99 protein-coding genes (1 of these 99 only partly in view) are annotated in these 113,349 nt (G+C 69.2%); 50 read left to right on the top strand and 49 right to left on the bottom strand.

From position 1 onward, the window contains the following. The 4 genes from ACLJK8_RS05980 to speB form a co-directional block, all read left to right on the top strand. A protein-coding gene (locus tag ACLJK8_RS05980; protein WP_413149207.1) for an ABC transporter permease crosses the window boundary here: on the top strand, positions 1–150 show its final stretch. 786 nt of this gene lie to the left of the window's left edge; 150 of the gene's 936 nt are visible here — the last part of the coding sequence; its start codon lies beyond the left edge, outside the window; the stop codon is at positions 148–150. Next, positions 147–986, top strand: coding sequence for an ABC transporter permease (locus ACLJK8_RS05975; protein WP_413149190.1), 840 nt, complete (start codon positions 147–149; stop codon positions 984–986). The genes ACLJK8_RS05980 and ACLJK8_RS05975 overlap by 4 nt, the downstream gene beginning before the upstream one ends. 151 nt (positions 987–1,137) lie before the next feature. Beyond that, a complete protein-coding gene (locus ACLJK8_RS05970) occupies positions 1,138–2,184 on the top strand; it encodes an ABC transporter substrate-binding protein (RefSeq protein WP_413149189.1) in 1,047 nt (348 codons plus the stop codon). A 153-nt stretch (positions 2,185–2,337) separates the two neighbouring features. After that, entirely contained in the window at positions 2,338–3,393 is a 1,056-nt protein-coding gene (gene speB, locus ACLJK8_RS05965; RefSeq protein WP_413149188.1) for an agmatinase, read from the top strand. 11 nt (positions 3,394–3,404) lie between these two features. Here the strand turns inward: speB and ACLJK8_RS05960 are convergent, their stop codons facing one another. The 7 genes from ACLJK8_RS05960 to ACLJK8_RS05930 all read right to left on the bottom strand — a co-directional run bounded on the left by ACLJK8_RS05960 (position 3,405) and on the right by ACLJK8_RS05930 (position 12,016). Continuing rightward, positions 3,405–5,717 carry a mechanosensitive ion channel domain-containing protein gene (locus ACLJK8_RS05960; RefSeq protein ID WP_413149187.1) on the bottom strand — a complete coding sequence of 771 codons (2,313 nt, stop codon included), beginning with the start codon at positions 5,715–5,717 and terminating at the stop codon, positions 3,405–3,407. A gap of 110 nt (positions 5,718–5,827) precedes the next feature. After that, positions 5,828–6,373, bottom strand: a complete 546-nt coding sequence (locus tag ACLJK8_RS05955; RefSeq protein ID WP_413149186.1) for a DinB family protein — start codon at positions 6,371–6,373, stop codon at positions 5,828–5,830. A gap of 112 nt (positions 6,374–6,485) precedes the next feature. After that, positions 6,486–7,349 carry a hypothetical protein gene (locus tag ACLJK8_RS05950; RefSeq protein WP_413149185.1) on the bottom strand — a complete coding sequence of 288 codons (864 nt, stop codon included), beginning with the start codon at positions 7,347–7,349 and terminating at the stop codon, positions 6,486–6,488. Between the two features lie 383 nt (positions 7,350–7,732). Beyond that, entirely contained in the window at positions 7,733–9,658 is a 1,926-nt protein-coding gene (gene dxs, locus ACLJK8_RS05945) for a 1-deoxy-D-xylulose-5-phosphate synthase (protein ID WP_413149206.1), read from the bottom strand. Positions 9,659–9,742: 84 nt separating this feature from the next. Next, the gene (locus ACLJK8_RS05940) at positions 9,743–10,696 is read right to left on the bottom strand and encodes a polyprenyl synthetase family protein (RefSeq protein ID WP_413149184.1); all 954 of its coding nucleotides are present in this window, start codon (positions 10,694–10,696) and stop codon (positions 9,743–9,745) included. Positions 10,697–10,824: 128 nt separating this feature from the next. Beyond that, on the bottom strand, positions 10,825–11,085 hold the full coding sequence (locus ACLJK8_RS05935; RefSeq protein WP_413149183.1) for an exodeoxyribonuclease VII small subunit: 261 nt from the start codon (positions 11,083–11,085) through the stop codon (positions 10,825–10,827). Further along, positions 11,078–12,016: a histone deacetylase family protein gene (locus ACLJK8_RS05930; protein ID WP_413149182.1), complete on the bottom strand. Its 939-nt coding sequence runs from the start codon at positions 12,014–12,016 to the stop codon at positions 11,078–11,080. Before ACLJK8_RS05930 ends, ACLJK8_RS05935 begins: the two co-directional genes overlap by 8 nt. A gap of 201 nt (positions 12,017–12,217) precedes the next feature. Here ACLJK8_RS05930 and ACLJK8_RS05925 point away from each other — a divergent pair, with 201 nt between their 5' ends. From ACLJK8_RS05925 to urtE, 6 genes are all read left to right on the top strand, one after another. Beyond that, positions 12,218–12,991 carry a DUF1194 domain-containing protein gene (locus ACLJK8_RS05925; protein WP_413149181.1) on the top strand — a complete coding sequence of 258 codons (774 nt, stop codon included), beginning with the start codon at positions 12,218–12,220 and terminating at the stop codon, positions 12,989–12,991. Positions 12,992–13,273: 282 nt separating this feature from the next. Next, a complete protein-coding gene (gene urtA, locus ACLJK8_RS05920; RefSeq protein ID WP_413149180.1) occupies positions 13,274–14,569 on the top strand; it encodes an urea ABC transporter substrate-binding protein in 1,296 nt (431 codons plus the stop codon). 86 nt (positions 14,570–14,655) lie between these two features. After that, on the top strand, positions 14,656–16,257 hold the full coding sequence (gene urtB / locus ACLJK8_RS05915; protein ID WP_413149179.1) for an urea ABC transporter permease subunit UrtB: 1,602 nt from the start codon (positions 14,656–14,658) through the stop codon (positions 16,255–16,257). 4 nt (positions 16,258–16,261) lie between these two features. Continuing rightward, positions 16,262–17,380 carry an urea ABC transporter permease subunit UrtC gene (gene urtC, locus ACLJK8_RS05910; RefSeq protein WP_413149178.1) on the top strand — a complete coding sequence of 373 codons (1,119 nt, stop codon included), beginning with the start codon at positions 16,262–16,264 and terminating at the stop codon, positions 17,378–17,380. Next, on the top strand, positions 17,377–18,138 hold the full coding sequence (gene urtD / locus ACLJK8_RS05905; protein WP_413149177.1) for an urea ABC transporter ATP-binding protein UrtD: 762 nt from the start codon (positions 17,377–17,379) through the stop codon (positions 18,136–18,138). The genes urtC and urtD overlap by 4 nt, the downstream gene beginning before the upstream one ends. Continuing rightward, the gene (urtE, locus tag ACLJK8_RS05900) at positions 18,128–18,835 is read left to right on the top strand and encodes an urea ABC transporter ATP-binding subunit UrtE (protein ID WP_413149176.1); all 708 of its coding nucleotides are present in this window, start codon (positions 18,128–18,130) and stop codon (positions 18,833–18,835) included. The genes urtD and urtE overlap by 11 nt, the downstream gene beginning before the upstream one ends. 28 nt (positions 18,836–18,863) lie before the next feature. Here the strand turns inward: urtE and ACLJK8_RS05895 are convergent, their stop codons facing one another. Genes ACLJK8_RS05895 through ACLJK8_RS05885 form a run of 3 tightly spaced genes read right to left on the bottom strand, consistent with a single transcriptional unit; the run spans position 18,864 to position 25,486 of the window. Further along, complete coding sequence (locus tag ACLJK8_RS05895) at positions 18,864–19,748, bottom strand: transglutaminase family protein (RefSeq protein ID WP_413149175.1); 885 nt, start codon at positions 19,746–19,748, stop codon at positions 18,864–18,866. 4 nt (positions 19,749–19,752) lie between these two features. Further along, on the bottom strand, positions 19,753–22,155 hold the full coding sequence (locus ACLJK8_RS05890; protein WP_413149174.1) for a circularly permuted type 2 ATP-grasp protein: 2,403 nt from the start codon (positions 22,153–22,155) through the stop codon (positions 19,753–19,755). 4 nt (positions 22,156–22,159) lie between these two features. Then, on the bottom strand, positions 22,160–25,486 hold the full coding sequence (locus tag ACLJK8_RS05885) for a DUF2126 domain-containing protein (protein WP_413149173.1): 3,327 nt from the start codon (positions 25,484–25,486) through the stop codon (positions 22,160–22,162). 483 nt (positions 25,487–25,969) lie between these two features. On the opposite strand from ACLJK8_RS05885, the gene ACLJK8_RS05880 reads away from it, so the two are divergent. Further along, on the top strand, positions 25,970–26,920 hold the full coding sequence (locus ACLJK8_RS05880; protein WP_413149172.1) for an AEC family transporter: 951 nt from the start codon (positions 25,970–25,972) through the stop codon (positions 26,918–26,920). Positions 26,921–26,934: 14 nt separating this feature from the next. On the opposite strand, the gene ACLJK8_RS05875 is transcribed toward ACLJK8_RS05880, so the two are convergent. The 6 genes from ACLJK8_RS05875 to ACLJK8_RS05850 all read right to left on the bottom strand — a co-directional run bounded on the left by ACLJK8_RS05875 (position 26,935) and on the right by ACLJK8_RS05850 (position 32,294). Then, positions 26,935–27,570: a GIY-YIG nuclease family protein gene (locus ACLJK8_RS05875; protein WP_413149171.1), complete on the bottom strand. Its 636-nt coding sequence runs from the start codon at positions 27,568–27,570 to the stop codon at positions 26,935–26,937. A 214-nt stretch (positions 27,571–27,784) separates the two neighbouring features. Next, on the bottom strand, positions 27,785–28,480 hold the full coding sequence (locus tag ACLJK8_RS05870) for an ABC transporter ATP-binding protein (protein WP_413149170.1): 696 nt from the start codon (positions 28,478–28,480) through the stop codon (positions 27,785–27,787). After that, the gene (locus tag ACLJK8_RS05865) at positions 28,480–29,187 is read right to left on the bottom strand and encodes an ABC transporter ATP-binding protein (RefSeq protein ID WP_413149169.1); all 708 of its coding nucleotides are present in this window, start codon (positions 29,185–29,187) and stop codon (positions 28,480–28,482) included. The genes ACLJK8_RS05870 and ACLJK8_RS05865 overlap by 1 nt, the downstream gene beginning before the upstream one ends. After that, positions 29,175–30,116, bottom strand: coding sequence for a branched-chain amino acid ABC transporter permease (locus tag ACLJK8_RS05860; protein WP_413149168.1), 942 nt, complete (start codon positions 30,114–30,116; stop codon positions 29,175–29,177). Before ACLJK8_RS05860 ends, ACLJK8_RS05865 begins: the two co-directional genes overlap by 13 nt. Continuing rightward, the gene (locus tag ACLJK8_RS05855; RefSeq protein WP_413149167.1) at positions 30,113–30,994 is read right to left on the bottom strand and encodes a branched-chain amino acid ABC transporter permease; all 882 of its coding nucleotides are present in this window, start codon (positions 30,992–30,994) and stop codon (positions 30,113–30,115) included. Before ACLJK8_RS05855 ends, ACLJK8_RS05860 begins: the two co-directional genes overlap by 4 nt. A gap of 4 nt (positions 30,995–30,998) precedes the next feature. After that, positions 30,999–32,294, bottom strand: coding sequence for an ABC transporter substrate-binding protein (locus ACLJK8_RS05850; RefSeq protein ID WP_413149166.1), 1,296 nt, complete (start codon positions 32,292–32,294; stop codon positions 30,999–31,001). A gap of 211 nt (positions 32,295–32,505) precedes the next feature. On the opposite strand from ACLJK8_RS05850, the gene ampH reads away from it, so the two are divergent. The 5 genes from ampH (at position 32,506) to ACLJK8_RS05825 (ending at position 37,295) form a co-directional block, all read left to right on the top strand. Further along, positions 32,506–33,636 carry a D-alanyl-D-alanine-carboxypeptidase/endopeptidase AmpH gene (ampH, locus tag ACLJK8_RS05845; RefSeq protein WP_413149165.1) on the top strand — a complete coding sequence of 377 codons (1,131 nt, stop codon included), beginning with the start codon at positions 32,506–32,508 and terminating at the stop codon, positions 33,634–33,636. A gap of 114 nt (positions 33,637–33,750) precedes the next feature. Next, on the top strand, positions 33,751–34,404 hold the full coding sequence (locus tag ACLJK8_RS05840; RefSeq protein ID WP_413149164.1) for a protein-L-isoaspartate O-methyltransferase family protein: 654 nt from the start codon (positions 33,751–33,753) through the stop codon (positions 34,402–34,404). A gap of 69 nt (positions 34,405–34,473) precedes the next feature. Beyond that, complete coding sequence (locus ACLJK8_RS05835; protein WP_413149163.1) at positions 34,474–35,871, top strand: TolC family outer membrane protein; 1,398 nt, start codon at positions 34,474–34,476, stop codon at positions 35,869–35,871. Positions 35,872–35,876: 5 nt separating this feature from the next. Next, positions 35,877–36,329 (top strand): hypothetical protein, encoded by a 453-nt coding sequence (locus ACLJK8_RS05830; protein ID WP_413149162.1) that lies wholly within the window; start codon positions 35,877–35,879, stop codon positions 36,327–36,329. Between the two features lie 96 nt (positions 36,330–36,425). Next, complete coding sequence (locus tag ACLJK8_RS05825; protein ID WP_413149161.1) at positions 36,426–37,295, top strand: M10 family metallopeptidase C-terminal domain-containing protein; 870 nt, start codon at positions 36,426–36,428, stop codon at positions 37,293–37,295. 49 nt (positions 37,296–37,344) lie between these two features. Here ACLJK8_RS05825 and hpt read toward each other — a convergent pair whose 3' ends face one another. Then, the gene (gene hpt, locus ACLJK8_RS05820) at positions 37,345–37,890 is read right to left on the bottom strand and encodes a hypoxanthine phosphoribosyltransferase (protein WP_413149160.1); all 546 of its coding nucleotides are present in this window, start codon (positions 37,888–37,890) and stop codon (positions 37,345–37,347) included. 196 nt (positions 37,891–38,086) lie between these two features. On the opposite strand from hpt, the gene ACLJK8_RS05815 reads away from it, so the two are divergent. Continuing rightward, complete coding sequence (locus ACLJK8_RS05815) at positions 38,087–38,554, top strand: type II toxin-antitoxin system RatA family toxin (protein WP_413149159.1); 468 nt, start codon at positions 38,087–38,089, stop codon at positions 38,552–38,554. On the opposite strand, the gene ACLJK8_RS05810 is transcribed toward ACLJK8_RS05815, so the two are convergent. The 3 genes from ACLJK8_RS05810 to ispF are packed head-to-tail and all read right to left on the bottom strand — an operon-like array spanning position 38,530 to position 40,749. Beyond that, entirely contained in the window at positions 38,530–39,030 is a 501-nt protein-coding gene (locus ACLJK8_RS05810; protein WP_413149158.1) for a CinA family protein, read from the bottom strand. The genes ACLJK8_RS05815 and ACLJK8_RS05810 overlap by 25 nt on opposite strands. A gap of 11 nt (positions 39,031–39,041) precedes the next feature. Further along, positions 39,042–39,542, bottom strand: a complete 501-nt coding sequence (locus ACLJK8_RS05805; RefSeq protein WP_413149205.1) for a phosphatidylglycerophosphatase A — start codon at positions 39,540–39,542, stop codon at positions 39,042–39,044. Positions 39,543–39,561: 19 nt separating this feature from the next. Next, a complete protein-coding gene (gene ispF / locus ACLJK8_RS05800; protein ID WP_413149157.1) occupies positions 39,562–40,749 on the bottom strand; it encodes a 2-C-methyl-D-erythritol 2,4-cyclodiphosphate synthase in 1,188 nt (395 codons plus the stop codon). A gap of 206 nt (positions 40,750–40,955) precedes the next feature. On the opposite strand from ispF, the gene dusB reads away from it, so the two are divergent. From dusB to hflX, 9 genes are all read left to right on the top strand, one after another. Continuing rightward, positions 40,956–41,969 carry a tRNA dihydrouridine synthase DusB gene (gene dusB, locus ACLJK8_RS05795; protein WP_413149156.1) on the top strand — a complete coding sequence of 338 codons (1,014 nt, stop codon included), beginning with the start codon at positions 40,956–40,958 and terminating at the stop codon, positions 41,967–41,969. Then, entirely contained in the window at positions 41,966–43,042 is a 1,077-nt protein-coding gene (locus ACLJK8_RS05790; RefSeq protein WP_413149155.1) for a two-component system sensor histidine kinase NtrB, read from the top strand. The genes dusB and ACLJK8_RS05790 overlap by 4 nt, the downstream gene beginning before the upstream one ends. A 4-nt stretch (positions 43,043–43,046) precedes the next feature. Continuing rightward, on the top strand, positions 43,047–44,501 hold the full coding sequence (gene ntrC / locus ACLJK8_RS05785; protein ID WP_413149154.1) for a nitrogen regulation protein NR(I): 1,455 nt from the start codon (positions 43,047–43,049) through the stop codon (positions 44,499–44,501). 57 nt (positions 44,502–44,558) lie between these two features. Continuing rightward, entirely contained in the window at positions 44,559–46,847 is a 2,289-nt protein-coding gene (locus tag ACLJK8_RS05780) for an ATP-binding protein (protein ID WP_413149153.1), read from the top strand. Next, on the top strand, positions 46,844–48,241 hold the full coding sequence (locus ACLJK8_RS05775) for a sigma-54-dependent transcriptional regulator (protein ID WP_413149152.1): 1,398 nt from the start codon (positions 46,844–46,846) through the stop codon (positions 48,239–48,241). The genes ACLJK8_RS05780 and ACLJK8_RS05775 overlap by 4 nt, the downstream gene beginning before the upstream one ends. Positions 48,242–48,283: 42 nt before the next feature. Next, positions 48,284–49,669, top strand: coding sequence for a Trk system potassium transporter TrkA (gene trkA / locus ACLJK8_RS05770; protein ID WP_413149151.1), 1,386 nt, complete (start codon positions 48,284–48,286; stop codon positions 49,667–49,669). 28 nt (positions 49,670–49,697) lie between these two features. After that, positions 49,698–51,218: a potassium transporter TrkG gene (locus ACLJK8_RS05765; protein WP_413149150.1), complete on the top strand. Its 1,521-nt coding sequence runs from the start codon at positions 49,698–49,700 to the stop codon at positions 51,216–51,218. A 143-nt stretch (positions 51,219–51,361) separates the two neighbouring features. Further along, the gene (hfq, locus tag ACLJK8_RS05760) at positions 51,362–51,598 is read left to right on the top strand and encodes an RNA chaperone Hfq (protein WP_140452770.1); all 237 of its coding nucleotides are present in this window, start codon (positions 51,362–51,364) and stop codon (positions 51,596–51,598) included. 25 nt (positions 51,599–51,623) lie between these two features. After that, on the top strand, positions 51,624–52,883 hold the full coding sequence (hflX, locus tag ACLJK8_RS05755; RefSeq protein WP_413149149.1) for a GTPase HflX: 1,260 nt from the start codon (positions 51,624–51,626) through the stop codon (positions 52,881–52,883). A 1-nt stretch (position 52,884) separates the two neighbouring features. On the opposite strand, the gene miaA is transcribed toward hflX, so the two are convergent. Beyond that, entirely contained in the window at positions 52,885–53,796 is a 912-nt protein-coding gene (miaA, locus tag ACLJK8_RS05750; protein ID WP_413149148.1) for a tRNA (adenosine(37)-N6)-dimethylallyltransferase MiaA, read from the bottom strand. Positions 53,797–53,897: 101 nt separating this feature from the next. Next, positions 53,898–55,832, bottom strand: a complete 1,935-nt coding sequence (locus ACLJK8_RS05745) for a sialate O-acetylesterase (RefSeq protein WP_413149147.1) — start codon at positions 55,830–55,832, stop codon at positions 53,898–53,900. 415 nt (positions 55,833–56,247) lie between these two features. On the opposite strand from ACLJK8_RS05745, the gene ACLJK8_RS05740 reads away from it, so the two are divergent. The 3 genes from ACLJK8_RS05740 (at position 56,248) to ACLJK8_RS05730 (ending at position 61,296) form a co-directional block, all read left to right on the top strand. After that, positions 56,248–57,987, top strand: a complete 1,740-nt coding sequence (locus tag ACLJK8_RS05740) for an ABC transporter substrate-binding protein (protein ID WP_413149146.1) — start codon at positions 56,248–56,250, stop codon at positions 57,985–57,987. A 325-nt stretch (positions 57,988–58,312) separates the two neighbouring features. After that, positions 58,313–59,995 carry a type I secretion system permease/ATPase gene (locus tag ACLJK8_RS05735; protein WP_413149145.1) on the top strand — a complete coding sequence of 561 codons (1,683 nt, stop codon included), beginning with the start codon at positions 58,313–58,315 and terminating at the stop codon, positions 59,993–59,995. Further along, complete coding sequence (locus tag ACLJK8_RS05730; protein WP_413149144.1) at positions 59,992–61,296, top strand: HlyD family type I secretion periplasmic adaptor subunit; 1,305 nt, start codon at positions 59,992–59,994, stop codon at positions 61,294–61,296. The genes ACLJK8_RS05735 and ACLJK8_RS05730 overlap by 4 nt, the downstream gene beginning before the upstream one ends. 99 nt (positions 61,297–61,395) lie before the next feature. Here the strand turns inward: ACLJK8_RS05730 and ACLJK8_RS05725 are convergent, their stop codons facing one another. The 3 genes from ACLJK8_RS05725 to ACLJK8_RS05715 form a co-directional block, all read right to left on the bottom strand. Continuing rightward, the gene (locus ACLJK8_RS05725; RefSeq protein ID WP_413149143.1) at positions 61,396–62,502 is read right to left on the bottom strand and encodes a pyridoxal phosphate-dependent aminotransferase; all 1,107 of its coding nucleotides are present in this window, start codon (positions 62,500–62,502) and stop codon (positions 61,396–61,398) included. Between the two features lie 4 nt (positions 62,503–62,506). Next, complete coding sequence (locus ACLJK8_RS05720) at positions 62,507–65,410, bottom strand: valine--tRNA ligase (RefSeq protein WP_413149142.1); 2,904 nt, start codon at positions 65,408–65,410, stop codon at positions 62,507–62,509. A gap of 82 nt (positions 65,411–65,492) precedes the next feature. Continuing rightward, complete coding sequence (locus tag ACLJK8_RS05715) at positions 65,493–68,357, bottom strand: adenosylcobalamin-dependent ribonucleoside-diphosphate reductase (RefSeq protein ID WP_413149141.1); 2,865 nt, start codon at positions 68,355–68,357, stop codon at positions 65,493–65,495. A 261-nt stretch (positions 68,358–68,618) separates the two neighbouring features. Between ACLJK8_RS05715 and hisS the strand changes: the two genes are divergently transcribed. Genes hisS through clcA form a run of 4 tightly spaced genes read left to right on the top strand, consistent with a single transcriptional unit; the run spans position 68,619 to position 73,322 of the window. Next, positions 68,619–70,112: a histidine--tRNA ligase gene (gene hisS, locus ACLJK8_RS05710; protein ID WP_413149140.1), complete on the top strand. Its 1,494-nt coding sequence runs from the start codon at positions 68,619–68,621 to the stop codon at positions 70,110–70,112. Further along, positions 70,112–71,257 carry an ATP phosphoribosyltransferase regulatory subunit gene (locus ACLJK8_RS05705; protein WP_413149139.1) on the top strand — a complete coding sequence of 382 codons (1,146 nt, stop codon included), beginning with the start codon at positions 70,112–70,114 and terminating at the stop codon, positions 71,255–71,257. The genes hisS and ACLJK8_RS05705 overlap by 1 nt, the downstream gene beginning before the upstream one ends. Further along, positions 71,254–71,979 carry an ATP phosphoribosyltransferase gene (gene hisG, locus ACLJK8_RS05700; protein WP_413149138.1) on the top strand — a complete coding sequence of 242 codons (726 nt, stop codon included), beginning with the start codon at positions 71,254–71,256 and terminating at the stop codon, positions 71,977–71,979. Before ACLJK8_RS05705 ends, hisG begins: the two co-directional genes overlap by 4 nt. 2 nt (positions 71,980–71,981) lie before the next feature. Beyond that, positions 71,982–73,322, top strand: coding sequence for a H(+)/Cl(-) exchange transporter ClcA (gene clcA / locus ACLJK8_RS05695; protein ID WP_413149137.1), 1,341 nt, complete (start codon positions 71,982–71,984; stop codon positions 73,320–73,322). Between the two features lie 6 nt (positions 73,323–73,328). Here clcA and ACLJK8_RS05690 read toward each other — a convergent pair whose 3' ends face one another. From ACLJK8_RS05690 to ACLJK8_RS05675, 4 genes are all read right to left on the bottom strand, one after another. After that, positions 73,329–73,784 (bottom strand): hypothetical protein, encoded by a 456-nt coding sequence (locus ACLJK8_RS05690; protein ID WP_413149136.1) that lies wholly within the window; start codon positions 73,782–73,784, stop codon positions 73,329–73,331. A gap of 4 nt (positions 73,785–73,788) precedes the next feature. After that, positions 73,789–74,226 carry a DUF1489 family protein gene (locus tag ACLJK8_RS05685; RefSeq protein WP_413149135.1) on the bottom strand — a complete coding sequence of 146 codons (438 nt, stop codon included), beginning with the start codon at positions 74,224–74,226 and terminating at the stop codon, positions 73,789–73,791. A 109-nt stretch (positions 74,227–74,335) separates the two neighbouring features. Continuing rightward, on the bottom strand, positions 74,336–75,634 hold the full coding sequence (locus tag ACLJK8_RS05680) for a PQQ-dependent sugar dehydrogenase (protein ID WP_413149134.1): 1,299 nt from the start codon (positions 75,632–75,634) through the stop codon (positions 74,336–74,338). A 72-nt stretch (positions 75,635–75,706) separates the two neighbouring features. Further along, complete coding sequence (locus ACLJK8_RS05675; RefSeq protein ID WP_413149133.1) at positions 75,707–76,174, bottom strand: flavin reductase family protein; 468 nt, start codon at positions 76,172–76,174, stop codon at positions 75,707–75,709. Positions 76,175–76,340: 166 nt separating this feature from the next. Between ACLJK8_RS05675 and ACLJK8_RS05670 the strand changes: the two genes are divergently transcribed. Beyond that, positions 76,341–77,648 carry a hemolysin family protein gene (locus ACLJK8_RS05670; protein ID WP_413149132.1) on the top strand — a complete coding sequence of 436 codons (1,308 nt, stop codon included), beginning with the start codon at positions 76,341–76,343 and terminating at the stop codon, positions 77,646–77,648. Positions 77,649–77,744: 96 nt separating this feature from the next. After that, positions 77,745–77,957 carry a SlyX family protein gene (locus ACLJK8_RS05665; protein WP_413149131.1) on the top strand — a complete coding sequence of 71 codons (213 nt, stop codon included), beginning with the start codon at positions 77,745–77,747 and terminating at the stop codon, positions 77,955–77,957. 75 nt (positions 77,958–78,032) lie between these two features. Here the strand turns inward: ACLJK8_RS05665 and ACLJK8_RS05660 are convergent, their stop codons facing one another. Then, positions 78,033–78,353 carry a hypothetical protein gene (locus ACLJK8_RS05660; protein ID WP_413149130.1) on the bottom strand — a complete coding sequence of 107 codons (321 nt, stop codon included), beginning with the start codon at positions 78,351–78,353 and terminating at the stop codon, positions 78,033–78,035. A gap of 219 nt (positions 78,354–78,572) precedes the next feature. Between ACLJK8_RS05660 and ACLJK8_RS05655 the strand changes: the two genes are divergently transcribed. Next, complete coding sequence (locus ACLJK8_RS05655) at positions 78,573–78,752, top strand: hypothetical protein (RefSeq protein WP_413149129.1); 180 nt, start codon at positions 78,573–78,575, stop codon at positions 78,750–78,752. A 98-nt stretch (positions 78,753–78,850) separates the two neighbouring features. On the opposite strand, the gene ACLJK8_RS05650 is transcribed toward ACLJK8_RS05655, so the two are convergent. The 5 genes from ACLJK8_RS05650 to ACLJK8_RS05630 form a co-directional block, all read right to left on the bottom strand. Continuing rightward, on the bottom strand, positions 78,851–79,816 hold the full coding sequence (locus ACLJK8_RS05650; RefSeq protein WP_413149128.1) for a magnesium transporter CorA family protein: 966 nt from the start codon (positions 79,814–79,816) through the stop codon (positions 78,851–78,853). A 117-nt stretch (positions 79,817–79,933) separates the two neighbouring features. Next, positions 79,934–81,841, bottom strand: coding sequence for an acyl-CoA synthetase (locus ACLJK8_RS05645; protein ID WP_413149127.1), 1,908 nt, complete (start codon positions 81,839–81,841; stop codon positions 79,934–79,936). A 285-nt stretch (positions 81,842–82,126) separates the two neighbouring features. After that, positions 82,127–82,582: a peptidoglycan-binding protein LysM gene (gene lysM / locus ACLJK8_RS05640; RefSeq protein WP_413149204.1), complete on the bottom strand. Its 456-nt coding sequence runs from the start codon at positions 82,580–82,582 to the stop codon at positions 82,127–82,129. Positions 82,583–82,737: 155 nt separating this feature from the next. Continuing rightward, the gene (locus ACLJK8_RS05635; RefSeq protein WP_413149126.1) at positions 82,738–84,531 is read right to left on the bottom strand and encodes an ABC transporter transmembrane domain-containing protein; all 1,794 of its coding nucleotides are present in this window, start codon (positions 84,529–84,531) and stop codon (positions 82,738–82,740) included. 135 nt (positions 84,532–84,666) lie between these two features. Beyond that, positions 84,667–85,893: an FAD-dependent monooxygenase gene (locus ACLJK8_RS05630; protein ID WP_413149125.1), complete on the bottom strand. Its 1,227-nt coding sequence runs from the start codon at positions 85,891–85,893 to the stop codon at positions 84,667–84,669. An 88-nt stretch (positions 85,894–85,981) separates the two neighbouring features. Here ACLJK8_RS05630 and ACLJK8_RS05625 point away from each other — a divergent pair, with 88 nt between their 5' ends. The 3 genes from ACLJK8_RS05625 to ACLJK8_RS05615 all read left to right on the top strand — a co-directional run bounded on the left by ACLJK8_RS05625 (position 85,982) and on the right by ACLJK8_RS05615 (position 91,325). Continuing rightward, positions 85,982–87,310, top strand: coding sequence for an amidase (locus tag ACLJK8_RS05625; protein WP_413149124.1), 1,329 nt, complete (start codon positions 85,982–85,984; stop codon positions 87,308–87,310). A gap of 91 nt (positions 87,311–87,401) precedes the next feature. Continuing rightward, entirely contained in the window at positions 87,402–88,610 is a 1,209-nt protein-coding gene (locus ACLJK8_RS05620; RefSeq protein WP_413149123.1) for an aminotransferase class I/II-fold pyridoxal phosphate-dependent enzyme, read from the top strand. Positions 88,611–88,613: 3 nt separating this feature from the next. Next, entirely contained in the window at positions 88,614–91,325 is a 2,712-nt protein-coding gene (locus tag ACLJK8_RS05615; protein ID WP_413149122.1) for a DNA translocase FtsK 4TM domain-containing protein, read from the top strand. A 62-nt stretch (positions 91,326–91,387) separates the two neighbouring features. Here the strand turns inward: ACLJK8_RS05615 and preA are convergent, their stop codons facing one another. From preA to ACLJK8_RS05600, 3 genes are all read right to left on the bottom strand, one after another. Further along, positions 91,388–92,692, bottom strand: a complete 1,305-nt coding sequence (gene preA, locus ACLJK8_RS05610; protein ID WP_413149121.1) for an NAD-dependent dihydropyrimidine dehydrogenase subunit PreA — start codon at positions 92,690–92,692, stop codon at positions 91,388–91,390. Positions 92,693–92,759: 67 nt separating this feature from the next. Continuing rightward, on the bottom strand, positions 92,760–93,572 hold the full coding sequence (locus ACLJK8_RS05605) for a class I SAM-dependent methyltransferase (protein ID WP_413149120.1): 813 nt from the start codon (positions 93,570–93,572) through the stop codon (positions 92,760–92,762). Between the two features lie 91 nt (positions 93,573–93,663). Continuing rightward, positions 93,664–95,001 carry an NAD(P)-dependent oxidoreductase gene (locus tag ACLJK8_RS05600; protein WP_413149119.1) on the bottom strand — a complete coding sequence of 446 codons (1,338 nt, stop codon included), beginning with the start codon at positions 94,999–95,001 and terminating at the stop codon, positions 93,664–93,666. Between the two features lie 279 nt (positions 95,002–95,280). Between ACLJK8_RS05600 and ACLJK8_RS05595 the strand changes: the two genes are divergently transcribed. The 10 genes from ACLJK8_RS05595 (at position 95,281) to ureG (ending at position 101,810) form a co-directional block, all read left to right on the top strand. Next, positions 95,281–96,105, top strand: a complete 825-nt coding sequence (locus ACLJK8_RS05595; protein ID WP_413149118.1) for an urease accessory protein UreD — start codon at positions 95,281–95,283, stop codon at positions 96,103–96,105. Between the two features lie 27 nt (positions 96,106–96,132). After that, positions 96,133–96,435 carry an urease subunit gamma gene (locus ACLJK8_RS05590; RefSeq protein WP_413149117.1) on the top strand — a complete coding sequence of 101 codons (303 nt, stop codon included), beginning with the start codon at positions 96,133–96,135 and terminating at the stop codon, positions 96,433–96,435. 21 nt (positions 96,436–96,456) lie between these two features. Then, on the top strand, positions 96,457–97,083 hold the full coding sequence (locus ACLJK8_RS05585) for a HupE/UreJ family protein (RefSeq protein ID WP_413149116.1): 627 nt from the start codon (positions 96,457–96,459) through the stop codon (positions 97,081–97,083). A gap of 8 nt (positions 97,084–97,091) precedes the next feature. Then, positions 97,092–97,397, top strand: a complete 306-nt coding sequence (locus tag ACLJK8_RS05580) for an urease subunit beta (RefSeq protein ID WP_413149115.1) — start codon at positions 97,092–97,094, stop codon at positions 97,395–97,397. A gap of 79 nt (positions 97,398–97,476) precedes the next feature. Further along, positions 97,477–99,189, top strand: coding sequence for an urease subunit alpha (gene ureC / locus ACLJK8_RS05575; protein WP_413149114.1), 1,713 nt, complete (start codon positions 97,477–97,479; stop codon positions 99,187–99,189). A 155-nt stretch (positions 99,190–99,344) separates the two neighbouring features. Then, positions 99,345–99,572 (top strand): hypothetical protein, encoded by a 228-nt coding sequence (locus ACLJK8_RS05570; RefSeq protein WP_413149113.1) that lies wholly within the window; start codon positions 99,345–99,347, stop codon positions 99,570–99,572. Between the two features lie 84 nt (positions 99,573–99,656). Continuing rightward, positions 99,657–99,866: a hypothetical protein gene (locus ACLJK8_RS05565; RefSeq protein WP_413149112.1), complete on the top strand. Its 210-nt coding sequence runs from the start codon at positions 99,657–99,659 to the stop codon at positions 99,864–99,866. Between the two features lie 110 nt (positions 99,867–99,976). After that, a complete protein-coding gene (locus ACLJK8_RS05560; RefSeq protein WP_413149111.1) occupies positions 99,977–100,501 on the top strand; it encodes an urease accessory protein UreE in 525 nt (174 codons plus the stop codon). An 8-nt stretch (positions 100,502–100,509) separates the two neighbouring features. Then, the gene (locus ACLJK8_RS05555) at positions 100,510–101,175 is read left to right on the top strand and encodes an urease accessory protein UreF (RefSeq protein WP_413149110.1); all 666 of its coding nucleotides are present in this window, start codon (positions 100,510–100,512) and stop codon (positions 101,173–101,175) included. Then, positions 101,172–101,810 (top strand): urease accessory protein UreG, encoded by a 639-nt coding sequence (gene ureG / locus ACLJK8_RS05550; RefSeq protein WP_413149109.1) that lies wholly within the window; start codon positions 101,172–101,174, stop codon positions 101,808–101,810. Before ACLJK8_RS05555 ends, ureG begins: the two co-directional genes overlap by 4 nt. A 22-nt stretch (positions 101,811–101,832) precedes the next feature. On the opposite strand, the gene ACLJK8_RS05545 is transcribed toward ureG, so the two are convergent. The 11 genes from ACLJK8_RS05545 to ACLJK8_RS05495 all read right to left on the bottom strand — a co-directional run bounded on the left by ACLJK8_RS05545 (position 101,833) and on the right by ACLJK8_RS05495 (position 112,837). Then, a complete protein-coding gene (locus ACLJK8_RS05545; protein WP_413149108.1) occupies positions 101,833–102,615 on the bottom strand; it encodes a VOC family protein in 783 nt (260 codons plus the stop codon). Positions 102,616–102,674: 59 nt separating this feature from the next. Next, the gene (locus ACLJK8_RS05540; protein ID WP_413149107.1) at positions 102,675–102,911 is read right to left on the bottom strand and encodes an Lrp/AsnC family transcriptional regulator; all 237 of its coding nucleotides are present in this window, start codon (positions 102,909–102,911) and stop codon (positions 102,675–102,677) included. A gap of 73 nt (positions 102,912–102,984) precedes the next feature. Continuing rightward, positions 102,985–104,301 carry a type III PLP-dependent enzyme gene (locus tag ACLJK8_RS05535; RefSeq protein ID WP_413149106.1) on the bottom strand — a complete coding sequence of 439 codons (1,317 nt, stop codon included), beginning with the start codon at positions 104,299–104,301 and terminating at the stop codon, positions 102,985–102,987. Next, the gene (locus ACLJK8_RS05530) at positions 104,301–104,537 is read right to left on the bottom strand and encodes an acyl carrier protein (protein WP_413149105.1); all 237 of its coding nucleotides are present in this window, start codon (positions 104,535–104,537) and stop codon (positions 104,301–104,303) included. The genes ACLJK8_RS05535 and ACLJK8_RS05530 overlap by 1 nt, the downstream gene beginning before the upstream one ends. 51 nt (positions 104,538–104,588) lie before the next feature. Further along, on the bottom strand, positions 104,589–106,169 hold the full coding sequence (locus ACLJK8_RS05525; protein ID WP_413149104.1) for an AMP-binding protein: 1,581 nt from the start codon (positions 106,167–106,169) through the stop codon (positions 104,589–104,591). Further along, on the bottom strand, positions 106,166–106,681 hold the full coding sequence (locus ACLJK8_RS05520) for a serine acetyltransferase (protein ID WP_413149103.1): 516 nt from the start codon (positions 106,679–106,681) through the stop codon (positions 106,166–106,168). Before ACLJK8_RS05520 ends, ACLJK8_RS05525 begins: the two co-directional genes overlap by 4 nt. Positions 106,682–106,974: 293 nt before the next feature. Then, the gene (locus ACLJK8_RS05515; protein ID WP_413149102.1) at positions 106,975–107,997 is read right to left on the bottom strand and encodes an ABC transporter ATP-binding protein; all 1,023 of its coding nucleotides are present in this window, start codon (positions 107,995–107,997) and stop codon (positions 106,975–106,977) included. Further along, positions 107,994–109,964 carry a dipeptide/oligopeptide/nickel ABC transporter permease/ATP-binding protein gene (locus ACLJK8_RS05510; protein WP_413149101.1) on the bottom strand — a complete coding sequence of 657 codons (1,971 nt, stop codon included), beginning with the start codon at positions 109,962–109,964 and terminating at the stop codon, positions 107,994–107,996. Before ACLJK8_RS05510 ends, ACLJK8_RS05515 begins: the two co-directional genes overlap by 4 nt. Continuing rightward, on the bottom strand, positions 109,964–110,908 hold the full coding sequence (locus ACLJK8_RS05505) for an ABC transporter permease (protein WP_413149100.1): 945 nt from the start codon (positions 110,906–110,908) through the stop codon (positions 109,964–109,966). The genes ACLJK8_RS05510 and ACLJK8_RS05505 overlap by 1 nt, the downstream gene beginning before the upstream one ends. Before the next feature lie 4 nt (positions 110,909–110,912). After that, the gene (locus tag ACLJK8_RS05500) at positions 110,913–111,233 is read right to left on the bottom strand and encodes an MmcQ/YjbR family DNA-binding protein (protein WP_413149203.1); all 321 of its coding nucleotides are present in this window, start codon (positions 111,231–111,233) and stop codon (positions 110,913–110,915) included. A 47-nt stretch (positions 111,234–111,280) separates the two neighbouring features. Further along, positions 111,281–112,837 (bottom strand): ABC transporter substrate-binding protein, encoded by a 1,557-nt coding sequence (locus tag ACLJK8_RS05495; RefSeq protein ID WP_413149099.1) that lies wholly within the window; start codon positions 112,835–112,837, stop codon positions 111,281–111,283. 379 nt (positions 112,838–113,216) lie between these two features. Between ACLJK8_RS05495 and ACLJK8_RS05490 the strand changes: the two genes are divergently transcribed. Beyond that, on the top strand, positions 113,217–113,349 hold a 133-nt coding region (locus tag ACLJK8_RS05490), incomplete at its 3' end, for a transposase (RefSeq protein ID WP_413149202.1).

Genomic DNA, 113,349 nt, shown 5'->3' with positions numbered 1-113,349 from the left:
CTCTCGGGCAGCTACTACGGCCAGACCGTGCAGATCTGGTCGGCGCTCTTCATGGCGGCGCTGCTCGCCTCGCTCCTGATCGCGGCCATCGGCCTTGTCGAGCGCCTCGTCGCCCGCGCGATGGGGGCGAGGCCGGAGGGGGCGCGATGAACCCGTGGGTCATCGCCGCCTTCGCCGTCTGGCTCGGCGGCTGGGCGCTCAACACGCGGCTCGCGCGCGGGGTGGGGCGGGTCGGGCGGGTAGGGCCGCCGATCGTCTTCGGGGTCTCGCTGCTGCTCTTCTGGGAGTTCATCGTGCGCGGCCTCGCGATCTCGCCGGTGCTGCTGCCGGCGCCGAGCGCGATCCTCGCGCGGATGGTGTCGAGCGGGCCCATCCTGCGCGAGGATGTGATCCAGACCTTCTTCAAGGGCGCGCTCAGCGGTTATGCCATCGGCTGCGGCGCGGCTTTCCTGACCGGGCTCGTGGTTGATCGCTACGACTTCCTGCGCCGGGGCCTGCTTCCCATCGGCAATTTCGCCTCGGCGCTGCCGATCGTCGGCATGGCGCCGATCATGGTGATGTGGTTCGGCTTCGACTGGCAGTCGAAGGCGGCGGTGGTCGTGCTGATGGTCTTCTTCCCGATGCTCGTGAACACGGTCCAGGGCCTCCAGGCGTCGGGGCCGATGGAGCGCGACCTGATGCGGACCTACGCGGCGAGCCACGCCGAGGTGCTCTGGAACCTGCGCCTGCCGGCGGCGGCGCCGTTCATCTTCAACGGGCTGAAGATCTGCGCCACGCTCGCGCTGATCGGCGCCATCGTCGCGGAGTTTTTCGGCTCGCCCACACGCGGCATGGGGTTCCGCATCTCGGCGGAGGTCGGGCGGCTGGCGCTCGACATGGTCTGGGCCGAGATCGCGGTCGCGGCGATCGTCGGTTCGGTCTTCTACGGGCTGATCGCGTTCCTCGAACGCTGGTCAACCTTCTGGCATCCGTCGCAGCGGCGGTGAATGCGGCAGAATGGCCTGATGGAAACGTTTATGTGGCTTGAAAAACCGCGCGGGCACCGGTTTGATCCTCCGTGAGCCCGCTCTCAGGGCCGGCGCCTCCGGGGCCGCCATTCCCGCGGCCCCGTGGCCCAACCAAGGAGTTAAAGCCAAGATGATGACACGGATCGCCGCCTTCGCCGGAGCCTCGACAGCCACTTTGCTCGCCTCCGCCTCGACCGCCACTTTGCTCGCCTCCGCCTCGGCCGCCGTTCTGCTCGCCGCCGCCGCGCAGGCGCAGGAGGTGACGCTGCAGCTCAAATGGGTCACGCAGGCGCAGTTCGCGGGCTACTACGTCGCGCTCGACAAGGGGTTCTACGAGGAAGAGGGGCTCGACGTGACGGTGAACCCGGGCGGCCCCGACATCGCGCCCGCGCAGGTGCTGGCGGGCGGCGGCGCGGATGTGATCGTCGACTGGATGCCCTCGGCGCTCGCCGCGCGCGAGAAGGGTCTGGCGCTGGTCAATATCGCGCAGCCGTTCAAGCGGTCGGGGATGATGCTGACCTGCCGGAACGATTCCGGCGTCACTTCGACCGGGAACTTCCCCGGCCAGACCCTCGGCGTCTGGTTCGGCGGCAACGAATATCCGTTCCTGAGCTGGATGTCGAAGCTCGGCTATTCGACGGACGGGGGCGCCGAGGGCGTGACGGTGCTGAAGCAAGGCTTCAACGTCGATCCGCTGCTGCAGAAACAGGCGGCCTGCATCTCGACGATGACCTATAACGAGTACTGGCAGGTCATCGACGGCGGGCTGACCCCGGAGGAACTCACCGTTTTCAACTACAACGATGAGGGTGTCGCGACGCTGGAGGACGGACTCTATGTCCTGGAGGAGAACCTGAAGGACCCGGCCTTCGTCGAGACCATGGCCAAGTTCGTGCGCGCGAGCATGAAGGGCTGGAAATACGCCGAGGAGAACCAGCAGGAGGCGGCGGAGATCGTTCTCGACAATGATGCGACCGGCGCGCAGACCGAGACGCATCAGGTCCGCATGATGGGCGAGGTCGCGAAGCTGACCGCCGAATCCGATGGCACGCTCGACCCGGCGGATTACGAGCGCACGGTCGAGACGCTTCTGACGGCCGGCTCCGATCCCGTCATCACCAAGGCGCCGGAAGGGGCCTGGACCCACGCGGTGACCGACAAGGCGCTGGCCAGGTAGCACAGGCCGGCCCCGCGACGGGTCGCCGGGACGANGTCATCACCAAGGCGCCGGAAGGGGCCTGGACCCACGCGGTGACCGACAAGGCGCTGGCCAGGTAGCACAGGCCGGCCCCGCGACGGGTCGCCGGGACGAGGGACGGGGAGGGAGGCGATGGCCTTTACCGAGGAGAAGCTCGCGCGGCTCCGCGCGCGCTACGCAGATGATCCGGGCGGGCGGATGTACGATCCGGTCTATGCGAAGGTCGCGGCGAAGGTCTTCAGCCGCGGCGCGCGCCCGGCGCCCTTCGTGGGCGTGCCGACCTTTCTCACCGCCCCGTTCAGGCAGGTCGATCCGACGGCCCCGGATTTCTCCGGCCTCGACGTCGCGATCACCGGCGTTCCGATGGATCTCGGCGTCGGCAACCGGTCGGGCGCCCGGTTTGGCCCCCGCGCGATCCGGACGATCGAGCGGGTCGGTCCCTACAACCACGTGCTCAAATGCGCGCCGATCTACGATCTGGCGGTCGCCGACGTGGGCGACGTGCCCTTCTCCGGCCGCTACGGCCTCCACCAGAGCCACGCGGAGATCGAGGCCTGGATCTCCGCGATGGTCGCGCAGGGCGTGATCCCGCTCTCCGTCGGCGGGGATCATTCGATGACCCATCCGATCCTGAAGGCGGTGGGGCGCGCGCGGCCGGTCGGCCTCGTCCATATCGACGCCCATTCCGACACCGGCGGGCCTTTCGACGGCGAGCGTTTCAACCACGGCGCGCCCTTCCGCAACGCCGTGCTCGACGGTGTGCTCGACCCCGAGCGCGTGATCCAGATCGGCCTGCGCGGAGCCTCCGGCTATCTCTACGAATTCGCCGAGGAAAGCGGGATGACCATGCTGAACGCCGAGGAGGTGGCCGAGATCGGCCCCCGCGCGGTGGTCGAACGCGCCCGCGACGTGATCGGCGACGGGCCGACCTATGTTTCCTTCGACATCGACAGCCTCGATCCGGCCTTCGCGCCCGGCACCGGCACGCCCGAGATCGGCGGGCTGACCACGCGCGAGGTTCAGGCGATCCTGCGCGGGCTGAACGGGATCAACATCGTCGGCGGCGACGTGGTCGAGGTCGCGCCGCAATACGATGCGACGACGAATACCGCCCATGCCGGGGCGCAGATGCTGTTCGAGATCCTGAGCCTCGTCGTGGCGAGCCCCGCGGTACGGAAGGCGCGGTAAACCGCCGCGTCTCAGGCCGGAACAGGCGCCGGGGCGGCGGGCTCGGCATAGATGCGCGCCGCGTCGAGCTTGCGCGTCAGGAACTCGTTATAGGCGCGTCCGACCGCCCATTGGCGGCCGGCCCGGGTCATGATCCGCGCCTGGACCGTGGCGGTCGCGTCGGTGAAGCTCGCGACGCCCTGCATGTCGAACGGACCGGCGAGCGGCGCGCCGGCGGGCGATGCGCGCAATTCGTCGAAGGCCTGGTGCATGATCTCCTTCACCCGCTCCACATCCGTGCCGCGGCCGATCACCACCTCGGCGACGTAATAGGCGAAGTCCTTGCTGAAATTCGCGATCGCGGTGACCGAGCTGAACGGGATCAGGTGATAGGTCCCCGAGGCATCGCGCAGCGAAACCGAGCGGATCGTAAGCCTCTCGACCGTGCCGGTGACGCCGCCGACCGTCACCGTGTCGCCCGTGTTCATCGCATTCTCGAGCTGGATGAAGGCCCCGGTGATGATGTCCTTCACCAGCGTCTGCGCGCCGAAGCCGACGGCGAGGCCGAAGACACCGGCACCGGCGAGGAGCGGCGCGATATTGACCCCGATCGCCGAGAGCACGAGCATGAGCGTCACCACCGCGACCGCGACCGCGATGCCGTTTCGCAGCAGCGCGAGCAGCGTCTGCTCGCGGGCGGTCGGGACCCGGTTGCCGCTCGGCATCATGTGGAATTCGATCCAGGACGAGGAGACGACCCAGAAGACCGCGCCCGCGAGCAGGATCACGCCCGCGGAGACCAAGGCCTCGGTCACATGCCGGCCCATCTCGGTCTCGGTAAGCCAGGCGGCGAGGTCGAATATGTCCCAGGCGCGCAGGATCGCGCCGATGACCGCGACGAGGATCAGGAGCCGGCCGGCGGCGAGGAAGGCCGGCACATAGGTGTTGAGTCGCCCGCCCAGCGCCGGCATCGCGCGGTCGAGCCGCTCGGGCAGCCTGATGCCCCCGGTGATCACGCGGGTCAGGACCAGCATGAGCACCGTGCCGACCAGGATCGCGATCCCCGAATGCAGCGTCGCCTTGACGACGAATCCGAGGGAGTCGAAGGGTTGCGATGACCAGACCAGCAGCACGGCCAGCACATAGGCGATCGCCAGAACGTGCCAGACACGGGCGAGGAGCGCGAGCCCCATGCCGAGCAGCCCGTCCGGATAGCGCGCCGCCTTCGCCATCAGCGTGGACGCCGCCGAGGTCCGGTTGCGCAGGATGATCGCGATCGCGACGCAACCGGCGATCAGGAGCGCGGTTCGCTCGACGGTCTCGCCGAAGTTCCAGGAGACCGCCCTGCGCGCCACCGGCGCGGCGAGCAGCATGCCGTAGCCGAGCACCTCGGTGATCCGGGCGGAGCCGCGGTAGAGGCGGCGGGCGCGGTCGTCGCCCATCGCCCAGAACCGGAGCGTCGGCAGTTTCGGCGCCAGAACCAGCCGCATCGCGGCCTTCACGAGTTCGACGGCGAGGAAGGCGTTGAGAAACAGGCTTTGCCGCAGATCCATCCGTCCGGCGTCCCCGACGGCGATGGCGACGGCGTAGCCGGCGGTCCAGGCGAGCAGCAGGATCGCGATGTCGATCACCAGGGCGATCGTCACCGCGATCAGCCGCCGCACCCAGTTCCGTTCCGCCGCCCGGCGGGCGACGGCGGCGCCGAAACGCCCGCGCGGGCGCCGGGCGGCGACGCGCAGGACGGCGAAGATGCCGAGCGTCACCACGACGACGATTCCGACCGCCTCGACCGCGTCCTGAACGCTCGGCCAGTTCACCGCGGCGAGCCGGGCGCGCATGCCCTCGAAATCGGTGACCTCGGCCCAGAAGGTCCGCGCCCCCACGGCCACGGCCTCGGCGAAGCCGAGCGTATGCGTCGCGACGGCGGCGGTGATCGATTGCTCCACGCTCGGCGTCTCGGCTGCGGGGACTTCGCCTTCCCCGGGCGCGGGCGCGGCGGGTGTCGCGGTGTCGCCGGGGGCCGGCGCGGCGGTGGTCTCCGCCGGCGCCGGAGCAGACTCCGAGGCGGCGCCGGGTTCGGCCGGGGCCTGGGCGGCCGGCTCATCGGTGGGCGCCGGCTCGGGGGTCCGCAATTCCTCGACCAGCGCCGCGCGCGCCTCGGGGTCCGAGATCACATCGGCCAGCAGCCGCGCGGCGTCGGACGGCGACAGGGCTTCCGGGGGTGCTTCGGTGGTCTCCGCCTGACCCGCCCCGTTCTGGACGGGCGCCGGGCCTTGCTGGGCCAGCGCCGCGGGCGGGGAAAGCAGGCAGAACAGGGCAAGCAGAAGGGCGGCGAGCGGGTGCATCGGGGTATTCGGGCTCCGGGTGGGCGTTCTGGACGCGTCTGGAATCGGTGCCGAGACTAGTACACGGCACCGCGCTGCCAGGAGACCCCCGGTTGCGTGAACGGCGGGTTTCAGCCCGCGCGTGCCCGCTCCGCCGCCGGATCGCGGTCATAGTCGAGGAAGAACTCGTCGAGTTGCGGCGGATGCACGCGCGTGGAAGCCAGCATCGCATGCGCCTGACCGCGGTGATGGATCTGATGCTGGAAGAGATGTGCCAGCAGGGCGGTGACCCGCTCGGGGATCATGCCCTGGGCGCCCCGGTCGGTCAGCACGCTCCAGTCGAGGTCGGCGGGCGAAAGCTCGTCGCAGAAGGCGATCAGCTTGCGGTCGGAAACGGCCTGCGCGATCCGCAGATCCTCCGGCCCTTCGAAGACCGGCGGCCGGCGGAAGATCGCAAGGCCAACCCCGCCTTCCTCAAGCGCGTCGCGATAGTACTGGTCGATCAGATAGACATGCGTCAGCGTCTCGCGCAGGGACGGAAAGAAGCCGACCCTGGGCGCGTCGAACCCGGCGCGGCCGAGCTTCACGCAGGCGTCGAGAAGCCGCTGGTTCGCCCAGTGATTGTTGCGCGCCATCAGCCTGAAATGATCAATCAACCGGTCGCCGCTCGGCTCCATCGCCCGACCCCATCCTTCGCCGTGATCCTGTCGATGCGGCAGGTCCTGAAAAAGCGCGTGCCCCGAAAACCGGGGCACGTCGTCGTCATGATGCTCGCGGAAATGCGAAGACTCAATAGGGCGCCCACATCATCTGCGCCGCCATGCCGATCCCCATGCCAGCGCCCGCCATGGCCGGCCTCGGCAGCGCGCCGCCGATCTCCTGTTCGATCGCGCCGAAGATCGAGCGGCCGCCCGGCTCGCGCGCCTCAAGGCGGATCTGGTCGCCCGCCTCGACCGGGCGGCGGATCAGCGTCGGGCCGGCGATGAGGCTGCCCGCCTCGACGGCGCCCGCCTCGGCCGCCCGCGCGATCAGCGCCGCGAACCCGTCCCGCCGGATCGGCTGCACGGGACCGAAGGCCTGGCCATTGATCGTGAGACGCGGCGCCACCGCCCATTCGCCCTCATGGTCGAGAGCGTCGGGCGTCACGGCCGCGGGCGCGAAGCAGATCGGCTCCATGCCCTCCTCGGTATCCGGGCCGATCAGCGTCAGCATCAGGAGCGCGAGCCGGATGGTCTCGCCGGCCTCCGCCTGGTTCACGCCCGCCGGAACCGGACCGGCGGCGACCGCGAGGGAGACCGCGACCTCGCAGGCTTCGGGCAGCGGACCGCGCGGGTCGAGGAAACCGTCCGCCGTGATCGGCCTGAGCATCGGCGTCGCATCCTCCGGACCGGCCGGGTCGCGTGCGACCAATAGCCGCGGCCCGTGCGGCAGCGGCGATTGCGCCCCGCGCTCGTGGAACCGCTCCATCGGCTGCCCGCCGCCGTCGAGACCACGCGCGACGCGATCCAGTTCCGGGGCAACCCGGTCCCAGTCCTCGAGCGCGCGCAGCAGGCTCGGCGCGACATGGCCCACATCGGTCGCGTGGATCACATCGGTGTCGATCACGACGAGCCGGCCGTCGCAGGTACCGTCACGCAGCGTGCCTAGCTTCATCCTCATGCCCCCCGGTCAAGCATGGCGGGGGGAGCGGAGGTGCCGCGTTCGAAATCACGAAGCATGGGCGCCGCGGCGCGGTCTGGACGGATATGCATGATACTTCCTCCCTGCGACCCGCCGGCCCGTTGACCGGGATCCGTTCACGAGGCGTTGCAGAATGTTTCCCGCGCCTCGCGCACAAGTCAAGTGAGCAAGCGCCTCACCATCGGGCGATCGCCCAGCGAGCGAGCCGGGCCGGCGGAGTACCGCGCAAAAACAGGCTCGGACGCGTCCCGCGGCGGTCGATGACAATCGTGGGAAGAGTGGGGGCCAGCCTCACGGGAATGCCGCGCCGCGCCCCAGGCCCGACACCGATCCCGATCCTGGCCGCGACCCCGGCCTCAGGCGCGGACGGCGCCGAGCCGGGCGACCCCCATGACCTCGAGCACCTTCGCCTCGATATGCTCGGCGTTCATCCCCGCGGAGGCATACATCTTCGCCGGGCTGTCCTGGTCGATGAAGGTGTCGGGGAAGACCATCGAGCGGAAGCGGAGTCCGCCGTCGAAGACGCCTTCCTCGGCGAGAAGCTGGGCCACATGGCTGCCGAAGCCGCCGACCGCGCCTTCCTCGACCGTGATGAGCGCGTCGTGGCGCGCGGCGAGCGAGAGCACGAGGTCGCGGTCGAGCGGCTTGGCGAAACGGGCGTCGGCCACGGTCGGCCTGATCCCGCGCGAGGCGAGCGCCTCGGCCGCGCGCAGCGCCTCGTGCAGCCGCGCGCCGAAGCTCAGGATCGCGACGCCGGAGCCTTCGCGCATCACCCGGCCCTTGCCGATGGGCAGGATTTCGCCGCGCTCCGGCATGTCGACGCCGGCGCCTTCGCCACGCGGGAAGCGGAACGCGGAGGGGCGGTCGTCGATCGCCGCGGCGGTCGCGACCATATGGACGAGCTCCGCCTCGTCCGCCGCCGCCATGACGACGAAATCCGGCAGATTGGCGAGGAAGGCGATGTCGAAGGAACCCGCGTGCGTCGGCCCGTCCGCGCCGACGAGCCCCGCGCGGTCGATGGCGAAGCGCACCGGCAGCCGCTGGATCGCGACGTCGTGGACGACCTGATCGTAGCCGCGCTGCAGGAAGGTCGAATAGATCGCGCAGAAGGGCTTCATCCCGCCGGCGGCGAGCCCGGCGCAGAAGGTGACGCCATGCTGCTCGGCGATCCCGACATCGAAGCAGCGGTTCGGAAAGCGTTCGGCGAAGAGGTTGAGCCCGGTGCCATCGGGCATGGCGGCGGTCACCGCGACGATCTTCTCGTCCGACTGCGCCTCGCGGACGAGGCTCTCGGCGAAGACCCGGGTATAGCTCGGGGCGTTCGAGGGCGCCTTGGCCTGGGCGCCGGTCACCACGTCGAATTTCGAGACGCCGTGATACTTGTCGCGCGATTGCTCGGCGGGCGCGTAGCCCTTGCCCTTGCGGGTCAGCGCGTGGATCAGCACCGGACCATGCGCGCGCGCCTTGGCGACGCGGAGGATCGACACGAGCTGGTCCATGTCATGCCCGTCGATCGGCCCGACATAGGAGAAGCCGAGGTCCTCGAAGAGCCGGCCGCCGACCGCCGCCGACTTGACCAGATCGCGCGCGCGCTTCGCGCCTTCGCGGAGCGGCCCGGGCAGCAGGTTCACCGCGCCCTTGGCGGCGGCGTAGAGATCCTGGAACGGCTCGCCCGCGTAGAGCCGCGAGAGATAGGAGGACATCGCGCCGACCGGCGGGGCGATCGACATCTCGTTGTCGTTGAGGATGACGAAGAGCCGCTTTCGCAGGTGGCCGGCGTTGTTCATCGCCTCATAGGCCATCCCAGCCGACATCGCGCCGTCGCCGATCACGCAGATCACGTCGCCCACGTCGCGGGCACCGAGATCGCGCGCGGCGGCGAAGCCGAGGCCGGCGGAGATCGAGGTCGAACTATGCGCGGCGCCGAACGGGTCGTAGTCGCTCTCGGCGCGTTTGGTGAAGCCCGAGAGCCCGCCGCCGGCGCGCAGCGTCCTGATGCGGTCGCGCCGGCCGGTCAGGATCTTGTGCGGATAGCACTGATGGCCGACATCCCAGATCAGCTTGTCACGCGGCGTGTCGAAGACGGCATGGATCGCGACGGTCAGTTCGACGACCCCGAGCCCGGCGCCGAGATGGCCTCCGGTGACGGAGACCGCCGAGATCGTCTCGTCCCGCAACTCCTCGGCGACGCGGGCGAGTTCGGAGACCGACAGGTCGCGCAGATCGGCCGGCCGGCCGATCCGGTCCAGCCTCGGCGTGCGCGGGCGGGCTTCGGGGTTCATCTTCGGCTGGTCTCCCATGGGTCCGTTTCCTTCGGCTTCTCGCATCCGCGCGTCCCGGGCGCGCGGCGTGGTCACAATACTGTCTCAGGCGGCGCGGTCGAGGGCGAACCCGGCGGCGAGCCGGAGGTTCCCCGCCGCCGAGCCATAGGCGGAAAGCTGGCCGCGGGCGCTTTCGACCAGTTCGGCCGCCCGCGCGCGCGCGCCTTCGATGCCGAGAAGCGAGACGAAGGTGGCCTTGCCCGCCGCCTCGTCCTTCCGGAGCCGCTTGCCGGCCGTCTCGGGATCGCCCTCGACATCGAGGATGTCGTCGCGGATCTGGAAGGCGAGGCCGAGGTCGGCGGCATAGGCGCGGAGCGGCCCCGGATCGGACCGGCCGAGGATCGCGCCCGATTCCGCCGACCAGATGATGAGCGCGCCGGTCTTGAGCGCCTGAAGCGCGGTCGTCGCCTCGATGTCGAGCGGCTGGGCGGCGGTCTCGGCGGCGATGTCGAGCGCCTGTCCGCCGACCATGCCCCGCCAGCCCGCCGCCTGCGCCAGCCCCTGCATGAGCCGCACCCGGATGCGCGGATCGATCCCGCCGTGGTCTGAGGCGAGAATGTCGAAGGCGAAGGTCTGCAGCGCGTCGCCGGCGAGGATCGCCGTCGCTTCGTCCCAGGCGCGGTGCACGGTCGGCTTGCCCCGGCGCAGGTCGTCGTCGTCCATCGCCGGCAGATCGTCGTGGATCAGGCTGTAGGCATGGACGCATTCCACCGCCGCCGCCGCGCGGAGCGCCTGAAGCCGCGGCACGCGGAAGAGCTCGGCGCTTTCGAGCGCGAGGAAGGCGCGCAGCCGCTTGCCCCCCTGCAGCACGCCGTAGCGCATCGCCGCCTCGAGTGCGCCGCCCTCGGTGGGCAGCAGATCGGAGAGCACCGTTTCGACGGCCTTGGCGGATTCGGCGAGCAGCACCCGGAACCGCGCGGTCTCGGGGCTCTCGGGCGCGGGAGTCCGGGTCCGCGGGGGCTCGGCGGTCTCGGTCGCGGGAAGCGGATCATGGGCCATGGGTTCGACGATGCTCGCAACGGGCCTCGACCGCGGTTCGCGGCCATCGGGGGAAGGCGGAGGGGCCCGCGGGGCATCGCGAGCACCGGGTAATCGGGCGTTGGGTAATGGGCGCCCGGGATCGGGTGTCAGGGAATATCGACTGTCCGGGCGGAAACCGCGCCGTCCGATCCTTGGGTGATCTCGGCGACGCGCGCCTCGGCTGCCTTCAGCTTCGTCTCGCAATGCGCCCGGAGCTCGGCGCCGCGAGCGTAGAGCGAGATCGAATCCTCGAGTGTCGCCTCGCCGGATTCGAGCCGCGCCACCACGGTCTCGAGCTCGCGCAGTGCCTGTTCGAAGCTCAGTTCGTTGACGGCCGTCGCCTCGGCGGCCGGTTCCGTTTCAGCCATGACCTCTTTCCATCAAGACCCGTACATGCGCCGCCGCGGAGGAGGCGAGGGCCGCAAGATCATATCCGCCCTCCAGAGTCGAGACGATCCGGCCATCGCAGCAGCGATCCGCCACGTCGCAGAGCCGTTCGGTGATCCAGGCGAAATCCGCTTCGGTCAGGTTGAGGTTCGCCAGCGGATCGCGGGCATGGGCGTCGAAGCCGGCGGAGATCAGGATCAGGTCCGGATCGAAGGCTTCGAGCGCGGGCAGGATCTTCGCGAGCATCCCGGCGCGGAACACCTGTCCGCTCGCCCCCGCGGGCAGCGGCATGTTGAGGATCTGGCCATGCGCGCCGCGTTCCTCCGAGGAGCCGGTGCCGGGGAAGAGCGGCATCTGCTGGCTCGACCCGAAGAAGACGCGCGGCTCGTTCCAGAGCAGATCCTGGGTGCCGTTTCCGTGATGCACGTCGAAATCGACGATGCCGACGCGCGAGAGCCCGTGGGCTTCCAGGGCGTGCAGGGCGCCGATCGCGACATTGCCGAAGAAGCAGAACCCCATCGCCGTCGATCGTTCGGCGTGGTGGCCGGGCGGGCGGACGGCGCAGAAGGCATTGCCCGCCTCGCCGCCGACGACCATGTCGACGGCCATCACCAGCGCGCCCGCGCCCCGCCGGGCGGCGGCGAGCGTGCCGGGGCCGAGGAAGGTATCGCCGTCGATGACGGCGTAGCCCTGTTTCGGGTCCAGCGCGACGAGGTCCGCGAGATAGGCCTCGGGATGGGCCCGCCGGATCTGCTCGTCGGAGGCCAGCGGCGCTTCGACGCGCAGAAGATAGGCGAATTCCTCGGCTTCGAGCGCGGCCAGAATGCCGCGCAGGCGATCGACCTGCTCGGGATGGCCGGGAGGGTTCACGTGACGGAGGCAATCGCCGTGGGTGATGAGCGCGGTGGTCATGAAGGGCACACTATTCCAGCATTCCGGCGCTGCAAACGGGAATCCGAGACGCCGCGGATTCCGGCGATCGCGCCGCCCATCGCGCGTATCGCTTCCCTCGCGATGGCCCGCGCGGTCCTCGCGCGGGTGGACCGCCGCGAGTTTCGCCCTAGCTTTTCGCGGCGGCGGCTCCGGCGGGCCGCCGGCTCCGGGGAGTTGCCCATGCCCGACACCCTTCGCGCCGCGCAGGACCCGGCCGCGCCCCGCGCGATGCTGTTGGCCGCCCTCGTCGCCGCCCTCATCTGGAACGGCCCCGCCGCTGGCCAGGAGCCGGTCGCCGATGAGGTCGATCTCGAACTGGTGCTGCTCGCGGATGCCTCCGGCTCCATCGACATGACCGAGGCGGCGCTGCAACGCCAGGGCTACGCCGATGCGATGGTGCATCCCGAGGTGCTCTGGGCCATCGCGAACGGTGGCGCGCTCGGGCGGATCGCGGTGACATTCGTCGAATGGGCCGGGGCGTCCTCGCAGGATGTGGTCGTGGACTGGATGGTGGTCGACGGCGAGGCCGCGGCGCGGGACTTCGGTGCGCGGCTGATGGCGGCGCCGCGGCGCGCCTATGGCTCGAACGCGCTCGGCTCGGCGTTGCTCGAAGGGCTGCGGCTGATCGAGACCAATCGCTACGAGGGCTGGCGTAAGGTCATCGACCTCTCCGGTGACAGCGCGTGGAACCCGCAGGGGCCACCGCTCGCGCTCGCCCGCGACGCCGTGCTCGGCGCGGGGATCGTCGTCAACGGACTCGCGATCCTCTGCGACGACTGTTCCGGCCGCCCCCGGTTCGGCAATCTCGAACAGATCTTCAGGGACGAACTGATCGGAGGGCCCGGCGCCTTCGTCGTCACCGCGGACGGGCGCGACGCCTTCGCGGCGGCGGTGCGCCGCAAGCTGATCCTCGAAATCGCCGCCGCCGAGCCCTCCGAGAAGGAGCCCGGTTGATCAGCCCCTGATCATGACCTAATCACTTGATCGCCGCGCGCGCAAGCATTTGCCTATTTTCAGACCAAAACTCTCCTGACGCCCAGATTTCGGGCGATAAACGTTGACCCTCCCTCGGGGGCCCGCGCAGGTTCTCGCGCAAGCGCCCGGGTCCCGTGCCGAAGCGTGGCGGGGCAGCGTGGCCGGAACATCCGCCCGCGTCGCGCGAACCGGGGACCGAGGCGCCCGCGCCCAGAACAGCCGCGCCCAGAACGACCGCGCGCAGAACGACGAGGGACAGATATGGCGAAGAATTTCAGGAACATCGGGCTTGGCGCCGCGCTGGCGGGTTCGCTCCTCGCCGGCGCCGCCCGGGCGCAGGAGGAGGAGACGATCAAGGTCGGCGTCCTGCACTCGCTCTCGGGCACGATGGCGATCTCGGAGACGACGCTGAAGGACGCGGTCCTGATGATGATCGACGAGCAGAACAAGGCGGGCGGCGTGCTCGGCCGCCAGCTCGAGGCGGTCGTGGTCGATCCCGCCTCCGACTGGCCGCTCTTCGCCGAGAAGGCGCGCGAGCTCGTCGCCTCGGATGGCGTCGACGTGGTCTTCGGCTGCTGGACCTCGGTCAGCCGCAAGTCGGTGCTGCCGGTCTTCGAGGAACTGAACTCGATCCTGTTCTACCCGGTGCAGTACGAGGGCCAGGAGAGCCAGAAGAATGTCTTCTACACCGGCGCCGCCCCGAACCAGCAGGCGATCCCGGCGGTCGACTATCTGATGAACGAGGAAGGCGTCGAGCGCTGGGTGCTCGCGGGCACCGACTACGTCTATCCGCGCACCACGAACCAGATCCTCGAAGCCTATCTGAAGTCGAACGGCGTGGCGCCGGAAGACATCATGATCAACTACACGCCCTTCAGCCATTCCGACTGGCAGACGATCGTTTCCGACATCAAGGCCTTCGGCTCGGCCGGCAAGAAGACCGCGGTGGTCTCGACGATCAACGGCGACGCGAACGTGCCCTTCTACAAGGAACTGGCGAACCAGGGCATCTCGGCCGAGGACATCCCCGTCGTCGCCTTCTCCGTCGGCGAGGAGGAACTCGCGGGCCTCGATACCGGGCCGCTGGTCGGCCATCTCGCCGCCTGGAACTACTTCATGAGCGTCGACACGCCGGAGAACGACGCGTTCATCGAAGCCTGGCACGCCTTCATCGGCAACGAGGACCGCGTGACCAACGACCCGATGGAAGCGACCTATATCGGCTTCAACATGTGGGTGAAGGCGGTCGAGGCGGCAGGCACCACCGAGACCGACGCGGTGCTCGACAACATGATCGGCGTCTCGGTTCCGAACCTCTCGGGCGGGCTCAGCACGATGGGCGCGAACCACCACATCACCAAGCCGGTGCTGATCGGCGAGATCCAGGACGACGGCCAGATCGAGACCGTCTGGGAGACCCCGGGCCTCGTGCTCGGCGACGAATGGTCGGATCACCTGCCGGAATCGGCGAAGCTGATCGCCGACTGGCGCGCGCCGATGTCCTGCGGGAACTTCAACACCGAGACCGGCCAGTGCGGCGGCAGCGCCTCCAACTGAGTTGATCCCACGTGGATGTCCGACGCGTTGCTCCCGGGCATCCACACCCTTCAGGACCGCCTTCAAAGACCGTGCGAGGAACCCGGATGCGTGCTCTCGTTACCCTGATTCTATGGTTCGGGCTCCTCTCCGCCTCGGCCGCCTCCGCCCAGACGCTCGAAGAGCTGATGGCGCGGCTGCCCGAGGGCAGTTTCGGCGACCGGGCGGAGGTGGTGGCCGAGATCGGCGCCACCGGCGACGAGCGCGCGCTCGGGCTGCTCGAGGCGCTCGGCGAGGGCGATCTTGAGTTTCGCGAAGCCGATGGCACCGTGCTCGTCGTGAAGGGCAGGGGCTCGCGCGCCACCGGCTACGACCCGCTGACCGGCGCCGAGCTTGGCCCGGTGGCCGCGCGCTCGACCGAGTCGATCCGCGTCAACAACAGCCTGCGCCGCGCGGTCCGGGCGGCGATCGGCATGCTGACCCTGAGTTCGCCCGACGTCGGCAAACGGCTCGCCGCCGCCAATACCGCCTTCGCGGCGCCCGACCCGGAGCAGATCGAATCCCTCGACGCCGCGATCGCGAATGAGACCGACGCCGCGGTCAGGACCGCGATGGAACAGGCGCGCGCCGCCTCGGTCCTCGCGAGCGACGCGCCCTCCGTCGAAAAGGTCGCCGCGATCGGGATCGTCTCGGCGCGCGGCGGCACCGACGCGCTGACGGCGCTCAACCCCTACCGCTCCGACGCGGACGCCGCGGTCGGGGAGGCGGCGGACACGGCTATCAAGGGGATCGAACGCACGCAGGCGTTCTGGAATGTCGGGCAGAACGTCTGGTTCGGCGTCTCGCTCGGCTCGGTGCTCCTGCTCGCCGCGGTCGGCCTCGCGATCACCTTCGGCGTGATGGGCGTCATCAACATGGCGCATGGCGAACTGATCATGATCGGCGCCTATACGACATATGTGACGCAGCAGGTCATCCGGGTGAACTTCCCCGGGCTTTTCGACTGGTCGCTCCTGATCGCGGCGCCGCTCGCCTTCCTCGTCGCAGGCGGGATCGGGGTTGCGATCGAACGCTTCATCGTCCGCTTCCTCTACGGCCGCGCGCTCGAGACCCTGCTCGCGACCTGGGGCGTGAGCCTCATCCTGCAACAACTCGTGCGTACGATCTTCGGCCCCTCGAACCGCGAGGTCGGCAATCCGTCCTGGATGTCGGGTGCCTTTCCGGCGGGCGGGCTCTCGATCACCTGGAACCGGTTCTACATCGTGATCTTCGCGGTCGTGATCTTTCTCGGCCTTCTCCTTCTGCTGAAGCGCACGCTCTTCGGGCTGCAGATGCGCGCGGTGACGCAGAACCGGCCGATGGCCTCGGAGATGGGCATCCGCACCGCGCGGGTCGACGCGCTGACCTTCGGGCTCGGCGCCGGGATCGCGGGGCTCGCGGGCGTGGCGCTGAGCCAGATCGACAATGTGTCGCCCAACCTCGGCCAGAGCTACATCATCGATTCCTTCCTCGTCGTCGTCTTCGGCGGCGCCGGGAACCTCTGGGGCACCTTCGCCGCCGCTTTCACGCTCGGCGTCGCGAACAAGTTCATGGAACCCCTCGTCGGCGCGGTGCTCGCGAAGATCCTGATCCTCGTCTTCATCATTCTCTTCATCCAGAAACGCCCGCGCGGTCTCTTCCCGACCCGCGGCCGCGCAGTGGAAGGCTGAGGCCATGGCAACGCCCTTCATCGACCGCCGTCTCGGCATCTTCCTGACCGCGCTCGCCGTCGTCACCGTCGGCGTGCCGCTCGCCAACCTCATGCTCGACCCGTCCTCGGGGATGCATGTGCCGAGCTACATGCTTTCGCTCCTCGGAAAGTATCTCTGCTACGCGCTGCTCGCGGTCGCGCTCGATCTGGTCTGGGGCTACTGCGGCATCCTCTCGCTCGGCCATGGCGCGTTCTTCGCGCTCGGAGGCTACGCGATGGGGATGCATCTGATGCGCGAGATCGGCGCGCGGGGCGCCTACGGCAACCCGGTGCTGCCGGATTTCATGGTGTTCCTCGGCTACGAGCAACTGCCCTGGTTCTGGCACGGTTTCGACATGTTCTGGTTCGCCGCGATCATGGTGCTGGTGGTTCCGGGCGCGCTCGCCTTCGTCTTCGGCTGGTTCGCCTTCCGCTCGCGCGTCACCGGCGTCTATCTCTCGATCATCACCCAGGCGATGACCTATGCGCTGCTGCTCGCCTTCTTCCGCAACGAGATGGGCTTCGGCGGCAACAACGGGCTCACCGACTTCAAGGATGTGCTGGGCTTCCCGCTCTCGGCGGACGCGACGCGGCTCGCGCTCTTCATCCTCTCGGCGCTGGCGCTCGCCGGCGGGCTCCTGCTCGGGCGGGCGATCACCATCTCGAAATTCGGCAAGGTGCTCGTCGGCGTGCGCGACGCGGAGAGCCGGACGCGCTTCCTCGGCTACCGGGTCGAGCATTACAAGCTCTTCGTCTTCACCGTCTCGGCGATGATGGCGGGGGTCGCGGGCGCGCTCTACGTGCCGCAGGTCGGCATCATCAACCCCGGCGAGTTCAGCCCCGCCAATTCGATCGAGATCGTGATCTGGGTGGCGCTCGGCGGCCGGGGCACGCTGGTCGGCGCCGCGCTCGGCGCGCTGATCGTGGTCGCGGCGAAGAGCTGGCTGACCTCGGCCTTCCCGGATGCCTGGCTCTACGCGCTGGGTGCGATGTTCATCCTGGTGACGATCTTCCTGCCCCAGGGCGTGCTCGGCCTCATAGAGAAGCTCGGATCGCGGCGTGCGAAGGCACCGGAGCCGGAAGCGGTGGAGGCCGAGGCATGAGCGGCGAGATTCGCGGCCTGAAGGGCACCCAGCTCTATCTCAACGACGTGCACCGCGCCTTCGACGGCTACAAGGCGATCAACGGCCTCTCGATGGTGATCACCGAGGGCGAGCTGCGCGCGGTCGTCGGGCCGAACGGCGCCGGCAAGACCACGATGCTCGACATCATCACCGGCAAGACCCGGCCCGACATGGGCGAGGTGATCTGGGGCGAGCATACCGATCTCACCCGCATGGACGAGGCTTCGACCGCGCGGCTCGGGATCGGGCGCAAGTTCCAGAAACCCACGGTCTTCGAGACGCACACGGTCGAGGACAACCTGATGCTCTCGCTGGCGAGCGATCGCGGGGTGAAGGCGAGCCTGTTCTTCCGGACCTCGAAGGCGCAGAAGGCGCGGATCGACGAGTTGCTCGACCTCGTGCGGCTCTCCCACGCGCGCCACCGGCTCGCGGGCGGGCTCAGCCACGGGCAGAAGCAGTGGCTCGAAATCGGCATGCTGCTCGCGCAGGAACCGAGGCTCCTGCTGGTGGACGAGCCGGCGGCGGGCATGACCGACGCCGAGACGATGCGCACGGCGGAGCTGTTGCGCGAGATCGCGGGCAAGCGGTCGGTCGTGGTGATCGAGCATGACATGGATTTCGTCCGCGCGCTCGACTGCAAGGTGACGGTGCTGCACCGGGGCGCGGTGCTGGCGGAAGGCTCGCTCGACCATGTCTCGGCGAATAGGGAAGTGATCGAGGTGTATCTTGGCCGCTGAGAAACTCTCCATCGAGGGCATGGACCTCTATTACGGCGCGGCGCAGGCGCTGAAGGATGTCTCGCTCGACGCCGAGATCGGTCAGGTGACCTCGATCCTCGGGCGCAACGGGGTCGGCAAGACCTCGATGCTGCGCGCGGTTTCCGGGCGGCAGGGCATCCGCTCGGGCAAGATCATGTGGCAGGGCAAGGACATCTCGAAACTCCGCCCGGACGCGCGCGCCAAGCTCGGCGTGGCGACGGTGCCGCAGGGGCGCGAGATCTTCCCGCTCCTGACGGTGAAGGAGAATCTGGAGACCGGCTTCGCGCTGCTGCCGCGGGGCGGGCGCAAGGTGCCCGATACGGTCTTCGAGCTTTTTCCCGTGCTCGGCGAGATGATGGGCCGCCGCGGCGGCGATCTCTCGGGCGGGCAGCAGCAGCAGCTTGCGATCGGCCGGGCGCTGGTGACCGGGCCGAAGCTTCTCCTGCTCGACGAGCCGACGGAGGGCATCCAGCCCTCGGTCATCAAGGACATTGGCCGCGCGATCGCCTATCTCCGCGACCAGGGGACGATGGCGATCGTGCTGGTGGAGCAGTTCTTCGACTTCGCCGTGGAACTCGCCGACCGGATCGCGGTGATGGACCGGGGCCGGATCGTGCTCTCCGGCAGGACCTCGGATCTCGACCAGGAGGAGGTCCGGCGCTGGATGACGGTCTGAGGCGGGGACGGTTGGCCGCGATCCGCCTTCACGCCGCGGCGACCGGGATCACGTCGACCGCCTGTTCCGTGGTCTGCTCGCCCGCGATCCTGAGAATCCCGCGCACCGGCGAGACGTCGCCATAGTCCCTGCCGCGCGCGACCACGATATGATCGAGCCCGACGACGACGTTGTTGGTCGGGTCGAACTCGATCCAGCCGGTCTCGCGACCGCACCAGGCCCGGACCCAGGCATGCATCGCATCCGCGCCTTCGAGCCGCGGCCGGCCGGGGGGCGGGTTGGTGCGGAGAAAGCCGCTGACATAGCCCGCCGGCACGCCGATCCCGCGCAGCATCGCGATCATGATCTGCGCGAAATCCTGGCAGACGCCGCGCCGGCGCTCGAAGGCCTCGCGCGCCGGCGTGTCGACGGTCGTCGCCTCCGGATCGAATTCGAGATCCTTGTAGAGCGCGCGCCCGATCGTCAGCACAGCGGCGAAGGCGGTGATCCCCTCGCCGACCCGGAGGCGCGCATAGTCGGTCATTTCCGGCGTCGATGACGCGCGCGGACTGGACCAGAGGAAATGCAGTGGCGAGTCGGGTTCGAGGCCCCGGTAGTCGGCGAGTTCCTGCGCGAGCCGCGTGAGCGGCGGCGAGATGTCGAGACCCGGCGGTTCGGCGAAACGCTCGACGCGCGCCCCGACGCGGAACTCCAGCTCCTCATGCGAATCGCGCAAGGTGATCTCGGTGCCGTAATTACCGAAGAAATCGACCATCTCGCTCCGCTCCGCCGGTTGGGGCGAGACGCGGAGCGCGCTCGAAACCAGCCGTTGCTGGCCGGGCAGATCCGCCGGCAGGAGCCGCAGCAGGTGACGCCCGCCACCGGCGACGCCGTCGTAGCTGTAGCTGATCCGCATCCCGATATCGTAGAGCATCACGTCACCCGAGATAGGATTCGGAGAGCAGGTTCGAGAGGTCGAAGAGCCGCGACCGGCAGGCGAGCAGCGCCTCCGTGTCGAGCGTCTCCGGCAGTTCGGTCGCGATCTCGGTATGCGCGCGCATCACCTCGCGCGAGAGGCGCGAGAGCTGGCCGCCCGTCTCGGCGACCGGCAACAGGGCGACCTGATCGCGGATCTCGGTCATCTGGTAGAGGATCGAACGCGGGTTGCGGCCGTCGAGCGCCAGCAGGTCCATCACCGTCTCCCGGGTGGTGGCGACGGCGTAGCGGCGGAGGTGGGTCATGACGCTGTCGCCGATCTCGATCGCCATGTCGAGCGCGCCCTCCGGCGCCTCGGGCGCGCCGAGCCAGGCGAGCAGCCCCGCCATCTCCATCGCCCGCTCCATCGCCCGGCCGATCGCGAGGAAGCGCCAGCCGGTGAACCGGTACATGTTCTCGTGCACGAGGCCGGAGAAGCCGGTGAGCTTGCGCAGCAGCACACCCATCGCGCGCGCGCAGTCGTCGCCCGCGCGCGCCGTCCCCGCCATCTTGCGCGCGGTCCGCGAGAGGTCGTTCAGCGCCATCCAGCCGTCGGTGGAGAAACGGTCGCGCACATGGCTCGCGCTCATGGTCGCGGCGCCCAGCGTGGCGCGCAGCCCCTCGGGGATCTCCTCGGCGGGATCGACGCCGACATCGCTGAGATGCAGGTCGAGATAGGCGAGGAGCGGCGCCTCGGCGTCACCGGTCTCGGCCAGGCGGATGTGATGGGCGCGGATGAGCCGCATCATGCCCTCGGCCCGCTCGATGTATCGCCCGAGCCAGAAGAGATTGTCCGCCGCCCGGCTCGGCAGCGCGCCCTGACGGAGGCGCAGACCCGAGCCGCTTTCGGGCAGCATCGAGACGTTGATGACCGGCGCGGGGCCGACGATCCAGACATCCGCCGCCGAGCCGCCGCGCTGCATCGCGATGGCGGTCGGGTCCGGGGTCCGGCCGATGCGGGCGAAACCGCCGGGCATCACCTGCCAGCCGCGGTCGGTCCGAGCGACGAAGGCGCGCAGGCTGATCGGCCGCGGCACGAGCTTGCCGTCGACATGGGCCGGCGTTGTCGAGAGCGTCACCGCCTCCTGCCCGACGAGGCCCGAAGCCTCGGATTCGATCCAGGCGTCGATCTCCTCGCGCGTCCGGCCGGCGTGCCCGCCGCCGAGGAAGGTCGAGCCGTCGAGGTCGAAGGGGAGCCGGGTCGAGAGCGCCGCGCCGATCATCATCCGCGCGGCATTGGCGCGGACATGCGCGCGCTCGACCGGCTGACCGCACCACCAGGTCGCGATGTTCGGCAGCCGCAGCGCCTCGCCGCGCAGCGCCATCGAGATGCGGGGCAGGAAGGCGAGGAGCGCGCGCGTCTCGAGGATGCCGGAGCCGAGCGCGTTGACGAGGCTGACATTGCCCTTCCGCACGGCGCTGACGAGGCCGGGCGTGCCGATGCGCGAGCCCGGATTGAGTTCCAGCGGGTCGGCGAAGGCGGCGTCGAGCCGGCGCCAGAGCACGCCGATCGGCTTCGGCCCGGCGACGGTCCGGACCATGACGCGGCCCTGTTCGACGGTCAGATCCTCGCCTTCGAGCAGCAGGAAGCCGAGATAGCGCGCGATATAGGCGTGTTCGAAATAGGTGTCGTTGAGCTGCCCGGGCGTCATGATCGCAACGCGCGGGTCGCGGTCGTCGCAGAGCCGCTGCAGCGCGTCGCGGAAGGTGCGGAAGAACCCCGCGAGCCGGTGCGCGTTCGACTCGGCGTAGAGCTCCGAGAAGACCCGCGCCGTCGCCATCCGGTTCTCGAGCGCGAAACCCGCGCCCGAGGGCGCCTGCGTCCGGTCGCCGAGGACCCACCAGGTGCCGTCGGGACCGCGCCCGAGCTCGAAGGCGAGGAAGTGCAGGTAGTGCCCCGACCGCGGCTGGACACCGACGAGCGGGCGCAGCCATTCGGCACTGCGCGCGATCAGACTCCCCGGCAGCTGCCCGGTGCCGACGAGCCGGTTCGGCCCGTAGAGATCGGCGACCACCGCTTCCAGCAGGTCGGCCCGCTGGATCAGCCCCTCGGCGATGCCGTTCCACTCGGCCTCCTCGATCAGGACCGGGATATGGCTGAGCGGCCAGGCGCGTTCGGTCGAGAGGGTGTCGCCGTACTGGCGGAAGAAGACGCCCGCGTCGCGCAGGTACTGGTCGCCTTGTGCGAACCGCCCTGTGAGATCCTCGGGCGAGATCGCGGCGAGGTGGCGCATGAACTGCGACCAGACCGGCCGGATGTGGCCGGTCTGGTCAAGGAGTTCGTCCGCGACGCCTGGCAACGGTCGGTAGTCGGCGAGGAGACCGGCGATCGCATCGTCCGGTGCCAGGGCTTCGCGGGACCGCATGTTTTCACACCCCCGGCGATCTGCGGAGGTCGAGTGTCAGCGGGAAGGCGCGGTTCGGCATCTCCAGCGGCGGCAGGTAGAGACCCGGCGTATGGCCCCTGGCCTCGAAGCGCGCGAGGCGCCGCGCCTCGGCCTCGTTGCCATTGACCGGGAAGGTCTCGTAGTTGCGCCCGCCGGGATGGGCGACGTGATAGACGCAGCCCCCGAGGGCGCGGTTGCTCCAGGTGTCGAAGATGTCGAAGGTGAGCGGCGCATGGACCGGCACCACCGGATGCATCGCCTGCGCCGGCTGCCACGCCTTGTAGCGGACCCCGGCGACCGAGACGCCGCTCGTCCCGGTCGCGCCGAGCGGCAGGCGCCGACCGTTGCAGACCACCGCGTAGCGCTCGGGATTGGCGGTCGCGAGCTTCACCTGCAGCCGCTCGGTCGAGGAATCGGTGTAGCGCACCGTGCCGCCGATCGCGCCGGTCTCGCCCAGCACATGCCAGGGTTCGAGCGCGGCGCGCAATTCGAGATGCGCGCCTTCGTATTCGACCTCGCCGCAGAACGGGAAGCGGAACTCGGCCTGCGCTTCGAACCAGTCCGAGCGCATCTCGAACCCGTTCGCCGAGAGGTCGCGCAAGACGTCGAGGAAATCCTCCCAGACGAAATGCGGCAGCATGAAGCGGTCGTGCAGGGTCATGCCCCAGTGGGTGAATTCGCCTCCCAGGGGATGCGACCAGTAGCGCGCGATCAGGGCGCGGATCAGCAGCTGCTGCGCGAGCGACATGCGGGGATCGGGCGGCATCTCGAAGCCGCGGAATTCGACGAGCCCGAGGCGCCCGGTCGGCCCGTCCGGCGAATAGAGCTTGTCGATGCAGATCTCGGCCCGGTGCGTGTTGCCGGTCACATCGACCAGCAGGTTGCGCAACAGCCGGTCCACGAGCCAGGGCAGGGGCTGGACCCCCTGGCCCGGCGGCGGCATCTGCGCCAGCGCGATCTCGAGCTCGTAGAGCCCGTCATGCCGCGCCTCGTCCACCCGCGGCGCCTGGCTGGTCGGGCCGATGAAGAGGCCCGAGAACAGATAGGACATCGAGGGATGGCGCTGCCAGTGCAGGATCAGGCTCCGTAGCAGGTCGGGCCGGCGCAGGAACGGGCTGTCGAGCGTGCTGGCGCCGCCGACGACCACGTGATTGCCGCCGCCGGTGCCGGTATGGCGGCCGTCGATCATGAACTTGTCGGCGCCGAGCCGGCTCTGGCGGGCCTGCTCATAGACCGTCTCGGTGATGAAGACGCAGTCGTCCCAGCTGTGCGACGGCTGGATGTTCACCTCGATGACGCCGGGATCGGGCGCGACACGGATCACGTTGAGCCGCGGGTCATGCGGCGGCGCGTAGCCCTCGATATGGATCGGCAGGTTCATCGCCCGCGCCGCGGCCTCGGCGGCGGAAATGAGCTCGAGATAATCCTCCAGCCGCTCGACCGGCGGCATGAAGACACAGAGCCGCCCGTCGCGCGGCTCGACCGAGAGCGCCGTGCGCACCGCGCCATCGAGTTCGCCGATGTGCTGCTCGATGCGCTCCTGCACCGGCTCGGCGGCCGCGAAACTCGCCGGCCGGTTCGGCCGGATCTGGGGCGCGGGCACGTTGAAGGTCGGAAGCGCGCCGCGCGGCTCGGTCGGGTCGGCGACATTGGTATAGGGATAGGACGAGGGCGGCACATAAGGGAGCGAGGAGAGCGGAATCCGGTAGCCGACCGGGCTGTCTCCCGGCACCAGGAACAGGAACTTCCGCCGCAGCCGCCAGCGCTCCGAGCGCCACCGCGCCGCCCCCGAGGCGCGGGCCTGCCAGCGCTGCACCGGCAGGACGAAGCCAGACGGCTCGGTCAGCCCGCGGGCGAAGACCCGGCTGATCCGGTGGCGTTCCTCCGCGTCCTCGAGCTTCGAATTCTCCGGCGTTACGTTCTCCGGCAGGTTCGCTTCCTTCAGTATCCACGTCGCCGGGTCCTCGAAGGCGGGGATGACGAGGTCATGATCGACGCCGAGCGCGTCGGCGATTCCCATCAGCAGCTGCTCCGCCTCGTTCGGGCCGACGCCGGTCTCCTTGCCCTCGACCGCGATCAGATCCGCGTTCGACCAGATCGGCTGGCCGTCACGGCGCCAGTAGAGCGAGAAGGTCCAGCGCGGCAGGGTCTCGCCCGGATACCACTTGCCCTGTCCGTAGTGCAGGAAGCCGCCCGGCGCGAACCGGTCGCGCAGCCGCCGGATCAGCGTGTCGGCGCGACCGCGCTTGGTCGGCCCGACCGCGTCGGTGTTCCACTCGCCGCTCTCGAAATCGTCGATCGAGACGAAGGTCGGCTCACCGCCCATCGTGAGCCGCACATCGCCCTCGGCGAGCGCCCGGTCGACCTTGGCGCCGACCTCGTTGAGCGCCGCCCAGGCCTCCTCGGAATAGGGTTTGGTGATGCGCGGATGCTCGGAGACGCGGCTGATCCTCATGTCGAAGTCGAAATCGACCTCGGCGTAGCTCGCCATGCCCGAGATCGGCGCGGCGTTGCGGTAATGCGGGGTCGCGGCGAGCGGCACATGGCTCTCGCCGGTCAGCAGGCCCGAGGTCGGGTCGAGGCCGATCCAGCCCGCGCCGGGCAGGTAGACCTCGCACCAGGCATGCAGGTCGGTGAAATCGTGATCGGTGCCCGCCGGCCCGTCGAGCGCGACGAGGTCGGGCTTGAGCTGGATGAGATAGCCCGAGACGAACCGCGCCGCGAGTCCGAGGTTGCGCAGCGCCTGCACCATGAGCCAGCTCGAATCGCGGCACGAGCCGGTCCCGCGCTCGAAGGTCTCCTCCGGCGTCTGCACGCCCGGCTCCATCCGGATGACGTAGCCCACTTCCTGCGAGACGCGGGCGTTGAGCGCGACGATGAAATCGACGGTCCGCGCCCTCTCGCGGGGAATCGTGTCGAGGAAGGCCCGGAGCCTGGGGCCGGCCGGCTCCGGCGCGCGGTAGATCGAGAGATCCTCCCGGAGGTCCTCGGGATAGTCGAACGGCCATTCCTCCGCCGTTTCCTCGACGAAGAAGTCGAACGGATTGTAGACCGTCATGTCGGCGACGAGATCGACCTCGATCTTGAGCTCGCTCACCGGCTCCGGGAAGACGAACCGCGCGAGCCAGTTGCCGTAGGGGTCCTGCTGGTGGTTGACGAAATGCCCGCCCGGGCTGACGCGGAGCGTATGCGAGATGACGCGGGTGCGCGAATGCGGCGCGGGGCGGAGCCGGATCACCTGCGGGCCGAGCGTGACCGGACGATCGTACTTGTAGTGCGTCAGGTGATAGATGGCGGCCTTGATCGACATGCGTTCTCCGGCTTTCGGATGCGGTTTTCGCGCGAGGTTGGCAAAAGTTCGGCGGGCGCGGCAAGGCTTTTCGGCGGCGGCGCGCGTCGGGCGGGTTCAAATGCCCCGACGAGACCGTTCCCGACCGGCGAATGGTCGAAGAGCGAGCAGTCGTTCGCTCGGCGCGGGATCGCGGCGTCGCGGGTCTTGTCGGGGGCCTTGTCGGTGGCCTTCGTGACGGGTGGCGATGACCGGTGTTACTGGCCGATCACGGCCCGCCACGGTCGATCGCGGATATTCCGCGCGCGTCCGGTCCCGCTTTGCCAAGGCCCGCCAAGGCCACTAGGGTACCGTCGGGACGGACCCGCCGCCGGGACCGGCATCCGGCCGGGCGTCGCGCGCCGAAGCAATCCTCCACACGGGAGAATGGACGAGAATGCGCCCGAACAGGCCTGAAATCAACGGTGGCGCCGCGCCGCGCGGGATCGCCGGCGGGGGTGCGCGGTGATCTTCTCCGTCCTCGGGATCATCGCGCCGGTCTTCATCATCATCGCGACCGGCTACACGGCGGTGCGGTCGGGCTATGTCGAGGAGGGGACGCTGCGCGGCCTGGGCGCCTTCGTCTTCAAGATCGCGATGCCCGCGCTCATCCTCTCGGCGATCACGAGCGCGCCGCTCGGCCAGACGATGAACCACACCTATCTGCTCGGCTATGGCGGCGCGACCTTCGGGCTTTTCGTCTTCGGCTTCGTGGTGTCGCGCCGGGTCTTCGGGCGGGAGGTGACGCCCGCGGCGGTGCGCGCGCTCGGCGTCTGCGGCTCGAATACCGGCTTCATGGGCTATCCGATCGCGATCATGGTGATCGGACCGGCCTCGGCCGGCGTCTTCGCGCAGAACATGGTGATCGAGAACATGCTGATCCTGCCCGCCGCGATGGCGATCGCGGAAGCGGGGCTCGGCCGGCCCAGATCGCGCCGCGCGCTCCTGCGGGTCATGGCGATGAGCCTCGCGCGCAATCCGCTCATGATCGCGATCGTTCTCGGCGCCACCATCTCGGCGGCCGGGATCACCCCGCCGCAGCCGATCGCGAAGCCGATCTCGATGCTCGCGGCCGTCGCGGCGCCGCTCGCGCTCTTCGTCGTCGGCGGCACGCTCGCGGGGCTCGAGACCGACAACCTGCCGACCGGCGTCGGCCGCGTCGTCGCGGGCAAGCTCATCCTCCATCCGGCGCTGGTCGCCCTCGTGCTCTGGGCGCTCGAGGTCGATCCCGCCACCTTCGCCACCGGCGTGATCTTCGCAGGCTCGCCGATCATGGGCATGTACCCGATCATCGGCGGCCGCTTCGGCGAGGGAAAGCTCACCGCGACCGCGCTCTTCGTCGCGACGGTCTGCTCGGCGATCACGCTCTCGGTGATCCTTTGGCTCCTGGGGCACTGGGGGCTGGTGGAAATCTGAGGGGGCGATGGGCCTCAGTTCGCGTTCAGACCATGCGCCCTCGCTCCGAGCTTCTGTTTCCAGAACACTTCGCGCGCGATGATCTCATCACGCGACATGTCGGGAGACGCGATCTCCAGAATCGAAACGGCGTAATCCCGATCGCCACGCTGGCGCAGAATGACGTTGCCGCCATGTCCGTTGGCGGCATAGGCGTCCCACCGTCCCATGAATCCGTCCTGCCCGGCGGCCGACCCTACATACTGCGAGCCATCACCCGCGACGAGGAGATAGACACCGCGGACGGAGCCAAGCGCCGCCCGCCATGCCTGAGGGATGAAGGCGAGGTTGGCGACCCGTTCGGAGAAGGCGGAAAATCCGGGGAAGGCAGGCTCCCGCGCGTCGATGCGGAGTTCGAGAATCTCCCTCTCGCCCCGATGCGCCCATTGAGACCAAGCTATCGGCCCCCGCCAACGGATCAAGATGCGCTCGGTGTAGGGCTCAAACGTGTCGAGCCATTCCAGATCGAAAGCTTCCACGCCCTGGCGCCCGCGTTCGGTCTCGATGATCGTATCGTCGCGCAGAACCGGAAGCCGACCGCCATCCCAAGCCCATCTGTCGAGGATGCGCGTCGCTCCGACGAACAGCGCCGTCGCGTCACCGTTTGCCAAGGTGGGGCCAATGATGAAGTGACACCCAACCTCCGCGTCTCTGTAGGGAGATCGCGCCCCTCCCTGAAAGCTCGCGAAACACCCGAACCGGAGCTTGCCTCCCGTTCGCCAGGCTGCGAGCCCCCGGTCATCGTGCCGCAACAGTCGAATACGAACGGAGCGCGGATCAAGGCCGGAGCGCGTCAGAAGCTCGTCGAAATAGAACACCTCGCCCTCACACCCCCACGTACCGCTGAAACACTTCCGCCCGCGGGTCCAGTCCCTCCGCCGCCAGCGTCTCCGCCACCTCGCCGTTGACGAGGAAGACCACGCGGTCGGCCACGCTCAGGACCGCTTCGATGCGCTGCTCCACCAGCACGACCGCCACGCCCTCGGCCTTGAGCCGCAGGACGGTTTCGCGGATGAGGGCGATCATCGAGGGTTGCAGCCCTTCGGTCGGCTCGTCGAGGAGGAGCGCGGAGGGTTCGAGGCAGAGCGCGCGGGCGATGGCGAGCATCTGCTGTTCGCCGCCCGAGAGCGTGCCCGAGACCTGACCCAGCCGCTCGCGAAGCCTGGGGAAGAGGCCGAGCACCTTCTCGCGGGTGGCGGCGCCCTTCCGCCGCGTCATCAGGCCGATTTCGAGGTTCTCGGCCACCGTCAGTTCCGCGAAGAGTCTGCGGCCCTGCGGCACATAGCCGATGCCGTGGCCGGGGACGCGGTGCGGCGGCAGGCCGGTCAGCTCGGTTCCGCCGAGCGTGACCTTGCCGGCGGTGACGCGGGCGAGGCCGAGGATGGCCTTGAGAAGCGTCGATTTGCCGGCGCCGTTGCGGCCCATCACGCAGACTACTTCGCCGGGGGCGACGGCGAGGCTCACGCCCCTGAGGATCGGCACCCCGCCGTAGTCGGCGTCGATCGCGGCGACTTCGAGCATCATCCCCCCAGATAGGCGGCCTGCACGGCCGGGTTGGCGCGGATCTCGTCGGGCGTGCCCTCGGCGAGTTTCGCGCCGAAGTTCAGGACCGTGATCCGCTCCGCGAGGCTCATCACCAGGTCCATGTTGTGTTCGATGAGCAGGATCGTGGTCTCGGGCACCAGCGCGCGGACCACATCCTTGAACCGCTCGATCTCGGCATTCGCAAGCCCCTGCGTCGGCTCGTCGAGGATCAGGAGCCGGGGTTCGAGCGCCAGCCCCATCGCGATCTCGACGAGCCGCTGGTGGCCGTAGGAGAGATCGCCCGCCCGATCGCGCGCCTCCGGGCCGAGGCCGACCCGCTCCAGCGCCGCCTCGGTCCGCTGGGCGAGCTCCGCCGCGCCGAGCCGCTGGGCCGCGAGCTCGACATTCCCGAAGGCGGTGAGGCGCGGAAAGATCGAGGTGATCTGGAACGTATAGGCGATGCCGAGCCGGACGCGAGCATGGGCGGGCATCCCCGTGATGTCGCGGCTCTCGAAGCGGATCGTGCCCGAGGTCGGCTCGATCCTTCCGCAGAGCAGGCTGACGAAGGTGGTCTTGCCGGCGCCGTTCGGCCCGATCAGAGCGTGGATCTCGCCCCGGTTCAGGTCGAAATCCACGCCATCGACCGCCGTCAGCCCGCCGAAGCGTTTCGTCAGTCCGCGCGCTTCGAGGATCACGGCAGCCATGGCAGCGCCTTCTCCCTGAGCGTGCCAAGGATGCCCTTCGGCGCGAAGAGCACGAGTGCCAGGAGCGCCGCGCCGATGACGCCGAGCGTCGCCGTGGTGATCCCGCTTGCGAGATCGACGAGGTAGAACATGACGAGCGTGCCGAGGAACGGTCCGAGCACGGTGCCGGCACCACCCATCAGCACCCAGAGCATCGGCAGGATCGAATACTGGATGCCTGCGAAACCCGCGCCGACATAGCCGAAGCCGAGCCCGTAGAGCGCGCCGGCGGTCCCGGCGTAGAGGCCCGAGATCGTGAGCGCGATCAGCCGGTAGCGGAACGGGTCGTAGCCGAGCATCCGGGCGCGCTCCGCGTTCTCGCGCATCGCGACGAGCACCCGGCCCAGGCCCGAGCGCACGATGAGGAGCGAGCCGATGAGCGCCAGGGCGAAGACCGCGAAGGCGACGAAGAAGCGCGTGCTCTCGTCGGCGAGATTGAGCCCGCCGAGCCAGCGCGCCGCGTCGGGCAGCACGAGGCCCTCGTCGCCCCGGGTGATGTCGCCATTGTGGAGGATCGTGAGATACCCCGCCTGGGCGAACATCAGCGTCACGATCATGAAGGCGGTGCCGGTGGTCCGGAGCGCGAGCAGGCCGGTCACCAGCGCGACGAGCCCGCCCGCGGCGATCCCGGCGAGAAGCGCTGGCATCCCGCTCCATCCGCCGAGCGTGGCGCCGAGGCCGGCCGCGTACATCCCCGCCCCGAAGAAGAGCGCATGGCCGAGGCTGAGCAGCCCCGTGTAGCCGAAGGCGATGTTGTAGCCCATCGCGAAGACCGCCAGCACCATGACGCGCGTAAGATTCGCGTGGTGATAGGCGGGCAGGGCGAAGCTGGCCGCGAGGAGCAGCGCGAGGAAGGCGACATGGCCGAACAGGATGCGGTCGGCCTTCATCGCGCGCGCTGCCCGAAGAGCCCCTCGGGGCGGAAGACCAGCACCAGCGCCACGGCGAGGGTCGCGAGGATCTTGGCGAGCGTGGGCGAGAAGAAGACGGAGATCATCCCCTCGCCGACACCGATCATCAGCGCCGCGACGATCGTGCCCCTGAGCGAGCCGAGCCCGCCGATGATGACGACGATGAAGGAGAGAAGCAGCGGGTCGCCGCCCATGAGGTAATGCGCCTGGCTGATCGGCACGATCAGCACCGCGCCGATCGCCGCGAGCGCGGCGCCGAGTGCGAAGACGCCGGCATAGACGCGGTCGACATCGATCCCGAAGGCCTGGGCGGTGCGCTGGTCGTATTGCGTCGCCCGCATCACGAGCCCGAAACGCGTCCGGGCCATCAGCGCCCAGAGCCCGCCGAGCACTACCACCGCCGCGGCGATGACGAAGAGCTTGTAGCCCGAATAGCCGAACCAGGGCAGCCTTATGCGCCAATCGAAGGGCGGCGCGACCGGACGCGCATCGGGTCCGTAGAAACTCAGCGCCCCCTGCTGCAGCAGGTAGAGCAGCCCGATGGTCGCGACGATCGTCGCCTCGGGATCGTAATTCAGCCGCTTCAGCACCAGTCGGTCGGCCAGCGCCGCGATCGACCCCACGACGAGCGGGCTGACCGCGAGCGCGAGCGCGAAGCCGAGCCAAGGCGGGCCGCCCACGTTCGCGGTGACGAACCAGGCGACGACGGCGCCGAGCATGAAGAACTCGCCATGCGCGACATTGACGACGCGCATCACGCCGAAGACGAGGCTGAGCCCGGCCGCGGTCAGTGCCAGCACCGCGGCCGAGGTCAGGCCCTCGAGCGCGGCGAGCAGGAGATAGGGGCCGAGCGACACCGGGTCAGAACGGGCGCGTGGTGTAATCCACCTCGTCGGGATAGAGCCCGTCCTCGATCGAGGTGGTGTGGACCCGGATCAGCTTGCCGCCCTCGACCTTCGAGATGTGCTGGACCCCGAAGACCTGATGGGTGCGGCCGTTGAAGACCTTCTCGCCCTGCGGATGGTCGTTCGAATAGGGCATCTCCGTCATGGCCTCGAAAGCCTCGACCAGCTTCTGGCCATCGGCGCGGCCCTGGAAACCGGCCGCCTCCATCGCCGTCTTCATCGCGAAGAGCGTCTCCCAGGTCGAGAACATGTGCGAATAGGTCGAGACATTGCCCGCGTCCTCGACCGCGGCGCCGTTCGCATCGACTCCCACCGCCTCGCGGTAGAAGGTCTCGACCGGCGAGGCGTCCTCCTGGAGATAGCGGCAGTGGCCCTCCCAGAAATGCGTGCCTTCGAGGAATTCGAGCCCGCCGCTCGACATGTCTATGCCTTCGAGCGAATCGACGAAGCCGAAGATCGCCGGATGTTCGCCGCCGGAATAGAACTCGCCGAGTTCCTTGACGAAGGTCAGGACGGCGGGGCCGACCATCACGTGATAGATGACCTCGGTCTCCATCGGAATCCGGGGGAAATAGCGCGTGAAGGAAGTCTCGGTCGGCGGAATGCCGATCTCCGCGACCACCTCTCCACCCTGCGCCGCCATCGCGGCCTTGAAGTTGTCGCGGTGATCGTAGCCGAAGGCGTAGTCCGGGTAGATGACCGTCACCTTCTTGCCGAGATTGCCCGAGACCCAGGGCGCCATCGCCTGAACCTGGCTCTTCACATCGGTGATGCCGGGCTGGAGCGTCCAGCGGTTGAGCGCGCCCGAAGCGACGTGATGGCCCTCGGAACAGACGAGATAGGGCATCTTCAACTCGGCCGCGCGCGGCGCGGTGCCGACGACGACGTGGCTGAAGAGCGCGCCGAAGACCGCGTCGCAGTTCAGCTGCGTCGCGAATTTCTCCATCACCTCGGCGCCGCGTTTCGGATCGGTGCCGTCATCCTCGAACAGGATCTCGACCGGACGGCCGCCGATGCCGCCATTGGCGTTCAGGACTTCGAGCGCCGCGCGCGCCGTGCGTTCGTACCAGCGCCCGTAGGTGGCGCCGATCCCCGTCCGGTGCACCTGGAAGCCGAAGCGAAGCGGCGCGGAGCCCTGTGCCTGGATGAACCCCGGGAAGGCGCCCGAAGCGGCGATCAGCCCGCCGCCCGCGGCCATCCCGCGCAACAGGCCGCGGCGCGTCGTCCCGGCGGGAACTAGGCTCTTCGTCATGTCTCGGGCTCCCTGATCATCCGGCGGGGTCACGCCGCCCTCTCCCGGCCGCGAGATTGTCGGGCGCGCCTGCGATTGTCTACCCTTGCCGGTGCTTGGCCTTGCCGGTGTCTGGCCTTGCCGGGTGGCGATGCGCCGTCACGGTGGAAGGCTTTCGGACTATACTCCAGCGGCGGCCGAATCGGTCGGGACGCTTTCATGGAGGGTGGCGATGCGGCGCAAGATGCTCACGGGTCTCCTGCTTGGTCTTGTCCTCGGCTCGGGAGGGGCCGGGCGCGCCGACCCGCTGCTCGAGGAGATGGTCGGGTTCGACGGCGTGGTCGCCTCGCTCAGCGTGAGCGCGCCGGCTTTCGTTCTCGGGGCCATCCGGAATGGCGAGACGGCGGTTCAGGGCTTCGGCGATCGCGGCGACGGGAAGCCGCCCGATGGCGATACGCTGTTTCGGATCGGCTCGGTCAGCAAGGTCTTCTGCGGCTCCGCGCTCGCGCGTCTCGTCGCGGATGGCCAGGTGGCCCTGACCGATACGCTCGAATCCCGCGCCGGTTTCGACGGCGTGACCTTTCCCGAGCGCGACGGCGCGGCGATTCGCCTGATCGATCTCGTCACGCATTCCGCCGGCCTGCCCCGCGAGGTGCCCGCCCAGCCCGGTCCGCCCGACGACCCCTTCGCCGGCAATACCCCGGAGGCGCAGCGCGCCGGGCTCAGCGCGCCGCTCCTCTTCACGCCCGCACGCGGGATGCGCTATTCCAACTACGGTTTCGACCTGCTCGGCACCGCGATCGCGCATACGGCCGGTCGCCCTTACGCGGATTACCTCGCCGAACACGTGCTGACGCCGAACGGGATGAGTGACACGACCTTCTCGCCCTCGCCGGAACAGGAGCCGCGGCTGATGCGCGGGCATGATTTCTCCGGCGCCCCGATGCCCTTCGCGCCGACCCCGGTCACCATCGAATGCGCGGGCGGGCTCTATTCGACGCCGAACGACATGCTGCGCTGGCTCTCCTGGCAGCTCGACCTGGCATCGGACGAGGACGCGGAGTGGCGGCTTCTCGGACAGGCCGCCTGGCGCCAGCGCGACGGGCTGGCGCCGGTCTCCGGCCTCGACGAGGGCGGCGAGATGGGAGCCATGGGGCTCGCCTGGGTCATCATGCCGCCGGAGGGCAACCGCCCGCTCATCATGCAGAAGAGCGGCGGGTTGCAGGGCATCTTTTCCTTCGTGGCGATGGCGCCCGGCCGGGGCGTCGCCGTCTTCGGCGCGATCAACCAGTTCGATGTCGCGGGCTTCCCGGTGCTGGTCGAGACGGTCACCGATCTCGTCGCGGCGCTCGCGCCCCGTTGAAGCCGCCTCCGCGCACGGATTTCCGCTGTCCCGCGGGCCTTCCGGCCGAGTTGCCGCCCCGCGGAATATGTGCGATCAAGCTTGCGACAGACATTAGCTTCGGGGTCTCCCAGCATGATCGATTTCGCAGCCGCGCGCGAAGCCATGGTCGACTGCCAGGTCCGTCCTTCGGACGTCACCCGGTATCCCATCATCGAGGCGATGCTGGCCATTCCGCGCGAGGAATACCTGCCCGAGTCGCAGCGGCCGGTCGCCTATCTCGGCGAGCACATGCCGCTCGCGCCCGGGCGGGTGCTGCTCGACCCGCGGGTCTTCGCGAAGATGCTCGACGCGATCAACGTGACCTCCTCCGACCTCGTGCTCGATATCGGCTGTGGCCGCGGCTATTCCAGCGCGGTGCTGGCGCGGATGTCGGAAGCGGTGATCGCGCTCGAAGATGTGCCGGAACTGGCGGAGCAGGCGGAAGAGATCCTGTCGGCGCAATCCGTCGACAATGTGATCGTCGAATCGGGCAAGCTCGCGGAGGGTGTCCCGGGCCAGGGCCCCTATGACGCGATCATCATCGAGGGGGGCGTCGAGGTGCTCCCCGATGCGATCACCGATCAGCTCAAGATCGGCGGCCGTATCGTCGCGATCTTTCTCGAAGGGCGGGGCGGTCAGGCCCGGCTCGGCATCAAGATGGATCATGGCATCGCCTGGCGGCGGATCTTCGACGCCTCGGCGCCGAAACTATCCGGTTTCGAAACCGCGAAAGCGTTTGTATTCTGACCGGGATGAAACCATAGTTCGGCCACGAGCCCGGCCAGCGGGCCGACCGAGCAGTGAACCGAGGACAGAATGCGCGAGAGCCTCCGACCTTTACTGAAAACAACGGCCGCGTTGGCCGTGACGGCCACGCTGGCGATGCCGGGCTCCGGCTCCGCTGAGACATTGGCCGACGCGCTGGTGAAAGCCTATCAGACCAGCCCGACGCTGCAGGCGGCCCGCGCGGCGCTGCGTTCGGTCGATGAGGAACTGCCGCAGGCGACCTCGGCGAAGAAGATCCAGTCGCAGCTCTCCGCGGCCGCGAATGCGATCACGACCTCGGACGACGATTACAACGACATTCCAGACTATTACAACGCGTCGCTCGAAGCGAGCCTCCTGCTCTACGACCACGGCCAGACCGCCGCGGCGGTGGAATCCGCGCGCATGTCGATCGCCGCGGCGCGGGCCGATCTGCTCGATGTCGAGCAGCAGGTGCTCTACGCGGCGGTCGCGGCCTATATGGACGTGCGGCGGGGGCAGGAGCTTCTCGCGATCGCCCGCAACGACGTCGATGTGCTCGACGAGCAGCTTCGCGCGATCAACAACCGCTTCGACGTGGGCGAGGTGACGCGGACCGACGTCAGCCTGACCGAGGCGCAGATGCAGGCCTCGCGCGCGCAACTGGCGCTCGCCGAAGGCAACCTGCAGACCGCGCGACAGGCCTATCTCGCCGCGGTCGGCACGCTGCCGGTCGATCTCGAGGCACCGCCGCCGGCGCCGGCCCTGACGCGCAACGTGCAAGAGGCGGTCGCGATCGGCCTCCGGAGCAATCCGCAGATCGTGTCGTCGCAGTTCGCCGAGCGCGGCGCCGTCGCCGATTTCGACCGCGCCCGCGCCGCGAAGGGTCCCACCGTCTCGCTCACGGGCTCCTACGGCTATCAGGGCTACAACCGCTATCAGGGCTATGACCGCATGGTCGGCTCGGTGGGGGTGAACGGCAGCATTCCCCTCACCACGGGCGGCAATCTCGACAGCGTCGTGCGGCAGGCCCAGCAGGTCGTGGATCAGCGCAAGTCGGAACTGCAGGCCGCCGGTCGCGACGTGACGCAGAGCGTCAACGCCGCCTGGATTCAGCTTCGCGTCGCGCGCGCGACGATCCTCGCCAACCAGCGCGAGCTCGATGCCTCGCGGATCGCCTATGAGGGCGTGGTCGAGGAGGCCCGGCTCGGGGCCCGTTCTACGCTCGACGTCTTGACCTCGAACCAGGACCGGCTGGAGGCCGAGGCCGAACTCGTGACCTCGCGCCGCGACGAATACGTCGCCGCCTACGCGGTCCTGCAGGCGATGGGGCTGCTCACGACGCAGCAGCTCAAGCTCGGGGTCGAACGCTACGATCCCGACATCTATTTCAACCAGGTCCGGTCCGGCCCGCGCGGAGGCTACGACACCTCCGCCGTCGACCGCATCCGTGCCCGCTGGGAGCGGTGACGGGCGTGTCCGACGGGGGCGTGTCCGGGGACGGGGCAGGCGACGGCTCGGCTGACGGTTCGGGCGACGCGCCCAAGGGTCCGAACCGGCAGGCGCTCTCCGATGTGCTGGCCTCGATCCGGGCGCTGGTCTCCGCCGAGACGAGCGCGCGCATCCACGAGCCCGACGAGGCCGAGGAAGACGTGCTGATGCTGACCCAGGACATGCGGGTCGACACGCGCGCGGAGTTCGAACGGTCCGTCGGCGGCATGGACCGCGAGCAGGGTGGCGCGAGATTCGCCGCCGGCGCGCCCATCCACGACGAAGAGGCGCTGCGCGGCCTCGTGAGCGAGATCCTGCGGGAAGAACTCCGGGGCGAATTCGGCGAGCGGATCAGCCGCGACCTCCGCAAGATCGTCCGCCGCGAGGTCGACGACGCGCTCCGCGCCGACCGCCGGGGGGACCAGCCGGGAGCCTGACCCGGGTTGGATCGTTGTCGGATCGAGATGGCTGCCGAGGAATCTACCAACCCGCGTGTATCCAGCCAATTTCCCGTCAGTAGTGGGGACTGATTCATGCCTATCTTCATCGGCACTCGGGGCGACGATACCTTCGGTCCGTTTCGAGATGACCAGCCGGATACGAACGGTTTGTCGATCTACGCCGTCGGGCGAGAGGGAGATGACGATCTCCACTTGGGGGTGTATTCGGATACGAGTCTATCAGAATCTGCTGTCACGTATCACAGCGTCGCCTATGGCGGCTCGGGTAACGATACGCTCTCAGCGGTTCTGAACATGCAGAGCTACTACGATGGCGAGCGGCTCCAGGATGATGATCTGTTGATCAGCCTCCACGGCGGCGGCGGGAACGATGAGATCACCGCTGGCTATGTGATGAACTTTTCGGTCGGAGCCGACTCTCAGGTGCCAATCGCAGTGATCGAACTGACCGGCGGTCGCGGCAATGACCGGATAGAGGTTGAGCCCATTGCCCCCGATCTATGGGAAGAGCCACCGCTTCCGGTCGGCCCCTATGTCAGCGTGCTCGAAGGCAACCAGGGCTCAGACACCCTGCTTGGCGGGGACTTCGCCGACCGGATCGTCGGCGGGCAGGGCGACGACTTTCTGCGCGGGCGTGGTGGCGAGGACACGTTCGTCTTCGGCTCGATCCGCGAAGGCGAGCGCGACAGGGTTCTGGACTTCACCATTGGCGAGGATCTGATCGACATCGGCGGCATCGACGCGAAGTCGTGGCGGAACGGCGACCAGTCCTTCACCTTCGATGCGAGCGGCGAGGGTGGCTCGGGCCGTGTCTGGGTCGAGGATCTGGGTGCGACGACCGTGGTCCGCGCCGATACCGGGCGGGACGTGCTGGTGCTCCTGCTCCGCGACGGATGGGGTGTGGCGGCGGAGGATTACGGCGCGGGGGACTTCCTGCTCTGAGGCGGCGCGCCCGCGGAGCCAGCGGGCACCTTCCGAGGCTTCGCCGGGTTCAGGAGTGCTCGGCGAAGCGGACCGCGCCGATATAGGGCAGGTTGCGGTTGCGCTGCCCGTAATCGATGCCGTAGCCGACCACGAACCGGTCCGGGATCTCGAAGCCGATCCAGCGCGCATCGACCGCGACCTCGCGCCGCGAGGGCTTGTCGAGCAGCGCGCAGACCTCGAGCCGCGCCGGGTGCCGCGTCCTGAGGATCGCGAGCACATGGTTGAGCGTGAAGCCGGTGTCGATGATGTCCTCCACCACCAGCACGTCGCGGCCTTTGATCTCGCCCCGGAGGTCCTTCAGGATCCGCACCTCGCGGCTCGATTCCATCGAATTGCCGTAGGAGGAAGCTTCGAGGAAATCGACCTCGATCGGCAGGTCGATCTCGCGCACCAGATCGGCGATGAAGATGAAGGAGCCGCGCAGCAGGCCGACGACCACGAGCTTGTCGGTCTCGCGGTAATATTCGCTGATCTCGGTGGCGAGGCCCTCGATCCGGGCCGCGATCGCCTTGGCCGAGATCAGCGTGTCGATCGCATAGGGGCGCGCGTTCATCGAACCTCCGCTTCCGGCTTCGGCTTCCGGCCTCGGCTTCTGGCCACCGCTTCCGACCCGCGCCGCGCGTTCGCGGCGGGGCGGCGCCGAAGTTTCCGTCCGGGCCTTGTGCCGGCGACATCCTATTGTCAAATACCAGCACCGACAACGCGAAACCCCGGCCGAGTTCCGGGCGAGCCCCCCAGTCGAGGAGCCTATGCCGACCCACGCGGAAACCCGGATCATGCCCTATTCCGCCGATCAGATGTACGCGCTGATCGCCGATGTCGGACGCTATCCCGAATTCCTGCCCTGGTGTTCGGCGGCGCGCATCCGTTCGGTGAAGCCGCTGCCGGACGGGTCGGGGGAGATCATGGAGGCCGATCTCGTGATCTCGTTCAAGGTCTACCGTGAGCGTTTCGGCAGCCGGGTCACGCTCAGGCCCGAGGATCGCACCATCGATGTCGAATATATCGACGGGCCGTTCCGATACCTGCGCAACCGCTGGAAGTTCATCCCGATGGGCGAGCGCCAGTGCGAGGTGGATTTCTACGTCGATTTCGAGTTCCGCTCGGCGATCCTGTCGAAGCTGATCGGATTCGTCTTTAACGAGGCGATGCAGCGGATCGTGCGCGCTTTCGAGACCCGCGCGGCCCAGCTCTACGGCGCGTCGAGCACCGCCTGAAGCCCGAGGTCGAGCGCGGTCTCGACGGCGCGGGCGCGCACCCGCTGCCGGCCGAGCGCGCCGAAGTCGCGCCGCTCCGCGCGAGTGCCGCCGGCGGTAGCGACCGCGAACCAGACCAGACCTTCCGGCTTCGCCTCCGAGGCCCCGGGGCCGGCGACGCCGGTGATGGCGATGGCGATGTCGGCGCCGGATGCGGCGCGGGCGCCCTCGGCCATGGCGCGCGCGACCGGTTCGGAGACGGCGCCGTGTTCGGTGATCAGGTCCGGCGGCACGCCGATCATCTCCGTCTTCGCCGCGTTCGAATAGGTGACGAAGCCGCGGTCCACCACGTCGGAGGAGCCCGGAACATCCGTGAGCGCCCCGGCGACCAGCCCGCCGGTGCAGCTCTCCGCCGTGGCCAGATGCCAGCCCCGTGCCCGCGCGGCGGAGAGCAGGCGCGTCGCGCGGTCCTCGTCGATCATGCGTGGCTCCGCCATCAAGACCCTCCTCAGGCACCCATGAGGCCGTGTGACACGGCGGCGGCCGCGCACACCACGATCGCGGCGTAGAGACCCGCCAACACATCGTCCAGCATCACGCCGAAGGGCGAGTGCAGGTTGTCGGCGGCGGAGACCGGCCAGGGCTTCCAGATGTCGAACAGCCGGAACATGAGGAAGCCTCCGACCCAGCCCGGCCAGGGAAAGAGCGCGGGCGGCATGCCCATCATCCAGAGGCCCGCCGACAGCGGGAAGAGCGCGATCCACTGGCCGACCACCTCGTCCACGACGATCTCGGACGGGTCCTCGGTCGGATTGGCCGCCGTCTCGACGCGGACCGCCCAGAGGCCGATGCCGAAGAGCGCCGCGGAGGCGAGCGCGAGCAGCGGGAACCCCCCGAGCCAGTGCAGCAGATAGCCGAGCGGCAGCGCGGCGAGCGAACCCCAGGTGCCGGAGGCCGGGCGGAGCAGGCCGACGTAGCCGAAGGTCGCAATGGCGCGGGCCGCCTTCATCCGTGTCATGGCTCCACCCTCACATCTTCACCAGCGTCGCGGTGGCGAGCGCGGCGATTCCCTCCTCGCGGCCGGTGAAGCCGAGCCGCTCGGAGGTCGTGGCCTTGACGCTGATCCGGTCGAGGTCGATGCCGGTGATACGGGCGAGCGCCGCCCGCATCTCCGCCGCCCGGGGGCCGATCTTCGGCTTCTCGCAGATGAGCGTGCAGTCGAGCGAGGTGACGGCGAAGCCGCGGGCGCCGGCCCGCTCCACGGCCTTGCGCAGGAAGATCTCCGAGGCCGCGCCCTTCCACTCCGGTTCCGAGGGCGGAAACCACTGGCCGATGTCGCCTTCGGCCAGCGCGCCGAAGATCGCATCGGTGATCGCATGCATCCCCACATCGGCGTCGGAATGGCCAATGAGGCCGCGGTCGAAGGGCAGGCGCACGCCGCAGAGCGTGACCCCGTCGCCGGGGCCGAAGGCGTGGACGTCGAAGCCGTTGCCGGCGCGGATATCCATGACAGTCTCCTCGGGAGCCGGATGGGAGGTGAGACCGGCTGCCCGCGCCCGGGCACGGGCGAGGTCGGCCGGAGTGGTGATCTTCACGTTGTCCTCGTCGCCCGGAACGGCGCGGACCGCGAGTCCCGCCGCGCGGGCGACCGCGGCGTCGTCGAGCGCCGCCGCCGGATCGGCGAGGCCGCGATGCGCGGCGAGGATGGCGTCGAAGGCGAAACCCTGCGGCGTCTGCGCGCGAGCGAGGCCGTCGCGCGGAACCGGGCTCGCCGCGTGTCGATCCTCCACCCGCCAGAGCGCGTCGACGACCGGCAGGCAGGGGACCGCCCCCGGCGCCTCGCGGAGCGCGTCGAGGACGGCTCCGATCACCTTGGGCGCGACGAAGGGACGCGCCGCGTCGTGGATCAGCACCACACGGGGCGCGAGCGGTGCGAGCGCTTCGAGCCCGGCGCGGACGGAGCCCGCGCGGCTCTCGGCGCCGGTGACGGGCGGCAGCAGGCGAGGGTCGGCGATGCCGAGGGTCGCCGCGTCATAGAGCGCGCGATCCGTCGCCGCGATCACCGTCAGCACCGGGCCGATGTCGCGGTGCGCCATGAGCGCGCGGATGGCACGGGTGAGAATCGCCTCGCCCCCGACCTCGCGGTATTGTTTCGGCATCTCTCCGCCGAGCCGGACCCCGCGGCCCGCGGCGACGATCAGCGCGGCGTTGGCCATTGCTCCCGGGCTCCTTGGTCGATCGGTCCGCCGCTTATAGAAGCCCCCGCCTACCCGCCGCAATCCCACCCGCTGCGATCCCGCCCGCTGGAAACCCCGCCACCATCCCACCCACTCAGATCCCGACCACCGCCTCTCTCGCGACAGACTGCCCGGCAGTGCTTGCCATTCAGGCGGTCATTTGATAATCAGGGCGACAGGTGCACATGGTTTGGGCAGTGATTGTGTTTTCGGATTGCAAGATCCCGCAAGCGCCTGTTTTTCTCGCACCCATGGCCGGAATTACCGACCTGCCTTTCCGGGATCGCGCGCTGGATCATGGCGCGGCGATGGTTTTCTCGGAGATGATCGCGAGTGGCGAGGTGCTGAACGCCCGTCCGCTCGCACGGGGCAAGGCGCGGATCGGCCGGGTGGCGGAACGGAGCGGGGCGCAACTCGCCGGGCGCGAGCCTGGCCCGATGGCGGAGGCGGCGCGCTATTGCGCCGGCGAAGGCGCGCGCGTCATCGACATCAATTTCGGCTGTCCGGCGAAGAAGGTCACCAATGGTCTGTCGGGCTCGGCGCTGATGCGCGATCTCGACCTCGCGCTGGCGATCGTCGCGGCGGTGGTCGCCGCCGTCGATGTGCCGGTGACGGTGAAGACCCGGCTCGGATGGGACTGCGACACGCTGAACGCGCCGGAGCTCGCCCGCCGGGCGGAGGCGGCGGGCGTGTCGATGATCGCCATCCACGGCCGCACCCGCTGCCAATTCTATACCGGAACCGCCGACTGGGCCGCGATCGCGGCTGTGAAGCGCGCGGTCACGATCCCGGTGATCGCCAATGGCGATATCACCTGCGCCGGGAGCGCGCGGGCGGCGCTCGCGGCCTCGGGCGCCGATGGGGTGATGATCGGCCGGGGGGCGCGGGGCGCGCCCTGGCTGCCCGGCGAGATCGCCGCCGCGCTCAACGGCGCCCCGGTACCCGAGGCGCCACGCGGCGCGGCGCTCGCGGATTTCATCGTCGCGCATTACGAAGCGATGCTCGGCTTCTATGGCCGCGACATCGGCGCACGCGTGGCGCGCAAGCATCTCGGCTGGTACCTCGACCGGCTGCCGGGTTCGGCGCCGGCGCGGGCGCGGCTGATGCGGGCGCCGACCCCGGAGGCGGTGATCGGGATCCTCCGGGCCGAGGTGCCCGAACTCGACGCCGCCCGGCCACCCGCGGAGGTCGCGGCATGATCACGATGGGTTTCGAGGCGCTCTGGAGCGCCATTCCCTATCCCGCGGTGGTGCTCGACGCGCATGACCAGATCCGCGTCGCCAATCCCGCCGCCGAGAGCTTCGGCGGGCTCTCGCTGCGCCAGATGGCCGGCCGGCCGATCGGACGTTTCGTCGGCCAGGACAGCGCCGTGCTCGACGTGGTCCGCCAGGCCCGGCGCAACGGCGTCTCGGTCGCGCAATACAACCTGTCGGTAGCCTGGGCCGATCAGCCGCCGCGCTCCCAGAACGTGCATGCGACCCCGCTCTACGACAATGACGGCGAGATCCTGCTGCTCATGCATCCCCAGGGTATGGCGGACAAGATGGACCGCAGCCTGAACCACCGTTCCGCCGCGCGCTCGGTGACCGGCATGGCGGCGATGCTGGCGCATGAGATCCGCAACCCGCTCGCCGGGATCTCGGGCGCGGCGCAGCTTCTCGAAATGAGCCTCGGCGAGGCGGACAAGGAATTGACCGGACTGATCCAGGCCGAGGCGGCGCGGATCGGCAAGCTCGTCGACAAGGTGGAGCAGTTCGGCGATCTGCGTCCGGCGCAGCGCCGGCCGATCAATATCCATGACGTGCTGGACCGAGCCCGCCGCGCGGCACAGGCGGGTTTCGCCGCCCATGTCCGCTTCTCGGAGGATTACGACCCGTCGCTGCCGCCGACGGCGGGCGACCCGGACCAGTTGCTGCAGGTGTTCCAGAACCTCCTCAAGAACGCCGCCGAGGCGGTGCCCCGCGTCGGCGGCGCGATCGGCATGTCGAGCGCCTTCCGCCCCGGCGTGAAGATGCTGGGTCCGGGCCGGCAGAGCGAGAGCCTGCCCCTTCTCGTGACGATCACCGACAATGGTCCGGGCATCCCGGACAACCTCATTCGCGACGTGTTCGATCCCTTCGTCAGTTCCAAGGTGAACGGCACCGGGCTCGGCCTGTCGCTTGTCTCGAAATTCGTCGCGGACCATGGCGGCGTCGTGGAATGCGACAGCCGCCCGGGGCGGACGCGCTTCAGGGTGCGGCTGCCGATCTGGCGCGACTCGATGGGAGCCTGAGCGCATGGAAGGAACCATCCTGGTCGCCGATGACGACCGCACGATCCGCACCGTACTGGCCCAGGCGCTGACCCGCGCCGGGTGCCGAGTGCGCGCGACCGGCACGGCCTCGACGCTCTGGCGCTGGGTCGAGGAGGGCGAGGGCGATGTCGTCGTGACCGATGTCATGCTGCCGGACGGCGACGGGCTCGACCTGCTGCCCGCCATCAAGAAGCGGCGCCCGGATCTGCCGGTCATCGTCATGAGCGCGCAGAATACGGTGATGACCGCGATCCGCGCGACCGAGGTCGGCGCCTACGAATATCTGCCGAAACCCTTCGATCTCAAGGAGGTGCTCGGTCAGGTTTCCAAGGCGCTGACCCAGAAGAACCGGCGCGGCGTACCCGCGGCCGAGGAGTCCGAGCCGCAGCGCGAGGACAACCTTCCGCTGATCGGACGCTCCCCCGCGATGCAGGAAGTCTATCGCATCCTCGCGCGGCTCATGAACACCGACCTCGGCGTGATGATCAACGGCGAGAGCGGCACCGGCAAGGAACTCGTCGCCCGCGCGCTGCACAATTTCGGGCTGCGCAAGAACGGACCCTTCATGGCGGTCAACCTCGCGGCGATCCCGCGCGAGATGATCGAGAGCGAGCTCTTCGGCCATGAGAAGGGCGCCTTCAACGGCGCCGAACGCGCGGTGCCGGGCAAGTTCGAACTCGCGCGGGGCGGCACGCTCTTTCTCGACGAGGTGGGCGACATGCCGCTCGACGCGCAGACCCGGCTGCTGAGGGTGCTGCAGGAGGGCGAGTTCACCCGCGTCGGCGGGCGCGATGTCCAGACGGCCGACGTGCGCGTCGTCGCCGCCACGCATCAGGACCTGCGCGGGCTGATCAACGAGGGACGCTTCCGCGAGGATCTCTTCTACCGCCTCAATGTCGTGCCGATCCGCCTGCCGCCGCTGCGAGAGCGGCTGGAGGACGTGCCCGATCTCGCCCGCGCCTTCCTGCGCCGGGCCGAGGCCGAGGGCCTGCCGCGCAAGACGATCTCGAAGGAGGCGCTCGACATCCTGAAGAAGCAGGAATGGTCGGGCAACGTGCGCGAGCTCGAGAACCTGATGCGCCGCCTCTGCGTGCTCTGCCCGGACGAGCTGATCTCCGGCACGGTGGTGAGCCAGGAGATCTCGGCCCGCCCGAGTTCCGCCTCCAGCCCGTCGGGGCCGCAGCCGCAGCGCCTCGCCCATGCGATCGAGGGGCATCTGCGGCGCTACTTCGACCTGCACGGCGACGGCCTGCCGCCGGATGGGCTCTACGACCGCATCCTGAAGGAGATGGAACTGCCGCTGATCGCGCTCAGCCTCTCGGCGACGCGGGGAAATCAGGTACGCACGGCCGAACTCCTCGGCATCAACCGCAATACGCTGCGAAAAAAGATCAAGGATCTCGACATTCGGGTGACACGTGGCAAACGGATGATGTAAGACTGCAACAGTCGAGCAGGATTTCAAGCCCAACACAACAATGCGCCCAAGACTGAAATGCGCACGTCATCGCTGACCCTCACCTGGCTACGTCTGGGCCGGTGGCGGAGTAACCGAGGCGTTCAGGCCGCCGGCTTCTGGATCATGGTCGCGCTCGCGCCGATCCTCGCGATCGCGACCTTCGCCGTGCTTGGTGAGATGGAATGGCTCGGCGGCGGCCGGTCGCTCCGGGTCGTGCTGCTGGCCGATTTCGTCTACGCGCTCGTCGTCGCCGGCTTCGTCGTCCGCCGCATCGCCGAGATGATCTCGGAGCGCCGCGAGGGCTCAGGCGCCACGCTGCACATGCGGCTGGTCCGGTTCTTCACGCTGATCGCGCTCATCCCCACGATCCTCGTCGCCGTCTTCGCGACGATCACGCTCAATGTGGGTCTCGAAGGCTGGTTCTCCGACCGGGTGCGTAACGTGGTCTCGAATTCGCTCGCCGCCGCCCAGGCCTATGAGAACGAGCATCGGGTGACGCTCCAGAACGACGCCCGCGCGCTCGCGAATTTCATCGAGGACCAGAAGCGGCGCTATCCGCTGATGTCTGGCGGCCAGCTGCGCGAGACGCTGACCCGCGGCCAGCTGCAGATGCAGCGCGCGCTTCCCACCGCCTATGTGATCGACGGCGAAGCCCAGATCCGCTCCCGGGGCGAGCGCAGCTATCTCTTCGACTACGGCCCGCCCAGTCCGGAGGAGATCGATCTGGCGCGCTCGGGCGAGATCGTGGTGATCCAGGACTGGGAGCATAACGAGTTTCGCGCGCTGACGCGGCTCGACGGTTTCGTGGACTATTACCTCTACGTGAGCCGGGAGGTGGACGGGCAGATCCTGAGCCTGCTCGATGAGACCAAGGAGACGGTGCGCCTCTACGAGCAGCTTGAATCGGACCGGGGCCGGATGGTGTTCGAATTCGCGCTGATCTACCTCGGCTTCGCGCTCGCCGTGATCCTCGCCGCGATGTGGATGGGGCTCTGGTTCGCGGAACGGCTGGCGCGACCGGTCGGACGGCTTGCCCGCGCCGCCGAACGCGTGGGGCAGGGCGATCTCGACGTCCGCGTCCGCGAGGAGCCGGGCGAGGACGAGATCGCGATCCTGAGCCGGGGTTTCAACAAGATGACCCGTCAGGTGAAGGGCCAGCGCGACGCGCTGATCGCGATCAACGCCGAGACCGAGCGGCGCCGGCGTCTCTTCGACTCGGTCCTCTCGGGCGTGACCGCGGGCGTGATCGGCCTCGACGGGCTCGGCCGGATCGAGATGATGAACACCGCCGCCTCCGCGCTCCTCGGGCTCGACCCGGCGGAGGCGACGGCGCAGTCGCTGCGCGAGGCCGTCCCGGAACTCGCGGCGCTGATCGACAAGCTCGACACCCGCAAGCCCCAGGCGGTGGCGCAGGCCGAGGTGCGCGTGATGCGCGACGGGCGGCAGCGCGACCTGCTCGTGCGGATCGCGACGCGGGCCGGTTCGGACGGGGTGCTCGAAGGCTATGTGGTCTCCTTCGACGATGTGACGGATCTCGTCGTGGCCCAGCGGCTCGCGGCCTGGGGCGACGTGGCCCGACGTATCGCGCATGAGGTGAAGAACCCGCTGACGCCGATCCAGCTCTCGGCCGAACGGATGCGGCGCAAGTTCGGCCCCATGGTCGGCGACCAGAAGGAGAGCCTCGAACAATACGCCGATGTCATCATCCGCCAGACCAACGACCTCCGCCGCATCGTCGACGAATTCTCCCGCTTCGCGCGGATGCCCGCGCCCGAGAGGAAGCCGCTCGACCTCGGCAAGCTGATCGGCGACGCGGTGCTGTTGCAGGAATCGGCGCGGCCGGATATCCGCTACGCCCTGAGCCGGCCGGAGCAGGCTGTCCTCGCGCATCTCGACGGCACGATGATGAATCAGGCGTTGACCAACCTGATGAAGAACGCCTCCGAGGCGATCGATGAGCGGGGCGGCGACCGGGATTTCGCACCCGGTGAGATCCGCGTCTCGATGACGGGCAATGAGGACGAGATCGTCATCGAGATCGAGGACAACGGCCGCGGCCTGCCGGAGGATCCGGGACGGCTGTTCGAGCCCTATGTGACGCACCGCGCGAAGGGAACCGGCCTCGGTCTTCCCATCGTGAAGAAGATCGTCGAGGAGCATGACGGGACACTGGAACTTCTTCCGGCGCGGCCGTTCGGCGATGACGGGCATGTCGGCGCGCGCGCGCGGATCACCCTGCCGACGGGGCTTCCGGACAAATCTCCCGAGCGCCCGGCCGGTCAGGAAGAACAGACAAGAACAAGGTTGAGAGAGAGCGCCCAATGACCGATATCCTGGTTGTCGATGACGAACCCGACATCCGCGCGCTGATCGCGGATATCCTGACCGACGAGGGCCACGGGGTCCGCACCGCGGCGGAGAGCGACGCGGCGCTCGCCGAGATCAACGCGGCGCCGCCCGATCTGGTGATCCTAGACATCTGGCTCAAGGACAGCCGGCTCGACGGGATCGATATCCTGAAACGCGTGAAGCGGGACAATCCGGCGATCCCGATCGTGATCATCTCGGGCCACGGCAATATCGAGATCGCGGTCGCGGCGATCAAGCAGGGCGCCTATGACTTCATCGAGAAGCCGTTCAACATCGATCAGCTGATGGTCGTGATCAGCCGCGCGCTCGAAACCTCGCGGCTCAGGCGGGAGAACGCGGCGCTCCGCGGCAAGGAGGTGGCGAACCCGGTGATGGTCGGCTCCGGCGGCGCCTTCCGCCAGCTCCGCTCGCAGCTCGACAAGGTCTCGCGCACCAACAGCCGCGTGATGCTGACCGGCCCCGCCGGCTCGGGCAAGGAGGTCGCCGCGCGCTATCTCCACCACAATTCGGAGCGCGCGAACGGCCCCTTCATCACCGTCAATTCGGCCTCGATCGGCGCCGACCAGATGGAGGAGGTGCTCTTCGGCCGGGAGAGTTCCGAGCGCGGCGTGGAGCCGGGCCTCTTCGAACGAGCCCATACCGGCATCCTGTTCTTCGACGAAGTGTCCGACATGCCCCCCGGTACCCAGTCGAAGATCCTGCGCGTCCTGGTCGACCAGAGCTTCCAGCGCGCCGGCGGCTCGGACACCGTGCGGGTCGATGTGCGTGTCCTCTCCGCGACCACCCGCGATCTCGCCCGCGAGGCGGCAGCCGGGCGGTTCCGGACCGAGCTTTTCCACCGGCTCAACGTCGTGCCGATCACCGTGCCCCCGCTCGAGGCGCGGCGCGAGGATATTCCCGAACTCGCGGCGCATTTCCTGACCGAGCTCAACGCCAATCAGGGACTGCCGCACCGCGCGCTCTCGCCCGAGGCCGAGGCGCAGCTCCAGACCATGCGCTGGCCCGGCAACGTCCGCCAGCTTCGCAACACGCTGGAACGCGCGCTGATCCTCGGCTCCGAGGCCGGAGAGATCGAACCGGAGGAACTGACCGCCGACTCGCAGGCGAATGGGGCCAGCGCGGGCGGAATGCTCGGCGCCTCCTTCGCCGGGCTCGCGCTGCGCGAGGCGCGCGAAATGTTCGAGCGGGAATACCTGATCGCGCAGATCAACCGCTTCGGCGGCAACATCTCCCGGACGGCGAGCTTCGTCGGGATGGAACGTTCGGCCTTGCACCGCAAGCTGAAGTCGCTGAACGTCATCTCCGCCGGCCGTGGCGGCCGGAACGAGGAAGCCGAGGAAGCGGTCTGACGCCCGAGAGGGGCGGATCGGACTCGCCAGGAAAGACCGGGCATGAAGATCATCATCTGCGGCGCGGGACAGGTGGGCGGCCAGATCGCGCGCCATCTGGCGCGCGAGGCCGGCCCGAATGCGATCACCGTGATCGACAATGACCCCGGGCTGGTGCGGCGGCTGATGGATGGCCACGATGTCGGCGGGATCACGGGGTTCGCCTCGCATCCGGACGTGCTCGAACAGGCCGGCGCGCGCGACGCGGACATGGTCATCGCCGCGACCCAGTCCGACGAGGTGAACATGGTCGTCTGCCAGGTCGCGCATTCGATCTTCGCCGTCCCGCGCAAGATCGCGCGCCTGCGCTCGCAGGCCTATCTCGACGCGATCTACACCGATCTCTACCGGACGGGTCATCTGCCGATCGACGTGGTGATCTCGCCGGAGATCTCGGTCGCGGACGCCGTGCTGCAACGGCTGAGCGCGCCGGCCGCCTTCGACATCGAGGGCTTCATTCAGGACCGCGCCCATCTCGTTGGCATGACACTGGAAAACGACTGCGCCGCGCTCTACACGCCGCTGCGCCAGCTGAGCGAGCTCTTCTCCACCCTCAGGGCGGTGATCGTCGGCGTGCGTCGCAAGGGCGGCAAGCTCGCGGTCGTGGACGCGGACGACCAGCTGCAGCCGGGCGACCAGATCTACGCGCTGATCGTGACCGAGGACATGGCGCGCTTCATGGAAGCCTTCGGCAAGAGCGGGCTCCGGGTCGAACGCGCGCTCATCGTCGGCGCCGGCAACATCGGGCTCCGCGTCGCGCAATCGATGGAGCGCGACCAGCCCCGCGCCCAGATCAAGCTCATCGAGCGCAACCGCAAGCGGGCCGAACACGCTGCCGAGACACTGCGCAAGGCGGTGGTGCTCGGCGGCGACGGCATGGACATGGCGCTGCTGCGCGAGGCCAATGTCGCCGAGACCGATGCGATGGTCGCGCTGACCGAGGACGACAAGACCAATCTCCTCGCCTGTGTGCGCGCGAAAGCGGCGGGTGCGAAACTCGTGGTCGCACTTCTCAACGATCCGACGCTGGTCGATCTCATCGAGCCGATCGGCATCGACGCCTATGTCAATCCGCGCTCGACCACCGTCTCCTCGATCCTGCGCTACGTCCGGCATGGACGCATCCGTCAGGTCTATTCGATCGGCGACGGCGAGGCAGAGGTGATCGAGGCGCAGGTGCTGCGGACCTCGGCGCTCGCCGGCCGAACCGTGCGCGACGCCGAACTTCCGAAGGACGCGCGTATCGGGGTGATCCGGCGCGGCGACAACGTCTTCACGCCGAAGGGGGATACGCAGATCGTCGAAGGCGACGAGCTTACGATCTTCGCGATGCGCAACTCGGTCGCCGATGTGGAACGGCTGTTCCAGGTCGGTTTCGACTTCTTCTGAGATCATGGGTTCCGGCCGATCCACGAGCATGAAGGCCAGGCAGCGGCTCGACGCGGTCGCTCCGCGGCGGTTCCCCGGTTTCATCCGCATGATGCTGCTCGCCTCGCTGATGATGCAGGTCCCCGCGCTCGTCGGCGCCAGCGAGCGGAACTGGCTCGTCGCCCGCGTCTTCCTGATCCATGGCGTGTTCTTCGCCTTCGTCGCCGTCATCATCGGGCTCGCGACGATGAACCGGATGCCCCGGATCGCGGAACGCTATCATCTCGTCACGCTCGTGCTCATCTACGCGCTGTTGCCCGTCGTGCTCGCGACGCCGCTGACGGCGATCGTGCCCGGCACGACGATCGGCGCCGCCTATTTCGAGATGCTGTCCTGCCTCACCACGACGGGGGCGACGCTCTTCGACCGCTCGCCCGAGCTTCTGCCGGCACCCCTGCATCTCTGGCGGGCGATGGTGGGCTGGGCCGGCGGCTTCATGGCGCTCGTCGTCGTCTATGCGATTCTCGCGCCGATGAACCTCGGCGGATTCGAATTCGCGGAGGCCGCCGGCGAGGGACGGAGCGCCGCGTCGCTCGAAGAAGCGTCGAGCCGCCTGGTCCGCTTCGCCGGCGACATCGGGCCGATCTACGGCGGCCTCACGGGCGTTCTCGCCCTGGTCCTGCTGATGGCGGGCGATCCGCCGCTCGTCGCGGTGAGCCATGCGATGTCGACGCTCTCGACGAGCGGCGTGTCGCCGATCAACGGAACGCAGAACGCGCCCTCCGGCCGGATCGGCGAGCTTGCGATCCTCATCCTGCTGCTTCCGGCGGTCTCCCATCGCATCACCAACTACACCGACCGCCACCGACGCCTGCCGAGCTTCGACGATCCGCAGTTCCGCCTGATGCTGATCAGCGTCCTCGGCGTTACCCTGGTGCTCTATCTGCGCGCCTTCGCAGGCGCGGCGGAGATCGACCGGCAGCATGACATCGCAGGATCGCTCCGCGCGATCTGGGGCGGGCTCTTCACCAGCCTCTCGTTTCTGACCACCACCGGATTTCTCAGCGCGGACTGGCGGGCCTCGCAGCTCTGGTCGAATCTCCCGCAGCCCGGGACCATCCTGATGGGCCTCGCAGTCATGGGGGGCGGCATCGCGACGACCGCGGGCGGCGTGAAACTCTTCCGGCTCTACGTGCTCTACCGCCATGGCCTGCGCGAACTCGACCTTCTGACGCATCCGAGCGCGATCGCCCGCCAGCGCGACGGCGAGCGGCTGATTACCCGGGCCGGCGCGCGCATCGCCTTCATTTTCCTGATGCTTTTCCTGATCGCCATCGCGGCCATCATGATCGCGCTCACGGCGACCGGGCTCGGGTTCGAGGAAAGCCTCACCTTCGCGATCGCATCGCTGACGACGACGGGCTCGCTCGCCGGCACGCTGGGGGAGGGCGCACGCTACGCGGTGCTGCCCGATTCGGCGCTCGCCATCCTTTCGGTCGGCATGATCGTCGGCCGCATGGAAACCCTCGTCATCGTCGCCCTGCTCAATCCCGCGTTCTGGAGGCGATAGTGCTTGGCCGCGGCCAAAATGCCGCACTTCAAAAATTTGCGTCCGACGTCTGGAAATGGTGTCTGGCCACATCCATACTGCCACGCAACAACAACAATGACGCATCCTGAGCGCGCGTCTCCATACAACTGAAGGCTGAAAAAATGGCTGCCGACAAACAGAACCTGCAGGACGCCTTTCTCAACAACATCCGCAAGGCGAAAGTCCCGGTCACGATCTTCCTGATGAACGGCGTGAAGCTGCAGGGCGTGATCACCTGGTTCGACAACTTCTGTGTTCTGCTTCGCCGGGACGGCCAGTCCCAGTTGGTCTACAAACATGCGATCTCGACCGTGATGCCGTCGCAGCCGATCACGCTTTACGAGGCAGACGATCACTGACGCGGGTATCGACGCGAATCGTCGGATGCGCGCCCTCGTGCTTCATCCGGTCCGCCATGGCTCCGATGGCCGGGACTCCGCCGCCGCGCTCGCCGAGGCGGTCGCGCTGACGGAAGCGCTCGATCTCGACGTGGTCGGCGCCGATCTCGTGCCGCTTCCGAGGGTTCGTGCCGGCACGCTGGTCGGGACCGGCAAGCTCGAGGAGATCGGCGCGACCGTCGCGGAGCGGGAAGCCGGGCTCGTGATCGTCGATGGCATTCTCACGCCGGTCCAGCAGCGCAATCTGGAGAAGGCCTGGAAGGCGAAGGTGCTCGACCGCACCGGCCTGATCCTGGAGATCTTCGGCGATCGCGCCCGCACGCGCGAGGGTGTGCTGCAGGTCGAACTCGCGCATCTGAGCTATCAGAAATCGCGGCTCGTCCGGAGCTGGACCCACCTCGAACGCCAGCGCGGCGGCGTCGGCTTTCTGGGCGGCCCCGGCGAGACGCAGATCGAAGCCGACCGCCGCGCGCTTGACGAGCGCATCGTCCGGATCAAGGCGCAACTCGCCAAGGTTGTTCGCACGCGCGGTCAGCACCGTGCGGCGCGGCGGCGGCTGGATTATCCGGTGGTGGCACTGGTGGGCTATACCAACGCGGGCAAGTCCACGCTTTTCAACCGGTTGACCGGCTCGGAGGTTCTGGCGAAGGACATGCTCTTCGCCACGCTCGACCCGACGATGCGCGGGATCGAGCTTCCCGATGGCCGCGATGCGATCCTCTCCGACACGGTCGGTTTCATCTCCGATCTGCCGCACCAGCTGGTCGCGGCCTTCCGGGCGACGCTGGAGGAGGTGCTGGACGCCGATCTCGTTCTGCACGTCCGCGACATCGCCCATGAGGAGAGCGAGGCGCAGGCCGGGAGTGTACGCGTGACGCTCGAAGAGCTTGGTCTCGACGAGGCGGCGCGGGAGCGGATGATCGAAGTCTGGAACAAGGTCGATCTCCTGCCGCCGGACCGGGCCGAGGCGACGCGCCAGATCGCCGCGCGGAACCCGCGGGTTCGGGTCATCTCGGCGCGCAGCGGCGAGGGCGTTCACGAGCTTCTCGAGGCGATCGCCGAGGATCTCGGCGGACCCGCGCTGGAGGAGGTGCTCCGCCTCGGCTTCGATGAAGGCCGCCGCCGAGCGTGGCTGTTCGATCACAAGCTGGTGCGGGCCGAGCAGCGGACCGATGAGGGCTTCGTGGTCGAGGTGCGCTGGACCGAACGGGACCGGGCGCGCTACGAGGCAATCAATGCGAATTGAATCAGATCGTTAGCGACGAGAGCGGGTCTTCCGTGAGAGGATCGACCCAGATCCAGTCGGCCATGCGACCGCGAAACCAGCTGCGCTGCCGTTTCGCGAACTGACGGGTCCGGATCACCGCCGCTTCGGTGGCCTCCGCGAGGGTCGCCTGTCCCCGGAGATGCGCGATCAGATCGGGCGCGCCCAGCACCCGCGCCGCCGGCAGCGCCGGATCGAGGTCGAGCGTGAGGAACGCGCGAACCTCGTCGAGCGCCCCCGCGTCGAGCATCCGGCCGAAGCGCCGCTCGATCCGATCATTCAGCAGCGATGTTTCCGGCGCGAGCACGATCCGGACGCAGTCCGCCGCGTCGATGAGCGGCGGCGTCGCGTCGCGGTGCCAGTCGGTGAGACCGCGCCCCGTCGCGCGCAGCACCTCCCAGGCGCGCTGGATTCGCACCGGATTGGCGCGATCGAGCCGGTCATGCGTCTCCCGATCCTCCCGCGCCAGATCGGCGAGCAACTCCTCGATCCGCCCGCCGTCGATCAGCGCCTGCGAGCGGGCGCGGATCTCCGTCGGGATCGCCGGGATCTCGGTCAGACCCTCGGTCAGCGCCGTGAGATAGAGCCCGGTCCCGCCCGTGATGACGAGCCGTCCGGGCGGGTTCGCGAGGATCTGGGCGAGGTCGCGGAGCCAGGCGCCGACCGAGTAGCGCGTGCCGCCGCGGACATGGCCGTAGAGAAGATGTGGCGCCCGCGCGAGATCCGTCGCCGACGGGCGCGCGGTCAGCACGCGCCAGCAGTCGTAGACCTGCGCCGCGTCGGCGTTGACGACCACACCCCCATCACGCTCCGCGAGCCGGAGCGCGAGCTCGGATTTGCCGCTGGCGGTCGGGCCCGCGATCAGGACGGGAGGCAGTTGCGCGGACAGGGTCATGGCGGGACGGCTAAACGGGCAGGGGGCCCGGGCGCAAGTTGAAACGCGCGGGCGTGGCGGCGGCGTTCGGGAGCCGGCGCGGAGCCGACCCCTGCCGGGCCTCAGAGGATGAAGTCGTCCGCCGTGTAGTCGGCGGCGCGGGTCGCGCCGTCGCGGATCAGGATCGCGAAATCGTATCCCGCCGCGCCGTCGACATCTCCGCGGATCAGCGTGTCGCCGCCCTGATCGGACACGTCGAGGGAACCCGCGCCGCTCGCACCAAGGCTGAACCCCTGATCGCCCGCGCGCCCGGTGTTGGCGTCGAGATCGGACAGGTCGATCCGGTCGCCGCCCGCCGATCCGGCGCCGCCGAACCCGCGGATCATGTCGGGCGCGCTGACGGTGGATGTGCTCAGACGGTCGAAGACGAAGACATCCGCGCCGGCTCCACCGGTCAGCTGATCGGTGCCCGCGCCACCGGAGAGCGTATCGTTGCCGGCGCCGCCGTCGAGACTGTCGTTACCCCGGAGTCCGCGCAGCAGGTTCGCCCCTCCGTTGCCGATCAGCGTGTTCGCCCCCGCATCGCCAGTGCCGGAAACGCCCTTCTTCCCCGTCAGCTGAAGCACCTCGACCCCGGATGTGAGCCGCCAGCTGACCGAGGAGAGCACGGTATCCGTGCCGCCCGCCGACGAATTCGCCTCTTCGACGCGGTCGCCCTTGCCGACGCGGTAGGTGTCGTTTCCGGTCCCGCCCGAGAGGCGGTCGGCATCGGGGCCGCCGGCCAGCGTGTCGTCGCCGGCGCCGCCGGAGAGCCAGTCCTTGCCCGTGCCGCCGCTCAGCATGTCCGCGCCATCGCCGCCGAGGAGGAGATCGCCGCCCGATCCGCCGGAGATCGAGTCGTCGTGCCGGCCGCCGAGGATCGTGTCCTGGCCGCGACCGCCCGAGATCGTATCCGCGCCGCGCCCGCCTTCCAGCCGGTTGGACCGCGCGTCTCCGGTGAGCGTGTCGGAGAAGTGGCTGCCCTGAACGTTCTCGACGCGGACCAGCGTGTCGCCGCTCGCGATATTGCCCCGGCCGCGTCCCGAGGCGAGATTGACCGTCACGCCGGTCGTCGCCGCGTCGAACACGGCGGTATCGACACCCGCGCCGCCGTCGAGATGATCGGAGCCGAGGTCGCCCGCGAGCGTGTCGTCGCCGCCCATGCCCCGGATCGTGTCATCGCCGGCGAGCCCCCAGAGGAACTGTCCGGCCGAGTCGCCCCTGATCTCGTCGTCGGCTCCCGTGCCCCAGCGGTTGTCGGTCTCGGCCCAGCCCGCCTCGATCATCATGTTGGCCATCTCGGCGGCCGCCTGGATTGAATAGTCGCGCGCGAAATGCAGATTGTCGGGATGGCGGGGCAGGTGGGACGGATCGTAGAGGAGCACGTTCGGGTCCTCGTCGGCGACCTTGCGCTGCGCCGCCTGAACCTCGCGCCGCTTCCAGCCGCCGCCGCCCGTCACGGTCAGCACGATGATGATCTTCGCGGAAGGATCGCCCACGAGATCGCGATAGCCGTCGATGAATTCCCTCAGATTGCCCTCGTAGGCGGTGGCGAAATCGGGGACCGTCGAATCGGTTTCGCCGTGCCACCAGACCAGCGGCCCGACCTCGACATCACGGTCGAGCTTCCGGGCCTCCGTACGCGCGATGGCCATTTCGTCCCGCAGCTGTTTCCAGCTCTGGCCGGGCCAGCTCGGACTCCAGTGAACCTGCAGGCTCGTTCCCCCGGCGGCGGTCTTGAGCGCCACCAGGTCGTCCTGCTTCGAGCGGAAGATCTGCGACAGGAACATCTCGACGCTGTAGCCGAGGGTCGCGTAACCCGCTGGCACATATCCCTCGTCGCGATAGCCCTTCACGCCTTCCGGGTCGGGAATCAGGTAGGGGCTGAGGTCGTCCACTCTGCCGTTTCGGACCAGAGCGACCTCGCGATCGAACCCGTATGACGGAATATATTCGATGAGGGACCGCAGGCCGACGATGTTCGACTGCCCGGCGTAGCTGAAGATCTTCGCTGCCATGATTCGCTACAACTTTACTATGAACGAGAAACGACTGTCACATCCGGCCTATACAATGTGGGGCGGCACGTTCTCAAGCGCGCGGCGGAAGATTACACGCAACCTATGCGAGATTCCGCTCATGCGAGCTGCGTGTACTTCGCCGGCGACTCGTCGCGTGATGTGGCTTGCACTGCCGGCGGCATCATGTGCGTTCCCTCCGACCCGGCAGGACGGTCTTGGCCCCGTCGATCCATGCGATGACGCGCTCCGGGTCCGAGACCCTGATCTTCTACCAGACGGGGCGACATGCGGCAAAATATAACATAATCATCATTATTGGCATAAGATCATCACGACGGGTTGCCATTGACCTCCCGCCACCACTTCAGTCTGCTGCGCTTTGAACCTCGACCGGAGTACGAGCGCCCAAGGCATGGCCGATGACTACACGCGCGCGGGCGGCGAGCACCCCGCGGTCCCGAAGTTTCTGCGAGCCTACCACGCAGGCTTCGTGTCGCGGCGGGAGTTCCTCGCCGCGGTGACCTCGCTCGGCGTGACGGCGGCGGTCGCGCGCGGGCTCGCGGGTTCGCCGGTGCGTGCCGAGGAGACGCCGGTCCCGGGCGGACGGCTGCGGATCTCGATGGCGGTGATGGCGATCGAGGACCCGCGGCTCTATGACTGGCCGCAGAAAGGCAATCTCGCACGCGGCGCGCTGGAGTCTCTGGTGCGCCAGAACGCCGATGCGACGCTGAGCCCATGGCTGCTCGAAGGCTGGGAAACCAACGCCGATGCCTCCGAGCATCTGCTGCGGCTTCGGCCGGGCGTCCACTGGACCAACGGCGACGCCTTCACCGCGGAGGATGTGATCGCCAATCTCGCCCGCTGGGCCGAGGCGCATGTGCCGGGCAATTCGATGGCGACGCGGATCGCGAGCCTGATCGAGCCCAAGCGCGTGGAGACCCGGCGCGTCCTGATCACGCGCGACAACCGCGAGATCGAGGATGAGGTCGAGGTTGCCATCACCGGGCTGATCGACGGCGCGGTCGAGCGCGTTGATGCGATGACGGTGCGCCTGCGGCCCGCCCGGCCGGACATCACCCTGATCGCCGGCTTCTCGGATTACCCCGCGCTGATCGTGCACCGGGATTTCGATGCCAATGGCGGCGACCTGACCCGGGTGCCTGTCGGAACGGGTCCTTGGGTGATCGACTCCGTCCGTGTCGGCGACTCCGCCGCCCTCAGCCGGCGCCGGGACGCGCATGGCTGGTGGGGCGACGCGGTTTTCGGTCCGGTGGCGCTCGACGGCATCGACTATATCGACTACGGGACCGATCCCGCGCGCGATCTGGCCGCCTTCGAGGCCGACGAGATCGATGCGAACTACGAGACCACGCCCTCCTACGTCGCCGAGATCGACGAAGCCGGGCTCCGCAAGGCCGGGGCGCGCACCACCAACACCGTCTGCGTCCGGATGCGGGTCGACCGGCCGCCCTTCGATAACCAGCGCGTCCGCCACGCCGTTCAGCGCGCCGTGGACAACGCCGTGGTGCTGGAACTCGGGCAGCAGGGTTTCGGCACGCTGGGCGAGAACCATCACGTCGCGCCCATGCATTCCGATTACGCGGCGATCGCCCCGGTTCCTCCCGATCCGGCACGGGCGCTCGACATGCTGCGCGAGGCCGGCGCGGCGGAGACGGAACTCGAACTCGTTTCCTCCGACGCCGATGTGCCGCGCAACACCTGCGACGCCGTGGCGGCCCAACTGCGCGACGCCGGGATGAAGGTCCGACGCGTGATCCTGCCGACGCCGGCCTTCTGGCAGGACTGGCGCGTCTTTCCCTTCTCGGCGACGGAGTGGATCAGCCGGCCCCTCGCCGCGCAGACCTACGTGCTTGCCTATCGCTCGACGGGCCCGTGGAACGAAACCGGATTCGCCGATCCAAGGTTCGATGCCCTGCTCGACCGGTCGCTCGCGCTGATCGATCCCGAGGCCCGGCGGCCGCTGATGGCGGAGATGGAGACGTTGCTGCGTGATTCCGGCGTGCTGATCCAGGCCTTCTGGCGCGACACCTTCCGCCACATGACCGACCGGGTCCGGGGCCTCGAGATGCATCCGACATACGAACTGCATCTCGAACGGGTCTGGCTCGTGCCCGAGGCGGAGCGGGAGTGACCTGATTCGCTCTGGCGGCGTGGCAGACGTGGCCTGCTTGGGTTCGCGCGGCCGAATCGTGGACCTGAGACAATTTTTCCGTTTCCTCGCCGCAGGTTCCATGAAAAAATGACCATGCGCGGTCGTCGGCGGGTTTGCGCCACTCGGTGATTTCTCGTGGGATTCGTGGGTTTTTGCACTCGTTGTTCACAAAAACAATACGAATCCCCGCTTTGCGTTGAAGCGCGCATGGGCTTATCAGGCGGGCCGATTTGGCGTTCGCGTCGCAAGGGAGTTGGTATGAATGCGTGGTGAGTTGAACAGCCCGGGAGCGGCGTTCAGGGGCATGAGCCCCCTTTTCGTCAGCGTCGCGGTCTTCAGTGTCTTCGTGAACCTGCTCCAGTTGATCGGGCCGCTCTACATGCTGCAGATCTATGACCGGGTCATTCCAAGCCGGTCGGAGGAGACGCTGGTCGCCCTCACTGTCCTGATCGCGACGCTCTACGCCTTCATGGGTCTGCTCGACTACGCCCGCTCGCGCATCGCCTCGCGCATCGGCGCGATGGCGCAATCGCGGCTCGACGGCCGGGTCTTCAACGCGGTCCTGCGCCGCTCGGTGCTCTCGACCGAACGCTCGAAGCCCTCCTCGGGCCTCAAGGATCTCGAATCGGTGCAGAAGCTGCTCGGCTCGCCGGTCCTGTTCGCGATCTTCGACATGCCCTGGGCGCCGATCTACATCCTCGCGATCTTCACCTTCCACCAGTATCTCGGCTATCTGGCGCTGGTTGGCGGGCTCATTCTGGTCGCGGCCACGATCCTGAACCAGCTCACCACCCGCAAGCCCGAACTCGAAGCCGTGCGCGCGGGCCTGCAGGGCGACGCCTTCGCGGAAACGATCCGCCAGCAGGGCGAGATGATCCAGGCGCTCGGCATGCGCGGCACGGTCATCCAGCGCTGGGGCAAGCTGCGCGAGGCCGCGCTTGGTGCCACGATGCGCGCGGGCGACAAGGTCTCGACCTTCTCGACCTTCTCCAAGACCTTCCGCTTCTTCCTGCAATCCGCCGTGCTCGGCCTCGGCGCCTATCTCGTGATCCATGGCCAGATGACCGCCGGCGCGATGATCGCCGGTTCGATCCTGCTCGGCCGCGCGCTGGCGCCGATCGAACAGGCGATCGGCGGCTGGCCGCTCGTCACCCGCGCGCGTCAGGGCTGGGCCTCGCTCAAGACGCTGCTCGAAACCACGCCCGAGCATCAGGACCGCACCGCCCTGCCCCGACCGCGCGCGATCTTCGATTGCTCGCAGATCACCGTCTTCCCGCCGGAGCAGCAGCGCGCGAGCCTCAGGATGCTCGATTTCCACGTCCGCCCGGGCGAGGCGCTCGGCGTGATCGGCGCCTCGGCCTCGGGCAAGTCGACGCTGGCGCGCGTCCTGACCGGGATCTGGCGCCCCGCCTCGGGCGCGGTGCGCCTCGATGGCGCGGCGCTCGATCACTACGATCCCGACGTGCTCGGCTCCTACATCGGCTACCTGCCGCAGGACGTGGTGCTTTTCGACGGCACCGTCGCCGAGAACATCGGCCGGATGCAGGAGCATCCCGACGCGGAAGCCGTGGTCGCCGCCGCGAAGAAGGCCGGCGCCCATGAGATGATCCTCGGGCTGCCGCAAGGCTACGACACCCCGGTCGCGGCCGGTGGCGCGCGGCTGTCGGGCGGGCAGAAGCAGCGGATCGGGCTCGCGCGCGCCTTCTACGGCGAGCCGGTGATCATGGTGCTCGACGAGCCGAACTCGAACCTCGACGCCGCCGGACAGGACGCGCTCAATCTCGCGATCCGCCAGGCCAAGTCCGAGGGCAAGGCGGTGGTCATCATGGCGCATCGCCCCGCGGGCATCGCCGAATGCGACAAGATTCTCATCATCGACGGCGGCGTCGCCAAGGCCTTCGGACCGCGCGACGAGGTGCTCAAGGCCCATGTACGCAACTACGCGCAGGTCGCGGGCCGCATCGGCGAGGGAGGAGCCCAGGCATGAGCGACAAGGCATCCAACTGGAACCTCCGCCACTTCCTGATCGGCGGCTACGTGGTGCTCGCGGTGATGATCTTCGGCCTCGGCGCCTGGGCGGCCGTGGCGAAGATCTCGGGCGCGGTGGTCGTCGCGGGCAATCTCGAGGTCGAGGGCAACCGCCAGGTCGTCCAGCATCCGACCGGTGGTGTGATCGAGACCCTGAACGTCCGCGACGGCGACGAGGTGACCAAGGGTCAGGTGCTCGTCGAACTCGAAGGCGACAGCATGATCATCGAGCTCGGCATCGTCGAGGGCCAGTGGTTCGAGATCCTCGCCCGCAAGGGCCGGCTCGCCGCCGAGCGCGACGGGCTCGACACGATCACCTATGACCCCGAGATCGTCGCCCAGGCCGAGAAGAACGTGCGGATCGCCGATCTCCTGAAATCGCAGCAGCAGCAGTTCGAGGCGCGCCAGAAGCTCAACGAGGACGAGAGCAACCAGATCACCGAGCGTCAGCAGCAGATCCACAAGGAGATCGACGGGCTGATCGCCGTGCAGAAGGCGAATGCCGAGCAGGTCCGGCTGGTGAAGCAGGAGGTCACGCAGCAGCAGACCCTGCTCGACAAGGGCCTGACCGAGATCGGCAAGCTCCTCGCGCTGCAGCGCACGCTCGCCGAGCTCGAAGGCACCGCGGGCCAGATCGAGGCCAATATCGCCGAGAACCGCGGCCGGATCGCCGAACTGGAGATCAACCGCGTCCAGATCGACTCCAAGACCCGTGAAGAGGCGATCTCGGAACTGCGCGACCTCGAATTCCGCGAGATCGAACTGCGCGAGCGGCGCACCGACCTCAAGGAGCAGATCGCGAAGCTTCAGCTCCGCGCGCCGGTCGACGGCGTCATCTACGGCAACACCGCCGACACGCTGCGCGGTGTCATCCGGGCCGCCGAGCCGGTCATGTATGTCGTGCCGAAGGACGCGCCCCTGATCGTCCGGGGCCAGATCCCGACGACCTCGATCGACCAGATCTTCGTCGGCCAGGTCGCGGCGCTGCGCTTCTCGGCCTTCGACTCGCGCACGACGCCGGAACTGACCGGGCATGTGCTCTCGGTCTCCGCCGACGCGGTCGAGGACAAGACGCAGGGCACGCGCTACTACACCGCCGACATCCAGATCGACGAGCACGAGCGCGACAAGATCGCGAACCGCAAGCTCCTGCCCGGCATGCCGGTCGAGGCCTTCATCGGCACCGCCGAGCGCAGCCCGCTCAGCTATTTCGTGAAGCCGTTTACCGATTACTTCGCGCGGGCGTTCCAGGAAACCTGACCCGCCCTCCGAGAAGTGGGGAAGGAGCCGTCGCGAGGTCGCTCGCGGCGGCTCTTCCCGTTCTCGGGCCGCGCAGGATGGGCCGCCGCCCGCTCCCCGTCACTCGCCCCGCGCGGAGGCCAGAGCGCCGGGCAGTTCCGCCGCCAGCAGATCCAGATCCGCCGCTGTCCCGGCGCTGATCCGCACGCAGCGGTCCTCGGGCGCCACGAAGGGCATGCGGACGAAGATGCCGCGCTCGATCAGCGCGCGCAGCGCGGCGCGGGCGAAATCGCCGTCACGCCCGCAATCCACCGCGACGAAATTCGTCGCCGAGGGCAGCGCGCGGAGCCCGTTCGCCGCCGCGATCCCGCCGATGCGGGCCCGCGCCTCCGCGACCCGCGCCACCACCGAGGCGAGCCAGTCCTGATCGCGCAGCGCCGCGAGCGCCCCCGCCTGCGCGACGCCGCCGAGGCCGAAATGATCGCGCACCCGGTTGAAGGCGGCGATCATCTCCGGGTGGCCGAGCGCGTAGCCGACCCGGAGCCCGGCGAGCCCATAGGCCTTGGAGAAGGTTCGCATCCGGATCACCCGCGTCTCGTTCATGTCGAGCGGCAGCGTGGTGCCCTCGGGCGCGAAGTCGGCGTAAGCCTCGTCGAGCACCAGCAGGCAATCCTGGGGCAGCGCCGCGATGAAGGCCGCCACGCGGTCGCCCGAAAGCCAGCTTCCCATCGGATTGTCGGGATTGGCGAGATAGACCAGCGGCGCGCGCGTCTCGCGGACCAGCGCCATGAGCGCCTCGGTGTCCTCGGCGTCGTCGCGGTAGGGCGCCATGTGGAGCACGCCGCCGTAACCCGTCACATGGTAGTTGAAGGTCGGATAGGCGCCGCGCGAGGTCACGACCGGCGTTCCCGGTGCGACCAGCAACCGCGCGAGATTGCCGAGCAACCCGTCGATGCCCTGCCCCGGCATGATGTTCTCCGGCGCCACACCATGATGCGCGGCGATCGCGGCGCGCAACTCATGCGCCTCCGGGTCGCCGTAGCACCAGATCCGCTCCGCCGTGTCCCGCATCGCCGCGAGAGCCCGCGGCGACGGGCCGAAGACACTCTCGTTGGCGCCGAGCCGCGCCCGGAAACCCGCGCCCCGCGCGCGTTCCTGCGTCTCCGGTCCCACGAAGGGCACGCTCGCGGGCAGGCTCCGCGCGAGATCGGTGAGGCGCGGCGCCATCGGCTCAGAGCGCCGCGAGACGGGATTGCGCGGCGCGGAGGATGCCCAGTTCCTCCTCCTTCGCCTCCAGATTGGCGCGGGCCTCGTCCACCACCTCCTCCTTGGCATTGGCGATGAACTTCTCGTTGGCGAGCTTCTTGCGCAGACCCTCCGCCTCCTTGTCGAGCTTCGCCAGCGCCTTGTCGAGCCGCGCCCGTTCGGCGGCGATGTCGATCACATCGGCGAGCGGCAGGCAGAAGCTGCCACCCTCGGCCGTCACCGTCACCGCGCCCTTCGGCGCCTCATCCGCCGTCTCGAACCGCTCGATCCGGGCGAGCCGGGCGACGAGCGGCCGGTTGCGTTCCAGCGCCTCCGCCTGCTGGGCCGAAAGCTCCAGTTCGATGAGCGTGATCTTCGCTCCCGCCGGCACGCGCATCTGCGCCCGGACCGAGCGGATCTCGTCGATCAGACCGGTGATCCAGCCCATCTCCGCGTCCGCCGCCGGGTCGATCAGATCAGCGCCGTAGTCCGGCCAGTCGGCGTGGACGAGCAGTTTCGGCCGCTCGGCGATCTGGCCCCAGAGGCTCTCGGTGATGAAGGGCATGATCGGATGCATGAGGATCAGGCACTGGTCGAGCACCCAGGCCATCGTCGCCCGCGTCTCCTCGACGGCCTCGGGGTCCTGGAACAGCGGCTTCGCGAGTTCCACGTACCAGTCGCAGACCTTGCCCCAGACGAAGGCGTAGAGCGCATTGGCCGCGTCGTTGAAGCGGTAGGCTTCGAGCGCCGTATCGAGCGTCTCGCGCACGCGGCCCGTCTCGCCGACGATCCACTTGTTCGCGGTGAGCTTGACGGATTTCGGGTCGAAGCCCGAAACGGGCCTGCACTCGTTCATCTCGGCGAAACGCGCGGCGTTCCAGAGCTTGGTGCCGAAGTTGCGATAGCCCGCGATCCGATCCTTCGAAAGCTTCAGGTCGCGCCCCATCGCCGCCATGGCCGTGAGGGTGAAGCGCACGGCATCCGCGCCGAATTCGTCGATGAGATCAATGGGATCGAGCACGTTCCCGAGGCTCTTCGACATCTTCTTGCCCCTCTCGTCGCGGACGAGGGCATGGACATAGACATCCTTGAACGGCACTTCGTCCACGAGTTCGAGCTGCATCATCATCATCCGGGCGACCCAGAAGAAGATGATGTCGAAGCCGGTCACGAGGACGGAGGTCGGGTAGTATTTCGCAAGCTCCTCGGTCTGCTCGGGCCAGCCGAGCGTGCCGATGGGCCAGATGCCGGAGGAGAACCAGGTGTCGAGGACGTCAGGATCGCGCCAGAGATTTACCAGCCGCACACCGTTGTAGCCGGCTTGCGCCTCCTCCAGACTCCGCGCCTCATGGTACTCTTCAGGTTGCATTCCGGCGGCTGCGTAATGCGCGAGCGCCTGCTTGGTCGCACCTTTGAAGTCAGTCGCGCAGAATGCAACGGGATCGCCGTGATCCCATGAGATATGCTTCGTTCCATCCTCGCCGGGCGTGAGCACGAGTCGCGGCCCATACCAGACCGGAATCTGGTGCCCCCACCACAATTGCCGCGAGATGCACCAGGGCTCGATGTTCTCCATCCAGTGGAAGAAGGTCTTCTCGTCGCGTTCCGGCAGGATGCGCGTCTTGCCGGAGCGGACCGCTTCCATCGCCTTCTCGGCGAGGCCCTCGGTCTTCACGAACCACTGGGGGGTCAGATAGGGCTCGATCGCGACCTTCGAGCGGTCGCCGTGCGGGACCATGTGCAGTTCGGAATCGATGCCGTCGAGCCAGCCCTCGTCGCGGGCGCGGGTGACGATGGCGTCGCGGACCTCGTAGCGGTCGCGGCCTTCGAGATCGGCGAGCGCGTCGGCGCCGTCGATGCCTTCCCAGAAATCCGCGTTGTCCTTCAAAGTGATCTGGCCGCGCGTTCCCATGACGTTGATGACGCGCAGCCCCGCGCGGTGGCCGACGTCCCAGTCGTTGAAGTCATGCGCCGGCGTGATCTTGACCGCGCCGGTGCCCTTCTCGGGATCGGCATAGGCGTCGGCGACGATCGGGATCGAACGGCCGACGAGCGGCAGGCGCACGGTCTTGCCGATCAGGTGCGTGTAGCGCGGATCGTCCGGGTTCACCGCGACGCCGGTGTCGCCCAGCATCGTCTCCGGCCGCGTCGTGGCGACGACGAGATAGTCGCGCGTCTCGAACCGGGTCGGCTTGCCCTCCGCGTCGAATTCGACCGGATGCTCGTAGGTTTCGCCGTTCTCGAGCGGGTAGCGCAGGCGCCAGAGACTGCCGCGTTCCTCGACCTGCTCGACTTCGAGATCGGAGATCGCGGTCTCGAAATGCGGGTCCCAGTTGACGAGCCGCTTGCCGCGATAGATGAGCCCCTTCTCGTAAAGCGCTACGAAGGCTTTCAGAACCGCGTCGTGGAAGTTGCCTTCCTCGCCCGCCGGCGCCTCGGGTGCGCCCGACATGGTGAAGGCATTGCGCGAGAGATCGAAGGAATCCCCGAGCCGCCGGGACTGCTCCAGGATCGTGCCCCCGGACTTGCCCTTCCACTCCCAGACCTTCGCCGTGAACGCCTCGCGCCCCATCTCGCGCCGCCCGATATTTCCGGCGGCGGCGAGCTGGCGCTCCACGACCATCTGCGTCGCGATGCCTGCGTGGTCGAGCCCCGGCTGCCAGAGCACGTCGTCGCCCTTCATCCGGTGCCAGCGGGCAAGGATGTCCATGAGCGTGTGGTTGAACGCATGGCCCATGTGCAGGCTGCCGGTGACATTCGGCGGCGGCAAGAGGATGGTGAACGGCTTGCCGCCCGGTTTCGCATTGGCGCCGGCCACGAAGGCGCCGGCCGCGTCCCAGCGATCGGCGATCTCGGCTTCCGCGCTCCGCGCGTCGAATGTCTTTTCCATGGCTCGTCCCGGGCGTCCTGAGAGGCCCGTTACTTAACCCCGCCCCGGCGGGAGGAAAAGCCCCGGCGCCGCGCCCCCGAGCCTAGCCGCAGGCCCCGGTGTAGCCGCAGGCGGTGCAGAAGTCGCAGCCGTCGCGTTTGACCACCGCCGCGTGGCCGCATTCGGGGCAGACCCGCCCCGGCGTCTCCACCGCGGCGCCGGGCGCGGGCGCGTCCGACCAGAGCCGCGCGCCGCCCGCGAGCGGGTATCCGTCGGGATCGAGCACGCCGAGCATCCCGTAGCGGTGGATCAGCAGCCGCGCGACATAGGCGACGGTCGAGGGCTGCACCGCCTGTTTCTCGCTGCCGGGTACACGCGCGAAGAAATCGCCCTTCGCCTCGGGCAGATCCTTGAGGCCGCGGAGCTTCTTGCCGATCCAGGCCGGGTCGATCACCCGCATGTCGAGGCTGAGCGAGCGGGTGAGCCCGTTGAATTCCAGCGGATAGGCACCGGAGAGCCAGACCGAATAGGGCCGTTTCGACCCGTCCGGCAGCACGCATTCCTTGACGAACATCGCGAAATCGTCGCCCGTCGCCGGGTTGAGGATATCGACGGTCCACGAAAGCGTGCCGTCAACGCCCGATTTCGGCTCCTTGCGCGAGAACATCGCATCGAGCAGCGGCGTCTCGCCCTCCGGCCCGTCGAAAACCCCGAGCGTTTCGCAGCGCCAGCGCACCACCGAGGCGAAGGCGCTGACATTGCCCGCGACCGGCGCGATCCGCCCGTCCGGCGGCATCGGCACCGAATAGGGCGCGCCCGGCGTCTTGGCGAGACTGTCGAGCTTCGCCGCGAGCCAGGCGCGATCCTGCGCGCGCATGTCCATCGAGAGGTTCTTCGCCAGCGCGCCGAGGCCGCGTGGCGTCTGCTCGCCGTTCACCCAGACCTCGAAGGGCTGGGCATGGCCGCCCTCGCCCTCGACATGGCCGACGAAGACCGCGAAACGGTTGGTCGGCGCCTCGATCATGTAGGTCCAGGAGGGCGAACCGGCGGTGAGCTTCGGCCGGTGCGGCCAGCGGAGCGCCGCGAGCGCGACATTGGGCGGGTCGGCGATGCGGATACGCCGCTCGGGATCGCTCTCGTCGAGATCGCGCGGCGCCTCCTTCTCGACCGAGAGGACCGAGCCCAGCACGCTGTTCGGCCGGTAGGTGGTGATCCCCTTCAGCCCCGCCCGCCAGGCTTCGAGATAGAGGCTCTCGAACTCCTCGAACGGATAATCCTCGGGCACGTTCACGGTCTTCGAGATCGCGGCGCAGATGTAGGGCTGGATCGCCGCCTGCATCGCCATGTGGTCGTGCGCGCCGATCTCCAGCGCGTTGACGAAGGCCTCGGGCAGCGCCGCGTCATTGCCGCGCCGCGCCCGCCAGAGCCGCCAGGCCTGGTCCTCGACCCGGTACTCCCGCATCGACCCGTCCGGCTCGCGCTTCTTGCGGGTGTAGTACCAGGAATAGGCCGGCTCGATCCCGTTCGAGGCATTGTCGGCGAAGGCGAGGCTGATCGTGCCGGTGGGCGCGATCGAGAGCAGGTGGCTGTTGCGCAGCCCATGCGCGCGGATCTCGGACCGGATCTCGCCGGGCAGACGCGAGGCCATGCCGGAGGCGAGGAGCTTCTCGGCATCGAAGAGCGGGAAGGCGCCCTTCTCCCGCGCGATCGCGATGCTCGCGCGATAGGCGGCGTCGCGCATCGCCCGCGTCCAGTCGGCGGCGGTGGCCCGCGCCTCGGCCGAGTCGTAGCGCAGGCCCATCTGGATCAGGGCGTCGCCGAGCCCGGTGAAGCCGAGCCCGACGCGCCGCTTCGCCTCCGCCTCCGCCGCCTGCTGCGGCAAGGGCCAGACGGTCGCGGTCAGCACGTTGTCGAGCATCCGGACCGCGAGCGCCACGGTCTCGGCGAAACCTTCGGCGTCGAACCGCGCCTCGGGCGTGAAGGAGCCGGAGACGAAGCGCGTGAGATTGATCGAGCCGAGGCAGCAGCAGCCGTGGTCCGGGATCGGGATCTCGCCGCAGGGGTTGGTCGCCTCGATCCGCTCGGCATAGTGCAGGTTGTTCTCGGCGTTGATCCGGTCGAGGAACAGCACGCCCGGCTCGGCCGCGTCATAGGTGTTGCGCATGATGACGCGCCAGACCTCGCGCGCCTTGACCGTCGCATAGACCCAGAGCCCGTCCTCGCGCCGGTGCGCGCCCCCCGCAATCCGCGCCGGCGACGGCTCGGCCTTGTGCACGAGGTCGAAGAGCTGGTCGGTGGCGACCGCCTCCATGAAGGCGTCGGTCACGCCGACCGAGATGTTGAAATTGTTGAGCCGTCCGGCCTCGCGCTTCGCCGAGATGAAGTCGAGGATGTCGGGATGGTCGCAGCGGAGCACACCCATCTGGGCGCCCCGCCGCGCGCCGGCGCTCTCGACCGTCGCGCAGGACTGGTCGAAGACATGCATGTAGCTGATCGGCCCCGAAGCCGCGCTGTCGGTGCCGCGCACCCGCGCGCCCTTGGGCCGGATCGCGCTGAAATCATAGCCGACGCCGCCGCCCCGACGCATCGTCTCCGCCGCCTCGCGGAGCGCGATATAGATGCCGGGCTTGCCCTCCGTGGTCTCGGAGATCGAATCCCCGACCGGCTGCACGAAGCAGTTGATGAGCGTGACCTCGCGGATCTCCGCGCCCGCCGCCGAATTGATCCGCCCGCCGGGGATGAAGCCGCGCTCCAGCGCCCCGAGGAACCGCGGCTCCCAGAGCGCGGGCTCGGCCTCGACGGCGGCGAGCGCGCGGGCGACGCGGAGCCGGACGGCGCGGGCCATCTCCGGGCCGTCGAGGTCGCGCTCCGCGCCCTTCGCGTATTTCTCGCGCAGCACGTCGAGGCTCACCTCCTGCCAGGGAAGGTCGAGGTCGGGGATGAAGGCCCCGGGCGCGGGCTTGTTCATGAGCGGCTCCGATGTGGGCGGAGTGGAAAAGATAGGCGGCGCCCCGCCCCCGGTCAATCGCGCCGACCGGGCCATCCCGCTAGCCATCCTCGGGCCATCCTCCGGCCATCCCAGAGGCCACCCCCGGGCGATCCGCCCTACCCATCAGGCCCGCCCCGTCCTTGCCCCGGCGGGCCCGGGCGGTTAGGAGACGCGCAACCATCCGACCACATCCGATCCGGACACGCCCCGACCCGGACACGCCTGACAGGACCGCCCAGAATGGCCAAGGAAAAGAAGCCCCGCCGCCCCCGCGCGGAGACGCCGAGGGGATTTCGCGACTATTTCGGCGCCGAGGTCCGCGCGCGCGACCTGATGCTCGCCCGCGTGACCGAGGTCTATCACGCCTACGGCTTCGACCCGTTGGAGACGAGCGCGGTCGAGACGGTCGAGGCGTTGGGCAAGTTCCTCCCCGACGTGGACCGGCCGAACGAGGGCGTCTTCGCCTGGAAGGAGGAGGACGAGGACTGGCTCGCACTCCGCTACGACCTGACGGCGCCGCTGGCCCGCGTTTACGCGCAGTTTCGCCGCGACCTGCCGCTGCCCTACCGCCGCTACGCGGTCGGCCCGGTCTGGCGCAACGAGAAGCCGGGTCCGGGGCGCTTCCGGCAGTTCTACCAGTGCGACGCCGATACCGTGGGTTCCGGCAATGTCGCGGCGGACGCGGAGATCTGCGGGATGCTGGCTGAAGCGATGGAGGCCGCGGGCATCGCGCGCGGCGACTATCTGATCCGGGTCAACAACCGCAAGGTTCTGAACGGCGTCATGGAAGCGGCGGGCGTGCTCGACCCCGCCGACCCCGAGCGCGACGCCGGGCGGCGCGGGATCGTGATGCGCGCCATCGACAAGCTCGACCGGCTCGGGACCGAAGGCGTCGCCGCGCTGCTGGGTGCCGGGCGCCGGGACGAGAGCGGCGATTTCACCAAGGGCGCCGAGCTTTCCGAGGAACAGGCGGCGGTCATCATGGGCTTCATGGACGCGCGCCGCGACGATGGCGCCGCGACCTGCGCCCGGCTCCGGGAACTCGTGGGCGGCTCGGCCAGTGGAACCGACGGCGTCGCGGAACTGGAGCGGATCGCCGAGCTTCTCGACGCGCGCGGTCTCGGGGCCGAACGCGTGGTGATCGACCCCTCCGTTGTGCGCGGCCTCGGCTATTACACCGGCCCGGTCTATGAGGCGGAACTGACCTTCGAAATCCTCGACGACGACGGGCGCAGGCGCCAGTTCGGCTCGGTCGCCGGCGGCGGGCGCTACGACGATCTCGTCAAGCGCTTCACCGGAGAGGCGGTACCCGCCTGCGGCGTCTCGGTCGGCGTCGACCGGCTGCTCGCGGCGCTCAATGCCAAGGGCCGGAGCGCCGTGGCGGAACCGGGGCCCGTGGTCGTGACAGTGATGGACCGCGACCGGATGGCCGACTACCAGGCGATGGCGGCGGAACTCCGCGCCGCCGGCATCCGCGCCGAGGTCTTCCTCGGCGGCGGCAACATGGCGCGGCAGATGAAATACGCCGACCAGCGCGGCTCGGCGGTCGCGATCGTCGAGGGCGGGGACGAGCGCGCGCGCGGCGTCGTGCAGCTCAAGGACCTCGTGCTCGGCGCGAAGCTCGCAGCCGAGATGGAGAGCCACGAGGACTGGAAGGCCCAGCCCGCGCAGCGCGAGGTGGCGCGGGGCGATCTGGTCGCGCAGGTCCGCGCGATGCTCGCGGGACAGGGCTGATGGTGTCCGACCGGGCTTATCTCAAGGGCGCGCGGATCGGCGCGGGGCTCGGGCGGCTCCACGCCGAGGTCGCGCGGCTGCTCGCGCTCTTCGAAGCCGCGGGCGCCGTGCTGGTCGAGCCGGAGGCGCTGCAACCGGCGGAAGTGCTGCTCGATCTCTACGGCGAGGAAATCCGCGCCCGCGCCTTCATGGCGGCGGATGACCGCGCGGAGATGATGCTGCGGCCGGATTTCACCGTGCCGATCGTGCGGCTCCACATGGACAGCGGTGCCGAGCCCGCGCGCTATTCGTATTGCGGGCCGGTCTGGCGCAAGCAGGATACCGGGTCGAAACGGGCGCGGGAGTATCTCCAGGCCGGGTTCGAGGTCTTCGAATCCGGCGATCCCGCGCGGACCGACGCCGAGGTGATGGCGCTGATCGCCCGCGCGCTCGAAGCAGCGCCGGTCGATTTCGTGACCGGCGACATGGGGCTCATCCTCGCCGCGATCGACGCGCTGGCGACGAGCCCGGCGCGCAAGGCCGCGCTCCGCCGCCATGTCTGGCGGCCGGCGAAGTTCCACGCACTGCTCCGCCGCTACGGGGTCGAACACGCGGGGCTGGTCGAGCGGCGCGCGGCGATGATCCTCGCGCGCGATCAGGGGCGGCTCGTCGAGATGGCGGCGGCGGCGGGGCCGGAGATCGGCCTCCGCACGCTCGACGATATCGACTGGCGGGCCGGGCGGCTCGCGATCGAGGCGGCGACGCCTCGGCTCAGCACGGGCGAGGTCGATCTGCTCGAAGCGGTCCTCGCGGTCGAGGCGCCGAGCGGCGCGGCGCTCGACCGCTACCGCGAGCTTTCCGCCGAGGTGCCGGGCCTTCGCGCCGCCGTCGACCGCTTCGCCGAACGGCTCGACGCGCTCGACGCCGCCGGGATCGACGCGGGGAGCCTGCCGTTCCAGGCGAGCTTCGGCCGCACCGCGCTTGAATACTACGACGGCTTCGTCTTCGGCGCCGAGCCGCGGGACCGGCCCGATCTCCCGGCCATCGCCAATGGCGGGCGTTATGACGCGCTGACCCGGGTGCTCGGCGGCGGCCGCGGCATCCCGGCGGTCGGTGCGATCATCCGGCCCGAGGCGCTGGTCGCGCTGATGGAGGACGCGCGATGACGGCGCTCAAGCTCGGGGTGCCGTCGAAGGGACGGCTTCAGGACGCCACGATCGAATGGTTCGCCGCGCGCGGTATCGAACTGTCGCGCTCCAGTTTCGGGCGCGAGTATGCCGGCGAGGTCGCGGGGATCGACGGCGTCGATCTCGTGCTGCTCTCGGCCGGCGAGATCCCCCGCGAACTCGCGGCCGGACGGCTCCATCTCGGCGTGACCGGCCAGGATGTCGTGCGCGAGCAGATCCCGGGCTGGGAGACCCGGGTCGAGGAACTTGCGGAAATGGGCTTCGGCTTCGCCGATCTGGTCGTCGCGGTTCCCGCCTTCTGGATCGATGTCGAGGACATGGCCGATCTTGATTCCGTCGCGGCCGAGTTCCGCGCCCGGCACGGCCACAGGCTGCGCGCGGCGACGAAATACCACGCGCTCGCCCGCGCCTTCTTCCGCCAGCACGGCGTCGCGGATTACCGGCTGGTGGACAGCCAGGGCGCGACCGAGGGCACGGTGAAGAACGCCGTCGCCGAGGTCGTGGTCGACATCACCTCGACCGGCTCGACGCTCCGCGACAACCACCTCCGGGTTCTCTCCGACGGGCTGATCCTGCGCAGCCAGGCCACGCTCTTCGCCTCGCAGGGCGCGGTCTGGGACGAGACGGCTATGCGCACGCGCGCCAGGCTCATCGAGCGGCTGTCCGCGCCACCGGCCTCCCCCGCGAACCAGCGGGGCTGACGATGCCGGAGCCGGAGGCGATCGTCGAGCATCACGACATGGAGCCGCCCCGGCGCCGGCATCTCCTGTTTCTCGCCTGCCTCGCGCCGCTCGTCGGCATCGCATCCGGCCTCATCTGCGCGCTCTTCCGCATCGCGCTGGAGGCGGCGGTGCACCTCCGCGAGGCCTCCGTCGCGAAGGCGCAGCTGCTCGGGATCGCCGGGCTCCCGGTCGTGATGGCCGTGACCGCCGCGCTGGTCGCGGCCTCCGCCTGGCTGGTGCGGCGCTTCTCGCCCCATGCCTCCGGCTCCGGCATCCCGCATATCGAGGCGGTGATCGAGGGTGAACTGCCCCCCGCGCCAGCGAGCCTCGCCTTCGTCAAGTTCGCCGGCGGCGTGCTCTCCATCGGCTCTGGCCTCGCGCTCGGACGCGAGGGGCCGAGCGTGCAGATGGGGGCGAGCGTCGCCCATACCGTCGGGCGGCTGTTCCGCCGCGACTGGGCGGATTGCCGGGTGCTGATGGCGGCGGGCGCGGCCTCGGGCCTTGCCACGGCCTTCAACGCGCCGATCGCAGGCGCCGTCTTCGTGCTGGAGGAACTGGTGCGGAGATTCGAACCCCGGATCGCCATCGTCATCCTCGCGGCGACGGCGAGCGCGGTCTCGGTGGCGCGGGTGCTGCTCGGCGACGAGCCGGATTTCCACATCGAGGTCCGCGACTACGGCGACCCGCTCACGCATCTGCTCTACGGCGTGCTCGGGATCGTGGCGGGCTTCGCGGCGATCGCGCACAACCGTATATTGCTCGCGGGACTGGCGCTCGCCTCACGGCTGTCCTTCATCCGTGTGGAGATCCGGGCGGGTGCGATCGGCGCCGCGGTCGGCCTGCTCGGCTGGTACCTGCCCGGCATGATCGGCGGCGGCGACCGGATCACCCAGGCGGCGCTGCTTGGCCAGCAGGCGCTCATGGTCATCCCGCTGATCCTCGTGCTGCGCATGGCGCTCGGCAGCGTCAGCTACGCCTCGGGCACGCCGGGCGGGATCTTCGCGCCGATGCTGGTGCTCGGCGCGGTGCTCGGCCTCGGCGTCGGCATCGTGCTGAAGGGCGCCGTTCCCTTCGCGAATGTCCAGCCCGCCGCCTTCGCCGTGGTCGGCATGGCGGCCTTCTTCGTCGGCGTCGCGCGGGCGCCGGTGACCGGGATCGTGCTCGTGACCGAGATGACGGCGAGCGTCGAACTGCTCGTGCCGATGCTCGGCGCCTGTTTCGCCTCGATGCTGGTCCCGACGCTGCTGCGCGAACCGCCGATCTACGACAGCCTGCGCGCCGCCACGCTCAGGCGCGAGGCGGAGCGGCTGTCGCGCGGCTGAGCGGCGTTACTCCGTCCAGGACTCAAGCCGCGTGCGAAGTGTGTCGCTGCGGCGGGTGGCGAAGAGCACGTTGTCGATCCGCGTCGTGCCATCGGCGAGCGGCACGACTTCGAGATACTCCGTCCAGCTCGGCGCCTTGCCGCCCGGCATCGAGCGGGTGATCGCGACGATCGCCACGTTGCGAGTGCTGGCCCGGCAGACCGGCACCTCGTTGACATAGCTCTGGAACAGCACGTTCGGCGGCGGCATCAGCCGGTTACCCTTCGCCGCCTGGATCTTCGCGACGAGCGAGGGCGTCAGGATGGTCGTGAGCCCGTCGAGATCGCCCGCGAGGGTGAGCCGGCAGAATTCGGTTCCGAGCTCGTCCCAGTTGTAGCGGCTGCTCTTGCTCTCCGCGCTGGTGGCGGCGGTGGCGGCGGTGGCGACGAGTGCGACGGAGATCAGAAGGTGGCGGAAGGACATGGCTTCAGAGGACTCCGATCTGGGCGAGTTCCAGCGCCAGCGGGGCGGGAAGGTCGGGCTCGGCGGCGCCGGTGAGATCGGGAGGCGCCTCACCCGCGGGCAGGTAGCGCCAGCCCTGGAACGGCCGCCGGGGCCTCGGCGCCGTGCGGACCACGGCCGGATCGAGATTGATCGCGCAGCGCTGGATGCCATCCTCGCCGGTGCGCGCCTCAAGCGCCAGGATGCGCTGGCGGGCAAGGATCAGGCCCTTGAAGACCCAGTAGAGCGAACCGCCGTCGAGCAGCTCGTCGCTCCGTTTCGGCCACATCCGGGTGACATGGATCGGAATGGCCGGACGCCCGGCGGCGCGCGCCTCCTCCATCCGCGCGGCCTGCCACGCGATAAGCTCCGGCACCTCGGCGGCGCCGACGCAAAGTTTGACGAGATGAAGCGAAGCCGGCATTCGGACCCTTCGGGCGGGTGGCAACGTGCCTGCGGACCTTATGCGCTCCCACCGCGGCCGTCCAGTGAGGCTCCGCGGCGGAACCCCCGCGGACGATCCGGGACCATGCTCAGGCGCCGGTGATCCGCCAGATCACGTTTCCGACATCATCGGCCATCAGGAGCCCGCCCCCCGGCGCCAGCGCGACGCCGACCGGCCGGCCCCAGGACTTCTTCTCGTCGTCGGAGAGGAAGCCGGTCAGGATATCGCGCGCCGGCCCCGCCGGCCGCCCGTTCTCGAAGGGCACGAAGATGAGCCTGTAGCCCGAGAGCTTGCTGCGGTTCCAGCTGCCGTGCTGGCCGATCGCCATGCCTTCGCCGAAGCCCGGCAGGGTGCCATCCGGCATCCAGCAGAGCCCGAGCGAGGCGGTATGGCCGCCGAGCGCGAAATCGGGCGTGCGCGCGGTGGCGACCAGCGCCGGATTGGCCGGCACGCGGTCATCGACCGTCTGGCCCCAGTAGCAATGCGGCCAGCCGTAGAAGCCGCCGTCCACCACTTCGGTCAGGTAGTCCGGCGGCGTCTCGTCCCCGAGGCCGTCGCGCTCGTTCACCACGGTCCAGAGCGCGCCGGTCGTCGGCTCCCAGGCGAGGCCGACCGGGTTGCGCAGCCCCGAGGCGAAGATCCGCGACTCCCCCGTGGCGAGGTCGAGCACATGGATCGCCGCCCGCCCCTCCTCGGCCTCCATGCCCTTGTCGGCGATATTGGTGAGCGAGCCGACGCCGCAGTAGATCCGGCTCCGGTCCGGGCTCACGATCAGGCTGCGCGTCCAGTGCCCGCCGGGCTGGAAGGTCGTCACCCGCCTGCCCTCGCCCGTCAGGCGCGTGACACCGGGGCTGTAGTCGAAGGCCATGATCCCGTCGGTGTTGCCGACGTAAAAGGTCCGCTCCACCAGAGCCATGCCGAAGGGCTGGCGCTGGTTCTCGACGAAGGTCTCGCGGATCTCGGCCACGCCGTCGTCATCGGAATCGCGCAGCAGCGAGACGCGGTTCGCGCTGTCGCCGACGGCCGCGGCGCGCTTCATCGTCGCATACATCGCATAGTCGAAGGCGCTCCGGATCGTGCCCTTCTGCTCGCGCGCCTCCGCGACCAGCACATCGCCGTTCGGCAGAACCTCGATCCAGCGCGGATGTTCCAGATCGCGGGCGAAGGCGTTGACGCGCAGTCCCGGCGCCGGCACCGGGGTCCGGTCGCCTTCCCATCCCGTGGCGGTCGGCATCTTGAGCGTCGGGATCGACTGCGGCCGCGCCTTCGGGATCGCGGGCTCGGCGCCATAGGCCGGCGGGACCGCCGCCCCATCCTGTCGCCGCGCGAGAATGGCAACCGAGCCAATCATCGCCACGACTTTCGCGAACTGGTCCGCGATGTTCATGCTGGTCCTCCCCGCCGTCCTTGCCTGACCGCCGCGAGACTAGCGGGTTCCGGCGGACGCCTCCAGCCGGAGCTAGAGCGTCGAGAAGCCGCCGCGATGAAAGATCAGCGGCTTCAGATCCTCGGTCGTGAGCCGCAGGACCTCGCCCACCACGATCAGGTGGTCCCCGCCGTCATGGCCGGCCGCGTGACGGCACTCGAAGCGCGCCACCGACCCGTCGAAGAGCGGCGTGCCATCGATCCCGTCCTCGAAGGGCAGGTCCGGGAACGGCGCGCCGTGCCGGGCGAAATGCTCAGCGAGCGCCCGCTGATCCTCGCTCAGCACATGGATCGCGAAATGGGCCGCCGCCTCGAAGGCCGGGAACCGGCTCGACTTGCGCGCCGGCGACCAGAGCACCAGCGGCGGATCGAGCGACACGCTCGCGAAACTGTTGACGGTCATGCCGAGCGGCCCCGTCTCGGCGCGGGTCGTCACCACCGTCACGCCGGTCACGAAACGCCCCAGGGCGTCGCGCAGATCGCGTCCCGAGAAAGTTTCCACGGTTTCTCTCTCCTTCACCGCGAATTTCACCCACCCGCCGCGAGGGCGGGCGCCGCGGCCTGTCGTAACCATACCTTTGCGCCGCGCGGGTCAGCACGTATACGGGGACTCGCGGCCCCGCGCGACGGGGCGATCTAGGGAGGCCCGCGGGCGACGTGGGTAGCGAATGCCGGTCTGGGAACTCTTCGTCGTTCTTTTTCTCATCCTGCTCAACGGCTTTTTTGCCATGTCCGAGCTTGCGATCGTCTCCGCGCGGCGCGTGCGGCTCGAACAGATGGCGAAGGGGGGCAACCGGGGCGCGGCCAAGGCGCTGCTTCTGGCGGAGGACCCGACCGGCTTTCTCTCCACCGTGCAGATCGGCATCACCCTGATCGGCATCGTCGCCGGCGCCTATAGCGGAGCGACCTTCGCCGGACCGCTCTCCGAGGTGCTCGACCGGGTGCCCGCGCTCGTCACCTGGTCCGAGCCGCTCGCCTTCGCCCTGGTGGTGATCGTCACAACCTATCTTTCGCTGATCGTGGGCGAACTCGTGCCGAAGCGGCTGGCCCTGCAGCATGCGGAGCGGATCGCAGCCTCGGTCAGCGGACCGATGAGCGTGCTCGCCACCGTCGGCACGCCGATCGTCTGGTTCCTGCGCGTCTCGACCGAGACCGTGCTGCGCCTCCTGCGAGTCAAGGCCAGCGACCAGAACACCGTGACCGAGGAAGAGGTCAAGGCGATGATCGCCGAGGGCACCGAGAGCGGGGTCTTCGACGTCCGGGAGCGCGAACTGATCGAGGGCGTGCTGCGATTCGCCGACCGTCCGGTGCGGGTGATCATGGTGCCGCGGCGCGAGCTGAGCTGGCTGAACGCCTCGGACACGATCGAGGAGACGCTCGATGTCATCCGCGATCACAGCCACTCGCGCTATCCGCTGCGCGCCTCGGACGGATCGGAGGATGTGCTCGGCGTCGTGCATGTTCGCGACGTGCTCGCGCTGGTCCATTCCGGGCAGGACGACCTGTTCTCCATCGCGAAACAGCCGATCTACGTCAGCCCGGACATGCTCTCTCTCCAGCTGATCGAGCAGTTCCGCGTCTCCCCGGTCCATATGGCGATCGTCGTCGATGAATACGGCGGGCTCGAAGGCGTCGTCACCCCGACCGACATCCTGACCTCGATCGCCGGCGACGTGCCCGACGGCGAGAGCGGCGAGGGACGCGAGTCGGTGCGCCGCGACGACGGGTCCTGGCTGCTCGACGCGGGCATGCCGGTGGACGAGGTGGCCGAACTGCTCGATGTCGATCAGTTCGGTGCCCACGGCTATGCGACGCTGGCCGGGTTCGTGCTCGAGAGGATGCGGCGCATCCCGACCGCCGGCGACAGTTTCACCGCCTTCGGCTGGCGCTTCGAGGTCGTGGACATGGATGGGCGGCGGATCGACAAGCTGCTCGTCGAACGGGTCGAGCCCGACCATGACGCCAGGACGGGTTGATGTCAGACAGGTTGATATCGGCCAGGTCCATGAAGGCGCGTGGATGAAGGCGGGCGGATCAGGGTCGGCGCGTGAAGGCGGGTCGATGAGGGGCCGATGACGGACACCGAACGGCTGACCACGCTCGAGATCGCCGTCGCGCATCTCGAACGGCAGGTCGAGGAGCTTTCCGACCTGTTGCGCGATCAGGCCGATGCGATCGACCGTCTCGGCGCGCAGTCGCGTGTCCTCGCCACCCGGCTGGCCGCGGCCGAGGCGGCGCTGCCGGAGGATGCGCCCGACCCGAACCAGCCGCCGCCGCATTGGTGAGGCCCAGCCTCCGGCATCGGCGCCCGAAATCCAGGGGTCCGAAACCCAGGCGCCCGAAATCCGGGCGTCCGAACCTCAGCGCCCGAAGCCCAGCGCCCCGCCGATCGTCGTGAGCAATCCGCCTCCGATCAGCCCGCCGGCGACCCAGGTGGCGAGCGCCGCGAAATTGACCTGGCTCGCCGCCTCCGCCGTCACCGCCGCCTCCGGGGTCACGACGGCGACCGTTCCCACGCCCAGTACCAGCCCCGCGAACGCACCACCCGCGATGCCGCCGAGAAGACTGGCGATGACTTTCGGCGGTGTCCGGATCGCCGCGAGATCGACGAGATTGCCGGCGATCCCCCCGCCCATCAGCCCTGCGATGGCCTGCACGACCACCGGTGTCAGAGCGTCCATGGCGCCCTCCTTCTTTTTCTCCGGCGTGCCCGCCGGGGTCCTCCATCACAGCATGAAACCCGTTGAAAGGCAAAACCTGGCGCATTCCGCGGCAAGTCGTTTACTTTTCAGGTAAATATTCGCCTAACGGGCCCTTGGCGGCGAAATGCCGCTGGCGCCGCCGGCCGGTTCGATCTATGGCCGGAGAGGCCGCGCGCGGCGTTTCGAGGAACCGAGCCGATGTATCTTCCCGAGAGTGACGACCAGATGTTCGACATCCTGTCGGCGCTCAGGATCTACGCGGCGTCGAACGGACTGCCGGCGCTCGCCGAGCGGCTGGACGACGCGCTGCTCGTCTTCGCGGCCGAACGCCGCCGCGCGGCGCCGGACGAGGCTCCGGCCAGCCGGGACGGCGTCTAGGCCATCCAAGCCGGGACGGCGCCTGAATATACGCAAGCCGGGACGGCGCCTGAATATACGCAAGCCGGGACGGCGTCTGAACTCGACCCGCGCCGGGATCAGAGCCAGCCGCGGCTCTTGAAGATCCAGTAGGACAGCCAGGCCGACAGGATCATGAGTCCGATCGCGAAGGGATATCCGAACATCCAGTGCAGTTCCGGCATGACGTCGAAGTTCATGCCGTAGATCGAGGCGATCAGCGTCGGCGGCAGGAACACGACCGCGGCGACCGAGAAGATCTTGATCGTGGCGTTCTGCTCGATCCCGATCATGCCGAGCGTCGCATCGAGCAGGAACTGGATCTTCTGGCTCAGGAAGTTCGCATGTTCGGTGAGGTGACGCGAATCGCGGCTGAGCGACTTCTGCTTGGCGCGGCTTTCCTTGCTGGCGAGCCGCCCGCGCGCCTCCACGCCGAGGAAGACGAGCAGCCGTTCCACCGAGACGAGGCTCTGCAGCACATGGCCGACCACCTCGCCATGATGGCCGATCGCGCGCAGGACGAGCCGGTAGTCCTTCGCCTGTTCCCCCGGAATGACGTGGAGCACCTCGCGCGACAGCCGCTCCACCTCGCGGCCGACCGATTCGAGAATGTCGGCGAGCCGATCCACCACGGCGTCGAGCAGCGCGAGCAGCAGCGTGTCGGCGTCGCGGCAGCCGGTCTCGACGCGTTCGGCGCGCTGGGGAAAGGTCTGGAACGCGCGCGGCGCGTAGTCATGGACGGTGACGAGGATCTCGGGCGTCAGGATGAAGGTGACCGGCACCAGCAGCGGCAGGTCGAGCTCCGTCCTGACCGGCAGCGGGAGCGTCATGTAGATCCCCTCGCCGTCGGCGTAGAGCCGGCTCGATTCCTCGATCTCCTCCATGCGCTCTCGGGTCGGCATGCGTATGCCGTAGCGGGCCTCGATCTCGCGGCTGTGATGCGGCAGCGGGTTCAGCAGATCGAGCCAGACGGGTCGCGCATCCTCCGCCATTGGTTCCGCCAGCCGGCGCAGACGCCCCCCGTCCAGAGCATACCCGTTGATCATCCCGGCACGTCCTCATCCCCGACGACCGGGCCAGTCCGGGCGCCTCGCGGCCGAGGCTAGGACAGGAAGGCGCCGCGGGGAAGCCGTCGGGGAGGCTCTCGCGCGAAGCCCGGGCGATCAATCCGCCGCGGCGGGTTCGCGCCAGCGCCAGGGCGCGACGAAGCCGCCGAGCGCCCGGGCAACGCGGTCGGGGTCCTCGTCCGGCCCGGCCCGCCCGGGAACGAGTTCCGCGACGAGGCCGAGCTTTCGATCCTCGACCACCTCGGCCACCCGCGCGCCCGAGCCCGCGTTCTCGAGCGCCGCGTCGAAGACGCGCTGGATCGCCCGCCGGCGCAGATCCGGCTTGAAGATCTTGCCGACCGGCGTCTTCGGCAGTTCCTCGAGGATCTCCAGATATTTCGGCGCCGCCGCCTGTTCGGAGATCCCGTCGCAGGCGAAGCTGAGCAGTTCGCGCACCTCCACCGAGGCGCCCTGGATCAGTTCGACATAGGCCGCCGGCACTTCGCCGGCATGCGCGTCGGGCTGGCCGATGGCGCCGACGAAGGCGACCTTCGGGTGCCGCGCGAGCGCCTCCTCGATGACCGCGGGGTCGATGTTATGACCGCCCCGGATGATCAGATCCTTGGCCCGTCCGGTGATCCAGACATAGCCCTCGGCGTCGATCCGCCCCAGGTCGCCGGTACGCAGATACCCGTCCGGCGTCAGCATCCGCGCATTCTTCGCCGGATCGACATAGACCTCCGGATTGACGCCGGGGTTGCGCACGCAGATCTCGCCCACGTCGCCGATTCCGAGATCCTGATCGGAATGCTCCGGGTGGCGGATGCTGACATCGGTATAGGCGAAGGGCAGGCCGACGCTGCCGACACGCCGCTCGCCGTCATAGGGGTTGACCGAGACGAGGCAGGTCGCCTCGGTCATGCCGTAGCCTTCGAGGAGCCGCGTCCCGGTCAGCGACTCGAAACGGTGGAACAATTCGCGCGGCATCGCGGCCGAGCCGCAGAAGGCGACGCGCAGCCGCGAGAGATCGGCATTGACCGGCACCTGCGTGAGCCGCGCCACCGCGGTCGGCACCGTCACCATGAAGGTCGCCCGCCAGTGTTCGGCGAGTTTCCAGAAATTCTCGAAAACGCCATCGCCCCGGTATCCCTGTGGCGTCACCATCACGATCTCGGCGCCCGAGGCGAGGCAGGACATGAGGATCGGATAGGCGGCGAAGACATGGAACATCGGCAGCGGGCAGAGCAGCACATCCTCGGGCCCGAAGAGATAGAAGGCGCCGCACCAGCCGTTGTAGAGCATGCCGCGCGCCCGGTGCCGGGTCAGCTTCGGCAGGCCGGTGGTTCCCCCGGTGTGGAAGCAGGCGCGGGGGCGGTCGTGGTCGGTGTCCTCGAAATCGAGCGCGTCCGGGCGCGCGGCGGCGAGCGTCTGGCGCCAGTCGAGCACCCTCACCCGTTTCGGCCAGGCGACCTTGGGCCGGGCCAGCGCCGCGGCGAAGCCGAGCAACATCGGCAAATAGGGCCGGAGATCGATGGTCAGCACCGTCTCCACCGAGGGGGCGGAGGCGATCGCCGCCGCGACGGTCTGGGCGACCTCGGCCTTCGGGAAGGGCGCGAGCGTCACCACGACCTTGGCGCGCAGCTCCCGCAGGAGCGCGCCCATGTGCTCGGGCGTCAGCAGCGGGTTGATCGGCGCGACGATCCCCGCCGTCGCGCCGGCGATGAAGGCCACCGGCGCCTCGACCCCGTTCGGTAGCACATAGGCAACCGTGTCCTCGGGACCGATCCCGAGCCGGCGCAGCGCGTTCGCGGCCCGCGTCACCTCGGCGCGGAACGCCTCCCAGTCGAGACGCACCGCCTTGTCGCCCGGAGCCGACCGAAGCTGGAACGAGATCGCGGGCCGATCGGGATACGCCGCCGCGGTTCGCGCGAGCTGCTCATAGGGCGTGCGCGCCTCCCAGCGCCGTTCCACGGGCATCTCTGCTTCGACGGCGCGCTTGTCCGCGATCGTCGCGACTGTGACCATTGCTGTCCTCCCCGGCCGGGTTTCGCGCCATCTCGTCTGGCGCATTGCTTGCCGCGCTTGATCCTGCGGCGCGGCGCGGCGCCGGGCAAGACCGCGAGCCGGCCAATGACGCCACGTCACGACGATTCCGACGTCACGTCCCGGAAGGCGCGGCGGCCGAGGATACCAAGACCGTTCGGTCCGGCGGCGGTCGCGCACCGAATCGCGCGACCGCCGCGAAGGTCATCTGGCGAAAGTCATTTCGCCGCGGGGGGTCATCCCGCCGCGGGGGTCATCCCTCAAAGATCACTTCGCCGGGATACGCAGCACCTGCCCCGGATAGATCTTGTCCGGGTCCTTGAGCATCGGCTTGTTGGCCTCGAAGATCTCCTGATAGCGCGAGCCGTCGCCGAGCGTCTTCTGCGCGATCTCCCAGAGCGTGTCGCCCTTGACGACCGTGTGCAATACGGCCTCGCCGCCGCCGTCGGGGGTGGAGATGTCATCCTCGACCTTGGCGACGCCCTTCACGTTGCCGGTCGCGAGGATGATCTTCTCCTTGTCTTCCTGGCTCAGCGCCTTGCCGGAGACCTTGACCGTGTCGCCGTCGACCTGGACGTCGAGATCGTCCGCCTTCAGGCCGAGATCCTCGATCTCCTTCTTGAGCGCCTCGGGCGTCGGTGCCGCCTCGTCCGTCTCCTTGGCATTCGCCGCTTCGATACCAATCGCCTTGCCGGCGCCCTTAACGAAATCCCAGAATCCCATAGATCCCTCCTCGTCGCGTGCAATCGCGCGGGTGATAAAGCCACGGTCGGCGGCGCCGAACAAGCATGGCGTGCCCCCGCGGCTAGGTGAACGCGGGAACCGGCTTCGGGTTTCAGGCGGTATCCGGGTTGGTCCCGGTTGGCGGGTTTCGGCCTTCAGGCGGCGCCGTCGGTGAACTGCAGCCGGGCCAGACGGGCATAGAGCCCGTCCTCGGCGACGAGCGCCCCATGGGTGCCCTCCGCGACAATTCGTCCCTCCTGGAAGACGACGATCCGGTCAGCCCGTTTCACGGTGGCGAGCCTGTGGGCGATGATGAGCGTGGTGCGTCCCTCGGCGAGCCGGTCGACCGCCGCCTGCACCAGACGCTCGCTCTCGGCGTCGAGCGCGCTGGTCGCCTCGTCGAGCAGCAGCACCGGCGCGTCGCGCAGGATGGCACGTGCGATCGCGATGCGCTGCTTCTGCCCGCCCGAGAGCATGACGCCGCGCTCGCCGACATAGGTGTCATAGCCTCCCGGCAGCCGCGAGAGGAATTCATGCGCCGCGGCGGCCTTGGCCGCCTCCTCGACCTCGGCGTCGCTCGCCTCCGGGCGGCCGAAGCGGATGTTCTCGCGCGCGGTCGTGGCGAAGATCACCGGCTCCTGCGGCACCAGCGCCATCTGCGCGCGCAGGTCCGAGCGCCGGGTCGCATCGATCGGCACCCCATCGAGTGTTATCCGGCCGGTGTCCGGGTCGAAGAAGCGCATGAGAAGCTGGAAGATCGTGGTCTTGCCCGCGCCGGAGGGTCCGACCAGCGCCACGGTCTCGCCGGGCCGCACGTGAAGCGACAGGTCGCTCAGCGCGGGGATTTCGGGCCGCGAGGGATAGCGGAAGGTCACGTCCTCGAAGGCGATCTCGCCCCGGACCCGCGCCGGAAGCGCGACAGGTTCGTCCGGATCGGTGATCGTATCCTCGGCACCGAGTAGTTCGACCATCCGCTCCGTCGCGCCGGCCGCGCGCTGCAACTCGCCCCAGATCTCGGAAAGCGCCGCCGCCGCGCCCGCGACCATTACCGCGTAGATCACGAACTGCACCAGTTCGCCCGGGCTCATCGTCCCCGCCCGCACGTCGCGCGCGCCGATCCAGAGCACGCAGACGACCGAGGCGAAGACGAGGAAGATCACGATCGCGGTCAGAAGCGAACGGGTCAGGATCCGCCGCCGCGCCGCGTCGAAGGCCGCCTCGGTGAGCGAACCGAAGCGCCCCCGGCTCGCGGTCTCATGCGTATAGGCCTGCACGGTCTGCGCCGCGAGCAGGCTCTCGGAGGCCTGGGCGCTCGACGCCGCGATCCGGTCCTGGCTCTCGCGGCTTAGCACGCGGAGCCTGCGGCCGAGTGCGAGGATCGGCACGATGACGAGGGGGACGCCGATCAGAACGAGGCCGGTCAGTTTCGCGCTCGTGAAGAAGAGTAGCACGAGCCCGCCGATCAGCGTGAGCAGGTTCCTGAGCGCGATCGAGACCGAGGAGCCGATGACGGAGAGGACGAGCGTCGTGTCGGTGGTGAGCCGCGAGAGCACCTCTCCGGTCATGATCTTCTCGTAGAAGCCGGGGCTGAGCCCGATCACCTTGTCGAAGATCGCCCGGCGGATGTCGGCGATCACCCGTTCGCCGAGCCGGGTGACGAGGTAGAATCGCGCCGCCGTCCCGAGCGCGAGCAGCGCGGCGATCGCGGTCGCGGCGGCGAAATACTGGTCCATGATGGCGATCGACTCGTTGAACCCGTCGATGACGCGCCTGACGGCGAGCGGCAGCGCCAGCGCCAGCCCGGCCGTGACCGTGAGCGCGATCAGCGCGCCCCAGACGAGAACCCGGTAGGGCGCGAGAAAGGGCGCGAGACCGCGCAGCGGCCCGACCCCGCGGGCCTTGGCTCTGGGATTCCCCGCGCCGGTGTCCCCGTCCGTCGCACGCGCCATGGCTCACCTCCCGTTGGCTCGACCGCGCAATATCAAGCCGGTTTCGCGCCCACAAGCGGGTCCGCGGTCTCGACGGGCCAGGGCATGCCCCGCGGCGCTGGCCCGTGTGCCGGGGGCCCGGTCAGGGCCGCCCCTTCAGAGAGATTGGCCGCGCAGCAGTCGGGGCAGGTCGCCCGTGACGCCCGCCGCCTCGCGGATCAGCCCGCGGCGGAGCGCCGGGAGCCGGTTCACGATGCCGAGGCCGAGATCCCGGCCGAGCCGGAGCAGCGGGTTGTCGTTCGAGAACAGCCGGTTCAGCCCGTCGGTCGCCATGACCAGCGCCGCCGTGTCGACCCGCCGCCAGCCGCGGTAGTCGTCGAGCACGTCCGGGGCGCCGATGTCGAGGCCCCGGCGATGCGCGGCGGCGAGAACCTCGGCGAGCGCCGCCACGTCGCGCAGGCCGAGGTTGAGCCCCTGCCCCGCCAGCGGATGGATGCCGTGCGCCGCGTCGCCGACCAGCGCGAGCCTTGCCCCCGCCACGTCCTGGGCCAGGGTCAACCCGAGCGGATAGGAGAACCGCGCACCGGCGAGGCTGATCGGCCCGAGGAAATCGCCGAACCGGGGCCTGAGCGCCGCGAGATATTCCTCCGGACCGAGCGCCTGGATCGCCTGCGCGGATGCGCGATGCGCGGTCCAGACGATCGAGGAGCGGTTGCCCGGCAGCGGCAGGATCGCGAGCGGCCCCTCCGGCATGAAGAACTGATGCGCGATCCCGCCATGCGGCCTCTCGTGGGCGATGGCGCAGACGAGCGCGGTCTGGTGGTAGTCATGCCCGCGCCGCGCGATGCCGGCACGCCGCGCCACCCCGCTGTCGCGGCCGTCGGCGCCGACGAGCAGGGCGCCGGTCAGCCGCTCGCCGCTCTCGAGCGTGACCGTGACCCCGCCGGGCAGCACCTCCTGCGCGGTGACCCGCGCCTTCTCCCGCGTCGCCACGGCGGGCGCGGCGTCGAGCGCGGCGAAGAGCGCCGCCCGCAGGTAGCGGTCCTCCAGCATATGGCCCATCGGGCCTTCGTCGATCTCGCCGCCCTCGAAATGCAGGAACCAGGGCGCCGCCCCCTGGCCCGCGCGGCCGTCGCTGATCTTGATCTCGGCGATCTCCTCGGCCCGGCCCGCGACCCGGTCCCAGATCCCGAGCGCCGTCAGCATCCGCCGCGACGCGAGCGACAGCGCATAGGCGCGGCCGTCGAAGCCCGGATCGGCCTGGACGGCGCGGGGCGCGGCATCGATCAGGATGCTCGAGATCCCGGCGGTGGCGAGCGCGAGCGCCATCGTCGCGCCGTTGAGCCCGCCCCCCACGATCAGTACGTCGCAATCCCGCCGCATGCGCTTCCCTTATCCCCGCCTCGGGACGATTGTCCACACGATCGGGCGCCGCTAGTCTCACGCGGTTCACGATCGCGGGAGGCGCATCATGTCGGAAAGCTGGCTCTGGATGGGCGCGGCGGAGCTCGGCCGGGGCATCGCCGCCGGCGCCATGGACCCGCGCGAACTGACCGAGGTCTATCTCAATGCCATCGAGGGCCATCCGCAGGCCCCGGCGATCTATGCCCGGCTGACCCCCGAGCGGGCGCGGGAAGAAGCGGCGGCGGCGGCGGATCGCGCGCGATCGGGGCTCACGCGCGGACCGCTCGACGGGGTGCCGGTCAGCTGGAAGGATCTCTTCGATACCGCGGGCGTGGCGACGGAATCGGGCTCGCCGCTTCTCGCCGGCCGGGTGCCCGAGCGCGACGCCGAGGTTCTCGCGCGGGCGACGCGCGCGGGCCTCGTCTGCCTCGGCAAGACCCACCAGACCGAGCTCGCCTTCTCGGGCCTCGGCCTCAACCCCGCGACCGCGACGCCGCCCAATATCAACGACCCGGAACTGGCGCCGGGCGGCTCCTCCTCGGGCGCGGCGACCTCGGTCGCCTTCGGCCTGGCGGCGGCGGCGATCGGCTCGGATACCGGCGGCTCGGTCCGGGTTCCGGCGGCCTGGAACGATATCGTCGGCCTCAAGACCACCCATGGCCTCTTGTCGCTCGAAGGTGTCGTGCCGCTCTGCCCCCGGTTCGACAGCGTCGGCCCGCTCTGCCGCTCGGTCGAGGATGCGAGCCTGCTCCTCTCGGTCCTCGCGGCGATGCCCGCGCCCGACCTCGTGGGTGCGACGCTCGAGGGGCGCCATTTCCTCGTGCTGGAACACGAGGCGCTGGCGAGCCGGCCGGAAGTCGGGCAGGCGTTCGACGCCGCCGTGGCCGCGCTCCAGACCGCCGGGGCGCGGGTCAGCTACGGCGCGCCGGCGGCGGCGATCGACTGCCTCAACCTCGCGCCGGTCCTCTTCGCGACGGAGGCCTATGCGACCTGGGGCGAGCGCATCGAGGCGGCGCCGGATCTGATCTACGGACCGGTCCGCGAGCGGTTCCGGGGCGGCGGCGCCTTCTCGGGTATCGACTACATCCGGGGCTGGACACAGCTCGAAGGCTACCGCGCCGCCTATCTGTCGGAGACCGCAGGCTATGACGCGGTGTTGATGGCGACGACGGCGAACACGCCGCCGAACACCGAACGGCTGCTCGCCGATCCGGACCATTTCGCGATGGAGAACCTGCTGACGCTGCGCAACACGCGCGTCGCCAACCTTCTCGGCCTCGCGGCCCTGACTCTGCCGACCGGCAGGCCCTCGGCGGGGCTGATGATGATGGCGCCGCCGATGGCCGAGCGGGCCCTGCTGCGCCTCGGCGCCGCCGCCGAGCGGGCACTGCGATGACGCGGCGCAAGATACTGGACCGCAAGGCGGCTTGCCGTTACACTCCATCGCCAACGGGGCGCGAATGACCCCGAGATGTTGAGGCCAGACGATGCAGTTTCCCGCGCGGTTCTCCGCTCTGCCGGAATACGCGTTCCCGCGTTTGCGGGCGCTCCTGCGCGCCGAGCCGCCGGGCGGGCCGGATCTCGCGATGACGATCGGCGAGCCGAAGCATCCGATGCCGGAGATGATCGCCGAGACGGTCGCCGCCCACGCGCATGAATTCGCGCTCTACCCGCCGAACGACGGAACCCCGGAGTTGCGCGCCGCGATCGCCGACTGGATCGGGCTTCGTCACGGCGTGAGGATCGACCCGGACACCGGAGTCATTCCGCTCAACGGCACGCGCGAGGGGCTGTTCAACGCCGCGATCGCGCTCTCGGCCGAGGACAAGAACGGCCTGTCGCCCGTCGTGCTGATGCCGAATCCGTTCTATCAGGCCTATGGCGCCGCCGCGCTCGCCATCGGGGCGGAGCCGGTGATGGTGCCTGCGACGCTCGAAACGGGATTTCTGCCCGATTACGCGAGCCTTCCCCGCGAGGCGCTCGACCGGACGACGCTCTGCTACATCTGCACGCCCTCGAACCCGCAGGGCGCGATCGCCTCGCCCGAGTACTGGCGCGATCTGATCGCGCTCGCAGAGAAGCACGATTTCCGGATCATCGCCGATGAATGCTATGGCGAGATCTACCGCGACGCGGCTCCCGTCGGCGGGCTCGCGATGGCGGCCGCGGCCGGGGCCGACCCCGAGCGCGTCATGATCATGCAGTCGCTCTCGAAACGCTCGAACGCTCCGGGCCTGCGCTCCGGCTTCGCCGCCGGCGGTCCCCGTTCCATCGCCAGGATCAAGCAGCTTCGCGCCTATGGCGGCGCGCCGCTGCCGCTGCCGCTTCAGCGCGCGGCGACGGTGCTCTGGCGCGACGAGGGCCATGTCGAGGCGAACCGGGCCCTCTATCGCCGCAAGTTCGATCTGGCGGACCGGGTCCTCGGGGACTTCCCCGGCTATGTCTCGCCGGTGGCAGGGTTTTTCCTTTGGCTCGACGTCGGCGATGGCGAGGCGGCGGCGCTCCGGCTCTGGCGCGAGACCGGCGTGCGTGTCCTGCCCGGAGGATATCTCGGGCGGGCGGGCGCGGACGGGGTCAATCCCGGGCATCGCTACATCCGGGTCGCATTGGTGGCGCCCGAGGCGGAGGTGGCGCGCGGGCTCGAAGCGATCCGCGACACGCTCGGCGCGGGCGGGAATTCCGAAGGGGTAATGTGAGAGATGGCAGCGCGTAGCAAGACCAAGGTCCGGGCCCGGCTCGTCGAGACCGACACGGAGATCGCGCTGCGCAGGCGGGGGGCGGAACTGCTCGGCCTGATCCTGATCGCCCTCGCCGCCCTCGCCGCCGCGATCATCTGGACCTATTCGCCCGACGATCCCAGCCTCTTCAGCGCCACGGACGCGGCGCCCAGCAACGCGCTCGGCCTCATCGGCGCCTCGATCGCCGATCCGCTGCACCGCGCGCTCGGCTGGGCGGCCTATGGCCTGCCGGTCGCGCTTGGTGTCTGGGGGCTGCGGCTCGTCTTGCACGCGGGCGAGACGCGGATCGTGACGCGCACGATCTTCACCCCGCTCGCCATGCTGGTCGCGGCCGCCTTCGCCGCGACCCATGTGCCGTTCGGGAACTGGGTCCATGACTACGGGCTCGGCGGCCTGCTCGGCGACGCGCTCGTCGGCGCGATCATCGCCGCCCTGCCCTTCGAGCCCTCGGTTTCGCTCCCCTTCCTCGGGCTCGGGCTCGGCATCCTGTTCCTCGTCTCGGCGGGTTTCGTGCTCGGCGTGACCGGGGCCGAATTCGCGGGATTCCTCAGGATGCTGCGCGACGGCTCGATCCTGCTCTATGCCGGGCTCCTTCGCCTGACCGGCCGCGCCGTCTCGACCGCCGCCGCGGGCGCGGCGGGCGGCGCGCGTGTCGCCCGCGAGAAGGCCGCCGAGGCCCGCGCCCGGCGCGCGGCCGCCGCGATGGCGGCGCCCCAGACGAGCCCCACCATATCGCCCCCCTCGGCCGTCCCCCTGGCATCGGGCCGAGTCGCGACGCGGACTTCGACGCCGCCGCTGTCGCGGCCCGCCGGCATTCCGCCCTTCGATCCCAACGCGCTCGGCGAACCGCTCGGGCATTTCGCGGAGCCTGAACCGCGGTCCGGAGTGGAAGCCGAGACCCGACCCGACCCCGGACCCGGGCTCGGCGCGCGTCTTCGGGGCGAGACCCGCGCGACGCCCGCCCGCGCCCAGGCGCCGACACCCGTCGCGTCGGAGATCGACCTGCTCGAACCCGAGGGCGAGGATGACCCGCTTCCCGCCGCGCCTGCCGAGGCCGCCAGGGCGCCGAAAGCCGCGTCCAGACCCGCGCCGCGGATCGAGAAGCTCAAGGCCCGCGCCGCGGTGCCCGAGTTCATCCCGGAGGCGGAAACGGACCCGGAGACGGACTACCAGTCGCCGCCGGTCACGCTCCTGCAGAACCCCGCGACCATCATCCGCCAGCATCTGACGACCGAACAGCTCGAGGAAAACGCGCGGCTGCTGGAGACCGTGCTCGACGACTATGGCGTGCGCGGCGAGATCACCTCGATCCGGCCCGGCCCGGTCGTGACCATGTACGAGCTCGAACCGGCCGCCGGCCTGAAGGCCAGCCGCGTCATCGGTCTCTCCGAGGATATCGCGCGCTCGATGGAGGCGCTCGCCTGCCGCGTCTCGACCATCCCCGGCCGCTCGGTCATCGGCATCGAACTGCCGAACCAGATGCGCGAGAAGGTGCTGCTGCGCGAGATCCTGTCCTCCAAGGGCTTCACCGACACCGCCCATGCGCTGCCGCTCGCGCTCGGCAAGGACATCGGCGGCGAGCCGGTGGTCGCGAACCTCGCCCGGATGCCGCATCTGCTGATCGCCGGCACCACCGGCTCGGGCAAGTCGGTCGCGATCAACACGATGATCCTGAGCCTGCTCTACAAGCTTTCGCCGAAGGACTGCCGGGTCATCATGATCGACCCGAAGATGCTGGAACTTTCCGTCTATGACGGCATCCCGCACCTGCTCTCCCCCGTCGTCACCGATCCGAAGAAGGCGGTCGTCGCCCTGAAATGGACCGTGGCGGAGATGGAGGAGCGCTACCGCAAGATGTCGAAGATGGGCGTGCGCAACATCGACGGCTACAACCAGCGCGTGACCGACGCGCTCGAACGCGGCGAGGACTTCACCCGAACGATCCAGACCGGTTTCGACGAGGAAACCGGCGAGCCGATCTTCGAGACCGAGGAATACGCCCCCGAGACCATGCCCTATATCGTCGTGATCGTCGACGAGATGGCCGACCTGATGATGGTCGCGGGCAAGGAGATCGAGGCCTGCATCCAGCGCCTCGCCCAGATGGCCCGCGCCTCGGGCATCCACCTCATCATGGCGACGCAGCGGCCCTCGGTCGATGTCATCACCGGCACGATCAAGGCGAACTTCCCGACCCGCATCTCCTTCCAGGTGACCTCGAAGATCGACAGCCGCACCATTCTTGGCGAGATGGGCGCCGAACAGCTGCTCGGCCAGGGCGACATGCTCTACATGGCCGGCGGCGGGCGCATCACCCGCGTCCACGGGCCCTTCGTCTCCGACGAGGAGGTCGAGGACGTGGTGACGCATCTGAAATCGCTCGGCGCGCCCGACTACGACGCAGGCGTGGTCGAGGGCCCGGACAGCGGCGAGCAGTCGGAGATCGATCTCGTGCTCGGCCTCGGCGGCAACACCAACGGCGACGACGCGCTCTACGACCAGGCGGTGGCGATCGTCGCCAAGGACCGCAAATGCTCGACCTCCTACATCCAGCGCAAGCTCTCGGTCGGCTACAACAAGGCCGCGAAGCTCGTCGAGATGATGGAAGACCAGGGCGTGGTCAGCCAGGCCAACCACGTCGGCAAGCGCGAGGTGCTGATCGCGGAGCGCTGACGCCCCCGCGACGGCACGCCGCGAAGGGTGCCTCGGCCGGCCCCGTCAGCGGCCTCGGCGGATCATTCCGCCGCCTTCGGCGCCATCGGGTTGTTCGGGTGGGTTGTCCAGTTCGCATATTCGCGCTCGACCACCCGGCCCGTGCGCGGGTCCACCGCCCCCGGCTGCATCTCCTCCATCGAGATGCAACCCTCCACCGGGCAGACGTTGACGCAGAGGTTGCAGGCGACGCATTCGTCGTCCTTCACCTCGAAGATGCGCCCGGGCTTCATCGCGATCGCCTGATGCGAGGTATCCTCGCAGGCGGCGTAGCAGCGGCCGCAGTGGATGCAGAGATCCTGATCGATCCGCGCCTTGGCGACATAGTTGAGGTTGAGATACTGCCAGTCCGTGACATTGGGCACGGCGCGGCCCCGGATCGCGTCGATATCCGGGTGCCCCTTCTCGTCCATCCATTGCGTCAGGCCGGAGATCATCTCCTGGACCACGCGGAAGCCATAGGTCATCGCCGCCGTGCAGACCTGCACCGATCCGGCGCCGAGCGCGATGAACTCGGCGGCGTCCCGCCATGTCGTGACGCCGCCGATGCCGCTGATCGGGAAGCCGGCCGTTTCCGGATCGCGGGCGATCTCGGCCACCATGTTGAGCGCGATGGGCTTCACCGCCGGGCCGCAATACCCGCCGTGGCTGCCCTTGCCGTCGATCGAGGGTTCCGGGCTGAAGCTGTCGAGATCGACACTGGTGATCGAACTCACGGTGTTGATGAGCGAGACCGCGTCGGCGCCGCCCTTGTGCGCGGCGCGCGCCGGGAAGCGGATGTCGGTGATATTGGGCGTGAGCTTCACGATCACCGGCATCCGGGTATGCGCCTTGCACCAGCGCGCGACCATCTCGATGTATTCCGGCACCTGACCGACAGCGGAGCCCATCCCGCGCTCGCTCATGCCATGCGGGCAGCCGAAGTTGAGTTCCACCCCGTCGGCGCCGGTTTCCTCGACGAGCGGCAGGATCGAGCTCCAGCTTTCCTCGTCGCAGGGCACCATCAGCGAAACGACGAGCGCGCGGTCGGGCCAGTCGCGCTTGACCGCCTTGATCTCGCGCAGGTTCACGTCGAGCGGGCGGTCGGTGATGAGTTCGATGTTGTTGAGGCCGAGCAGCCGCCGGTCCGCGCCCCAGACCGCGCCGTAGCGTGGGCCGTTGACGTTCACGATATGCGGGTCGAGCCCGAGGGTTTTCCAGACCACGCCGCCCCAGCCGGCCTCGAAGGCGCGGCGGACGTTGTATTCCTTGTCCGTCGGCGGCGCCGAGGCGAGCCAGAACGGGTTCGGGGATCTGATGCCCACGAAATCGATGGAAAGATCGGCCATTCTCGCCTCCTTCGTGTGGTCGCCGGTTCGGCCGCCGCCGGGGCAACTCCGTCGTCGCGCCGGCGGGTCAGCTGCGGCGCGTCAGGATCATCTCCACCGGAGCGAGCGCGCCGCTCCGGAACGCCGCGTCGAGATTCGCGATCTTCTCGCGCATCGCCTCGGAGATCGGCCGCGGTTCGGCGGGGTCGGTGAGGGCTTCGAGAAAGGCGATCCCCTCCTCGCTCCGCGTCACCCGCGCGGCTTCGGTGAACCAGAGCGCGGCGGCGGTGGCATAGGCGCCGGGGGAGTCGAGAAAGGAGCTTTCCGCCTCGCCCGCCCAGGGCAGCGGCTCGGTCACCTCGCCCGCGCCGACGCGCATGATGTCATAGATCGCGAACGCGCCGCCCGGACGGATGACGCGGCCCGCCTCCGCCATCGCGCCGCGCTTGTCGGCGACGTTCATGCCCACATGGAGCATGATCGCATGGTCGAAGGCGCGGTCGCGATACGGCAGGGCCAGCGCGCTTCCGACCTCGAAGACCGCCGGGTCCGCGCCGATCATGCGGCTGAGCTTGCGCGCCGCCGCGATGAACTCGGGCGTCAGATCGAGGCCCCAGCCGAGCGCGCCCCGCCGGGTCAGCGCGCGCACCGCCCCGCCCACGCCGCAGCCGATGTCGAGCACCGCCTGGCCCGCGAGGGGCGGCATGGCGTCGAGCAGGCGCTCGACCGCCTCCGCGCCCCCGATATGGAACGAACCGTAGAGGCGCGCGCCCTCGGGCGAGAGATCGCCGTTGAAGCCGCGGGCGAGGTCCTCCTCGATCCGCTCCACCAGACCCACGCCGCCGTAATAGGCCGCGACCCGGGCCTCCACCTCCCACAGTTCCGACGTCTCCGCGGCCATTCCCAGGCCCCCCATCTCGTCCCGCCAGTCCGTTCCCGCCAGTCCGTTCCCCCCCCTCGTCCCAGCCGACTCTTGCCAGCGGGTGCCCGTATCATCCCGTCAGGGCGCGGTGGATGTCCATCGCCGCGTCACGGCCCTCGGCGACCGCGGTCACCGTGAGATCGTTCCCGCCCGAGGCGCAGTCCCCGCCCGCCCAGACGCCGGGCAGGCTGGTCCGGCCGGCGCCGGAGACGCGGATCTTGCCCCGTTCGAGCTCGAGCTTCGGCGGGACGCCCTCTCCCAGCGCCTGTCCGATCGCGGTCAACACCTGATCGGCCTTGAGCGTGAAGGTCTCGCCCGTCTCCCTCAGGCCCTGCGGCCCGTCCTCGACATAGGCGCATTCGACCTCGCGCACCGCGCCGTTGCCGTTCATCCGGACCGGGATCACACCGGAGATGATGCGTACCCCGTGGGCCGTGGCGAGGTCCTGTTCGTAGTCCGAGGCGGACATCCTCTCGCGGCCGCGGCGGTAGAGGATCGTCACCTCCTCGGCGCCGAGGAGTTTCGATTGCACCGCCGCGTCGATCGCCGTCATGCCGCCGCCGACCACGACCACGCGCCGGCCGACCGCGAGCCGCGCCAGATCCTCGGCCTGCCGCAGCTCGGCGATGAACTCGACCGCCGGGCGCACGCCGTCGCGGTCCGCGCCCCCGGCCTCGAGCGCGTTCACGCCGCCAAGGCCGATCCCGAGGAATACCGCGTCGTAGCTCGCGCGCAGATCCTTGAGCGACAGGTCGCCGCCGAGCCGCGCGCCGTATCTCACCTCTATTCCGCCGATGCCGAGCAGCCATTCCAGTTCCGCCTGGGCGAAGCCGTCCGGCGCCTTGTAGGCGGCGATGCCGAATTCGTTGAGCCCGCCGCCCTTCGGCCGCGCATCGTGGAGCACCACGTCATGGCCCAGCATCGCGAGCCGGTGCGCGCAGGCGAGCCCCGCCGGTCCGGCGCCGACGACGGCGACGCGGCGGCCGGTGGGCGTCGCCCGTTCGAACGGCTGCCCGCCCCTCGCCATCGCCGTGTCGGTGGCGTGGCGCTGCAGCCGGCCGATCTCGACCGGCCTGCCCTCCGCCGCCTCGCGCACGCAGGCTTCCTCGCAAAGCGTCTCGGTCGGGCAGACGCGGGCGCACATGCCGCCGAGGATGTTCTGGCTCAGGATCGTGCGCGCCGCCGCCTCCGGCGTGCCGGTGGCGATCTGGCGGATGAAGAGCGGGATGTCGATCGTCGTCGGACAGGCCGCGACACAGGGCGCGTCGTAGCAGAAATAGCAGCGGTCGGCGGCGACCAGCGCCTCATGCGTCGTGAAGGGCGGCGCGATATCGGCGAAATTCTGGGCGATTTCCTCGGCGGGCAGGCGACCCGGGGCGATGCCCGGGGTCCGCGGTGTGGGTATCATGGACCTCTCCCGACGCGCGTGGCTGTCAGGACGGAGGCTGGCACAGCGTCTTTTTTTGATCAACTGGTAAAATCAGCCCCGTTTCGACCCGGTGACCGGCGCGATCCGGGTCCGGGCTCCGGTCACGATCGGCCCGCTCAATGAGCATCCATGCTGAAACTTTACGCAAATCCGCGCTGAACCGACCGCGGTGTCATCGTGCGAGGCAAATCCGTTGCCTCTCGCGGCGGGCGATGCCTAAGGCTTTGGTCTCCCTTCAAGGCCTGGAACGCGCCCCGAATGCAGATCGAAGTCCCGCCCATCCGCCAGCAGCGCGCCGAAGGCCGCGCCGAGGTGGCGATGGAGGTCTCGCGCGGGGCGACCAGGCTGCGCCGGCTCTACCAGGCCGGCTGCGCCAAGGCACTCCTGCCCCGGGTGCACGGGGCGATGCCGGAAGCGATCCTGATCAATACCTCGGGCGGCATCACCGGAGGCGACCGGCTCGCCTATGCCGCCGCCGCCGGCGCGGGCGCGGGCATGACCGTGACGACCCAGGCCGCGGAGCGGATCTATCGCTCCTCGGGCGGTGTCGGAATGGTCGATGTGGCGCTCTCGCTCGGGCCGCGGGCGCGGCTCGACTGGCTGCCGCAGGAGACGATCCTCTTCGAAGGCGGCCGGCTCGCGCGCAGGCTCACCGTCGAGATGGCCGAGGACGCACGGCTCACGCTGCTGGAAAGCGTGGTTCTCGGCCGCGCGGCGATGGGCGAGACGCTCCGCGGTGCCTCGATCACCGATCACTGGCGGGTCCGCCGCGGCGGCCGGCTCGTCCATGCCGAGGCCCTCAGGCTCGGCCCCGACATCACCGTCGGGACACGGGGCCGCGCCACCTTGCGCGGCGCGCGCGCCTTCGCGACGCTCGTCCATGTCGCTCCCGGCGCCGAGGACCGGCTCGCCGAGGCGCGGAGGCTGCTGGCGGAGACCGATCTGCCGGCCGCCGCCTCGGCGAAGCCCGGCGTGCTGATCCTGCGCCTCCTCGCCCCCGACGCGGCGCCGCTGCGCCAAATGCTGTTCCGCCTCCTGAAAGCGCTCCGGGGGGCCGCCCTGCCCCGCGTCTGGTCGCTCTGAACCGAAAGCCCGAAAGGCGAGATCCCGATGCATCTGACACCCCGTGAAAAGGACAAGCTCCTCGTCTCGCTCGCCGCGATGGTGGCGCGGGGGCGCCTCGCGCGCGGGGTCAGGCTCAACCATCCAGAAGCGATCGCGCTCATCACCGACTACGTGGTCGAGGGTGCCCGCGACGGCCGGTCGGTCGCCGAACTGATGGAGGCGGGCGCCCATGTCGTGACGGCCGAGCAATGCATGGCAGGGATCGCCGAGATGATCCACGACGTGCAGGTCGAAGCGACCTTCCCCGACGGCACCAAGCTCGTTACCGTCCACAACCCGATCCGCTGAACCCCGAAGGAGACGCGCCCCATGCGACACAGCCTCGCCGTCCTCGCCGCCCCGCTCCTGCCCGCGGCCCTCCTCCTCATGGCCCTCCTGCCGGTCGCCGCGATGGCGCATAGCGGGGTCGGGGCCGAGGTCGGAGCCGGAGTCGGAGCCGGCGCCATGCCGCTGCACGCGGGGCTGATGCATCCGCTGCTCGGGGCCGACCACCTGCTCACCATGGTCGCGGTCGGCGTCTTCGCGGCGATGACCGGCGGACGCGCGGTCTGGGCCTATCCGGCGAGCTTCGTCGGCGCGATGTTGCTCGGCGGCTTCCTCGGCTTTCAGGGCATGGCGCTGCCGGTGATCGAACCGGCGATCCTCGCCTCGGTCCTCGTCCTCGGCGCCGCGATCGCCCTCGCGCTGCGCCCGCCGGTCGGCCTCGCCTGCGCGACGATCGGGCTTTTCGGCGTCGCGCATGGCTACGCGCACGGGCTCGAGGGGCCGGTGCTGGGCGGCCTGCCCTACGCGGCCGGTTTCGTGATCTCGACGGCCGGACTGCACGCGCTCGGCCTCGGCCTCGGCTTCCTCGCCGGCGCCTTCGGCCGGCCGGCCTTCGCCCGCGGCCTCGGTGGCCTGACCGCCGCCGCCGGTCTTTTCCTCGCCTTCGCCTGAGCGGCGCCATGATCCCCGGAGAGATCCTCCCCGCCGAGGGCGAGATCACGCTGAACGAGGGCGCCGAAACGCTGACGCTCAGCGTCGCCAATACCGGCGACCGGCCGATACAGGTCGGCAGCCACTACCATTTCGCCGAGGCCAACCCCGGGTTGGCCTTCGACCGCGAGGCGGCGCGGGGCATGCGGCTCGACATCGCGGCCGGCACCGCCGTCCGCTTCGAGCCCGGCCAGACGCGCGACGTGCGCCTGGTCCCGATCGGCGGCGGGCGCGAGATCTACGGGTTCAACCAGAAGGTCATGGGACCGCTCTGACGGGAGACCAGACCGACCGACGCCGCTGCCCGCGATGACGCGCGCGTCACTCCGCCCGCGAAGCCTCGAAAGGACGAACATGCCCACCCGGATCTCCCGCGCCGCCTATGCCGACATGTACGGCCCGACCACCGGAGACCGGGTCCGGCTGGCCGATACCGAGCTTTTCATCGAGGTCGAGCGCGACCTCACCACCTATGGCGAGGAGGTGAAGTTCGGGGGCGGCAAGGTGATCCGCGACGGCATGGGCCAGAGCCAGGCGACGCGGGCCGAGGGCGCGGTCGATACCGTCATCACCAACGCGCTGATCATCGACTGGTCGGGGATCTACAAGGCGGATGTGGGGCTCCGGGACGGGCGGATCGCGGCGATCGGCAAGGCCGGCAATCCGGATACCCAAGCAGGCATCGACATCATCATCGGCCCCGGCACCGAGGCGATCGCGGGCGAGGGCAAGATCCTGACCGCGGGCGGTTTCGACGCGCATGTCCATTTCATCTGCCCGCAACAGATCGAGGACGCGCTGCACGCCGGGCTGACGACGATGCTCGGCGGCGGCACGGGGCCCGCGCATGGCACGCTGGCGACGACCTGCACACCGGGACCGTGGCATATCGGGCGGATGATGCAGGCGGTCGACGGCGTGGCGATGAACATCGGGATCGCCGGCAAGGGCAATGCCTCGCTGCCCGGCGCGCTCGTCGAGATGGTCGAGGGCGGCGCCTGCGCCCTGAAGCTTCACGAGGACTGGGGTACGACGCCCGCGGCCATCGACTGCTGCCTCTCGGTCGCCGACGAGATGGACGTGCAGGTGATGATCCATACCGATACGCTCAATGAATCGGGTTTCGTCGAGAACACCATCGCCGCCGTCGGGGACCGGACGATCCACGCCTTCCACACCGAAGGCGCCGGCGGCGGCCACGCGCCCGATATCCTGAAGCTCGCGGGGCTCGCGAACGTCATCCCCTCCTCCACCAACCCGACGCGGCCCTACACCGTGAACACGCTCGAGGAACATCTCGACATGCTCATGGTCTGCCACCACCTCGACAAGTCGATCCCCGAGGACGTGGCCTTCGCCGAGAGCCGTATCCGCAAGGAGACCATCGCCGCCGAGGACATCCTGCACGACATGGGCGCGCTCTCGATCATCTCGTCGGACAGCCAGGCGATGGGCCGGATCGGCGAGGTGATCATCCGGACCTGGCAGACGGCGCACAAGATGAAGGTCCAGCGCGGGCGACTGCCCGAGGAGACCGGCGACAACGACAATGCGCGGGTGAAGCGCTATGTCGCGAAATACACGATCAACCCGGCGATCGCCCATGGCGTCAGCCGCGACATCGGTTCGCTCGAACCCGGCAAGCGCGCCGATCTCGTGCTCTGGTCGCCGGCCTTCTTCGGCGTGAAGCCCGAGATGGTGCTGATGGGCGGCGTCATCGTCGTGGCGCAGATGGGCGATCCGAACGCCTCGATCCCGACGCCGCAGCCGGTCTATACCCGGCCGATGTGGGGGTCGATGGGGCGTTCGGTCGAGCATAACGCGATCATCTTCGCCTCGGCCGCCGCCGTCGCCTCGGGGCTGCGCGAGAAGCTCGGGCTCGCGAAGGAACTCCTCGCGGTCGAGAACACGCGCGGCGGCATCGGCAAGGCGGCGATGAAGCTCAACGACGCCTGCCCGGTGATCGAGGTCGATCCGGAGACCTACGAGGTGCGCGCCGATGGCGAGATCCTGACCTGCGAGCCGGCGCGCGAACTGCCGATGGCGCAGCGCTATTTCCTGTTCTGACGCCGGGGCGCGCGGGGCGTCTCGGCAACGGACTGTTTCCGGCGGCGTCCCCCGGGGCGCATGGCGGCCATTCCCGATCGGCGCTGGAAATCCCGGGCCCGACGGGCGATGTCATGGACAGGGAGGAAATCACCTAGCAACCAGGAGGTTTCCAAATGACTCTTGCCAATACCAACACCGTCTCGACCCGTGCCAATCCGATCGTCCGCGCCGGAGCATGGCTTGTCGAAGCCCTCGTCCGCATGGGCGAAAGGTCGAATCTCGCGGAATGCGCCGAACTCGCGGTGCGGCTCCAGAGGATGACCGACAAGGAACTGGCCCGGATCGGCATCGATCGCGCCGGGATCATCCCCTTCGCCTTCCGGGGCCATACCACCTTCTGATCCATGCGCTTCGGCGGCGCGCGGGCTCGACCCGCCGTGCCGCCGCTGCGATACTCGGATCGCGACATCAGTGGGAGAAAGCCGATGCCTCCGATCCGATCAGCCCTGTTCGTTATCCTCGGCGCGTCCCTGCTCGCAGGCTGCGCCGGGTTCACGCCCGTCACCGAAGCGACCCGCCAGACGCCGAAGAGCGGCGGTTCGGCGGGCGGCATGGGTCCCGGCTATTGCAACCAGCCGCCCGCCGATCCGACCGCGCGGACGCAATGGCGGAACCTCTGTTTCGGCCGCGACTGACCGAAGCGGGTGGCCGATCCGGCGCCCCGCCGCGATCCGCTCTCGACCGGGCAGGCGAAGGTTGCGATAGTGCCGCCGCCGATTTTTCGTCAGGGAGCCGCGCCGCCCGCATGACCCGCCTGATCTGTCACCGCGTCGAACGCGCCGGGACGCTTCCCGCGCCGCTCCCCGGAGCGGACAAGGTCGTCCTCGACTACGAGGCGCGCTTCCTGCGCCGCAAGAGCCTGACGACCGCCTCGGGCGCGACGGTACTCGTCGATCTCGCGGAGACCGTCTCGCTCAACGAGGGCGACGTACTGCTGGCCGAGGACGGGACGCGGATCGCGGTCGCGGCGGCGGCCGAGCCGCTGGTCGAGGTCCGGGCCGTTCCAGGCGGGCTGGCGCGGCTCGCCTGGCATGTCGGCAACCGCCATACCCCCTGCGAGGTCGCGGCCGATCACCTGCTGATCCGCCGTGACCATGTGCTCGAAGCCATGCTCACCCGGCTTGGCGCGACGCTCAGGCCGCTGCTCTCGCCCTTCAACCCGGAGGGGGGCGCCTATGGCACCGGGCGCACCCACGGGCATCACCACGGCGGCGCGACCGACGATCCGCGCGGCGAGGGCCACGGCCCGTCGGGGCTCCACCATGTCTGAGATCCGGCATGTCTGACACCCGGCCTGCCCCCCGGGCGCGGAACGTCGATGCGACCCAGATCCTCGCGAGCTGGTTCTCGCCCGCCTATCCCGTGGGCGCCTATTCCTATTCGCACGGCCTCGAATGGGTGGTGGAACGGGGTGAGGTGACCGGGCGCGAGGCGCTCCGCGACTGGATCGAGGATCTGCTCCGCCATGGCGCGGGGCGGAGCGACGCGATCCTGCTCGCCGCCACCTTTCGCGCGGAGGACCCCGCCCCGCTCGCGGAACTGGCCGAGGCGCTGGCGCCCTCGTCGGAACGGCATCTGGAGACCATGGCGCAGGGCGGCGCCTTCGCCCGGACCACGGCCGCGGTCTGGGGGATCGACCTGCCGGCGATGGCCTATCCGGTCGCCGTGGGTCGGGCCGCGGCTCTGCTCGATCTGCCGCTTCGCCCGACGCTGACGCTGTTTCTCCAGGGCTTCGCCGCCAATATCGTCTCCGCCGGCGTCCGGCTGATCCCGCTCGGCCAGACCGACGGGCAGCGGATCACGGCGGATCTGATGCCGCTCTGCGCGGCGATCGCGGCGGAGGCGGAAGCGGCGACGCTCGATGATCTCGGCGGCTCGGCGCTCGGCGCCGATCTCGCCGCCATGCTGCACGAAACCCAGTACACGAGGCTCTATCGCTCATGACGGATGGGAAATCCCCACACGGCCCTCTCCGCGTCGGCATCGGCGGCCCGGTCGGCGCCGGCAAGACCGCGCTGATGGATCAGCTCTGCAAGCGGATGCGCGACAGATGGTCGATCGCCGCGATCACCAATGACATCTACACCCGCGAGGACGCCGAATTCCTGATGCGGAGCCAGGCGCTGCCGCTCGAGCGCATCATCGGTGTCGAGACCGGCGGCTGCCCGCATACGGCGATCCGCGAGGATGCCTCGATCAACCTCGCCGCCGTCGACGAGATGGTGAAGCGCTTCCCCGATCTCGACGTGGTGCTGATCGAATCGGGGGGCGACAATCTCTCGGCCACCTTCTCGCCGGAACTGGCCGACATCACGCTCTACGTGATCGACGTCTGCGCCGGCGACAAGATCCCGCGCAAGGGCGGCCCGGGCGTCACGCGCTCGGACCTGCTCATCATCAACAAGATCGACCTCGCCCCCCATGTCGGCGCCAGCCTCGAGGTGATGGACCGCGATTCGCGCAGGATGCGGGGCGAGAGGCCCTTCCAGTTCTGCGAGATCCGGAACGGCGTCGGCGTGCCCGAGGTGATCGCCTTCATCGAGACCGCCGGCGGGCTCGGCGCCACGGCGCGAAGCTGAGCCGGGGCCGGGCTGGCACCCCTCAGCCTTCCTTCGGTCCGACGACCGCGAACCAGGCGCCGAGGCTGTCCTGACCCACGGCGATGAAGGAACCGCCCGGCACCTGGATCGGCCCGAAGGCGTGCTTGCCGCCCGCGGCCTCGATCCGGCCGATGGCCTCCTCGACATCCCTGACGCCGAAGTACGGAAGCCAGCAGGGCGCCGGCGCGTTGCCAAGCCCCATCACACCGCCGATCTGCCCGCCGTCATGCGAGAAGATGCGGTAGGGACCCATCTCTCCCATGTCCACGACCATCGCGCTCTCCCAGCCGAAGAGGTCGGCGTAGAAGCCGAAGCCCGCCTCCGGGTCGCTCGTCATCAACTCGTTCCAGCTGCCGTGTCCGGCCTTGGTCTGGTCGAAGGCATGGCCCGCGCCGCCGCCCTCCATCGGTTCGGGCTCGAGGATGCCGAAGGCCGCGCCCAGCGGGTCGGCGAAAATGGCGAAACGTCCGGTGCCCGGAATGTCCTCCGGGGGACGGTGCACGCTTCCGCCGGCGGCCTCGACATCCGCGGCCGCCTTGTCGGCGTTCTCGACGGCGAAATAGATCATCCAGAACGGCGGCATGTCGCCGACATCCGGCGGCGGCTCCATCGCCGCGGCGACCATGTCGTCCCCGGCGGAGGCGAGGTGATAGGCGAACCCCTCCATGCTGGCGTCCCTGTAGCTCCAGCCCAGCACCTCGGCGTAGAAGGCCTCGGCCTTCTCGAGACCGCCCTTCGTGGTCATCAGCTCGTACCAGCAGGGCTGTCCATGCAGTCTCGCCATCTGCTTCCTCCCTGAAGATGCCCGCGCCGGCGCGCGGGTTCAGAACCGGCCCGCGCCCGTCAGAACGCCTTGAAGGTCAGCGTCGTCAGGCTCCGGTCGATATGGGGAATGTCGAGGATTCTGTCGTTGATGTAGCGACCGACATCCTCCCCCTCGGGAATGTAGACCTTCAGCAGGAGGTCGAATTCGCCGGAAGTCGAATAGAGTTCCGAGGCGAACTCGCGATCGTAGATCACATCGGCGACCTCGTAGGTCCGGCCGGGTTCGCAGCGCAGCTGAATGAAGACCAGGGTCATCGAAATCTCCTCCCGCCGCCAAACTGCCGGGGCGGCGGGAGGGATGCAATCGGGATTCTGTCGCTCCCGAGCCTCAGCGCGGGGCTTCGACGCAGAGGCTGACCCGGCCGGTTCCGACGAGGCCCTGCCCGGTCGCGAGCACCTCGACGGGGAGCCCATGGCTGATGAAGCCGAGCGGGCTCGCCGTCGGGCCATAGGCGCCGCTCTGGTGCACGGCGATCAGGTCGCCCTCGGCGAGCGGCGGCAGCCTGATGCCACGCGCCAGCCTGTCGATCGAGGTGCAGAGCGGCCCGGAGAGATCGACATCGACCGGTTCCGCCTCCGGATCGGCGCCAACGAGGTGCATCCGGTAGTTGCGCGCGATCACCATGCCGAACTGGCCGGAAGCCGGGAGGTGGTTGTTCATGCCGCCGTCGCAGAGCGCGATGGTCCGCCCCCGCGAGCGTTTGATCGAGACGACCCGGACCAGGAAGTATCCCGCCTCGCCGACCAGATAGCGGCCGAGTTCGAGCGTCAGCCGGGTCTCGGCGAAGCGCGGTTCCGCCCGGAGCGCATCGAGCATCGGCACGGTCTCCGCCGCCACGGCGCCGAGGTCGAGCGGCATGTCGCCCTCGTGGTACGGAATGCCGAGGCCGGAACCGAAGACGAGCTTGCGGGGCCTGAGATCGTGACGCGCCGAGACCTGCCGGAAGATCTCGGCCAGCAGCGCGTAATTCTCGACAATCGCCTCGGCTCTGAGGCTCTGGGTGCCGGAGAAGATGTGCAGCCCGACGATCCGCAGGTTCGGCAGCGCGGCGATCTCGGGAAGCGCGGTATCGACATCCTCAACGTCGATGCCGAACGGGCTGGTCTGGCCCGCCATATGCCCGCCGAAGCCCTTCGGCACCCGGTCAGGCGAGATCCGGACCATCACGTCCTGCACGCGGCCGAGCGCGCCGGCGATGGCGCTCGCGCGGCGTGCCTCGCGAAGCGACTCGACGATGAGCTCGCCGAGCCCGCCGCCGATCGCCTCGCGCAATTCGTGGTCGCGCTTCGCGGGGCCGGTGAAGCTCGCCCGCGCCGGCTCCCATCCCGCGTTCCGCCCGCGGTGGAACTCGCCGATCGAGGAAACGTCGAGATAGTCGACGCGGTCGCGCAGCCAGGCGAGCAAGCCCGGGTTCGGATTGGCCTTGACCGCGTAGCTGAGCGCGAAGCGTCCGCCGAAGGCGGCGCGCAACTTGTTGATCCGGGCTTCGATCGCACCCGTGTCGTAGAGGAACTGCGGCGTGCCGAACCGCTGCGCGGAGCGCGCCAGCAACTCGTCGAGCGTCTCCGACCCGGGCGAACCGGTCGTGGCCGTGCCGGTCATCGGCGTGCCGGGCGCGAGCGCGGTGAACTCCTGCCCGTCCATCAGGCGGCCGCGCTGGCGAAGGCGACGATCCGTCCGGCGGTGTCGAAATTCTCGAGCGTCACCTGGTCGGCGCGGACCTGGATCGCGGCGCGTTCCTCGACGAAGGCGATCAGGTTCATCATCGCCACGGAATCGAGCGCGCCGCTGGTGAAGAGCGGACTGTCCGATGTCACGTCGCCATCGAGCCGCAACGTGTCCTTCAGGAACAGAATGAGGTGGTCGGCGGTCAGACTCATCGGTTGGTCCTCCGTACGAATGGGTCGGGCGAATGGGTCGGGCGGAATGGGTCAGGTCGGATGCTGGCGCGGGCCGTCCGGGCCGGAGCGCCGGATCACCTCGGGCCGTGCGAGCTTGCCGCTCGCGGTCCGGGGCATCGGGTCGGGCCAGACATGGAACCGGCGCGGCACCATGTAGCTCGGCATCACCGCGCGGCAGTGCGCGGTGAGACCTGCGAGTTCGAAGCCGGGGAGCGGCGAGACGGCGACATGGACGGTCTGGCCAAGCTCCTCGTCGGCGACGCCGAAGGCGACCACGTCGCCGACCATGTTCGACCGGCAGACGAGATCCTCGATCTCGTCGGGGCTGACGCGGAAGCCGCTGGTCTTGATCATCGCATCGTCGCGCGAGACGAACCACAGATCGCCATCCGCGTCGACGCGCACGGTGTCGCCGCTGTGGACCACCGGCTCGTCGCCGATCAGCGCGCGAAGCTCCGGACAGGGGCGGATCTTCGCCGCCGTCGCATCGGGCCGGTTCCAGTAGCCGAGGCTGACGAGCGGCCCGCGGTGGACGAGTTCCCCCTGCTCGCCCGGGCCCGCGATCCCGCCGCCGGGCTTGATCACATGGACCTCGTTGCCGGGGATCGCCCTGCCGATCGCGCCCATCTTCGCGGCGAAGCGTTTCGGCGAGAGGAAGGTGGAGCGGAACGCCTCGGTCAGCCCGTACATGAGATAGATGTCCGCCGCGCCGAACACCTCCGGCATCCGCTCCAGGATATTGCGCGGGATGCTCCCGCCCGAGTTCGTGACGCGGCGAAGGTCCGGGAACGCCCGCGGCGCCTCCGCGAGCAGGCGCACGATCTGGCTCCAGAGCGGCGGCACGGCGGCGACGCCGGTCACGCGTTCGCGGATCATGGTCTCGACGATCTCGGTCGCGAGCGCCACCGGCTGATGCACGACCGTGCCGCCGAGGAGCAACATCGTGGTAAGCTGGTTCAGCCCGTAGTCGAAACTGTAGGGCAGCACGCTCAGGAGCCGCTCGTCATCCCGAAGCCGGAGATAGCGCGCGACCGACCGCGCGCCGGCGAGGATGTTGCGATGGCTCAGCATCACGCCCTTCGGCAGCCCGGTCGAGCCAGAGGTGTAGATGATCATCGCGAGATCGGTGTCGAGCCGCGGCACCTCCGGGCCGACGCAACCCGGCGGCAGGTTCGACCAGCCGTCGAAGCCCGGACGGCCCGGCGCTTCGCCGTGAACCAGTATCCGCGCGACGGAGCCCGGTACCCCCAGCCGCGCGACCCCGGCGGCGGCGCGCGGCTCGACGACCATGACCCGCGCGCCGCAATCCTCGGCGACGAAGGCGAGTTGCTCGTGCGTCCACTGCGTGTTCACGTTGACGACGACGCAGCCGAGCTTTGCGACCGCGAGCATCGCGGCGACCTCGGACCTGCCCTTGCGCAGATGGACGATCACGCGCTCGCCCGGGCGCAGCCGCCAGGCCTTGAGATAGCCCGCGATCCGGTCGACCTCGCCCGAAAGCTCGGCATAGCTCACCGATGCGTCCGGATCGACCACCGCGATCCTCTCCCCCCGCTCTGCCAGATTGTCGGCGAAGAGCTGGTAGAGCGTGGTGCTGAGCGCGCCGGTCATGTCAGGGGGTGAACCAGGAAGCGGGCGGACGCGAGAAGCGGCGCCAGTGTGATCACGGATGCCGAGCGTACGAGCGCGCTCAGCCTCGGGTAGATCTTCGCCGGCGAGCCGACAACGATCGAATCGTCGGGAACATCCGTGGTGACGGCGGTGTTCGCGGCGATCCGCACGCGGTCGCCGATGCGAATCGGGCCGAGCACGGTTGAGTTCACGCCGATGAAGACATCATCGCCGATCATGGGGGCCCCCTCTCCCATGTTGGTGCCAATGGTGACGTTGTGCATGACGCCGAGCCGCTTGCCGATCACCGCGTCGGGGTGGATCGAGAGCGAGCCTTCGGCATGGACGATATGGAATCCCTCGCCGAGATCGACCCCGGGCGGAATCCAGACCTTGGTCACATTGCAGATGAAGATCGCAAGGAATCCATACGACTTGCTGGCAAGCCACCGCGTGATGCCTCTCCGCCGGGCGAGACCCCAGCGGCCGTAGCGGTAGAGAGCCAGGGACACGAATGCGGGGTCCGTCGCGGACCTGCCGTGCCGCGCATAATCGGCCCTGATCTCGGATAACAGCATTCGACGGCCCTGGCCATGAATTCACACATGTGAATCGTGATCGCAGGCCGGCGTTAAAGGAGCGTTACACGCGTCGGTGGTGGCTGGTCACGTCGCGGGACCCGGAGATCCGGCTCGGTCCGGAAGGCCGCGATACCGCCGCCCCGTGGCCCGGATGTCGGGTGTCGATGGTCGGTCTGGCAGCGTCGCGCCGGTTCTCGCCGCGCGATCCGGCGGAGGCTCGCATGTTAACCCTGCTGAAATTCCGGCGCGGCCGCGGGCGCTGGCATGCCGCCGTCCTCGGGGTGATGGCAGGCGGTCAGGTGGTCCGGACGGCCCGGCGCCGGCGCGCTCGCCGGGAAACCGGCGCGGCATATGTCGCTCGCCCGCGGACAGCGCGCGTGGAACGGGCAGCCCGGCGGGGGATGATACGGATCGGGCAGTTCGGTCTCGCCGGTCTCGGCCACCGCCGCCGCCCGGCCCGGCGCCGGCACCGAGGCGAGGAGCAGCCGCGTATAGGGATGGCGCGGACGGGCGAAGATCTCGGAGGCGCGGCCGACCTCGACGACATGCCCGAAATACATCACCGCGACCCGGTCGGAGACGCTTTCGATGACCGCGAGATCATGGCTGATGAAGACATAGGTCAGGCCGAACCTGTCCCGCAGCCCGTCGAGGATGTTGAGAACCTGCGCCTGGACCGAAACGTCGAGCGCCGAGACCGGCTCGTCGAGCACGATCAGGTCGGGATCGGCGGCGAGCGCGCGGGCGATGCCGATGCGCTGCGCCTGCCCGCCGGAGAATTCATGCGGATAGCGTTCGAGGAATTCGGGGGCGAGGTTCACCGCCTCCATGAGTTTGGCCAGCCGCGCCGCGCGCGCCGAACGGTTCAGGCCGCGCAGATGGATGAGCGGCGCCTCGAGGATGGCGCGGATCGTCTTGCGGGGGTTGAGCGAGGCGACCGGGTCCTGGAACACATATTGGACCCGCCGCGCCAGCGCCCTCGGATCGCGGTCCGCCTCGGCGGCGAGGTCGCGTCCTTCGAGCGTTATCCGTCCACCGGTCGGCCGGTCGAGCCCGACGATCATCCGGGCGAGCGTCGATTTCCCGCAGCCCGACTCGCCGACGATCCCCAGCGTCTCGCCGCGGGTGACATCGAGCGAGACGCCCTGAACCGCGTGCACCCCGGGCCGCGCGGTCCCGAAGAGCGTCCGGCCGCCCCCGAAGACGCGTTCCACGCGGTCGATGGACAGGAAGCGCGCGTCGTTCATGCGGGCTCTCCGGCGGTTTCGCCCGCGCCGCCGCCCGGTCCTTCGCCGGGACCGAGCGGATGCAGACAGCGCACCGCCCTCCCCGCCTCGCCCGGCACGAGCCCGATCTCGCCCTCCCGGCATTCCGGCGTCGCGCGCGGACAGCGTGGCGCGAAGGCGCAGCCGTCGGGCAACCGGTTCGCCATCGGCGGACGGCCGGGGATCGCATCGAGCCGCCGCCCCGGTTCGCCCAGCACGGGGACGCAGGCGATGAGCCGCGCGGTATAGGGATGCGCCGGCGCGTCGAGGATCGCCTGCGTCGGGCCGGTCTCGACCACGCGGCCCGCGTACATGACCGCGACCCGGTCGCAGATCGTCGAGACCACGCCGAAGTCATGGGTGATGAACAGGACCGCCGCGTCGCGCTCCCGGCGCAGCCGCTCCATCAGCGCCAGAATCCGCGCCTGCACCGTCACGTCGAGCGCGGTGGTCGGTTCGTCGGCGATCAGGATGCGCGGGTCGTTGGCGAGCGCCATGGCGATGCAGACCCGCTGTCGCATGCCGCCCGAGAGCTCGTGCGGATAGGCCCGCGACCGCTCGGCGGGATTGGGGATGCGTACGAGCGCGAGCAGGTCCAAGGCCCGCGCCTCGGCGGAGCGGCGGTCGAGGGAGCCATGCGCGCGGATCGCCTCGACGATCTGGTCGCCCACGGTGAAGAGCGGATGCAGGGTCGAAAGCGGGTCCTGGAAGACATGCGCGACCTCGGAGCCGCGCAACCGCCGTATCCGCTCGTCCGGCATCGAGAAGAGGTCCTCGCCGTCGAGAAGCGCCGCCCCGCCCGCGATCCGGCCGGGTGGCGTCGGAACCAGTCCCATGATCGACATGGCGGTTACCGACTTGCCCGAGCCCGACTCGCCCACCAACCCGAGGCATTCCCCCCGGCCGAGCGCCAGATCGACGCCACCGACCGCGCGATGGATCTCGCCCCCGATCGCGAACTCGGTCCTGAGCCCCTGAACGTCGAGCATCGCTCCCGGAGCCGGGCTGGCCTCCGGCACGCGCGCGCGGGCGATCTCGGTCCGCGCGACAGGCCGGGTGAGGGCCCCGGAGCGGAGCCGCGGATCGAGCACGTCGCGCACGCCGTCGCCGGCGAGATTGATGCTCATGACGAGGGCGAAGATGAGCAGGCCGGGCACGATCGCGACATGCGGCGCCGTGAAGAGCACCCCGCGCCCCTCGCCCAGCATCGAGCCGAGATCGGCCTGGGGCGGCTGCGCGCCGAGCCCGAGGAAGGAAAGGCCGGCGGTCTCGAGGATCATCCAGCCGACTGTCGTCGACATGGTGATGACGATGACCGGCAGGACGTTCGGGAGGATCTCGCCAAGGAGAATCCGGACATGCGACTTCCCGGACAGCCGCGCCGCGTCGACGAATTCCCGCCGCGCGAGGCCGAGCGTGATGCCGCGGATATTGCGGGCGAAGAACGGGATATTGACCACGGCGATCGCATAGAGCGCGTTCAGGAGGCCGGGGCCCAGCACAGCGACGATGGCAAGCGCGAGCAGGATGTAGGGAAACGCCATGATCATGTCGATGCCGCGCATCAGGAGGCTGTCCACCCGCCCGCCCGCGTAGCCTGCGACGAGGCCGATGAGCGAGCCCAGCACGGCGGCGATGAGCGTCGCCGAAATGCCGACCGCGAGGCTGACCCGTGTTCCCCAGATGAGCCGCGAGAGGATGTCCCGCCCGAGCGCGTCGGTCCCGAGCGGATGCCCCGGTTCGAGCGGCCGGATCAGCCGGTCGGCGGGCGCCGTGAGATCGGGATCGGGCAAGGGCAGCAGCGGCGCCGCGAGCGCGACGAGCACGATCGCCATGAGGACGAGGAGGCCACAGGCGGCGAGGCGGTTGTTGAGGAGCAGCCGCCAGAAGCCCGCCCGGCCCTTCCCCCGGCGGGCGGTGGCAGGCTCGGCGATCACCGCCCCGGCCATCAGCCGAGCCTCGGATCGAGCAGGGTCTGGGCGATATCCGCCGCCAGATTGAACAGCACATAGGCGGCCGCGACGACGAGGACGCCGCCCTGCGCGAGCAGGATGTCGCGCGTCGAGATCGCGCTCACCAGCATCGAGCCGATGCCCGGCCACTGGAACACCGTCTCGACATAGACCGCGCCGCCGAGCACGAAACCCGCCTGGATGCCGATGACCGGGATGACCGAGACCAGCGCCGCCTTGAAGGCATGGCGCCAGATCACCCGCCGCTCGGTCAGGCCCTTGGCGCGGGCGGTGCGGATGTAGTCCTGCCGCAGCACCTCCAGCATCGCGGTGCGCGTCAGCCGCGCGATCACCCCGGTCGCGACGACCGCGAGCGTGATCGCGGGCAGAACGAGGTGCCAGGCGAGATCCTTCAGATCTCCGCCGCCGTAGACCGCGTACATGCCGCTCGCGGGAAACCAGCGCAATCCCACCGCGAAGAAGAGGATGAGCAGCAGGCCGAGAAAGAACGACGGCGTCGAGATCCCGATCAGCACCGCGAAGGTCACGAGCCTGTCGGTCCAGCCGTACTGGCGCACCGCCGAGACGACGCCCGCGAGGAGCCCGAGGAGCGAGGCCAGGACCAGCGCCGTTCCCGCGAGGATCAGCGTCGCCTGGAACCGCTCCAGCACCTCGTCGAGAACCGGCCGGTTGAGCGCGTAGGACCGGCCGAAATCGCCCTGGAGGATATTGCCGAGCCAGATCAGGTACTGGTTCGGCAACGGCTGATCGAGGCCGAGCTGGCGGTTCAGCGTCGCGACATTCTCGGGCGTCGCATAGGCGCCGAGGATCGCGGTCGCCGGATCGCCCGGGATCAAAGCCATGATCAGGAAGACGATGACCGAAAGCCCGAGCAGCACCGGGATCGCGGCGAGCAGCCGCTTGGCGAGATAGGCGGCCATGGGCTCACTCCATCAGCTTGGCGAGTTTCCTCGGCGCGACCAGGCCGTAGCTCCGCCGGACATGGCCTCCGACCTCGTCCCAGTCCGGTCCCCCGTCCCGGTTCGGCCCAGTGTCGAGCCGGATGCCGATCCAGCCCTTGGGCCCGACATAGGGCGGGCGGAAGAAACGCTCGGGCGCGGCGCCGATCAGCACCTCCTGCGCGCCCTCCGGCGCCTTCGTCCAGACCGAGACCCGGCCATCGTCACGCCTCAACATGGCAAAGATGCGGTCACGGACACGGAAGGTCGGATCGCCCCAGGTCTCCTTCTCGGTGGCTTCCGGCAGGTCGAGACAGATCCGCCGTAGCCGGTCCGCGATGTCCGGGTCCGGTGTCAGGGCTTCGAGACCTTGTGGAGGAGCAGGAAGAACGAGGGTTCGAGCGCGAAGCCCTCGACCGCCGCCGAGGTCACCGCGCTCTGCTTCCAGTTCGCGACGAAGAGCCAGGGCGCGTCCTCGTGCACGATCCGGTCGACCTGACGATAGAGCGCGCCCCGGGCCTCCTGATTCGTCGTCGCGCGCGCCTCGGTCAGCAGCCGGTCCACCTCCGGATTCGAATAGTAGCCGGAGTTGAAGCCTCCCTCCGCCGGCATCGCCTCGGAGCGGAGCGCGAGATAGGGCAGCGTGTCGGGATCATTCGTCATCCAGGCCATTTCCGCCATGTCCGCCTGACCTTCAAGCCCGGGGTTCACCTTGCCGAGGAAGGTGTTCCACTCATAGGTCTCGATCTTCGCCGGCATGCCGACCGCCTTCAGATCCGCCTGGATCGCCGTTCCCATCGCGATCGGGTCCAGCATCCCCGAGCCGCCATCTGCGACGTAGAACGTCACCTCCGACCCGTCATAGTCCGCCTCGGCGAGAAGCGCCTTGGCCTTCTCGGGATCGTAGGGATAGGGCTCGACCGCCGGATCATGCGCCCAGGTGAAGGCGGGCGGGATCGGGCCGGCTGCCACCTCGGCGGTGCCCTGGAGCACGTTCTCGACCAACCCCTGCTTGTTGATCGCGTAGTTGACCGCCTGCCGCGCCGCCTTCTCGGCGAAGGGGCCTTCCTTGGTGTTCAGGATCAGGAACCAGAGATGCGGCCCGGCCTGCTCATGGACCTTGACGCTCGCGTCCTCGCGGAATTGCGCCAGACCGTCCGGCGGCACTTCGACCATGACATCGAGACCGCCCGACATCATCTCCGCGAGCCTCGTATTGGCATCCGCGACGGGCCGGAAGATCGCCGCCTCCAGCGTCGGCGCGCCGTCCCAGTAATCGTCGTTCCGGCTCACCACGACGCGGTTGTTGGCCTGCCATTCCTCGAATTTGAACGGCCCGGTCCCGCTCGGGTTCCGGCCGAAATCCGCCCCGTGCTCCTCGACCGCCGCCGGCGAGACGATGAGCCCGGTCGGATAGGCGAGATTGGAGAGGAGCGGCGCATAGGGCTCCTTGAGCCGGAACGCGACCGTGAGCGGGTCCACGACGGCCACTTCCTCGACGGCGGAGAAGAAGAAGGCGAGCGGGAAAGGCCCGGTGTCGTGAGAGGGGTGATCCTCCCTCAGCATCCGGTCGAAGTTGAACTTCACCGCCTCGGCGTCGAACTCGGAACCGTCGTGGAAGCTCACCCCCTCGCGGAGCCTGAACGTATAGGTCGTGCCGTCCTCCGAGATCTCCCAACTCTCGGCGAGCGCGGGTTCGACCTCCAGCGTACCGGGTTTGTAGCGCACCAGCCCGTCATAGACGTTGACGAGGATGCGGAAGTCGTTCGAGGCCGTCGCCGCGTGCGGGTCGAGCGACTTCGGCTCGGCGATCTGGCCGATGACGAGGACATTCGGCGGCGTCTGCGCCTCCGTCCCGGCGCCGACCACCAGAAGGGCGGCCGAGAAGGCCGCGGCCAGAACCATTCGCATCTTTCCCTCCCTTGCTCCGGAACCGGGCAACGACCGCCGCGAAGGAGCGGGCCGCCGGGCCCACCCTAAGGGTTATGGGCCGGGCGTCCACCCCCCGCGGGTCAGTCCGGCAGAAAAGCGTGGGATTTCCAATCGTTATAACCCAAAGCGGCACACCGAACGCACCGCTCGCGCATCGCGGCGGCACCCTCCTTGTCGAAGAGAACGGCCAGGGCCCGCGATCGTTGCACCGCTTCTGAATCTTGCGCTCCCGAACGGCCGGGTCGGCAGAACATGATATACCGTGGGCCTGGGTTGCCGGACCATGCCGCTAGCGTCAGGACCCATAATTCGGATTCCCATCCGTCTTGGGAAACTCCCAAACTTTGGGGAGCTTACTATGTCTGGCCACCATTTCTGGCTATCCGAGGCCCAGTTCGCGGGTCTGGAGCCGCTCCTGCCGAACAAGCCGCGCGGTGTGCCTCGGGTGGATGACCGGCGGGTGGTCTCGGGGATCATCCATGTCATCCGGG

The sequence above is a fragment of the Amaricoccus sp. W119 genome (genome assembly GCF_047275745.1).
GTDB lineage: Bacteria > Pseudomonadota > Alphaproteobacteria > Rhodobacterales > Rhodobacteraceae > Amaricoccus.
The sequence above is the reverse complement of the archived record's forward strand: the minus strand, read 5'-3'. Positions and strand labels throughout refer to the sequence as shown.

Bases quoted from the DNA above. Each gene is read 5' to 3' on its own strand.
- ACLJK8_RS05975 (WP_413149190.1), top strand. From the start codon at position 147: ATGAACCCGTGGGTCATCGCCGCCTTCGCCGTCTGGCTCGGCGGCTGG.
- ACLJK8_RS05970 (WP_413149189.1), top strand. From the start codon at position 1,138: ATGATGACACGGATCGCCGCCTTCGCCGGAGCCTCGACAGCCACTTTG.
- speB (WP_413149188.1), top strand. From the start codon at position 2,338: ATGGCCTTTACCGAGGAGAAGCTCGCGCGGCTCCGCGCGCGCTACGCA.
- ACLJK8_RS05960 (WP_413149187.1), bottom strand. From the start codon at position 5,717: ATGCACCCGCTCGCCGCCCTTCTGCTTGCCCTGTTCTGCCTGCTTTCC.
- ACLJK8_RS05955 (WP_413149186.1), bottom strand. From the start codon at position 6,373: ATGGAGCCGAGCGGCGACCGGTTGATTGATCATTTCAGGCTGATGGCG.
- ACLJK8_RS05950 (WP_413149185.1), bottom strand. From the start codon at position 7,349: ATGAAGCTAGGCACGCTGCGTGACGGTACCTGCGACGGCCGGCTCGTC.
- dxs (WP_413149206.1), bottom strand. From the start codon at position 9,658: ATGAACCCCGAAGCCCGCCCGCGCACGCCGAGGCTGGACCGGATCGGC.
- ACLJK8_RS05940 (WP_413149184.1), bottom strand. From the start codon at position 10,696: ATGGCCCATGATCCGCTTCCCGCGACCGAGACCGCCGAGCCCCCGCGG.
- ACLJK8_RS05935 (WP_413149183.1), bottom strand. From the start codon at position 11,085: ATGGCTGAAACGGAACCGGCCGCCGAGGCGACGGCCGTCAACGAACTG.
- ACLJK8_RS05930 (WP_413149182.1), bottom strand. From the start codon at position 12,016: ATGACCACCGCGCTCATCACCCACGGCGATTGCCTCCGTCACGTGAAC.
- ACLJK8_RS05925 (WP_413149181.1), top strand. From the start codon at position 12,218: ATGCCCGACACCCTTCGCGCCGCGCAGGACCCGGCCGCGCCCCGCGCG.
- urtA (WP_413149180.1), top strand. From the start codon at position 13,274: ATGGCGAAGAATTTCAGGAACATCGGGCTTGGCGCCGCGCTGGCGGGT.
- urtB (WP_413149179.1), top strand. From the start codon at position 14,656: ATGCGTGCTCTCGTTACCCTGATTCTATGGTTCGGGCTCCTCTCCGCC.
- urtC (WP_413149178.1), top strand. From the start codon at position 16,262: ATGGCAACGCCCTTCATCGACCGCCGTCTCGGCATCTTCCTGACCGCG.
- urtD (WP_413149177.1), top strand. From the start codon at position 17,377: ATGAGCGGCGAGATTCGCGGCCTGAAGGGCACCCAGCTCTATCTCAAC.
- ACLJK8_RS05895 (WP_413149175.1), bottom strand. From the start codon at position 19,748: ATGCTCTACGATATCGGGATGCGGATCAGCTACAGCTACGACGGCGTC.
- ACLJK8_RS05890 (WP_413149174.1), bottom strand. From the start codon at position 22,155: ATGCGGTCCCGCGAAGCCCTGGCACCGGACGATGCGATCGCCGGTCTC.
- ACLJK8_RS05885 (WP_413149173.1), bottom strand. From the start codon at position 25,486: ATGTCGATCAAGGCCGCCATCTATCACCTGACGCACTACAAGTACGAT.
- ACLJK8_RS05870 (WP_413149170.1), bottom strand. From the start codon at position 28,480: ATGCTCGAAGTCGCCGCGATCGACGCCGACTACGGCGGGGTGCCGATC.
- ACLJK8_RS05865 (WP_413149169.1), bottom strand. From the start codon at position 29,187: ATGGCTGCCGTGATCCTCGAAGCGCGCGGACTGACGAAACGCTTCGGC.
- ACLJK8_RS05860 (WP_413149168.1), bottom strand. From the start codon at position 30,116: ATGAAGGCCGACCGCATCCTGTTCGGCCATGTCGCCTTCCTCGCGCTG.
- ACLJK8_RS05850 (WP_413149166.1), bottom strand. From the start codon at position 32,294: ATGACGAAGAGCCTAGTTCCCGCCGGGACGACGCGCCGCGGCCTGTTG.
- ampH (WP_413149165.1), top strand. From the start codon at position 32,506: ATGCGGCGCAAGATGCTCACGGGTCTCCTGCTTGGTCTTGTCCTCGGC.
- ACLJK8_RS05840 (WP_413149164.1), top strand. From the start codon at position 33,751: ATGATCGATTTCGCAGCCGCGCGCGAAGCCATGGTCGACTGCCAGGTC.
- ACLJK8_RS05835 (WP_413149163.1), top strand. From the start codon at position 34,474: ATGCGCGAGAGCCTCCGACCTTTACTGAAAACAACGGCCGCGTTGGCC.
- ACLJK8_RS05825 (WP_413149161.1), top strand. From the start codon at position 36,426: ATGCCTATCTTCATCGGCACTCGGGGCGACGATACCTTCGGTCCGTTT.
- hpt (WP_413149160.1), bottom strand. From the start codon at position 37,890: ATGAACGCGCGCCCCTATGCGATCGACACGCTGATCTCGGCCAAGGCG.
- ACLJK8_RS05815 (WP_413149159.1), top strand. From the start codon at position 38,087: ATGCCGACCCACGCGGAAACCCGGATCATGCCCTATTCCGCCGATCAG.
- ACLJK8_RS05810 (WP_413149158.1), bottom strand. From the start codon at position 39,030: ATGGCGGAGCCACGCATGATCGACGAGGACCGCGCGACGCGCCTGCTC.
- ACLJK8_RS05805 (WP_413149205.1), bottom strand. From the start codon at position 39,542: ATGAAGGCGGCCCGCGCCATTGCGACCTTCGGCTACGTCGGCCTGCTC.
- ispF (WP_413149157.1), bottom strand. From the start codon at position 40,749: ATGGCCAACGCCGCGCTGATCGTCGCCGCGGGCCGCGGGGTCCGGCTC.
- dusB (WP_413149156.1), top strand. From the start codon at position 40,956: ATGGTTTGGGCAGTGATTGTGTTTTCGGATTGCAAGATCCCGCAAGCG.
- ACLJK8_RS05790 (WP_413149155.1), top strand. From the start codon at position 41,966: ATGATCACGATGGGTTTCGAGGCGCTCTGGAGCGCCATTCCCTATCCC.
- ntrC (WP_413149154.1), top strand. From the start codon at position 43,047: ATGGAAGGAACCATCCTGGTCGCCGATGACGACCGCACGATCCGCACC.
- ACLJK8_RS05780 (WP_413149153.1), top strand. From the start codon at position 44,559: ATGCGCACGTCATCGCTGACCCTCACCTGGCTACGTCTGGGCCGGTGG.
- ACLJK8_RS05775 (WP_413149152.1), top strand. From the start codon at position 46,844: ATGACCGATATCCTGGTTGTCGATGACGAACCCGACATCCGCGCGCTG.
- trkA (WP_413149151.1), top strand. From the start codon at position 48,284: ATGAAGATCATCATCTGCGGCGCGGGACAGGTGGGCGGCCAGATCGCG.
- ACLJK8_RS05765 (WP_413149150.1), top strand. From the start codon at position 49,698: ATGAAGGCCAGGCAGCGGCTCGACGCGGTCGCTCCGCGGCGGTTCCCC.
- hfq (WP_140452770.1), top strand. From the start codon at position 51,362: ATGGCTGCCGACAAACAGAACCTGCAGGACGCCTTTCTCAACAACATC.
- hflX (WP_413149149.1), top strand. From the start codon at position 51,624: ATGCGCGCCCTCGTGCTTCATCCGGTCCGCCATGGCTCCGATGGCCGG.
- miaA (WP_413149148.1), bottom strand. From the start codon at position 53,796: ATGACCCTGTCCGCGCAACTGCCTCCCGTCCTGATCGCGGGCCCGACC.
- ACLJK8_RS05745 (WP_413149147.1), bottom strand. From the start codon at position 55,832: ATGGCAGCGAAGATCTTCAGCTACGCCGGGCAGTCGAACATCGTCGGC.
- ACLJK8_RS05740 (WP_413149146.1), top strand. From the start codon at position 56,248: ATGGCCGATGACTACACGCGCGCGGGCGGCGAGCACCCCGCGGTCCCG.
- ACLJK8_RS05735 (WP_413149145.1), top strand. From the start codon at position 58,313: ATGAGCCCCCTTTTCGTCAGCGTCGCGGTCTTCAGTGTCTTCGTGAAC.
- ACLJK8_RS05730 (WP_413149144.1), top strand. From the start codon at position 59,992: ATGAGCGACAAGGCATCCAACTGGAACCTCCGCCACTTCCTGATCGGC.
- ACLJK8_RS05725 (WP_413149143.1), bottom strand. From the start codon at position 62,502: ATGGCGCCGCGCCTCACCGATCTCGCGCGGAGCCTGCCCGCGAGCGTG.
- ACLJK8_RS05720 (WP_413149142.1), bottom strand. From the start codon at position 65,410: ATGGAAAAGACATTCGACGCGCGGAGCGCGGAAGCCGAGATCGCCGAT.
- ACLJK8_RS05715 (WP_413149141.1), bottom strand. From the start codon at position 68,357: ATGAACAAGCCCGCGCCCGGGGCCTTCATCCCCGACCTCGACCTTCCC.
- hisS (WP_413149140.1), top strand. From the start codon at position 68,619: ATGGCCAAGGAAAAGAAGCCCCGCCGCCCCCGCGCGGAGACGCCGAGG.
- ACLJK8_RS05705 (WP_413149139.1), top strand. From the start codon at position 70,112: ATGGTGTCCGACCGGGCTTATCTCAAGGGCGCGCGGATCGGCGCGGGG.
- hisG (WP_413149138.1), top strand. From the start codon at position 71,254: ATGACGGCGCTCAAGCTCGGGGTGCCGTCGAAGGGACGGCTTCAGGAC.
- clcA (WP_413149137.1), top strand. From the start codon at position 71,982: ATGCCGGAGCCGGAGGCGATCGTCGAGCATCACGACATGGAGCCGCCC.
- ACLJK8_RS05690 (WP_413149136.1), bottom strand. From the start codon at position 73,784: ATGTCCTTCCGCCACCTTCTGATCTCCGTCGCACTCGTCGCCACCGCC.
- ACLJK8_RS05685 (WP_413149135.1), bottom strand. From the start codon at position 74,226: ATGCCGGCTTCGCTTCATCTCGTCAAACTTTGCGTCGGCGCCGCCGAG.
- ACLJK8_RS05680 (WP_413149134.1), bottom strand. From the start codon at position 75,634: ATGAACATCGCGGACCAGTTCGCGAAAGTCGTGGCGATGATTGGCTCG.
- ACLJK8_RS05670 (WP_413149132.1), top strand. From the start codon at position 76,341: ATGCCGGTCTGGGAACTCTTCGTCGTTCTTTTTCTCATCCTGCTCAAC.
- ACLJK8_RS05665 (WP_413149131.1), top strand. From the start codon at position 77,745: ATGACGGACACCGAACGGCTGACCACGCTCGAGATCGCCGTCGCGCAT.
- ACLJK8_RS05660 (WP_413149130.1), bottom strand. From the start codon at position 78,353: ATGGACGCTCTGACACCGGTGGTCGTGCAGGCCATCGCAGGGCTGATG.
- ACLJK8_RS05655 (WP_413149129.1), top strand. From the start codon at position 78,573: ATGTATCTTCCCGAGAGTGACGACCAGATGTTCGACATCCTGTCGGCG.
- ACLJK8_RS05650 (WP_413149128.1), bottom strand. From the start codon at position 79,816: ATGATCAACGGGTATGCTCTGGACGGGGGGCGTCTGCGCCGGCTGGCG.
- ACLJK8_RS05645 (WP_413149127.1), bottom strand. From the start codon at position 81,841: ATGGTCACAGTCGCGACGATCGCGGACAAGCGCGCCGTCGAAGCAGAG.
- lysM (WP_413149204.1), bottom strand. From the start codon at position 82,582: ATGGGATTCTGGGATTTCGTTAAGGGCGCCGGCAAGGCGATTGGTATC.
- ACLJK8_RS05635 (WP_413149126.1), bottom strand. From the start codon at position 84,531: ATGGCGCGTGCGACGGACGGGGACACCGGCGCGGGGAATCCCAGAGCC.
- ACLJK8_RS05630 (WP_413149125.1), bottom strand. From the start codon at position 85,893: ATGCGGCGGGATTGCGACGTACTGATCGTGGGGGGCGGGCTCAACGGC.
- ACLJK8_RS05625 (WP_413149124.1), top strand. From the start codon at position 85,982: ATGTCGGAAAGCTGGCTCTGGATGGGCGCGGCGGAGCTCGGCCGGGGC.
- ACLJK8_RS05620 (WP_413149123.1), top strand. From the start codon at position 87,402: ATGCAGTTTCCCGCGCGGTTCTCCGCTCTGCCGGAATACGCGTTCCCG.
- ACLJK8_RS05615 (WP_413149122.1), top strand. From the start codon at position 88,614: ATGGCAGCGCGTAGCAAGACCAAGGTCCGGGCCCGGCTCGTCGAGACC.
- preA (WP_413149121.1), bottom strand. From the start codon at position 92,692: ATGGCCGATCTTTCCATCGATTTCGTGGGCATCAGATCCCCGAACCCG.
- ACLJK8_RS05605 (WP_413149120.1), bottom strand. From the start codon at position 93,572: ATGGCCGCGGAGACGTCGGAACTGTGGGAGGTGGAGGCCCGGGTCGCG.
- ACLJK8_RS05600 (WP_413149119.1), bottom strand. From the start codon at position 95,001: ATGATACCCACACCGCGGACCCCGGGCATCGCCCCGGGTCGCCTGCCC.
- ACLJK8_RS05595 (WP_413149118.1), top strand. From the start codon at position 95,281: ATGCAGATCGAAGTCCCGCCCATCCGCCAGCAGCGCGCCGAAGGCCGC.
- ACLJK8_RS05590 (WP_413149117.1), top strand. From the start codon at position 96,133: ATGCATCTGACACCCCGTGAAAAGGACAAGCTCCTCGTCTCGCTCGCC.
- ACLJK8_RS05585 (WP_413149116.1), top strand. From the start codon at position 96,457: ATGCGACACAGCCTCGCCGTCCTCGCCGCCCCGCTCCTGCCCGCGGCC.
- ACLJK8_RS05580 (WP_413149115.1), top strand. From the start codon at position 97,092: ATGATCCCCGGAGAGATCCTCCCCGCCGAGGGCGAGATCACGCTGAAC.
- ureC (WP_413149114.1), top strand. From the start codon at position 97,477: ATGCCCACCCGGATCTCCCGCGCCGCCTATGCCGACATGTACGGCCCG.
- ACLJK8_RS05570 (WP_413149113.1), top strand. From the start codon at position 99,345: ATGACTCTTGCCAATACCAACACCGTCTCGACCCGTGCCAATCCGATC.
- ACLJK8_RS05565 (WP_413149112.1), top strand. From the start codon at position 99,657: ATGCCTCCGATCCGATCAGCCCTGTTCGTTATCCTCGGCGCGTCCCTG.
- ACLJK8_RS05560 (WP_413149111.1), top strand. From the start codon at position 99,977: ATGACCCGCCTGATCTGTCACCGCGTCGAACGCGCCGGGACGCTTCCC.
- ACLJK8_RS05555 (WP_413149110.1), top strand. From the start codon at position 100,510: ATGTCTGACACCCGGCCTGCCCCCCGGGCGCGGAACGTCGATGCGACC.
- ureG (WP_413149109.1), top strand. From the start codon at position 101,172: ATGACGGATGGGAAATCCCCACACGGCCCTCTCCGCGTCGGCATCGGC.
- ACLJK8_RS05545 (WP_413149108.1), bottom strand. From the start codon at position 102,615: ATGGCGAGACTGCATGGACAGCCCTGCTGGTACGAGCTGATGACCACG.
- ACLJK8_RS05540 (WP_413149107.1), bottom strand. From the start codon at position 102,911: ATGACCCTGGTCTTCATTCAGCTGCGCTGCGAACCCGGCCGGACCTAC.
- ACLJK8_RS05535 (WP_413149106.1), bottom strand. From the start codon at position 104,301: ATGGACGGGCAGGAGTTCACCGCGCTCGCGCCCGGCACGCCGATGACC.
- ACLJK8_RS05530 (WP_413149105.1), bottom strand. From the start codon at position 104,537: ATGAGTCTGACCGCCGACCACCTCATTCTGTTCCTGAAGGACACGTTG.
- ACLJK8_RS05525 (WP_413149104.1), bottom strand. From the start codon at position 106,169: ATGACCGGCGCGCTCAGCACCACGCTCTACCAGCTCTTCGCCGACAAT.
- ACLJK8_RS05515 (WP_413149102.1), bottom strand. From the start codon at position 107,997: ATGAACGACGCGCGCTTCCTGTCCATCGACCGCGTGGAACGCGTCTTC.
- ACLJK8_RS05510 (WP_413149101.1), bottom strand. From the start codon at position 109,964: ATGGCCGGGGCGGTGATCGCCGAGCCTGCCACCGCCCGCCGGGGGAAG.
- ACLJK8_RS05505 (WP_413149100.1), bottom strand. From the start codon at position 110,908: ATGGCCGCCTATCTCGCCAAGCGGCTGCTCGCCGCGATCCCGGTGCTG.
- ACLJK8_RS05495 (WP_413149099.1), bottom strand. From the start codon at position 112,837: ATGCGAATGGTTCTGGCCGCGGCCTTCTCGGCCGCCCTTCTGGTGGTC.